Source organism: Varibaculum sp. C0165D1, from assembly GCF_056590355.1.
On sequence record NZ_JBWPVY010000001.1, the window covers coordinates 403,282 to 515,732 of the forward strand.

Genomic DNA, 112,451 nt, shown 5'->3' on the forward strand with positions numbered 1-112,451 from the left:
AGCCGCTGGATTTGTTGGCGTATCCGATCGGGAACTCCACGCAGGCCAACGCGATCGTGCTCGACACCTTCGCAGGCTCAGGCTCCACACTCATGGCAGCTGAGGCAACCGACCGCATCTGCTATTGCATGGAGCTTGATGAGAAATACGCGAGCGTTATTTTGCGCCGTTATGCCGAACATACAGGGGACGCTGCCGGGATTACTTGCCTGCGAGGCGGCAAGGAATACGCGTATTTGGATTTGGTGCGCGATGTTGAGGGGGGTGAACCGTGAGTGAGTTGACGTTGGGTTCCTTGTTTGATGGCTCGGGTGGTTTCCCTCTCGCAGGTATTCAGGCGGGTATTCGTCCTGTGTGGGCGAGTGAAATCGAGCCATTCCCGATTCTCGTTACGACCCGCCGTCTGCCGCAGCTCACTCATGTGGGTGATGTGACCACGGTCAACGGGGCTGATGTTGATGCGGTGGATGTGATCACGTTTGGTTCTCCCTGCCAAGACCTATCCGTTGCAGGTAAACAAGCAGGCCTGGCGGGTGAACGCTCGGGTCTGTTCTTTCATGCTGTACGAATTATTGACCAGATGAGGAAAGCAACCCATGGAATGTTTCCACGCTACGCGATCTGGGAGAATGTCCCTGGCGCGTTCTCCTCACACAAAGGATCCGATTTCGCCACCGTCCTTACCACGCTCACGCGCATCGTCGACCCGAGCACGCCTGATATGCCTGTCCCTGAGGGTGGATGGCCGTACGCGGGATGTGTCATGGGTGAGGGATTCTCACTGGCATGGCGTGTACTCGATGCGCAACATTTCGGCCTCGCCCAACGACGCCGCCGCATCTACCTTGTCGCAGATTTTGCAGGCCGATCCGCACCCGAGATTCTTTTTGAGCCCGCGAGCTTGCCAAGGAATCCTGAATCGTGCGGCACGCAAGAACAAGACCATGCCCACACCCCTGAAGCAAGCCTTGGAGGCCGTAGCAGCTCGGTGATGTTGTTGGATCATCATCCGCAGGACTCGAGGTTGACCGTTAACTCCTCGGGGGTGGTGCAGACGCTGACTGCCCGGATGGGCAACTCACCCACCAACGTCCCCATCCTCCTCGACGCCCCAGAAGAACGCAGGGTGTTTGGCCTGAATTCGATCCACCAGTCCCGCAGCGGTGGCGGCCACTACGGCTACGAAGCGGAAGTGTCGAAAACCCTCGACTTGAAAGGCGGGGAGCCGACCTGCAATCAGGGCGGCATGGTCATCTTGGAGCCCGTCTATGCCGCATCCAAGGCCGACTATTTCACCCGCGTCACCAAGGATCAGGCAGGTGCGCTGCTGGCCACGGATTACACCGATCCGCCCATGGTCGCCAGCTCGTCGCTGTGCCCCAGGCGGTTGACGCCGGTCGAGTGTGCCCGGTTGCAGGGGTTTCCTGACGATTGGTGTGACGGTCTTGCTATCGAGGATCCGACAAGCGAGGACATCGAGTATTGGACGGGCATTTGGGCTACCTGGAACTTGGCGCGCGGCGTGAAACCACGAACCGCACGCCAAGTCACTACTTGGTTGGAGAATCCAACCAGTGATAGTGCCCAGTACAAGTTGTGGGGTAACGCGATCGCTTTGCCCGTTGCTCGCCACGTCCTTGAAAGACTGAAGAATTTTGCTCGCGCAGGGACTGGATAAGCACTCGCACCTATGGCTGTATGTACATGACCAAACAAACCCCGACAAGGGGGAAACATGAGATGGAGGATGGTCATGAGTGATCTACATATCGAGATCAGCGAGATGCTGGAGGCAGGCATCAACATCTGGGACATTGAAGAAGCCCTCGACATTGCACGAAAGTGGAACTTCTCCCTGGTTGCCGGTGCGATCGAACACGACCCGCATGGCTATCTGCGACTGGTTGATTCTTGGTTTGAACAGGTGACCCGATGACCACGATCGAGTTTACCCCGAACAAGGCTGGGCGTAAGAAACTCGCCGAAGTCATCGCGGAACATCTTGGCGTGAAAGCCAGGTATGCTGGCATGCCCACCTTTGACTATCTGATTGGTGAGGCGCGGTTGGATCGGGACTGGGTGCTCCACCTCCCAGACAACGCAGACGGCGACGCGATAACCGACGCCGCGAGCGCGGCCGGGTTTGCGCCTGCGGGTGAGGTTTACGGACTCACGCTCACATTCCCCACGACCAGGTGGGACGAGGCCACAGGCGCGAAGCTCGACGCCCTGCTCGCCTCCAAGGGAGCACTCATCGCTAAGGCACTGGTTATTCCTGCTACGCCCATGGCGATCGATGAGGCGGAAGGGACCGTTGAGTTTGCCTGGTTTGACCAGCTCCCAGATGCGGAGGTGATTGAAGCGGTCAGCGTGCTGATTCAGCTCATGATCGAGCACGCGAAAACCGCCACGAGAGTCTCCGCGAAGCCTGCCAAGACAGGTGGAAATGACAAGTATGCGATGCGCTGCTGGTTGCTGCGCCTGGGCATGATCGGCGACAACTACAAGCACGTGCGCCGAGTCCTGCTAGCGAATCTGGAAGGCAACGCAGCATGGAAAACCCTGCCCAAATCCGACCACTGAGTTCCTTGCGGAGAACCGGCGAAAAGCGACTGGATAACCGCGCACACCTATGGCTGTATGTACATGATCGAACAAGAAATAAAGGAGCGAGGTCATGAATACCAGCAAGGTCACGATGGAGCAGCTGCAGATCGCGACCGACAGCTACGGCACGGTTATCGCCTACGGAGACTTCGTCCTCGCCTCGGCATACCGGCACCTGGGCAAAGGCCGGATCGGAAACGACGCCCGCGTCTACAAACTCGCCGAGCAGCCCATCCCTGGCTGGGGATCGGACGCCCGCAGTTTCATTGAATGCGAACTCGCCCTGGTTGCTGAGGCTGAGGAACTGTTCGAAGACGCCGGCCACGCCATCGCCTGGGCGCTTGCCCACACCAACTAACCAGCACAGGAAGGAGCCTGAAGGGCGTGATGCGCACTCTCGACACCTACACGCCGACCCGATTCATGGCCACAGGCTCACGCTACGACAAGCGTAAAGCCGACTTCGCGGTCGCGTTCATCCAAGCCTTAAAGCACACCAAAGGCCGCTGGTCAGGCAAGCCCTTCCAGCTCATCGACTGGCAAGAGCAAATCATCCGCGACCTGTTCGGCACTGTCAAAGAAGACGGCTACCGCCAATTCACCACCGCCTACGTCGAGATACCCAAAAAGATGGGCAAAAGTGAGCTCGCCGCCGCAATTGCGCTACTACTCACCTGCGGGGATGGTGAAGAACGCGCTGAAGTGTATGGGTGCGCGGCTGATCGCCAGCAAGCATCCATTGTGTTTGAGGTCGCAGCGGACATGATTCGCATGAGTCCAGCGCTGTCCAAACGCGTCAAGATTCTTGCCTCGCAGAAGCGGATCATCTACAAGCCCACCAACTCCTTCTACCAGGTGCTGAGCGCGGAGGCGTATTCGAAGCACGGGTTCAACATCTCCGGCGTTGTCTTCGACGAACTCCACACCCAACCCAACCGTGCCTTGTTCGACGTCATGACGAAAGGATCAGGCGACGCGCGCACCCAACCCCTGTACTTCCTCATCACGACAGCGGGTACCGACACGCATAGCATTTGTTATGAGCAACACCAAAAAGCCCAAGACATCCTAGATGGCAAAAAGCACGACCCCACGTTCTACCCGGTGATCTATGGGGCGGCGCAAGATGATGATTGGACCGACGAGGACGTGTGGCATAAGGCTAACCCGAGCTTAGGGATCACTGTCCCGATCGAGAAAGTCCGCCAAGCCTGCACGAGCGCGAAACAAAACCCAGCCGAAGAAAACACATTCCGCCAACTTCGCCTCAACCAATGGGTCAAACAAAGCGTGCGGTGGATGCCCATGCACATCTGGAACCAAAACTCAGCACCCGTCGACCTGTCAGATTTGGAAGGACGCGTGTGTTACGGCGGCCTCGACTTGGCTTCCACGACGGACATCACTGCTTTCGTTCTCGTATTCCCACCCTACGGGGACGATGACAAATATACGGTCGCGCCATGGTTTTGGATACCCGAAGACAACCTCAAACTAAGGGTTGCCCGTGATCACGTGCCCTACGACCTGTGGCAACAGCAAGGCTTCCTACAAACCACTGAGGGCAACGTCGTCCACTACGGCGCAATTGAAGCCTTCATCGAGCAACTCGGTGAACGCTTCGATATCCGCGAGATCGCATTCGACCGGTGGGGCGCAGTCCAAATGAGCCAAAACCTTGACGAAGCAGGTTTCACGGTTGTTCCGTTTGGGCAAGGCTTCAAAGACATGAGCCCACCATCCAAAGAACTCATGAAACTCGCTTTAGAGGGAAAACTGGCACATGGCGGGCATCCAGTGCTTTCGTGGATGGTAGACAACATTCACGTCCGCACCGACCCAGCAGGAAACATCAAACCCGACAAACAAAAGAGCACCGAGAAGATCGACGGCGTCGTCGCAACAATCATGGCCCTCGACCGCGCCATCCGAAACGGCACCGGGCACGTCAGCGGCAGTGTTTATGACGAACGCGGCCTACTCGTGCTGTGAGCACGCTCATGGATGAACGCGCCGATGCCTGCGCCGATCAGTCCCAAGATCGAGTAGGCGACGCCGTAGATGAGGGCTGAATCGTTGTAGTACACGAACAGTGTGGTCAAGAACCCTGCGAACGGGGCCAGTAGCCACCACCAGCCGAACCCGTGGCGTGCCCCATCGATAACGCTCAAAACGATGGTGAGTAGTGGAAACGCGAGGAAGAGCAACGCGATGAACCACTTGGCGTTGGGATCGCTCAGCCTGCTGATCCACATGGAAATGAGCGGCAACAACCAAAATGCCGCTAGCAGGACACTCATCAGTGCCCACGACTGTTTTGAGGGCGCTTTCATATTCCAATTCTACATGTGAAAGGACACCGCATGAGTTTTCTGAATTGGCTGCGTGGCGACACCACCCGCTCCGCTGACGATCACGCGATCAGCTCTGGCTACAGCTTTTTCTTCGGGGCAACGAGCTCTGGCCGTCCGGTGACAGAACGCAGCGCGATGCAAATGACCGCCGTCTACTCATGCGTGCGGATTTTGGCTGAAGCTATCGCGGGTCTGCCGTTGCATGTTTACCAGCAGAGCAGTGATGGGGCGAAGGTGAAGGCGCTCGACCATCCCTTATACCGGCTGTTGCATGATGAGCCGAACCCTGAAATGACATCCTTTGTCTTTAGGGAAACTCTGATGACGCATTTGCTTCTTTGGGGTAATGCGTTCGCCCAAGTGCTGCGCAACGGTAAAGATGAAGTGATTGGTTTGTATCCGTTGATGCCGAACCGGATGATGGTGGGGCGCGACGAGGCTGGGCGACTCTATTACGAGTATCAGCGCACCTGGGACGAACCAGCTGGACGCTTCGACACGGTGCGACTCTCGGCGCGCGAGGTGCTGCACATTCCAGGGTTGGGCTTTGACGGGCTGGTTGGTTATAGCCCGATTGCGATGGCAAAGAATGCCATCGGCCTCGCCCAAGCAACAGAAGACTACGGCGCATCGTTTTTTGCTAACGGTGCTGCACCTGGTGGTGTGTTGGAGCATCCGGGAACGATCAAAGACCCCGCGCGCGTTAGGGAGTCCTGGCAGTCCACGTTCGGCGGAGCCCGCAACGGGAACAAGATCGCTGTGCTCGAGGAAGGCATGAAATACACGCCCATCTCCGTCAGCCCAGAACAAGCTCAATTCCTTGAAACGAGGAAGTTTCAGATCAACGAAATTGCTCGAATCTTCCGCATACCCCCGCACATGATCGGCGACCTCGAAAAATCCTCGTTTTCCAATATTGAGCAGCAGTCGTTGGAGTTTGTGAAGTACACGTTGGACCCGTGGGTGATCCGGTGGGAACAGGCCATCACCAAAACACTCCTCAGCTCGCGTGAAAAACCTGGCGTGTATGTGAAGTTCAACCTCGAAGGCTTGCTACGTGGGGATTACGAATCCCGAATGAATGGTTATGCGGTGGCAAGGCAAAACGGCTGGATGAGCGCCAACGATATCCGCGAACTAGAAAACCTCGATCGCATCAGTCCCGAGGCTGGCGGCGACCTCTACCTCGTCAACGGGAACATGCTCCCGCTCAGTCTCGCAGGTGCATACGCGCAGACAACCGGGTCTGAATCGGAGCCTGAACCGGCTGAGGAACCTATGAGTGAATCTTCTGTAAGGAGGAGGATATGAGACGTTTTTGGAACTGGCTCACACCAGAGCCATCAACTGACCCGGACGCAGATGCAGTCCGGGTTTTGCGCATTAGCGGCACGATCGCTGAAGAATCCTGGTTCGATGACGACATCACACCCAGCATCTTCGCCAGCGAGTTGAACGCTGGGTCGGGGCCGGTGACGATCTGGCTCAACAGCCCGGGTGGTGATGTGGTGGCTGCGGCGCAGATCTACAACATGCTCATCGACTACCCAGGCGAGGTGACCGTCAATATCGACGGTATCGCCGCATCGGCCGCGTCTGTGATCGCGATGGCCGCCACGAAGGTTGCCATGAGCCCGGTGTCGATGTTGATGATTCATAACCCGGCCACCATGGCGGTTGGCGATAAGGACGAACTCGCACGTGCGATGAGCATGCTTGATTCGGTCAAAGAATCGATTCTGAATGCATATCAGGAGAAGACGAACCTGAGTCGGGCGAAGCTGTCCAAGCTCATGGACGCTGAGACGTGGATGGATGCGCGGGCTGCGATCGACATGGGTTTCGCCGACGAACTCCTCACCAACCAACGCGACCCAATGCTTGCGATTGAGCCGGACAACGAGCCGGATGACGATGAGGACGAGGCCGAGTCACCAGACGAACCCGACGAAGACGACGAGGATGAAGATCCGAAGCGCCTGCCGTTTCCACCCAAGAACGCGGGACAAGGCACGGTGTTTTCCCGCCGCGCCTCCGAACAAAAGCTCGTCGCACACCTGACCGCCACATCACCGCCACCTCCGTCGAAGCGAGTGCGTCCACCACTCCCAACCATTCAACCCGCCGTGCCTGTTGGTCGGCGGGTTCTCGATTTGTACGCCGAACTAGCGAACCAACCCCACTGAAAGGACCAACACCCATGACAACCCCTATGACTGTTTCTGACCTTCGCACCAAGCGCGCAGATGCTTGGGAGAAGGCGAAGGCATTCCTTGACGAGCGCCGCGACACCACAACCGGTTGCCTGTCTGCTGAAGATGATCAGGCTTACGCGAAGATGGAAGCCGAAATCGATCGTCTCACCAACGAGATTGCCCGTTCTGAACGTGCCCTGCGCCGCGACGCCGACCTCGCTAAGGCAACCAACACACCGCTCACCTCCATGCCCGGCATCAACCCCGACAATGACGAGGTCAAGCACACAACCCCACGCGCTACATCCTCCTATAAGCGAGCCTTCTGGGATGCCATGCGGCTCAACGCTTCTCCGATGGAGGTGCGCAACGCCCTTAGCGAGGGTGTTGATACTGAAGGCGGCTATCTGGTGCCCGACGAGTTCGAACGCACGCTGATCTCCTCACTTGAAGATCAGAACATCATGCGCGGCCTGGCCAAGGTCATTCAAACCACCAGCGGGGATCGGAAGATCCCAGTCGTCTCCACGCATGGCACTGCCGGGTGGCTCGATGAAGGCAAGCCGTACACCGAATCCGATGAAACCTTCACGCAGGTCACTTTGTCGGCGTTTAAGCTCGGCACCTTCCTCAAAATCAGCGAAGAGCTACTCAATGACAGCGCGTTTAATGTCGAGCAGTACCTAGCAGCTGAGTTTGCTCGCCGTATCGGCGCGGCTGAAGAAGAAGCCTTCCTCACCGGAGACGGCAAGGGCAAACCCACCGGCATCTTCACTGCATCTGGCGGTGGCGAGAAGGCGGTGACCACGGGCAAGGCCACCGACATTACCGCTGATGAGCTCATCGACCTGCACTACGCCCTGCGCGGCCCGTATCGGAAGAACGCGGTGTGGCTGATGAACGATTCCACTGTGAAAACCATCCGTAAGCTCAAGGATGGTAACGGCCAGTACTTGTGGCAACCTGCCCTGACCGCAGGAACGCCGGATCTGGTTCTTGGCCGCCCGGTCCACACGTCGACGTTTGTGCCGGAGATCAAGGCTGGTGCGTCGACGGTTGCTTTCGGTGACTTGTCGTATTACTGGATCGCCGACCGACAGGGCCGCTCCTTTAAGCGGCTCAACGAACTGTTCGCCACCACCGGACAGGTCGGATTCCTCGCATCCCAGCGACTGGACGGCAAGCTCGTCCTACCCGAAGCAGTCAAGCTGCTCACCCAAAAGGCATCCGCATAACCAGCGGTTCTACACACTGAGAGGAGGTGGCCGCAATGACCACGACTGAGCTTATCGATCAGGTGAAGGCGAATCTGCTCATCACCTTTGACGATGACGATCAATTGATCGGCGCGCTGATCAACGCGGCCACCTCCTACGCCTGCTCCTACCAACACCTTGATGAGGGCTACTACGAGACACACGACATGTCTGGGGCAACCAGGCAGGGCGTTGTCATGCTCGCCTCCCATTTTTATGAGTCGCGTGATGGTTCCACGGCAGGGTTCTGGGCAGATAAGCCAGATGCGGCTCGGGCGGTATGGAACGCGGTGAACAATCTGCTGCGCCTGGACCGGGATTGGAAGGTGTAGACCAATGGCTTCTTTGGGATCCATGCGCACCACCATCGACCTCATCCAGCCGACGGTTGTTCGGGATAAGGCGGGGTTCACCACCACGCGCGATGAAGTGAAGGCGACGGTGCGGGCGCAGATCGAGGTGCGGCACGCATCGAGCGCGTGGGTGAACCGGGCAGCGTACTCAAAGGCCGACGTCCTCTTCCGCATCAGATCTTTTCCCGGACTGTCCGTGACCACTGATATGGAGATCAGTGGCCCGGATGGGCGGTATGTGATTGACGCAGTTGGGGTGATCGGCAGGTATGTTGAGATTCTTGCCCACCAGACCACGCCCGAAGGAGACGCCCATGGCTAGAGTTCAGATTCGTCTGCCGAACGCGTTTATTGATTCTCTTGATGCTGCCAGCCGTGTGCTAGAAACATCGGCGGATGAGGTGCTTGAGGCGGGAGCCGCGGTGGTTGAGCCGCGTATGCGAGCCAACCTCACGGGCGTGATCGGACGTGCCACCAATCAGCCCTCGCGGTCAACAGGGCAACTACTCAGCGCGCTTGGTACGACCTCGGTGAAAGTCAATAGCCGAGGCGATCACAACATTAAGGTCGGCTTCGCTGAGAACCGCCGCGACGGCAGAGCGAATGCGTTGATCGCCAACGTCCTCGAACATGGCCGGTCCAACCAGCCCGCACGCCCGTTCCTTGCACCCACACGGTCGCAAACACGGCGTGGTGCAATCGAGGCCATGAAGGCGGCGCTGACGGCGCGGATTGAGCAGGTGGGGCCATGACACCGCTACTCGAACAACTCATGGAGATTGCTGACAAGCTCGGATTGCCGTTCGAGGTCGGTCTCTACACGGCTACGCCTGCGCCGCAGACGTATCTGGTGGCAACCCCGCTGACGGACGTGTTGGACGTGTTCGCCGATAACCAACCCAGCGTTGAGGTTGAGGAAGTCCGCCTCGCACTCTTCACTCGCGGAAACTATCTCGACCTGCGTAGCCGCATTACCCGCGCCCTGCTCGACACTGGACTGACGATCACTGCCCGTACCTATGTCGGCTTCGAAGCGGATACCGGATTTCATCATTACGCGATAGATGTCGCAACCCACCACACCTACACATGAAGGAGCATTACTCATGGCGACTATTGGTTTAGACAAGCTCTACTACGCCACCATCACTGAAAACCCCGACACGGGTGAGGAAACCTACGCCAAACCCAAACCCCTCGCCAAAGCCATCTCCGCAGAACTCAGTGTTGAGGTCGCTGAAGCGATTCTGTATGCCGATGACGGGCCGAGTGAGATCGTCAAGGAATTCAAATCCGGCACCCTGACTTTGGGTATCGACGACCTGGGTGGTGAAGCAGCCGCAGCCTTGACGGGTGCGACCGTGGATTCCAACGGGGTGCTCATTTCAGCTTCCGAGGACGGCGGGGCTCCGGTGGCGATCGGTTTCCGAGCCGCACGCTCTACGGGGAAGTATCAGTATTTCTGGCTGTACCGGGTCAAGTTCGCCCTGCCCACCGAAACCCTGGCAACTAAAGCCGACTCCATCACGTTCTCCACCCCTTCAATTGAGGGCACGATTTTGCGGCGTAACAAACCCGATAGTAAGGGGCGGCATCCGTGGAAGGCCGAAGTCACCGAAGGCACAACCGGCGTCAAGCCCGAGACGATCACGAACTGGTATGCACAGGTTTACGAACCCGCCAGCACCACATCTGAAGCCTAAGGAGCATGAGCCATGACAACCAAGAAGAAAACTGAATCAGTTGTTGACCCAGGGCGCTCCGCCACTGTCAGCATCGGCGGTACCGACTGCGAGCTTGTCTTGACGACGAAAGCCACGCGTCTGATCGCCGAGCGATACGGCGGGCTCGAACATCTGGGCAACGCCCTCGAAACTTCCGACGATCTGGGCAAAACATTGGGTGAGGTGATTTGGCTAATCACGCTGCTGGTCAACCAGTCCATCCAGATCCACAACCTGCGCCACCCAGACGACAAGCGCCCAGAGCTGAGCGAGGACGAGGTTGAACTACTCACCGTTCCCGCTGATCTGGCGGACTATCGCGGCGCGATCGCCGAAGCCCTCCAGCGCGGAACACGACGAGACATCCTTACCGAGCCAGCCCCAAAAGCACCACCGACGGACGAATAGTCGAGACCGATCAGGCTGTGTTCACGCGGCTGACCTACATTGGAATGGCCCACCTTCACCTATCACGCGTGGAAGTGGGTCTGACTGTCTTCGGAGAACTCCTCGACCTCGTGGACTGCTGGCGCATCGAAACCGGACGAGCTGAGCCGCTGCGTCAATGGTTCATCGACGACGTCATCCCGCCAGGGATTTAGTAATTTCGATGAGTCATGGGTGATTCGTTCACGAGACGATGGAATTCCTTACGTGCTGCATCTTCGATTTCGTCCCAAGTAAACAAATCCTTGAGGTACGTGCAGCGAGAAGTATTCGTCTCCATCTCAAGCATGGTTTTCAATACTTCCTTGTCGTTTTTTAGGAGTCCCAACGCTTCGAGGATCCATAGGCGAAGCTCAGGTCGACGAGTGAACGAATGGCTTTCCCAAACCTTTCGAGCCAAGAGTTCCTTATAGCTTCGCTTTACTTTGTTTCTCCTTGCAGTTTCAAAATCAAAGTATTCCTTCGATAGAAAAACTGACGTAGCGTGAGTCCGGATCGAGAACCACCAGCGGTTGTCGTCTTGTTGAGGGAAACACGTCTCGAAAGCATCAGCAAGCGGCGTAGGTCCATTTAGCTCAGCAAGCACAGCTCCGAAATCTTCTGCACTCATTCCCATAGGTTTCCCCTTCGTTTAGCAATTTGATCCCTTTTCATTATCCCTTCGAGGAGGTGACTTTGCCATGGCCGACTCCAGTTTTGGTTTGAAGATTGGGCTTGAGGGCGAGCGGGAGTTTAAGCGCGCGATTACGGATATTAACCGTGAGATGCGTGTGCTTGGCAGTGAGATGAAGCTCGTGGCGTCCTCGTTTGATAAGAACGACAAGTCTGCCGAAGCCTTCACGGCCCGTAACCAAGTGCTGGGCAAAGAGATTGAGGTGCAGAAAGCCAAGATCGAGACCCTACGCGCCGCACTCGAAAACTCCGCTACGAGCTTTGGTGAGAACGATAGTCGGACGAAGAACTGGCAGATCCAGCTCAACAACGCAGGCGCGGAGCTCAACCGGCTCGAAGGCGAACTCAAAGCCAACAACGACGCCCTCTCTGATTTCGGGAACGAGGCAGACGGTGCGGGCGACGATGCTAAAGACGCCGCCAAGGACGCAGGACGTCTTGAGGGCGCGGTGGATGATCTCGGTGACGAGATGGACACCACCAGTTCCAAGACCCGCATTTTCGGCGACGTGTTGAAAGCCAACCTCGCCTCCGAAGCCATCATCGCCGGAGTCAAAGGCATCGGGCATGCGATCGCCAGTATTGGTCGCGGCATGGTAGGCGCGTTGAAAGAGGGCGTGGAGTACAACGCTCGCATGGAGCAATACTCCACAAGCTTCACGACGATGCTCAGCGACCAAGCAAAAGCCCAACAGCTCGTCAACGATCTGAAAGTTCAAGCGGCGAAGACTCCGTTTGGTATGGAAGAACTCGCGGGCAACATGCAAACCCTCCTGAGCTTTGGCATGAGCCTTGAGGATGCGAAAAAGCACCTGAACGAAATCGGCGACATCTCCCAAGGTGATGCGGTGAAGATGGAATCGCTCACGCTCGCCTTCGCCCAAATGTCTTCGACCGGCAAGCTCACGGGTCAGGACTTGCTGCAGATGATCAACGCCGGATTCAACCCGCTCGAAGAGATCAGCCGCAAGACCGGCAAAAGCATTGGTGAGCTCAAGGAGGATATGGCCAAGGGTGCTATTTCGGCTGACATGGTCGCTGACGCATTCGCCAGTGCTACTGCTGAAGGCGGGCGTTTCTACGGGGCCATGGACGCCCAATCCCAAACCTTTTCGGGCCAGTTGGCGACGATGCAGGATGGGGTTGAAAATCTCAAGGGGTTGTTGGCTGGTGGTCTGTCGGAGGCGTTGGCGGGTTCGGTGTTGCCGATGCTGAACGGGTGGATCGACGAACTCACGGCAGCGTTCGAAGAAGGCGGAACACCCGCCCTCATCGACACCCTCGGCACCGTCTTACAGGAAGCTCTCGCATTTATTGCCGAGCAGCTACCGATGGTGGTCGAGACCGGCATGAGCATTTTGACCGCGCTCCTTGAAGGCATTATCAAGGTGTTGCCACAAGTAGCAGAAACAGCCGTGACGTTGATTATCGCTCTGGTCGAGACAATCATCGAAGCGTTGCCGTCCCTGTTGGAGGCGGCGATACAGATCATCGCCACACTGGTCTCTGGTATCGGCGAAGCACTACCGGAACTGGTTCCTGCGGCGGTGGAGATGCTCATGGCTTTGGTACAGGGTCTGGTCGACAACCTCCCGTTGCTTCTTGATGCGGCGTTGCAGCTCATCACCGGACTTACCGAAGGCTTGATCGCTGCCATTCCCGTGATCATCGAAGCCCTCCCACAGATCATCACCGGGATTGTCACGTTCCTTGTGGGGGCGATCCCGCAGATCATCGAAGCAGGAATCCAACTACTCACCGCCTTGATCGGGGCGCTGCCTCAGATCATCACAGCGATTGTCGCAGCACTCCCGCAGATTATTACTGCAATCGTGGACGGCGTGGTTGGTGCTATCCCACAACTGATCCAAGCAGGCATTCAGTTGTTGACGGCTTTGATTGGGGCGTTGCCGCAAATCATTACAACTATCGTGGCCGCGCTCCCGCAGATTATCGGAGCTATTGTGTCGGCGATTGGTGGGGCGATCCCGCAACTCGTCCAAGCAGGCATCCAACTCTTGACCGCGTTGGTACGAAACCTGCCGCAGATTATTTCCACAATCGTCGCAGCAATCCCATCGATTATTTCTGGGATTGTGTCTGCTGTTGGTCAGGGCGTCTCAGCGATGGCCCAGGCGGGCAAAAACCTCGTCTACGGCCTGTGGAACGGTATCCAATCCTTAGCGGGGTGGCTGTGGAATTCGGTCTCGAACTGGGCATCAGGTATTTGGGACTCCATCACTGGCTTCTTCGGCATCCACTCACCGTCACGCAAGATGGCCTGGGCAGGACGGATGCTTGTCGAAGGCCTCGCAGGCTCCATCCGCACGGACGGCAACAAGGCTGTCACCGCAGCTTCAGGGCTCGCGCGCAACACGATAGACGCCTTCGCCGACCTTGAGGACGGGCTGGCCGTGCCGATCGAGGCGGTGGCAGACCTGCAAGTGCCGAGCGTTGACCTCACCCCACAACCCGTGACTGTATCTCAGCGAAGTACTGATGAAGCGGCAGAGCGTGTGGATGTCGCTGGGATCGTGGATGCGACTGCAAAGCGTATCCTCGGGTCTTTGGATATTTCGGTGACGTTGTCGGATGGGACGCTGGTGGGCAAACTCGCACCCGCCCTCGATAAACAACTTGCCCGCCTTGATCGGCGGCAGACCGTGATGGCAGGAGGATACTAACCATGTTCGGCTTCACCCTCAATAACCAGGTGTCTTCTGCTTCGCTGGGTCTGCGACTCACGGCACCCGTTGCGATCCCAGCGTCGGTGCGCAGGGCTGATGATATTGAGGTCAAAGGACGCGCCGGAACCCTCACGCGCTTCACGGGCTGGGAGGACACCGAGATCGATCTCGACCTCGCGGTGCCTGTTCGTGACGGGCTCGACCAGTATCGGCAGGCTGCTCACGAGCTGACGGGCTCTTCGACGATTGCGTTGACTGCCGAGCCTGGTGTTTACCGCAAGGTTAAGCACTGCGAAGTGAGCGAACTGCGCCGGGAGCTGTCGGGGTGGGGGTTCTTCACCGCGCGCCTGACCTGCCAGCCCTTCACGTACCTGACCGAGGGATTGAATCCGGTAACGCTCACTGCATCTGGGACGATCACGAACCCCGGCCTACTGGAAGCTGATCCGATCATCACAGTCACCGGCACCGGGGCGCTCTCGCTGACGATCAATACGAGCATTTATCACGTGAATTCGCCAGCAGGTTCCGTCACGCTCGACAGCGAACGTCTCGTCGCTCACGCCCACGGGAAAGTCCAGACCGATGCGCTCACCGACGCCTTCCCGACCTTCAAGCCTGGGATCAATCGCCTCACGCTCGGCGCGGGTATTTCGAAGATCGTGATCACGCCGAACTGGCGCAACCCCTAACACCCAACTCACTACATTCTCTGACGGCCATCCCTTCGTGGGGTGGCCACTGTTGTCTTTGGAAGGCTCCTCATGATTACGGTTCACGACCGCACCGCCACGACATTCACCACCACCGGGCTAGGAGTCTTGGATCGGGAGATCATCAATCCGATCGTGGTCGAGGAACTAGGTGGCGAATTCTCACTAACCTTCACCTACCCGGCAGACGGTCCAGCAGCCACGCACCTGACGCTTGAGAACATTGTGGCAGCGCCCGTGCCAGGGCTGGAGCAACGTCAGGGGTTCCGCATCAGCGAGGTTGTCACCACGCTTGACGGCATGCTCGAAGTGACGGCGTTTCACGTGTTCTATGATCTGGCGGGGAATCTCATCGCCGACACCTACGTGGTCAACAAAACCGCGAAAGGCGCACTGACCCAGATCCTTGGGGCGGCGAACACGAGCCACGGGTTTACTGCTACCTCGTCGGATACGGTGACGCGCTCGTCGGCGCGGATGGTGCGCATGCCCATCACCGCTGCGCTCATGGACGCGGGCGAGGACAACACGCTCATCTCGCGTTGGGGCGGCGAACTGGCCCGCGATAATTTCCATATCCATCACGCGCCCATGCGCGGAGCCAACCATGGGGTGGTCATTCGTGATCGGAAGAACCTCACTGGCTTCGAATCATCCATTGATTTTTCGACGGTGGTGACGCGGATTCTGCCAGTCGGATACGACGGCCTACTCCTGCCTGAACTGTATGTCGATAGTCCGAAGTTGGGTGATTATGTGGTGCCGCGTATCCGCGTCATCCGCTACGGACAAGTCAAAGCCATCACCGACAAAGACAACCCGCGTGAGGGTGAACTCCCACTCGACCAAGCCCACTCTGAGCTGCGCCGACTAGCTGCAGCAGAATTCAGCGCAAGACATGTCGATGAGCCGTCGGGCTCGTATAAGGTGCGGTTCGTCGATCTCGCCACCACCCGTGAATACGCTGATCTTGCACGCCTGGAAACCGTCGAAATTGGCGACACCGTGACCGTCCGTCACGCTGATCTTGGGATTGCGCTCACGGCACGGGTGGTCGCTTACGAATACAACCCGCTCACGCTCCAGTACATCTCCGTTGAGCTGGGTTCTACTGCTCGGAAGTTCACGTCTGTCACCCGGCAGGTCAAAACCGCCGTCAATACGGCGGTGGCTGCGTCGGATGCGGCAGGATTCGCACTCGCTTCAGCGGATGGGAAGAACACCAACCACTACGGCAGCATCCAGCCCGCCAAGGCCAAGCTGGGTGACACGTGGTTCCGGCAAAATGGCGAACAGGTCGAGATCTGGATCTACCAGCTCACTGATACCGGGCAGCCCGGCTGGGTGGCACTCGCTACTGATCTGAATCATGCCCAGCTCGGTGCGGAACTCGATGCCGTCCGCACACAAGTCGGCCACGCCCTGCTTGCGGCCCAGGATGCACAAACCGCCGCCGATGCTGTCGCCACTCAGATGGCGTCGGCGCAGGTGGAGATTGACCAGGCCAAGACCGCAGCCGCTGGTGCTACCCAGTTGGCGCAGGATGCCCACGACATCGCGGTAACCTCGGATGGGCGGCTCACGGTTGCCGTTGTTGATCCTAGCGTAGCGGATGCGGCTGGCCGACCGGAGGGTGCGCTGTGGCAAGTGCGCGTAGACGGAGTGATCGCCCGCCAATATCTCCTCACCAACAACCAATGGGAACAAACACCGGTCGGTGCCGCGATGATCGGGCCGAAAGCGATCAGCCAAGCACACATCGCAGATGCCGCCATCGGCACCGCACACATCGCTGATGCCGCTATCACCGACGCGAAAATCAGTTCACTGTCGGCAGCCAAAATCACGGCTGGGTTCTTGGCGGCTGACCGTATCGCCACGGGAAGTATTACCTCCGACAAGCTGACCATCGCGAGTGGGTTCATCACCACCGCAATGATTGCCAACGCCGCGATCACGGACACAAAGGTTGGCAGTCTATCGGCGTCGAAGATTACGACCGGTACCTTGTCGGCGGCACGGATCGCTGCCGGTTCGATTACCTCGGACAAGTTGACGATCGCTAACGGTTTTATCCAGTCCACGATGATCAAGGACGCTGCGGTCACATCGGCCAAGATTGCTTCGCTGGATGCTGGGAAGATCACCACCGGGTATCTGAACGCCGCTCGGATTGGGGCGCGGTCGATTACGGCCGACAAGCTCGCGACCAACGCCATCCAAGTAGGCCTGGCAGACTGGACGCAATCGATCCGCATTACGCCCACGCAGATCGCCTGGTATGACGGGACCACCCTGGAAGGCAAGATCACGAGCGCTGGGATGCAGTTTTGGTACGGAACCCGCTATATCGGTGAGTTTGCTCGGCGGGCTCATAAGGACAAGCCGAATGTGCAAGGCATCGTCAACCAACTTGCTTACAAAGGCGACTACGTCGCCTGGACCTACCAGAAGGCAGACGGCGGCACCTACTACACCTGTCTCACCCTTGACCCGAAAGGCCTGTTTTACGGGCAGGCAGGTATCCACCTCGGCTCCGATCTGCGAACAGGTGGCTACAAGTTCTACACGACGGGCTCACGATATGTGACCTTGCAGGACTGCACGCTGACGGGCAAGGGAACCTATTCGGGCTGGGTGGGGCAAAGCGGGCTGTCGAAGATCGTGTTTCACACCTACGACCTGATGGTGGTCACCAATGGGTCGTATTACAACATGACCCGCCTATTCGACCGCACCAAGGATTTGATGTCGCGAATGAACGCAATCCTGAGCTTACTCAATCAAGGCTGGATCACATCCATCTCCGGAACCGGGTCGAACATCACCTGGCGGTACTTCTCCAACACTGGCCTGTCGGCCATGTCCACCAACCTCGCATAAGTAAAAGGAAACACTGATGAAGATCATGCTCGCAAACCAGTATTTGCAACCCATCGCAGACCTACTCACCAATATGCCGCTCAAGGCGGCGCAGTCCCGTGCCCGCTCGAAACTCCTCACGCTAGTGAAGGAAGCGATTGCGCGATTCGGGGAAGATGAATACGACCTCGTCGCCCAATTCGCAACACTTGACGATCAGGGTCGCCCAGTGTTCGCCGACGATGGCACGTTCGTCCTCGCCGACCCTGACAAGGCCAGTGAATTCCTCGAAGCCCGTCAAGCCCTGCTCGCGTCGATCGCTGAAGTATCGGGGCCAACCTACGACGGCCACGACAAGGACGTGAAAGCATTTCTTGATGGCTATGAGGGTGAGCTTTCTGGCGAAGCGGCCGAGGCCTATGACGTCCTTTACGACGCGATCACCAAGGGTGGCCAATGACCACCGAGGAAGAAACGAACACGGAGCTGATTGAGCCCAACGGCAATGAGTCAACGCCTAGCGAAGAAGTGCAGCTACCCATCGTCCCGGTCGAATCCGATGCCACGCCCTCACCACCAGCAGAGACCATCGAAGCCCAAGAACTCCCAGCGCCCAAGGCGGCGTCCTTCGACTTGAGCCTGCCAATTCTCGAGGTCCTCACCGACCCGACCATGTAGCCCAGTACTACACCAATTTTTAGATGCCTTCACCCCAGATGGGTGTGGGCAATTTTTTATGCCCACGAAAGGAATCATTCCCATGTCTCTTCACGCCATCTGGCACGCCATCCAAACCGGGATCGCTGGTATTGGTGCCTGGCTCGCCGCTTATCTTGGAGGCCTCGACGGCCTCGTCTATGCGCTGATCGTCTTCGCTATCGCCGACTACATCACCGGGGTGCTGGCCGCCATCAACGAGCGCCGCCTCAGCTCATCCGTCGGTTTTAGGGGTATCAGCCGAAAGATCCTCATCTTCACTCTCGTCGGCCTGGCCCACCTCATCGACGTCCATATTCTCGGAGCACCCGGCGTGCTACGCGCGGCGGTCATTTTCTTCTACCTGTCCAACGAAGGCATCTCGCTGGTGGAGAACGCCACCCGCTTGGGACTGCCTGTCCCATCCCAGATGCGTGGGGCGCTCGATGCGATCGCCAACCGCGCCGAAACCAGGCCCTCACTGACCGAAACGACCACTGAAAACACAAAGGAGAACCAGTCATGAAGAATTGGAACACGCTTGAGGCCGACATCGACCTCATCATGAACACACACTACACACCCGGCCGCAACGGCAGGCGGATCGATAAGGTCATCATTCACCACAACGCCGGAAACCTCACCATTAGGGGCTGTTACGACGTGTGGCAAACCCGTCCTGCATCGGCCCACTACCAAGTCCAAACCGACGGCACAATTGGCCAGCTCGTATGGGATCGCGATACCGCCTGGCATGCAGGCAACTTTGCAGCCAACACCACCAGTATCGGCATCGAACACGCCGACGTGAGCTCCAGCCCGTGGGCTGTGTCGGAGGCGTGCCTCGATAACGGAGCACACCTCGTCGCCGCGATCTGCAAGTTCTACGGCCTTGGCCGACCCCAGTGGGGCAAGAACGTGTTCGGGCACAAAGACTTCTCTGCCACGGCTTGCCCGGCTTCTCTTGCTGGTTCCCAGCATGCCGCCTACATGTCCCGCGCACAGTCTTGGTATGACCAGATGAGCGGTAGCGCACCAGCACCCGCTCCTGCAGCACCGAACATCGACGCATTGGCTGACGCTGTCATTCGCGGTGATTACGGGAACGGGGAGGAGCGTAAGCTCCGCCTCGGAGCCAACTACGCGGCTGTCCAGCAGCGAGTGAACGAGAAGCTCTCTGGCAACACGCCGACGAAGCCAGCAGGGCCCAACATCGACGCGCTTGCCGACGCCGTGATCCGTGGCGACTATGGCAATGGTGAGGAGCGTAAGCGCCGCTTGGGCAACCTCTACGCCGCTGTTCAGGCGCGCGTGAATGCCAAGCTCGGCTACTAAACATCCGCGCCACGTCGGAGCGACTGATGTAGGACGGATTTTGCGGACATTCAAAATAAAAAAGAATGTGGAGGTAACAGACAATGGCAAAATCATTATTTGAGGAACTGGGCGGCAAATACGAAAGGCAAGGGGATTATTTGATACCGTGCTTAACTGTACCCGCCGAAGAAGAACAGGCAATAGGCATCTGGGGGCAACGGCATTTAGATTATCTAAAACAGTACCGTAAAGTTACATACACCAATCTTCTTACAAGCGGCAGGCTAAACGCCTACCTTGCCGACATCAACAGACAGGCACAGGAACGCTTTGAAAGGCTCATAGAGGGTATGAAACAGGCACAGGGCATAACGGAACAGCTAAAGGCAGAAAACGCCTTAGAATGGACAGGATGCCTCAATAACATAAGGGCTTGTGCGAGGGAGATTGTGGAAAAGGAAATTATTTTTGCATAAACAGATGATTAGTGGCAGGGGGAAATCCTGCCGCTTTTTCTGCTTTAGTTTGTCAGCTTGACAAATAAAGGGTTAAGGAATATAATTAGATTCAGTATTATACAAGGAGTTAATAAATATGCGGCAAGGTATTCTTAAATAAACTGTCAATTTGATAGTGGGAACAAAAAGTAGCAGTCCCGTTTCACTTTTAATATGGGGCTTAGTTTTTTGTACCCAGTTTAAGAATACTTTTATCATGTAATTTTATATGCCCGAAAACATATAAGTGTTTTGGGGCTATTGGAGTTATTTACCCAGTGATAGGAGTATTTATCACTGGGTATTTTTATGCCCTTTTTTGGGTGTTGATAGGAGGAAAATCACATGAAAATAATTAACTTAGGCATTCTGGCTCACGTTGACGCAGGAAAGACAACATTAACGGAAAGTTTATTGTATACCAGTGGTGCAATTGCAGAACTAGGGAGCGTAGATGAAGGCACAACAAGGACAGATACAATGAATTTGGAGCGTCAAAGGGGAATCACTATCCAGACAGCAGTGACATCTTTTCAGTGGGAGGATGTAAAAGTCAACATTATAGATACGCCAGGCCATATGGATTTTTTGGCGGAAGTATACCGTTCTTTATCCGTATTAGACGGAGCAGTATTATTAGTTTCTGCAAAGGATGGCATACAGGCACAGACCCGTATACTGTTTCATGCACTACAGATAATGAAGATTCCGACAATTTTTTTCATCAATAAAATTGACCAAGAGGGGATTGATTTGCCAATGGTATATCGGGAAATGAAAGCAAAGCTTTCTTCGGAAATTATAGTGAAGCAAAAGGTTGGGCAGCATCCCCATATAAATGTAACGGACAATGACGATATGGAACAGTGGGATGCGGTAATTATGGGAAACGATGAACTATTAGAGAAATATATGTCAGGGAAACCGTTTAAAATGTCAGAACTGGAACAGGAAGAAAACAGGAGATTCCAAAACGGAACGTTATTTCCCGTTTATCACGGAAGCGCTAAAAACAATCTGGGGATTCGGCAGCTTATAGAAGTAATTGCCAGTAAATTTTATTCATCAACGCCTGAAGGTCAATCTGAACTATGCGGGCAGGTTTTTAAGATTGAATATTCAGAGAAAAGGCGGCGTTTTGTTTATGTGCGTATATATAGCGGAACATTGCATTTGAGGGATGTTATTAGAATATCTGAAAAAGAGAAAATAAAAATCACAGAGATGTGTGTTCCGACAAACGGTGAATTATATTCATCCGATACAGCCTGCTCTGGTGATATTGTAATTTTACCAAATGATGTTTTGCAGCTAAACAGTATTTTGGGGAACGAAATACTGTTGCCGCAGAGAAAATTTATTGAAAATCCTCTCCCTATGCTCCAAACAACGATTGCAGTAAAGAAATCTGAACAGCGGGAAATATTGCTTGGGGCACTTACAGAAATTTCAGATGGCGACCCTCTTTTAAAATATTATGTGGATACTACAACGCATGAGATTATACTTTCTTTTTTGGGGAATGTGCAGATGGAAGTCATTTGTGCCATCCTTGAGGAAAAATATCATGTGGAGGCAGAAATAAAAGAGCCTACTGTTATATATATGGAAAGACCGCTTAGAAAAGCAGAATATACCATCCACATAGAAGTCCCGCCAAATCCTTTCTGGGCTTCTGTCGGGTTGTCCATAGAGCCGCTCCCTATTGGAAGCGGAGTGCAGTATGAAAGCAGAGTTTCACTTGGATATTTAAATCAATCGTTCCAAAATGCGGTTATGGAGGGGGTTCTTTATGGCTGCGAGCAGGGGCTGTATGGATGGAAAGTGACAGACTGTAAAATCTGTTTTGAATATGGATTGTATTATAGTCCTGTAAGTACCCCCGCAGACTTTCGGCTGCTTTCCCCTATCGTATTGGAGCAGGCTTTAAAAAAAGCAGGGACAGAACTATTAGAGCCATATCTCCACTTTGAAATTTATGCACCGCAGGAATATCTCTCACGGGCGTATCATGATGCTCCAAGGTATTGTGCAGATATTGTAAGTACTCAGATAAAGAATGACGAGGTCATTCTGAAAGGAGAAATCCCTGCTAGATGTATTCAAGAATACAGGAACGATTTAACTTATTTCACAAATGGGCAGGGAGTCTGCTTGACAGAGTTAAAAGGATACCATCCAGCTATTGGTAAATTTATTTGCCAACCCCGCCGCCCGAATAGCCGTATAGATAAGGTTCGGCATATGTTCCACAAGTTAGCTTAACAGCTTGCAAAAGTCATATAAAATGAGATTTGAAAGGATTAGAGACTAATTATGATGAAATGCGAATGGATATTGTGTCCTGTTTGTGGGAGCAAAACCCGTAATAAAATTAGGAAGGACACTGTTTTGGAGAATTATCCCCTTTATTGTCCAAAATGCAGACAAGAAAGATTGATTAAAGTTGACAACTTGAAGATAACTGTCATCAAAGAGCCAGACGCTTAAGACGCAGAGCCGATGAAATTGTGGAACAATTCACGAATCATCGGCTCTTTTTGTTTCGTATTTGAAAGAACAAACTCACCAAATAAAAAAAACGATATTCGGGTGGGTTATTTTGTTATACCCTAAATTACCCTCTGAATTTGTTTTTAAATTTGGAGGGATTTTTTTATGTCCTTTTTTCGGGCAGTTATCTATCTGCTCATACGAGCCCCGTCACCACTGTGACTTCCCAATCCTCGGGGAGCCGGTGGTGGCGGGGCTTTTCGTCGTTTCATGGATGGATTTAACAAACGGGGGTTCGTCGGCAGTGGGGTGAAGGGAGTGACCCCACTGTGAATGATCTTGATGAACAACGTATCCGTAACCTGCGCACGGCGGGCTGGGGGTATAAAGCGATTGCCGAGTTTTGCGCCCTGACTCGTGACCAGATCCGCTCGTACTGCACAACCCGAAACCTTGACGCTGCTCCGGTGATGGTCGAGCACGTGTGCCAGTGGTGTGCCAACCCTATACAGGGAGCAGCTCGGGCTCGGTTTTGCTCGCCCGCCTGCAGGCATAAAGCTTGGCGGCATCGACAGAAAACTGAGCCTATGCGCGAGCAGACCTGTACGCACTGCGGACGCTGCTTCGCGATCGTGGACAAGCCAGGTCAAAAGTTTTGCTGTCACGCCTGCTATGTACGTGCTCGCTTCGGCACCAGGGGCGGACGACCATGAACACGCTCGCCGCTCCTGTTGATCAACTGGCCCAACCTGACGTGTTCGCCCGAGAACTCGCCTTCATCACGGACGCTCACATCTTGAGCATGCTGGCAGGTCGGGGCGTGCTCACACCCGCAGAGCATCAGCGTGCTCACCGGTTGTTGTTCCAGGCGTGGAGCCCGATCTATCAACCACAGATTGTGGGCAAAACGACTGGATAAACACCGCCTTTAGAGCGTGTATAGACCTAACGCGAAAGGAGAAAACGTGGCACACATCAGTGTGGTGACACCAGTTCGGCCGCCGACCCCAAAACTGGTCAACGTGGCGGCATACGCGAGGGTCTCAACGAACGGCACAGAGCAGTTAGCATCCCTATCGGCGCAAGTGTCGTATTACTCGCGCCTGATCCAGTCCACACCCGGATGGGCCTATGTCGGGGTGTTTACCGACGAGGGTATCACCGGCACGTCAACAAAATCCCGACAAGGCCTGGCAGACCTGATGGACGCAGCCAGGCGCGGGGGTGTCGATATTGTGTTGTGTAAATCAATCTCACGCCTGGCCCGCAACACTGTCGATCTACTGGCTACGGTCCGTGAGCTCAAAGACCTTGGCGTGGCCGTACGGTTCGAACGCGAACGCATCGACACCCTTAGCGCTGACGGGGAACTGTTGCTGACTTTGTTGGCGTCGTTCGCCCAGGAAGAATCCCGCTCGCTATCCCACAACGTGAAATGGGCGATCCGCAACCGATACAAGAACGGGGGCACGAACTCCTTCGTTGTCTATGGCTACCACTGGACAGACGGCGAGTTCACCATCATTGACGAAGAAGCCAAGATTGTGCGCTTACTGTTTGCCAATTATCTCGATGGGATTAGCCCGGAGAAAACCGCGACGATGCTCAATGCTGAAGGTAAACGCTCTCGGGGAGGGGGACGGTTCTACGGGTCAGTGTTTCGTCGCATGCTCGAAAACGAGCGCTACAAGGGCTGCCAAATGCTACAGAAAATGTACCGCCCCACAATCCAAGCACCCACATGCTCCCTCAACAACGGGGAGCTGCCACGCTACTGGGTCGAGCAAGCCCTCCCGCCAATCATTGACGAGGCGATGTTTGACGCGGTGCAAGCAGAAATCGCGTACAGGCGTGAGGTGGGCCCGGCTGCGACCCCGTCGAAGAACACGGGCGTATTCACCGGGCGGATCTGCTGCGCGGCGTGCGGGAAGAACTATCAACGCAAAACCCGCACCTACAAGTCTGGAACCTCGTATAAGTTTTGGCGGTGCTGGAGTGCCTGCACCGGGAATGGCAACCCCTGTAGGGGGCACAACCTGCGCGAAACACTCCTCGAACAAGCCTGCGCAGACATGCTCGGCACCCAAAGTTTCGACCCCGCTGCGGTTGCTGAGCAGGTCGTGATGATTGAGGCCTTCGAGCATCAGCTCACCTTCCACCTCGCGGATGGAACCATTGCACCAGTGGGGTTAACCAGTGAGGGGAGGCTGGCATGAGCCGCACCGTCACAGCGATACCCGCAACAAAGAAGCTTCGATCTGCCACAGCCTCATCTGGCGCACCGGCACGCAGACGGGTCGCTGCCTACGCTCGCGTCTCTACCGAGATGGAAGAACAAACCTCCTCGTATGAGGCTCAGATCGACTACTACACCACCTACATTCATTCCCGTAATGATTGGCAGTTCGCGGGCATGTACTGCGACGAAGGTATCTCTGGCACCTCTATGAAGCACCGTGAGGGATTCCAAACCATGATCGATGACGCCCTGGCAGGCAAAATCGATCTCATCCTCACCAAAAGCGTCTCCCGGTTCGCACGCAACACCGTCGACTCCTTGACCACCGTGCGCAAGCTCAAAGACGCAGGCGTCGAGGTCTATTTTCAGAAGGAAAATATTTACACCTTTGACACCAAAGGCGAATTACTCATCACGATCATGTCGAGTCTGGCGCAAGAAGAATCCCGCTCGATCTCCGAAAACGTCACCTGGGGACACAGGAAACGTTTTGCCGATGGGAAGATTATGGTTCCCTACGCATCACTACTCGGATATAAGAAAGGAGCGGACGGCAGTCTCGTCATCGACGAAACCCAGGCACCGACCGTCAGGCTGATCTACCAGCTGTTCCTTGACGGGATGGCGATCAGTGAGATTAAAACCGAACTCGCTGCCCGCAAGATTCTCACCCCGCGCGGGAAAGAAGTATGGTCAACATCGACAGTGCGCTCCATTCTATCCAACGAAAAATACAAAGGCGACGCTCTTCTCCAAAAGACGTTCACCACCGATTTCCTTACTAAAAAGATGAAGGTCAACGAAGGCGAAGTACCCCAATACTACGTAACAGGCAATCACGAGCCGATTATTGCTCCGCATATCTGGGATCAGGTGCAATACGAACTCTCCACCAGACATGGCAACATATCATCAGCGAAAGTCGGGTTGTTCTCCACCCGGCTCAAATGCTTTCAGTGTGGTGCGTGGTATGGGCGTAAAACGTGGGCATCGAACACGAAATACAAGTACACAGTCTGGCAATGCAACCACAAATACGCAGGGCAGCACCCTTGCAGCAGCGCGACAGTGAAAGACGAGCAGATCAAGGATTCTTTCGTGCAAGCGCTCAACCAACTGATCGCCCGCCACCGGTACGAAAGCCACCTACCGCAGGTGCTTGGCGACATGTTCGATACGAGCCGTTTGGAAGAACAAGCCGCCGCCTGCCAGGCGAAAATCGTGGAGCTGACCGAGCAGATCGAAGCACTGATTGCGGAAAACCAGCAACGCGCGCTCGACCAAGACGCCTACCAAGCCCACTACACAGAGCTCGATACTGCCTACCGTAAGACGCTCGCACGCAAAGCGAGCCTAGAGGCAGATATCGCAGCGAACACCGCCAAGCACGCCGCCATCACCACAACCCTGAATGATCTGACAGGGGAACCGGTGAGCGAGTTTCACCCCGCACAATGGAGCGCACTCATCGACCACGCCATCGTAGGCGAAGATACGATCCGGTTCGTATTCCGAGTTGGTGAGGTAGTGAGGGTTCAGCTTTAGATTTGAGATGAAGATTCTGGCCCGTTCGTGCATGAGCGCGGACGGGCTTTTCTCATGCCCAGAAATCATGGCAACAGGGGAAGCGATAGTGCTCAGGAAGCATTTCCGCAGGTCAGGGCAAACGCGCTACACACTCGCTAACGCAAGCGATTTTCTTGACCCCCTTGGGGCGTACGCGCTAACGCAAACGCCTACTTATCATTTTCGACGTCCAAGTGGAGCGAGTGACGGGAATCGAACCCGCATGACCAGCTTGGAAGGCTGGGGCTCTACCATTGAGCTACACTCGCAACTGGCTTTCGCTTCGAGTTAACGGAAGCCGCGAGAAACAGTGTAACCTATTAGAGGTCTGAACCGAAAACCGACGGGGCGTGGCGCAGTTTGGTAGCGCACCTGCTTTGGGAGCAGGGGGTCGCAGGTTCAAATCCTGTCGCCCCGACTTAGTGATCTCCCGCGACATATGTCCGCATATGTCGCGGGATTTTTCCTATCCACACCCCAGTTGACCGCCCCCCAAAAAAAGAAATCTGTATTAAACGCTTGACACAGCACCCCAACAGAGTTACTGTATTACTACATTGATACAGTAACCGAAAGGACCGAAAGGAGGGGACATGGAGCTAAACTCAGCGATTCCGATCTGGAGCCAGCTGCGCGACGAGTTTTCTCGCCGCATCACTACTGGATGCTGGCCACCCGGGAGCAAGATTCCCAGTGTGCGCGACCTCGCGCAAATGGTGGGTGCCAATCCGAATACGGTGCAGCGTGCCCTATCGGAACTAGAGCGCGAAGGCTTGGCGGTATCAGAACGTACTGCAGGACGGTTTGTCACCCAAGACCAGGACAAAATCTGGCTTACGCGCCAGAAAGTATTCCGGGAGCACACCGACCAGTTCGCCGCCACCATGAAAAAAGCTGGGGCTACCCTACCCCAAACACTCGACTTAGTAGAAAAACAATGGAAGCAGGGAGAATCTCATGACTGACAACCAGTTAAACCAGTTCCCACCCCCTCCGTCTTTACCCCAAGGCGGAAACCCCGAGCAGCTGGCAATGGCGAGCCCTTCAACCGCCAGGCCCGCTCCCCAGCAGGCTGTGCCCGCTATCGAAATAAAAGGAGTGTCGAAGTTCTACGGCTCCCAGATCGGGCTGGCCAACGCCAACTTGACCCTGCCCAGCGGGGGCATAGTCGGCCTCATGGGGCCAAACGGGTGCGGAAAAACAACCCTGATGAAAATCCTGGCGGGGGTAATGCAGGATTACGAGGGCGAAGTTCGACTTTTCGGGAAAACCCCGGGAGCGGAAACCAAAGCTTTTACCTCCTACCTACCCGACAGTTCTTTGCTGGCCGATAGCCTCACTCCACGCTCGGCAATCCGCCAATACCAGGATTTCTTCACCGATTTCGATTCCGCGAAAGCCTACGAAATGGTAGATTTTTTCCGCCTACCAGCCGATCGAAAGCTATCTGCCATGTCCAAAGGCATGCGCGAAAAACTACAAGTAGCGCTGATTATGTCGCGAAATGCGCGCGTTTATCTGCTGGATGAGCCCATTAGCGGGGTAGATCCGGCGGCCCGGGACGTCATCTTGCGGGCAGTGATCTCTCGGTTCAATCCCCAGGCAGTGATGCTGCTATCTACCCACCTGATCAGCGATGTCGAGCCCGTAGTCTCTACTGCCGTCTTCATGTCGGCAGGACAAGTATTTTTAACCGGAGATGCAGACCAGCTCCGCAGCACCTATCAAACCAGTCTGGACGGACTATTTAGGGGGATGTACCGATGATTACTAAAATAATGAAACACGATTTCCTGGCGCTACGTAAACCGTTAGGAATCACTGTAGCTGTGGCAATAGGTACCGTCCTGTTATCCGCGATAGCCATGGTGATCTTACGTAACGGCATCGGGATCTTCCTAGTATTTCTAGCTTTCCTAGGACTACTAGCCGCCTACCTGGTTTATTCAATAATCCTTTTGGTTCATTATTACCGTTCTATGTATGGAAAAACCGGGTATTTCACCATGTCGATCCCGGCTCGTCCTATCGAGCTATTTTGGGCAAAAAGTATCTTCAACCTCTTAACTCTCTGCTTCTTTGCACTACTGTTTTTTGGCGGAGGATTACTGTTGATCACAGCTGTACTTTTGGGTGACGCTACTGGCTCCGGCCTTAAATCCTTCTTTACCACCACAGAGGTCTGGCAAGTAGCTTTTCTGGTTCTAACGGCTCTAGTACTATCCTCCATTGTCAGTGTTTTCTCCTACCAGTTCATAGTTACTGCTGGTAACGCGAGACCTTTCCTGGATCGTTTCGGAAAAATTGGCGGCCCGATACTAGTGGCGGTGCTGCTCTACGTGGGAATACAAATTATTAGCTTCCTACTACTGTTAGTCCCCGGGCAGATGATATTTTTCGCCCCCAACGCCCCGTTTATCTCTTTCGATTGGGGAAGCCCCCTCTTCGACCAGGTACTCCCCTCTAATGACGCCCAGATCGTGGAACCAGCGGTAATTTCGATCTGGTGGCTACTCGTCACCACCGTCCTTACGATAGTCGCGGGTTATCTCACCGCTAAACTCCTGAAAAAAGGCACTTCCCTACGCTAAGGAAAGTGAATGACGGAAGATCCCTCGGTATCCTCCGAGGGATCTTCATTCGGGAAGCAAAAAATCTAAAAACCATAAACGAAAGCCCCTAGCAGGAAACTGCTAGGGGCTTTTTCTTAACTTCGAGCTTTACTCGAAATCGTCTGCCGGGCTGTACAGCCCCAGCTTTACGGCTTTGGCCAGGTGACGAGGTGCCACATAGGAACGTCCATCATTGCCCTTGACCGAAGTAAGCTGGGGTGCCTTGGCTTTCCAAGCAGACCGCCGGGTGCGAGTGTTCGCACGAGACATTTTGCGCTTTGGTACTGCCATCACGGACTCCTCTAACTAATACAAATAGAAAAATAACCTCTATAACTGTGCCATTTATAGCGGAAAGAATCCAGTTTCAACCATGTGATTTGTCTCGCGAGCACGCCATTTCGGGAAAACGGGACTCCCAAAGCAATTTTTTCCGAGGATGCACTTGGGACGCACTCGCCCCAAAACCTCAAAGCTCGCCCTCCCCCGCCTGGCTAGTAGATAGGATCGAGCTATGCGCACTATCTATGCCCCTGCCCGCAGTGAAATCGAGATCAAACGATCCCGCTTTATTGCCTCCTTAGCGCGCACCGATAGTGAGGAGGCTGCCCGCGAGTTTATCTCCCAGATTCGCCGCGAGTTCCCCGATGCTCGCCACCACTGCACCGCTTTTATCATTCACCAAGATATTGGCCCCGACACCACCCGCAGTAGTGATGACGGGGAACCGGCAGGTACTGCCGGAGGCCCGATGCTAAACGTATTAACCGAATCGGGACTAACTAATTTAACCTGCGTAGTTACCCGCTATTTCGGAGGTACAAAACTGGGGACGGGCGGGTTAGTGCGCGCCTACTCCGGCGCGGTGCAAGCGGTATTGGAGGACGCCCAAACGGTGCGGATTGTTACCCAGCCTGCCTACCAGCTGCAGCTACCGATCAGTGAAGCCGGAAAAATCGAGGCAAAACTTACCCAAAACGGTTACCAGATTCTCGATCGGGACTTTGCCGAAGAAGCCACTTTGCGATTCGCTGCTCCGCTCGAAACCACCCAATCGCAGATCGAAAGCTACCTGTCGAGTATCAGTGGACGCGAAATCACCGTAGATAGGGTGCCGGATATTACCCGAGAAGTGCGGGAGTAATTGCCACCCAGCCAAGTGCGTTTGTTAGACCTTTTTCGTTACCTCTGACCGAGCGGATAAAAATGCTCGACCAGCTAAAAAGCAGCTTCCCGCACCTACTTGCGCCCCGGAACAAGAAAACTGGCAACTGGCAGCCAGCCTCAAATTTTACTGAGCGCATAAAAGTTGCGCCGTGAAAAGTTAAGATGTTAGAACTTGAAGTGACCGAGTTTTCCCGACAGATTGGAGAGGCAAATGCGTTTTCCTGCCGTCTCCTACTGTCGCGTATGTATCTAGGGGCATCCCGCCGACCGCTAAGGCGCGGGCTGTCCCCCAGGGCATCTACCTATTTTTGGCCCTGGATCATTAACTTCCCGCAGCTGGATAACCAGGTAACCAGCGCTTTTAATCTGTAAATACTTATCAAGGACTAAACATGAATATCGCAAAAGACGTAACCGAACTGGTCGGCAACACTCCCCTAGTAAAGATCAACCACCTAGCTAGCAACCTAGAAGCAGAAGTGGTGGCAAAGGTCGAATCATTTAACCCCGCCTCCTCGGTTAAAGACCGGGTAGCCTTAGCGATGGTGAACGCCGCTGAAGCCTCTGGAAAGTTAAAGCCGGGCGGCACCCTGGTGGAGTCTACCTCCGGAAATACCGGGGTGGCGCTCGCGATGGTAGGCGCTGCCCGTGGCTACAAAGTGGTAATCACCATGCCAGAATCTATGTCCAAAGAGCGGCGCGCCCTGATGCGCGCCTTTGGAGCCGAGCTGGTACTGACCCCGGCAGCAGAGGGGATGCAAGGGACTGTGGACGCCGCCCAGAAAGTGGTGGCAGAACGCGAAGGAGCCATTTTGGCTTCTCAGTTCACCAATCCCGCTAACCCCCAGGCTCATTTCGAAACCACTGCCGAAGAAATCTGGGCAGACACCGACGGAAAAGTTGATGTTTTTGTCGCCGGAATCGGAACCGGGGGCACCGTCACCGGAGTGGGCCGGCGGCTAAAGGAACTAAATCCCGATATCCAGGTTTTTGGGATTGAACCGGCAGAATCTGCCCTGCTCACTACGGGAGAGGCCGGGGCGCACGGGATTCAAGGTATTGGAGCAAACTTCGTGCCCGAGATTCTCGATTCGGCAGTAATGAACGAAATCCTAACGGTTAAAACTGAAGACGCCATCGCCATGGCACGCCAAGCCGCCGCTAAAGAGGGACTACTAGTGGGGATCTCTGCTGGTTCCGCTTTGGTGGGCGCGTTGCGTTTAGCGCAGCGCCCTGATATGAAAGGTAAACGTATCGTAGCTTTGCTGCCCGATACTGGCGAGCGTTACCTCAGCACCCCGCTGTTTAAAGATTTGATGGACTAGGAGCGAAAATGGCGAAGCCGGAACCAACTTTGGTGCAACTATGTAAAGAAGATCTAGCGGCTGCCATTAATTCGGATCCGGCCGCCCGCAACAAATTAGAGGTGGCGCTGACCTATCCGGGAGTGCATGCAGTCTGGGCGTACCGCCTGGCACATATGTTGTTTAAGAAAAATCTGAAACTGCTGGCTAGGATAGTTTCTTCGATTGCGCGCAGCTATACCGGGGTGGATATCCACCCCGGTGCCCGGCTGGGGCGGCGTCTGTTTATCGACCATGCCAACGGAGTAGTAATCGGAGAGACCACCAAGATAGGTACCGACTGCGTATTGTTTCACCAGGTCACCCTAGGTGGGGTGTCAATGTCGAAAGGTAAACGGCACCCCACCCTCGGGGATCGAGTGATGGTAGGAGCCGGCGCCAAAGTTCTCGGCCCCATCCACGTAGGCTCCGATTCCAGGATTGCCGCCAATGCGGTGGTGGTACGCGATGTGCCTGCGGGATGTTCCGCGATTGGAGTCCCCGCCCGGGTAACTCCCGGCTGCAAACAGCAAAAGACTGCCGAACTGATTATTGACCCCACCTTGTTTATCTAGGGCGAAGACTCGTTTTTTAGGCTGCCAGCACCTTACCCGCAGGGATCACGCCCCGGCAGGTAGCCCGTGCCGGGCAGGAATATCGGGTTTAAACCGTAAACGCGAAAAATGAGGCGGCGCGCTCTCAAAAAATTTACGGGAACAGCAATTGCGCCGATACCGGGCTAAACCGGTTTAACAGTGGATTAAAATCCGGCTATCAGTGGACGCAGCCGCCAATACGGAATCATCTTCGACTACAATTCAGAGTAATAAGCTAGTGGTGGAGGAAAAATGATTAGCACGGTTCCAGAAATAGTTGCCGGAGTTACCCGCGGAGATGCTGACTCCTGGGAACAGGCGCGCAGTCTGCTTACCGCCTACTATTGTCAAAGGCATAATCCCCGGATAACCTTATTTTCTTTGACCTCAAAGTTTTCCCCGAGTTTTCCGTTGCAACCACAATTGGCAGGTAGCTCCTGGGAAAGCGCCTGCAGTATGCGCGATTGCGATCTTCTGGCTCTCGCAAACCTAGATATTGAGGTCGATAGTGATGGTCTGGATCAACTTTTTGCTTCCGAACCGCTACCTGAATTAATGGAGCAAATTCCTACCAACACCGAATTGGTAGATGTTGCCGATGAAGTTTTAGAAACTGAAAGTGGGCCTTTAGCGCAGATTTGGACGGCGCTAACTAAGGATCCACTGGTATTAAAGCCCAAGGCAGCAGCAGCTATTCTTGCTCGGCTTCGTCCTGCGATTTTCCCGCTGTTCGCTAAAGCTGACCGCGCCCCCTGGGGGGAAGTTTCAGATTACGTGCAGTTCTGCCAGGATCTTAAAGCTTTGCTGCTAGCCGAACGCGGACGGCTGGCACACCAGCTTTACTATCTGCGCGAATCTTTAGAATTGCCCGAATGGGTTTCACAAGTACAACTTTTACAGGCGTTAGTCTACGCAGCATGGCAGGAGCAGCACGCTGCCGAGAAAGAGCGTCGCCGCCAGGAAAAAGCTGCCCGCCGTCAAGAACGCGAGGAAGAAAAACTCCGCAAGAAACTCGCTAAGCGCACTAAGAAGCAACGCAAGAAACTCGCTAAAAAGCAAGAGGCACAAAGCGAAGCTCAAAAACTAGCCGAGGCAAAAGCTAAAAAGGCCCAGCGTCAAGACGATGACCCAACAAATTTGGGGCGCGAGGGCGGGAAGCGCGTTTCAGATCCTCGCCACTTAGGAGAACAAGAACCCGCGGAGTTAGGGAACTCGCGAGCTACACGCGTTAGACGCGGACGCCACGTGCGGACTGAAGATGGCGATGATGATTTCATCTCTACCGACCCAGTATCTTTGCCGCGTTAATAAAAAACCGGTAGCTCTTTTTCCTGCCTCTTAACTAGCATCTACAGTTAGGAGGCAGGAACTTTTTCTTCTCAGCTCTAAGATGAAGCTATGACGAGTTTTGATCTGGAGACCTACCGCCAAGGTTTAACTGACTTCATTATTGCTTCTCCCTGCGCCAGTTTCGCTGCCCACACCCTGGCTGAGCTATATACCTCGCAGGGCTTTGAACAAGTCGATCCCGCGCAGGAGTGGCCACAAAAGCCCGGCCGCTACTTTTTGCGCCGCAAAGGCGCCCTCATTGCCTGGATAGTGCCTGCTGGCTCCCCCAAAGGATTCCGGATTATCGGCACCCACACCGATTCTCCGGCCTTCAAACTAAAACCCACCCCCGATACCCTCAGCCCCGATGGTTGGGGGCAGCTCAACGTAGAAGTTTACGGGGGAATGCTCCCCAACTCTTGGCTAAACCGGGAACTAGGAATCGCCGGGGTCGTTTACGACCGCTGCGGACGGTGCCATCTGGTGCGCACCCAGGCGATTGCTACTATCCCCCAGCTAGCTCCCCACCTGGATCGGGACTCTGCTCAGCAACTGCAACTTGACCGCCAACAGCACTTGCGACCCCTTTGGTACCTGGGCGAATCCCCGCGGGCGATTCTGGAGGTAATCGCCGCGCAGGCGGGGCTGCGGAACGCTGAGGAAATCTCTAGTCACGAGCTCTACACTTTCGATACTCATGAACCCCAGCGGCTAGGAACTGCGGGCGAGTTCCTGGCATCGGCGCGACAAGATAACCTGCTATCGGTCTATTCCGCTACTCAAGCCCTATTAAGCCTGTCTACGGCGGATTTCCAAGGCGAGCATATTTTGGTTAGTGCGGCATTTGACCATGAGGAAGTCGGTTCCCACACCGAGACCGGAGCTGCTGGGCCCCTCCTGGAACAGGTTTTGCGCCGCTGCGCCCTCGCCATAAATAAACCTGACGGGTTTGAACGGATGCTAGCCGTGTCCTCGTGCCTGTCAGCAGATGTTGCCCACTCGGTAAACCCCAACTATCCCGAAAAACACGACCCCGACACCCGGCCGATGATGGGATCCGGACCGGTACTTAAACTCAATGCCTCCCAGCGCTATGCCACCGACGCTAACGGTTGGCACCTTTGGAACGACGCGGCCAGGCGCTGCGGAGTTAAGACTCAATGCTTTGTTTCGAACAATGATGTCACCTGTGGGTCAACTATTGCCCCCATGACTGCTACCCGCCTAGGGATAACCACTATTGATGTGGGGGTGCCGATTTTGTCAATGCACTCTGCCCGGGAAATGTGTGCCCTTAGTGACCAGGTGGAGATGGCGAAGATAATGCAGTCTTACCTGCAGAAATAGCTGATAGCGGTGGGCCATACTGGTTTCGAACCAGTGACCTCTTCCGTGTGAAGGAAGCGCGCTACCCCTGCGCCAATGGCCCTTGAACTCAAACTACGTTACCGGAATTTGAGGGCGCAAACCAAATTCGTCGATCCTCTGGTACGCTACTAGTAGCACGGGAGCTTTCAAGCTGAGAGGAAGCAAAACGCTTCGACCGTTACACCTGATCCAGGTAATGCTGGCGCAGGAAGCTGGTTCACCTGTGCGCATATTTAGGAGGCACAGATGGACCGGGAAGAACAGCTAGAAGTGGTAAATAACCAGTGGCCACCCCTTAGCGCCAGTCAATCCGCCGAAGTTTTAGCTGAAATCCCAAAGTTTCGCGAGGAGCGAATAGCAGATCTCTCCCCCTCTTCCCGTCCCATGGCCGCCGCTGCGCTAGTGACGACTGATAACGGCAAGCAAGTGTTTTTAAAGTGCTACCACCACCATCTGGTCAGCGAAAACGAGCTGGAGACTAAACACTCCTTTGTCAATCAACTGGCAGAAAATGGCTTTTCTACCCCGCGTTTTTTCTCTTTCACCCCCGGGGGAACCGCGCTCCGCTTAGGAGAGTGGATTTTTGAGGCTTCCCAAGGCGCCCCTGGGCAAGACCGCTACCGGGATCTGCGCTCCTGGCTACCGCCGAAAACCAGCGAAGAGGCGGTGGAACTGGGGAGGCTAGCTGGCCGGCTGCGCCTAGCCAGTCAAAAAATAAAACCGTTGCCGCTAGAACCCGGCCCCTATCAAAACCGGATAGAGCTAATGCTGGGAGACCCGCTGGCGCGGTTAGCGGACTTCTTAAATACCCACCCGGTACTTGACTCTTATTTGAAAGAAAACGGATCCGACTTAGCGGGCGCGCTAGAACCCTTGCGGCCGTTTGCAAAAATGCTTACCCCCCTCAAGAGAGCCCCGCGCTACTTTACCCACGGCGACCTGCATGTTTCCAATACTTTTTGGGAAGGAAATGAGATTACTTCCCTGATTGATTTTGGACTCGCCTGCCCAAATCCCTCGCTTTTTGACCTGGCGGTCCTCCTGGAACGCCACAGCATCGACTGGATAAGTATTACCGAGGGGAAAACCGACAGCTACTGGCCAGAAGTCGCTGGCGACTTACTAAGTGGCTACGGGCAGGTCTGGCCGCTGTCGGGAGAGGAAACCGAGATGCTCGGCGCCATGATTTCCCTGTGTAACGTCGAGTTTTCCCTTTCTGCTATCGAATACGACCTGCTCGCTCCAATCGATCCGCAGATTAAAGACTGGGCCTGGAATATTGGGTTCCAGGGTCATAGCCAATGGTTCCTGACCGAACCAGGCAAAAAATATTTATCAACCATCAATCAACTAGCGAAAGAAAAAGCATGCGCAAAATAGCTACGGCTTTAGCCTGCACTCTAGCCCTAACCCTGGCGGGGTGTTCCACCGGATCTAGTTCAGCAACCAAAGATCCTGAATTAAAGAACACTTCGGTTATTTTGGACTGGACTCCTAACACTAACCACACTGGGATCTATGTCGCCCAAGAAAAAGGTTTTTACCGGGAAGCGGGACTAAACGTAAAGGTAATGGGCTTTTCTAAGAGTGGCGTGGAATCAGTAATGGCTGCCAAAGGCGCCGATTTCGGGTTCTCCGGAACCGACTCGATCGCCTCCGCAAAAGCCTCGAACCTGGGAATCAAAATGGTGTTCAACCTGCAACCCAAATCCTCCTATATGGTGGGATTCTTGGATAAGGCCGCTATCCAGCGTCCCCGGGATTTAGACGGTAAAACCCTCGCTGAATTCGGCGGCGGTTATCAACATATTGCCACCAGAATGCTGATTCAAAAGGACGGCGGCAAAGGAGATTTCAAAAAAGTAGTCGCCGGCGCCCAAACCTTGCAGGCAGTAGAACAAGAACGCGCCGACTTTGCGGAACTCCTATCTACCTGGGAAGGGATCGAGGCCGAGCAAGCCGGCTATAAGCTACGCTACTTTGACTACGAAAAGTACGGGGTGCCTACTACCCCCGCTCTGTTGGGGATATCCACTCGCGCAGATCTAATCAAAGATAATCCGCAGCTGGTGCGCGCCTTCGTGCAAGCCACCCAGAAAGGTTACCAGTGGGCGATAGACCACCCCAAAGAGGCCGCTAAGATCCTGATGGACGCTAATCCGCAGGCAAAGCTAGATGCCAAACTGGTTAATGCCTCCCAGGAAAAACTTTCCAAAGAGTATTGGCCAGATGCGGCCGGCACTGTCGGTCACGCCGATATGGACAAGTGGCAAAGCTACTTGGACTTCATTATTGAGCAAAAGCTGGTTGCTGACGGAGATGGAAAACCCTACAGTCAAAAGATTTCCGCCCCCGAGGTAGTAACCAACGAATTCCTAGCCAAAACCACCAGTAAATGAAACATAGCTCGCGTCTAGTCGCCGCCGGTCTGGTCCTGCTGACCCTGGCACTGTGGGAAGGTGTGTGCCGTCTGGGGCAAGTTAACCCCAAATTGCTGCCTGCCCCCAGCGTGATTATAAAAGCCGGGATAGCAGACTGGCCGGCGGCCTCGCTAGCCACGCAAGTAACTTTGATTGAAGTACTGGCGGGTACCTCGCTAGCGATTATTTCCGGGATAGCGATTTCTTTCGCCCTGTGGCGGGCGAAAACATTCGGTAAAGCGGTGATGCCGCTGCTGGTAATCTCCCAAACGATTCCTGTAGTGGCCATCGCTCCCCTGCTGATTATCTGGTTCGGCTTTGGTATGACCTCGAAAATCCTCCTGGTGGCCTTGTTTGGGGTTTTCCCACTGATCGTGGCTTTCACTAAAGGTCTCTCTGCACCCTCGCGCGACCAGATAGATGTGGCGCGCTCTCTGGGAGCCTCCCCCGCCTGGATATTCGCCCATCTGCGAATGCCGGCAGCCCTGGGAGACTTTATGACCGGACTGCGCATCGCGGTCACCTACGGTCCCGCCACTGCCGCCACCGCCGAGTTCGTGGGGGCAGAAAATGGTTTGGGGATTTACCTCCTCACTGCCCAAGGATCTTTCCGAACAGAATTAGTGTTCTTCGGAGCCGGAATCTTGACCTTGATGACCTTAGCGGCCTATCTGCTGGTAGAACTGGCCGAGCGCATCTTAATCCCCTGGAAGAAGGCAAAATGAGCCTACTAGAAGTATCAGAGGTAACCAAGAAATTTACTACCCCGCCCCTGATTGCCTTGGAGGACGTGCGGGTAACTATCACTGAAGGAACGATTACTGCCCTGGTGGGACCGTCAGGTTGCGGAAAATCTACTTTGCTGCGGATAATCGCCGGTCTCAGCTCCCCAAATCAGGGAAAAATTTCTTGGTCTGTGCCAGATCCCCTAGTCGCCTTGATGCCGCAACGCGACGGACTATTTTTTTGGAACACGATTGAAGATAACGTGGCCCTCCCCTTACGTATCCGGGGAGTAACCCGCCGGGAAGCCCGCGAGCGTGCCTGCGCCCTCCTCGCTCAGTTTGACCTACAACAATTTTCCCGTGCCTACCCGGCGCAGCTGTCCGGGGGGATGCGTTCGCGAGTAGCTTTTTTACGCACTATGCTCGCCAAACCGACCTTAATTGCCCTGGATGAACCTTTCGGGGCTCTCGATCAAATAACCCGTGCTCAAATGCAACGTTGGCTCTGGCAAGCCACTCGCAGCCGCGGTTTAACCCTCCTGCTAGTCACCCACGATATTGCCGAGGCAGTAACCCTAGCTGACCGCGTGTTGGTGATGTCCGAGCGCCCGGGCCGCATCATCGCGGACGTAGCGATTCAGATTCCAGAACGTGCCGAGTTTTTATCGGCAGACTCACCTTCAGCGACCGGAAGTTCTACTCACCGGGCCGGTCTACGTACCACACCCAAATTTGTGACCGCTTATCAAGAAATCGAAAACGCCCTCTGGGGCAATTAAATAAGGAGAAAAAATGGATTTAACCCGAATCCGCTTGGAATATGTAGTTACTTGGCCTAACCACGCTGGCCTTTTCGTGGCCCGCAAAAAAGGCTGGTACCAAGAGGCGGGACTCGATGTTGATATCTCTTGGGACGGTTTTGATCGCGGCACCCCCGCACAACTTGCAGCCAAGGGAGAGTTTCAGTTTGCCTCCATTAGGTTAGGGGAGCTGCTGGAGACCCGCCACAGCGACCACCCCTTCGTAGCCGTCGCTACCTTTAATCAAAACCAGCTAGGTGGGGTGATTACTCTCCAGGAGAAGGGGATTCACCGTTTTCGAGATTTAGAAGGAAAAACCGTCTCGATTCCGCCGGTTAAACGGCTCATCCAGATGGTGGTGGAAGCCGTCGAAAAAGATGGCGGAGATTTTTCCAAGGTGAATGTCGTGGATCCCGGAGTTTTCGAACCCGATATTCGCGCAGTTGAAAAAGGCAAATATGACGCCATCTTCAATGTTCTAGGCTGGGAAGCCTACCAGGGTAGTAAACCATTCTCCGAGGTAGTCCAACTATCCTTTGACGAAATGGGAGTTACTCCCCACCATGCCTATTTCCTGTGCGTGGAAGAAAACTATCTGCGTAGCCACGAAGATCAGGTACGGGCGTTCCTGGCTGCCACTGGCCGCGGCTACGATTTTGCCCGCGACCATCAGGCAGAAACCGTAGACATTCTGGCTTCTACTATGTGCGCTAGCGAAGAGGATACCTTGACCGCGTCCCTCAAATTTATGGCACCTTCCTGGCATGCACCCTCGGGGCGCTGGGGCGAGATGGATGCGGAAGTGATTCGTTCCTACACCACTTGGATGAGCGAAAACGGCTTTACCACCGCTACCTTAGCGGACGTGGAGGGTGCTTGGACTAACGAGTACCTGCCCGAAAAGTAAGCATCGTCAATAGAATTTTCGGCTCGGCTACCTAAGTTTGCTAGCAAAACTAGCAGGTATCCGAGCCGAAACTTTTTGGTGTTTAGTCCGGTTGCGGATTAGCTTTCTGGTGGCGCTGAGAGTACCAAATAGACAGCAGAGCGGTACCTACGAGGACAACTAGGATGTAGCCCATCGAAAAGCCAATAGAAGGTTCCGGGACCACCTGCGCCCATTTTTCTATGCCCAAGAAGGGGGCTTCGTGAGCGGCGTGGATAATCAGTTTTACCCCGATGAATCCCAGGATTAGGGCCAGGCCGTAATGTAGGAACGCCAGACGTTCTAAGAGCCCGTCAACTAGGAAGAATAATTGCCGCAGCCCCATCAGAGAGAAAGCGGTAGCGGCAAAAACAATGAAGGGATGTTTTGTCAGGCCAAAAATCGCGGGGATAGAGTCAAACGCGAACATTAGATCCGCAGATCCAATCGCGATAATCACCAAGAACATGGGAGTTACATAGGTTTTCCCGCGGTGGCGATAGAGCAGTTTAGCTTCCCGGAAACCTTCAGAGACCGGTAGCACCCGCCGCACCAGGGTAGTGAACTTATTTTCCTGGTACCCTTCCGCAGAATCCCCCTCGTCCTCTTTGGTTATCCCTTCCCGCGCCTGACTGATCGCGGTGTAGATCAGGAACAGACCGAAGAGGTAAAAAATCCAGGCGAACTCATTGATCAAAGCGGCGCCGATCAGAATAAATGCAAGACGCAGTACCATAGAGATCACGATTCCTAGCATGATCACTTTTTGCTGATAGGCGCGGGGAACTTTGAACCCATTCAAGATAATAATGAATACAAACAGGTTATCCAGGGACAGCGACCATTCGGTGATCCAACCGGCCCAATACTGTGCGGCTAGATTCAGATCCCATTGCAGCCACACTACTAACCCGAAGGCGGCCGCAATCGCCATATAGATACCGGACCAGATAGCGGCCTCTTTAATAGTGGGTTCGTGGGCTTTGCTGACGTGTCCGCGGAAATCAACTATCAGCAGCGCCAGAATAATCACCGCCAGCAACAGCCAGTTCCACCAGTGAATTACCTCGTAGCCAGGGGTGGCATTAAGCGCAGCCATCAGACCCATGCAGCGTTCTCCATTTCGTTGGCGTTGTCTATGCTCAGGTCTTCTTCCGCCTTTTCAGGCCCAACCAGCCGGGCAAGTTTGCCGTGATGACGACTGGCCTGTTAATGGAAGTACTCCCCTTCCAGATTTACTTTCTTATTCTAACGTGTTTTAGACCTAACCCCGAACCGTGATCCGGCCAATGACGCCTTTCCCAATAGGTGCCGATAATCGCTAGTCCGGTGAGCGAAATGGCGCTGCAGATAACTACGACCAGCCATTGTGCGAAAGATAGGATTTCTAGGGCGAAGAAGTTTCGCACCACCGGTATCGTAATCGCCGCGATTACTAGGGTGATCATGGCTACAACTAGGCCTCCGCGCCAACTGCGCAGCGGCTGAGACAGGATAGCCAGTAACCCCAATGCCCCGATTGCCAGCACAATAGTGGCCGCCGAAGTAGCTGCCTCGGTGCGCCCCAACCACAGGTAGGCCCCAATCGAAGTGGATCCACAAAGTAACCCCGCAGGTATGGATAGCTGGCCCACCCGACGCAAGAAACCGGGACGGTAGCGGCGGTTGGAGGGCGCAAGCGCCAGGAAAAACGCGGGGATTCCGATAGTGCTAGAGGAGATCAGGGTCAGGTGCCGGGGCAGATAAGGGTAGCGAATACCTAAAATCCCGACTAAGAGTGCTAGCAGGGCCGCATAGGTAGTTTTTGACAGGAACAAGGTAGATACCCGCTCCATATTTCCCAGTACGCGTCGTCCCTCCCCTAACACTTGGGGCAGGGCCGAGAATTTAGAATCTAGCAGTACTGCTTTCGCCGCGGACTTGGTGGCTTGGGCAGCGTTTCCCATGGCAATCCCCAAATCTGCATCCTTTAAAGCCAGAGCATCATTTACTCCATCTCCGGTCATCGCCACGGTTTTACCCGCGGCCTGTAAGGCTTGCACGAGGGCGCGTTTTTGTTCCGGGGTAACCCGGCCAAATACCCGATGTTTCTCCAGGATTCGCGTGATCCCGGGGGCGTCCTCCGGTAGCTCGCGAGCGTCAAAACCTTCGGTCTTAATCCCCACTCTCCCGGCCAAGGCCGCCACTGTCTGCGGGTTGTCCCCCGAAATAATCAGGACATTTACCCCTTCTTGGCGGAAAAAGTCCAAGGTTTGCGCCGCATCTTCGCGCAGGCGTTCGGCGAGCACTATTAACGCGCTCAGCCGCAATCCCGATGGTATAGCGGGATGCTCCGGGTCGATTTCCTGATTTTTAGCCTGTGCCAACGCCAGCACCCTCGCGCCTTGCCCCGCCCAGGTTGCGGTTTGTTCTAGCGCGGGACCGTCAGCTGCCAATATAATCTCGGGCGCTCCCAGTACCCAGGTATTACCAGCACTGACCACCGCTGACCATTTACGAGCAGAATCGAAGGGCACTAGCAGTGGGTTCTCCAAAGCCGGCGGCATAGTTTCCAAATCGGTAACTATCCGATCATAGATAGCTGCCGAAGTGTCATTTTCGCGCTCGCGAGTCAAAGCTTGCAGGGCGGCGGGCGCCCCTGCAGCTAAATCACCAGCCGACACTAGTTTATTTTCACCGGGGAGGGCGAAGCCGCGCGCCGCAATCTCCCCAGTAGTAAGGGTGCCGGTTTTGTCTAGACAAAGAGTGTCTACTCTGGCCAGGACTTCTACTGCCGGCAGCTCTTGGATCAGCACCCCTTGACGCGCCAGTTTTAAGGAGGCCGCCGCGAAGTTTATAGAGGTGAGCAGCACCAGACCTTGAGGAATCATCCCCACGATTCCCGCTACTGCCGCCACAACTACCGGTCCGATATTCCCCCAGTTAACCTGGTCAAGTCCCCCCAGGTTACGAATTTGTGCTGCCCCCAGGAGCACGATTACCAGCGGTAAACAATAGGTGATGACTTTCAGAATCTTGTTGATTCCTTCTTCCAATTCCGAATGTGCCATCTGGAATTTTTTAACCTGCAGCGCCATCTCGTTCGCCCAAGAGTGGCTACCAACCGCGCTAACCTTTACGTATCCATCTCCGGCTACCACCGCGGCACCGGAAAAAATTTCTTCGCCCTTGGATCGTACCCTCGGAACTGACTCCCCAGTAAGGTTAGATTCATCCAGGTAGAGGCCGCTGGTGGCAACTACAGCCCCATCGGCAGGCACCTGGTCTCCCCGTCGCAAATGCAAAAAGTCCCCCTGCACAATCTCGCGAGGAGAGATTTCTTTTTCTACCCCACTTCGCACCACCATCACCGGGTTTTCTTGCAGAATACTGATTTTTTCCAGCACCCTTTTGGCCTTGAGTTCGCTAATGATGCCAGTGAGCGCATTGACCACCATCACGATCCCAAAAACGGTGTCTGCCCAATGACCGAAAATCAAGGTAACTACGATACAGCTTGCCAGAATCGCATTAAACAAAGTAAACACATTGGCGCGCAGAATCTGCCGGACTGTGCGGGTAGCGCGCGGGGTGAATTGGTTAACCAGTCCGGCCTGCTTAAGTTTAGCGACCTCGTCCTCGCCGAGTCCTGCCAAAGCGCCTTCTGGTAGTTCGCTAAGCTCTTCCCCACTTACCGAGGACGTTAATGCTGGTTGTGTGTCTCCCGACGCGGGAAAGGGAGGAGTTATCGCGTCACCCTGAGTAGAGGGGCCGTGACCTTTTTCGGTTTCGCTCAATTCGCCTCCCGCATTTGCCGCAATTCTTTCTTAAGATCGCGCACTTCATCTCGCAGCCGCGCGGCCACCTCGAATTGTAGCTGCCGGGCGGCCTCTTGCATCTGAGAGGTGAGCTCCGCGATTAAATCTGCGAGACTAGCTTCGTTCTTATCTGCTAGCCGTGCCCGTACATCCTGCCCGGTTTCCCGGCGGGTCTGGGCATCAGGCCCACTACCCGCGCCCCGATATCCAGTGCCTAGCAAGGATTCAGTATCGATTTCTTCGCGCGCCAACATATCAGTGACATCCGCGATCTTCTTACGCAGCGGCTGGGGATCAATCCCGTGTTCCAGGTTGTAAGCTATCTGTTTCTCGCGCCGCCGCTCGGTTTCCTCAATTGCCGCCCGCATCGAATCAGTGACCTGGTCAGCATACATATGGACTTCCCCGGATACGTTTCGGGCAGCGCGCCCTACGGTTTGAATCAGGGAGGTAGTCGACCGCAAAAACCCTTCCTTATCGGCATCGAGGATTGAAACTAGAGACACTTCTGGCAAGTCCAGGCCTTCTCGCAGCAGGTTAATCCCCACTAGCACATTGAAGCGCCCCATCCGCAGTTCCCGCAGCAGTTCCACTCGCCGCAAAGTATCTACATCCGAATGCAGATATTCCACCAATACTCCCCGCTCCGCCAGGTATTCGGTGAGATCCTCCGCCATTTTCTTGGTCAGGGTAGTGACCAATACTCGCTCATTCTTTTCGGTGCGTACCAGGATTTCTTCCATCAGGTCATCGATTTGACCCGCGGTGGGTTTAACCACAATCTTGGGGTCAACCAGCCCGGTGGGGCGAATAATCTGTTCGACTACCCCATCGGAGCGTTCCAATTCATAGGGGCCCGGGGTGGCAGATAGATAAACGGTTTGCCCGATCCGTTCCTGGAATTCTTCCCATTTCAAAGGCCGGTTATCCATGGCCGAAGGCAGACGGAAACCGTAATCCACCAGGGTGCGTTTGCGGGACATATCCCCGTGGAACATGGCTCCGATCTGGGGAACCGTCACATGGGATTCGTCGATTACCAGCAGAAAGTCCTCGGGGAAATAGTCGAGGAGGGTGTTCGGGGGGCTGCCCGGACCACGCCCATCGATATGGCGGGAATAGTTTTCGATGCCTGCGCAGGTTCCAATCTCTCGCATCATTTCCAGATCATAGGTAGTGCGCATCTGCAAACGCTGTTCTTCTAAGAGTTTTCCCTGTTCATGGAAGTATTTCAGCCGCTCGCCTAGTTCTTCCTCAATCCCGTCTAGGGCGCGCTGCATCCGCTCTGGCCCGGCTACATAGTGGGAGGCGGGGAAAATAAACACCGAGTCTTCCTCCTCGATTACTTCCCCGGTGATGGGATGCAAGGTTGCCAAAGAATCGATTTCATCCCCGAACATTTCAATGCGGATCGCCATTTCCTCGTACATGGGAATAATGTCGATCGTGTCTCCGCGCACCCTAAAAGTCCCCCGGGTAAACGCCATATCGTTGCGGGTATATTGCATGGTGATAAAGCGTTTAAGTAGTTCGTTCCGTTCTATTTGCATACCCACCTCTAAGGGCACCATCCGTGCCACGTATTCTTGGGGAGTACCCAAGCCGTAGATGCAGGAAACCGAAGACACCACGATTACGTCCCGGCGGGTAAGCAGAGAGTTAGTGGCAGAGTGACGCAGCCGCTCGACCTCGTCATTGATAGAAGAATCTTTTTCGATATAGGTATCGGATTGGGGTACGTAGGCTTCCGGCTGGTAATAGTCGTAGTAGGAAACGAAGTATTCCACCGCGTTATCGGGAAAAAGTTCCCGCAGCTCCGCCGCCATTTGGGCAGCCAAAGTTTTATTAGGCTCCATTATCAAAGTGGGCCGCTGTACCTGCTCTACCAGCCAGGCAGAGGTCGCGGATTTGCCGGTGCCAGTTGCTCCCAGCAGGACAATATCTTTTTCGCCGTTGTTGATCCGCTGAGTGAGCTCCGCGATCGCCTGGGGTTGATCCCCGGACGGCTTATAGGGCGCCTGCACTTTAAACGGTTTTTTTGCTCGGCGCAGATCCAGTTGCTCACTCACGTCCCCCAGTCTACTAGGGGCAGAGGTACTAAGGACGGTAGTGAGGACTCCGTAAGCGTTAAGAATCACGTCTTGGTGATTTGCTGGATACTGCCAGGCACGGATAAACTCGGGGAGGTAACGGGCTGTGGCGCAGTTTGGTAGCGCACTTGACTGGGGGTCAAGGGGTCGCAGGTTCAAATCCTGTCAGCCCGACAAATGCGCTGGTAAAATACTGTTTAGGGCAACAGGATTTCCAGCTAAATAGTAAATCTACTCTCAAAACCACTCTCATTACCCGGAAAATTAAGATGCTTTTCTCCACATGGCGGGTGTTATGGGTGGGTGATTTTGGAGGTGATTACAGCTCCAGTTCATTCACCTTCTGCTGGACAGCAGCACGGACGCGAATCGCGTCTAATACCTCCTGCTCCTCTAGCGTGAGCGCTTCGCCTCGCTGAGCTTGCTTCTGCTGCTTGCGCGGTTTTCAACAGGGCGGATTGCGACCCGACTGGAATCGCAAGGTATCAAAGTTTCACCGCAAAGCGTGGATCATTTTTAGGTCTGATGCTCGAAGCTCATATGTTTTACCCGTGCCGCCGGGCCGCACAAGCCCGTTGCGGCGTCAGTCCGGCAACACGGGGCTCAGCGGCAGCGGTTCGGGCAAATCCAGTGTGATACTCAAGTGTAGCGCGGGGTCGGCAAACACCCTCCCGTTGGAAGTCATCGCGAGGGCGCGATACTTCCCACCCAGAACGCCCTTCTGAGTCAATTCGTGCAGCAGGGGGGTTCCTCCCGCAATCAGCGCGGTAGAGAGAGCCTCGCAACTCATCGCGTCAGGTCCCACCACAAGTGCCGCACAAATATCGGTAAACGCGAGCTGCCCGTCCAGACCGCGAATGTGGCTGCGCACCAGACTGGGGACAATCTGGGTTTGTGGCAGCATTGAATTAGAGAGGGACTCGTTTTCTATCTGCAGGTCTCCCAAGAATTCCCGGCCTGTCCAGGGAGATTGCACTCTGATGATGGCCCGGCGGTCCGGTGCCACAATCGACGAACCCCCGAAGGACACCAAGATGCCGCTACCCCCTGATTCTTGAATGAGAGAAGCCAGCTGCGCAGCCGCGTAACCTTTCGCGATACCTCCCAAATCTAGGCCCCCAGCCCCAACACCGTCGGTGAGACGAGCCTGCTCGCCCCGCAACTGCAGCGTTTCGGCGTCCCAGCCCAGGCACGGAAATAGTTTAAAAAAACCCCCGGTACGCTGCGACCAATCCTGAGCAGCCCCAAACACCGCGGCACAGTGCGGCCCGATATCTCTCCACTCGGTATCCAAGCGGCTCACGGGAGAATCCGCCCGAAACCGCGACAGGTCTTCCTCCAACTGCGCCACCCTTTGCGGCAGACTCACCCGGAGAACCTCCGCAACCTGGGGAGTGCTGCGCCACGATGCCGACACCAGCGTCCCCATCGCCGCAAAGGTAATCGTGGTTTCTCCTGGTGGAGTCGGCGCGAGGTACACGAACGCCTACTTTTGCGCTGCTTCCATAGCCGTCTGAACCGCATCGAGGAACAGCCGATGTGACAACGATGCCCCGGACACCTTATCGACCTTATTTTGATCCCCGGTCTTCTGGAACTGCTGCACATAACGCTGTTCAGCGCTGATAGCGGCTTGGGCGCGCTGGTAAAATTCCGTGTCTATCCCGCCGCTAGCGGTTTTCCCGTAATTTTCGTCATGTTCCGTCCCATCTTTGTCATAGAGACGAAACTTAGCGTGAACCACCTGACCGTTCTTAATCGTAAACTGAACTTTACCGACCGTACCATCCTCGTCGGGCAGCGAGCTGCCCGCGTATTGCCCGTCCGGCAAGGTCGACGCCGCTGGGTAAGACCCGCAGCCACTGAGGGCGACCATGCCGATTGCGAGTAGCGCCCCCGCGGTCACTTTACGCATCGTTTCGTCCCGTCTCAAGCGTTTGGGGGTCACATTTTTCTGCGGTTTGCGATTGGTTGTGGACTTCTCTGACGATTTTCCCGTGATCCAAAATGATTTGGCGCTGCCCTTGCCGAGCAACGTTGGCATCATGGGTGACGACCAGCAGGGTCGTGCCCTCCCGGTGCAGCTGCGAAAAGAAGTCGATAACGATGTTTTCGTTTGCCTCATCGAGGTTTCCGGTCGGTTCGTCGGCCAGGATCACGGAGGGGTGGTTGATGAGGGCACGAGCCACGCACACGCGCTGCTGCTCCCCTCCGGACAGTTCATGAGGGAGGTGGGTGGCGCGAGCGGACATGCCCACCCGGTCTAGTGCCTCCATCGCCTCGGCTTCATCGGGGAGCGAATGGTAGTACTGGGCCATCATCACGTTTTCTACCGCCGAGAGGTGCTTGACCAGGTGGAACTGTTGAAAGATGAGGCCAATCTTGCGGCGACGCACCGCAGCCAATTCCAGTTCACCCATTTTATCCAGACGCTCACCCTCCAGGTAAACCAGTCCTTCGGTGGGGGAATCCAAGCAGCCCAGAATGTTCATCAAAGTTGACTTGCCCGAACCGGACGGCCCCACTACCGAGAGCCACTCGCCGCGAGTTATGTCGAGGCTGACATTATCCAGCGCCGCCAACTCGCCGTATTTTCGAGACACCTTCTCAACTCGATAAATCAATTGTTCATCATTATTATCTGCCATAGCATTCTCACTCTCCACCAAGAACATTTATAGGATTAATCCGGGCAATACGTTTAGCCGGCCACAGAGAACCGATAACCGCTACCGCTACCGAAAAAACAATCGTGAGGACTAAAATTATCCAGTTAATTTCTACTCGTGCCAGGAAAACTTTTTGCAATATGTAATCGGCCAGACCGATTCCCAGCAACACTCCTAAGAAGCCTCCGAACAGCCCTAACATTATCGATTCCCCGATAAGCTCCGTGAATACGTCCTTGCTCAAAGCCCCCAAGGCCTTTTTCAGCCCAATCTCGCGAGCGCGTTCCGAGACAATCGAACTCAGTGTCGCGGATACCGCAATCAGCATTAGTGCGGAAATAATAATACTGACCAACCAAATTAGGTTGCTTAGAGTATGAGCAATGCGGGTTTCATTTTGGGTAGTTCGACGCACCACTTCAGCGTCAACCCCGTTGTTCTTTTTTCCGATGGTTTTCGCTAAAGCGCTCAATTGGGAAGTATCGCCCTTCAGGGAATATTCCACCAAACTGTAGCCATCGGCAACCCCACCCATAGCGGTGTAACTGTCCGGGCTTAACACCGCCAGGTCGTCCTCGGGGCCGCCGGTGCGCAGCAGCCCGGAGATTTCCAGCTGTTTGCCAGCCCGGTTGGCATCCCCCGATTCGTTCCCCCCGGTGTTTTCCCGCAGCTGCGCCACCTTGAGGCCAATCAGGTCACCGACGTGCAGACGGAATTTTTCTGCGAGATTCACCCCTAACAGGATCTGTTCGCTGCCCTGCGGCACTTTCCCGTCGATTGACCAGTAGGGTCGGACTGACCGGGCGTCGGCAAATTTCGTCACCATGACGGGGACGGGCTGCTGACCGTAGAGCAGGTTACCGTAACTGTAGCCGGCCCGCCCCAACAGACTCTCGCCGCACTGCCGGTCGATGGCAGACACCGTTTCCCGAGTAATTACATTGGAACCTTGCGGCAGCACCACCAGGTTTGCCCCAAACGAACGCAGTTCCTTAGCGATGTAATTGGGAACTGTCACCGCCACCAGCCCCAACCCGGACAGGATGGCGGCACCCATTGCGATTGCCAGGGAAGCAATCAGAACCCGGGAGAAACGGTGCGCAAAGGCTTTCCAAATGATGCGCACGAACATGCGTTTGTGTGAGTTCATTCCCGCCTACTTTCTGTGCAGAACCCGCGCAGGTTGCAAAGTCACCAGCGCCCGGATTGAAGGTAAACAGCCCAGCAAAACCGTCAGCCCCACGATGACCGCCATCAAGGGGAACACCACTGGGCGGATATTGATACTGACCCCAAATACCAGGTGTCCGACCAGTTGGGCCAGACCGATGCCGCCCACACATCCGAACGCGGCCCCGACCAGGCTCACGATGAAGGTTTCCGTCAAAATCATCAGCACCACAAACAGATTACGCGCCCCCAAAGCTTTCATCAGCCCGATTTCGGCGGAACGTTCCATCACCGAGGCAGTCACCAGGTTAGCAATACCCAGAGCGGAACCCGCCATGGCCAAAATCGCCACCAAAGTCATAATGAGCTGGGTTTTTTCCAGGATCGCGCCCTCACTATCGGCGATTTGGTGGACGGGGGTGGCTACGGCGTTAGTCATGACTTCCTCAATCTGATAGGCGATTGAGGACGTGTAAGCGGTGCAGTACCAGGTTTCCCAGTCCTCCAGAGATAGTGAGCTGGGATCGCGGGCAGCGCGGCGGGACAAGTCATTTTCCGGCGTGGTGATAGCACGCACCTCTACCCGGTCGACCTGGCCCGGACGACCCGAGAGGCTCTGAGCTACGCTCAAATCCGCAAACAGTTGCCGGTCTTCATTGGAACCGGAAGTAAAGATACCGCTGATAGTCAAAGTTGGACTGGGTGCGGAGCCAGCTAATCCGGGCCGGGGTTTCAAGGTCAGAGAGTCCCCCAGATGCCAGCCGTTTTGCTGAGCCAGTTTCGTTCCGACCATGACTTCATCGGCAGTCTTTGGCCAGTTGCCTTGGACTTCCCACCAGTCGCGCATATCCGCCATGCCGGTATCGACTTTTTCCCCAGTGGGGATGGCTAGCTTCTTGCGAAACCAGGTCCCGACTACGTCAACGTCTTGGCCTGAGGAAGAAGCCTTGGTTCCCAGGAACGGAGCAAAGTTTTCGATGTTGAAAGCCCAAAATATGGTTTTCAGCTTTGCCAGCTCGGATTCCTGCAACGCTCCGGACTGGGAATTCGCCGAGCTACCCGTATCCTCGAAATCATAGAGTTGGGAAACTACGGATTTTCCTTGCGGTAGCACTTGGATATTGGCACCGTAAGAGCCAAGTTCCTGCTTGATTTTATCCCCGACATCCAGCATGACCGCCAGCATGGAAGTTGTGAGACCTGCCCCTAATAAAATCGTTAGCGCAATCATGAGGCGTTTACCGACCTGCCGACGTAACGCCTTGAAAATCATCCTGAAAAAGAACATGGAAACTTATACCTTAGAGCCTTAGATTATTTTGCTTTTAAAGATTTTGGCGTGCCCACTCAGCTCGTCAGCAAAAAACCGTAATTCTTTCGGGCCCACCTCATACTTAATCGGAATGGGGTTACAGCCACCGGGAAAGCCAATAGTTTGAATATTCATCATGACCCCGCAGCGCCGGCAAATGACTTTCCCGCCGTCTTCGTAATAACCGGATTCTCCGCAGATTTCGCAGGCATCCAGACCACAACCGTAGGCTACAGCGTTCTTTTGAATGACGATGAAACGAACTTGCGTCCCGTCCTTGGTCACATAGGCGAAGCGATGCAGGTGTCCATCAGACACCAGCTCTCGACTGACGGAAACCACATTTCCTTCCACCGTGGAAGGCTCTATCGGGGATAACTCCGGAACAGACTCCGCCACGCGCCTGCCAACGGTCAAGGCAGCAACGAAAACAACCGTGCCACCCAAGGCCAGCTCTAAAAAGTGTCGGCGAGTAACCCGATCCGCTTTCGCTAGACGCGCTTCGGGGCCAGAAACATTGACGGGTTTGGAACCGAACCAAATGGCGATGATGCCAGGAATGGCGGTCAGCACCACCAGGGCCAGCAGTATGACGGTGTTGGCATTTTGAATCCACAACACGAGTTCAAAGATAATCCGTGACCGTGGCAGGAAACCACGTATGGCGAGCTGTTGATACAGCAAAATGGAACGCGGACCGATAACTACCAAAAATACCGCGGTAGTGATTGCCAAACGCACCATGGCGGGAACCAGCCTGGTGGCGCGCACGTAGGCCCAGCCGGCGACGACCACCAGCAGCGACCCCAACGCGAATCCAGAAAAGCGCGCCAGCGATTCTGTTTCTAACGGAGAGGATCCCATCAGCACAATTTCGTCGGTCGAAAATGCGTATTCAAAGCCGAAATTGATGATGATACTGACGGCAGTCAACAGCGAGGCCACCAGCAGCGCCCGATGTTTAGCACTCTGTTTAATGTCATAGAGATCGGCGGCACCAAACCACCAAGACATTCCCAGGAATCCCAGCGAGCAAATCAGCATGACTGGAACCAGATAGAAGTTCATGGTGGGAACATCTATCAGATTTGTGTTCAGTCGAAGCCATGCCAGTGTCGCCGCCGCTAGGGCTGCCACCACCAACACCACGGTGGTAATCCGAGCCACGACTCGGCGTTCCATCGGGGTGTGCGGTCGCGTTGCCAGCAAAATTGCCAGCGGCACGAATAGCGGCAGCCCGTAGCGGAGGGCGACAACAAATAACTTGAGCAATGAAACCTACTTAGAGAACCTGCCCGTCCCACTGCCAGTTCTTGAACTCAAACTTCAGCGGTTCTTTCCAGAAACGGCCCTTGACCCCGGAGGAATCCTTACCCGTGTGCAGCATGAACTTGTCTTCCGGAGAGGGGATGGTGATGGTCACATCGTACAGGCCGGGCTTGAGCTTGATGTTGTTACCGTAGTGAGGACCGTCAGAGGCAATCATCGGCATCATGGTGCCCAGGTCAGTTACCTCACCGGTCTTTTGATCCTTAACTGTAACCTTCAAATCGTCCAGGTAAGGCATGTAAGTATCCGCCGGGTACCCGAATTCTTCTGCCTTCTTGTTGGTAGAAACATCAATCTCGAAGTGCATATCGGACTCGGAAGCCGGAGGCATCTTCATCGAGCCGTGCTCCATATCGACAGCCTGGAAATAAACAACGTTTACATTCAGCGGCCCGTTGGTTTGTTCGCCAGAATCCCCAACCGGAATTTCCTTGATACCCACAACATTGGGATCGCTGGCCTTTTCCGGCTGCTTCTGCTCGGTCGCCGACTTGGATTCCTGCGGCTTAGCCTTATCGCCCGACGAAGTTCCGCCACAGCCGCTGAGGCTCATGCCCAACGCCAGGACGGCTGCCAAAGCCAGTAGCTTCTTTTTCATTATTCTTCCTTTCCGCTGTTCGCTTCGACAGCGTCTTTTTTATCTTCCCTCGAAGAGTTTTCTTCGAAAGCTTTATCATTACTTTCCGAGATAGGGGTGTCGGAACGAATCTCGGAGCCGCCCGCCTCGGGCTGGTCAGCTTTTGCCTTGCGGAGTTGCAACAGAGCCAAGACGACCAATACCGCGGCGGTAATAATTTGGGCACCGAGGGTTTCCGCGGTGGGATAGATTCCCAGGAACACCACGGTAGGAACGCCAGACACCACATGTGCCCCGACCAAAGCAGCCTCTTGCAGCTCTTTAATCGCCCCGCCCACGATGGCTATCGCCAGTAACGCCAGCAATATCGAAGTCCACTTAAAGAAAGGCTTGAGCGGCAGGCGTACCCCGAACTGCCAGACCAGCACGAATAGAATCGCGAGGATGACTACCGCCGTTACGCCACCCGCAACGATAAACCAATAATCGCTGTGTGTTTTCGCCCCGGAGACAATCGGGTAAAAGAACAGGATAGTTTCAGCACCCTCCCGAGCCACGGTGAGGAAGGACACAAATGCCAGAGCAAAAACACCTCCCGCCACGGTTTTTTCGCCCGCGGTGGCCTTAATATATTCCTCCCAGCGTTTGCCACCGGACTTGCTCAGTATCCAGTTAGACACATAAATCAGCATCAGGGCGGCTGCTAGGCCGGTAATCCCCTCCAGCAGTTCCTGACCCATTCCGCTCTGCACGCTGGCGCTGAGCTGCCCAAACAGAATAGCCAGACTGATGGAAATGACCACGGCGATAACCACGCCAGCTAAGATTCCCCGCAGCTGGTCGCGCCGCCCCGCTTTCAACGCGTAGGTGACCAACGCCGCCACGACCAGCAGCGCCTCCGCGCCTTCACGTAGCAGAATCAGAAAAGCGGAAAAGAAACCGGCAATCCCCAGCGGTCCCGTGTCTTGCGTTTTCGAGTCTAAAAATTTCGCATCCTCAGCCAGCTTCGCAATCAGGTCCTTGCCAAGTTTTTCCTGTTGAGCCTGGTCACGACCGTCTTTGTAGCCCTGTCGCAAGTCACTGAACATGCCCTCAATCTCAGTCACACGATTGAAACCTTTGTGCACAATGGTGTTGTTTTCAAACCCGTCAGCTTCGTAATGCCCCAGGTACGCTTCGGTAGCCAAGGTGAATGCCCGGTCGGCTTGTCCCTTGACGTAGGCGCTTTGGGCATCGGTGATAACTTGCGCAATCGTGTCGGCAACCCTGCTCCACTGATCCGCCACCTTAGGGGCTTTGACCAGCTTAGTTACCGTTTCTGTAAGCAGGTCTGCGACTTTGTCGCTGTCTTCTCGCAGTGCCTCCGGGCTCGCACCGTCACGGCTGAGATTGCGTAAGTTCAATAGTTCGGCGACAAACTTATCGTTTACGTCACGCCCCAAAGCATGTTTGACCTGGTCCTCTAGGCCGCTCGTCTGGTAGTTCTCATAGTAGGCTTGACGAATCAGAGTCTGGACCGCGCTCGGATCGCCAGCTTCCGGAACCGCGGCGAGCTTTTCCTGCATTACCGACACGACCTCAGACCATTCACCCAGATCGGAATCTTGGGCTGCGGCCGCGCTAGACCAGACCACCCCTCCGAAGGACAGCGCCACCACCAAAGCGGAAAAACCTACGATAAACCGCAGTCCTCGTGCCCACAGAGAAGGCTGGTTTCTGGTTGCGTTCACGATTCTCTCAACTTCTTTCTAAATCAAATACATAACAAGGCTACAAATAAACAATTAATAAGGCAAGCCTTACCTTTTATCAAATCTAGCTATTAAAGGCTGATTCTGAACAAAATCCCCTCGCCCTACCGCAGCTCCTCCAAGTGGCCGTCTAGCATATTGAACCTACGGTTGCAGTATTCGTAAGCGGCCGCGTCGTGCGTGACCATCACGACCGCGCTACTGCCTTGTGCGAGCTCGTGAAATAGCCGTAGCACCGCCGCGGTCGTGTCGTCGTCCAAGTCGCCGGTCGGTTCATCCGCCAACAAAACTTCCGGTTGGGCCATGAGTGCTCGGGCGATGGCAACCCGACGCATCTCTCCCCCGGAAAGTTCTGCGGGCCAGGCGTGGGATAGATCCGCAATGTCGAGCTTTTCCAGCAAATCCAATGCGCGATTGACGGGCAAAGACTCCACCCCCACCGGCGACGATTTCCCCGACGACCGCCCTTTTGACCGCAAAGTAGCGGGCAGCACCACGTTATCCAAGACGTTGAGGGAACTGACCAGGGTTTGCTGCTGCGTAATCATTCCCAGACGAAACCGGCGCAGCTGGGACAATTCCCGATCCGAGAGATCAGACAGATTCTCTCCTGCCACCAGAACCGTTCCTGAGCTGGGACGCAGCAAACCCATCATGAGGTTCAGCAGGGTCGTTTTTCCGTTACCCGATTTGCCTGAAACGACCACAAATTGGCCGGCATCAATACTCAAGCTCACACTGTCTACCGCGTTGAACTCGCGTCCCCGCCGCGAAAACTTCTTGGTCACTTCGCACAGTTCCAACAACATCTATTGCCCCTCCCGCACGACCTGGTAAGTTTCTTTTCGCAGCAGGCGAATCGCCGAGATAGCACTGGCCAGGACGGCGCTGAGGCACACCGTCACCAAGATGAGAACGCCCAGAGAACACTGGCTCCACAGATCGCTTTGCAGATAGGGCTGCTTCAAAGCCCTTTGAATGGCATCGCCAAAGGGTCGCAGCAGCGCCGCGCTGAGTCCCAGCCCCAGCACGCCACCCGTCAGGCTGACCAGCAGATTCTCTTTCAGCAACATTGCGGTCAGCATCCGCTTGGTAGCACCCATTATCCGCAACGAGCCCAACTCTTTGCTCCGAGACATGACGCTGACCCAGTTGACCGTCACCATCACCGCCAACGCTACTGCCCAAAAGACAGCCAGAAAGACCTGCAGGGCGCCCACAATGTGGCCCACACCCTCCTTGAGCCGGGAACTAATCCCGTTCGCAGACACAAAGCCCAAGCCCTTCAGCTGGGGAGATTTAGAAATATACTGCGCCACTTCCTCCGGGGCGTAACCGGGCTTGACTTTTACCATCACTGCGGAAACCCGGTGTCCAATCTCATCTGCGGACAAGACCGGATGCCCCACCTTTTCAGCTTGGCGCGCCAGGATTTTCGTGGTCGCCGGATTGGCAAACACAGACGAATCCAGGTTCGTGCCCGTCGGCGCCAGCCGCGCGCTTACCGGGAATTCATAGTTAAACAGGCGAATCTTGCCCTGGGCATTAATCTGAACTTTGGAGCCCGCGACCAGCTCACCGTCCTGCAGACCACGTGAATAAGTGGCTTGAATCCAGGGTTTAATAACAAAGTCGGTGTCCGGATCAATGCCGATAATCTGCAGCCGCACCTCGCAGCAACTCGCCATTAGGGAAGCAATATAGGTTTGCGTGGTGACCCGTTCCACTCCGGCAACATTGGCGACCGAATCCGAAACGTTATCTGGCAGCAAGAACCCGCTCGGTTTTCCCCCGCAAAGGTAAATATCCTTTGCGGATTGCTCAAACTGGGACGGCACAATCATTATGTCCGCCCCCAAGCGTTCCTTGACCGATGACAAACCTTGGCTGAGGTTCAGCGAAACCATCCCTGCACCGAACGTTATCGCGCTGAGCAGGACTGCCACCAGGAACAGTCCTAAACTGCGGTAACGGTAATATTTGAGATTACGAAAAGGGAGTTTACCCCAGGTTATCTGGCTGCTTTGCATTGCAGTTTATGCCGCGGCTTTCTGAAGCTCCGGGCGGTTCCTTTGATCCAGGAATATCGCCGCACCGACTGCCAGGATCCCTATACAGCTCAGCGCCAACAGCGTGGGCATCGCGTAAACATTGCAAGACATTTCCTCGTTTTTGCACGTTCCAATAAGCACGGTGACAATCAAAATTTCCAGCACATAGATGAGCGCCGCGCTCAGGTTCAAACCGGTGCGAATCTGGGAGTTCATGAACAATGCCAGCAGCCCAATGACCAGCAGGAGGATTCCAATCCCCAAGCTGGCTTGAGCGGACCAGTAGCACGCCATATGTTGATGAGCCTCACCCATCGCTTTGCCAGCCTGCCCCATGTGGTTCATGTGGTCCATGCCGCCGGAGCCTTTCATCCCGGACATATGTTCCTTGCCGGAGCTGTGTTTGGCAGCGAACTCGCAAACCGGCGCAAAAGTCCGCGGCGCGATGGCAATGAGCAGGCCCAACAATACGGTAGGCAGCGAACCAATGATTCTATCCTTCATGCGATTTTCTCCTTAAGATTTAACGACAACGCCAATCATCACACAGCTCAAAACAATTAGCAAGGTTAGCCTTACCTAAATTAGAGAGAAATTATCGCAATATTGTGGCGAGGAACCAGGGTTTTTTGAGGTGGACACGGTGGCCCATTGCGGGCCGAGTCTTAAGGGCGAGTTCGCTCACACCTTGAGAAGGTGTCAGGATGGTGCCGGGAGGCGCAAACGCATCTACGATACCCCCACCACACCCTTAGACCGTTTGCTTACTTCCGGGATACTCTCAAGGACGCAAATACACGAGCTACGACAGTTACGTGAGAACACCAATCCCGCCGAACTCACCCGCGATATCCTGCGCTACCAATACATCCTCACCGACCTGGCCAAAACCCCAACTGAGCAACTCCTAACCAAGACACAAAAAGATACGCGAGAAACAAAAACAAACTCACCACGGGCATCAAAACCCACGCTGCCGAAAAAGTTTCGCGCTCAAACTAAATAAAGCACCACGGGGGTCGCAGGTTCAAATCCTGTCGGCCCGACCATTTATTTTTGCTGCTAGTGCCGTTTTATGGGCAGCTGGTTATGATAGAAACATGACTGATATTTCTAAAATCATTAGCAGGCGTTGGAGTCCGCGCGAATACGACCCTGACTTTTCGATAAGCAGCGAGGATATGAACCAGCTTTTAGAGGCGGCACGTTGGGCGCCCTCGGCAATGAATGCTCAAGAATGGTGGTTCGTTCCCGGGATCCGCGGCGATAAAAACTACGAGATTCTACGCCGAGCGGTAGCCGGTTTTTCTGATTGGGCGCTTGATGCTTCCGGGCTGATTCTTAACATTCATCAGGAATATCCCTCCCGCCACGGCCTAGATTTCGGTCCCTACGATTTGGGAAGCGCAGTGCAAAATATGCTTTTGCAGGCCGAAGTAATGGGGCTACATATGCGCCCCTTTGCCACTTTTGATCGGGAGCTAGTTAGCCAGGAGTTCCAGATCGCCGCTCCCTATGTGCCTTTCACGATGTGCACCGTAGGCAAAGCCCCTGCTGGCCTCACTAAAAAGCGCGAGCGCAAGCCGCTTCAGCAGCTACTTTGGGAAAATCACCAGGCTTAACCGGCGAAACGGTAGTTGGATTAGCTGGCAAAACAATGCCAGATTTAACCGGAAAAACAACGGGGCTAGGATTTCGCAGATCAAGCGGGTAGGTCCAGCCCACAATACGGGCTTTAGCCCGAAAAAACACGCAATGCGGCCTTTATCCCCGGCATTAGCCCACCGTACCTCAGCAATAAAAACAGGTTCCCCCGCGAGACTATCGCGGGGGAACCTGATCGCTTAGTGCGGCACCTGAAAAACTAGATTTTCAATGCCACGGCAGGCGCCCTCTTAAGCAGCCGGACGCAATTGCAAGCCCAGATACTGGGCGGCGCGAGCCCGCAGAGTTTCATCTGCAAGAGCCGCGATGGCTTCCCGTACTCGACTGTCTTGGCTAACGTCCGCAAACCAGGGGCTGATCGCATCCGAAATCGTGTCAATCAGCAGATTGTTTGCCTGACGGCCAGTGCCTGCCTCAACAATATTGTATTTTTCCATTTTTGATACTCCATTCACTTCTACTTCTCACGGGGTTGGCGCATTGTCCGCACCGGTAACCCCGGGGTTCAAAAAGAACCCTGCCTGTCTAGGCCAACTTCAGAAAACCACCTAGGTGGCCCGCAGTCAACCGAATTTCCGAGAAAACCCGAAAACTTCAACAAGTGTTCAACTCTATTTTACCATCCAGGTACTGTCAAGCGTTGTTAGCTAATTCACCGCGCGCCCGCAGCGCAAAGATAGTAGGCAAAACGCAAAGATCCTATGCGCGTCCTCGGAAATAACCTATAAAAGGTTACCGGTAGTCGGTTTCCATCCCCACTGTATGAATCCGCAGCGAGTTAGTAGAGCCAGTAACCCCGGGGGGCATTCCCCCCAAAATGATCACTTGATCCCCCTGCTTGGCTAAGCCCTGCGCCTGCAAGACCTGATCCACTTGCCAGATCATATCGTCCGTGTGGGTTACATGGGGGACACGATAAGTGTGAATCCCCCAAGAGACCGCCAACTGGTTACGAGTCGCCTCTAACGGCGTGAATGCCAGCATCGGAATCGGGGAACGCAAGCGCGACACGGTGCGGGCAGTGCTACCCGTTTGGGTGAAAGCAATCATGAACTTCAGATCCAGCATTTCGGCTGCCCGCGCCGCCGACATGGACAGCACCCCGGCACGGTCATGAGCATAGGTAGTAAGCGGGGCGATTCGATCTCCCCCATTTTCTTCCACGTTAGTAATAACCGAAGACATCAGCCGCACCGCATCAATCGGATAGGCCCCTACCGAAGTTTCTCCCGACAACATCACCGCATCGGCCCCGTCTAAAATCGCGTTCGCACAGTCGGAGGCTTCGGCGCGGGTAGGACGAGGATTATGAATCATCGAGTCAAAGACCTGAGTAGCCACAATTACTGGCTTCGCATAACGCCGAGCCAGCTCAATCGCCCGTTTTTGCACCAGTGGCACCGCCTCTAGCGGCATCTCTACCCCCAGGTCACCGCGCGCCACCATAATGCCGTCAAAGGCCTGGACTATTTCTACCAACCGCTCAACTGCCTGCGGCTTTTCAATCTTGGCGATAACGGGAATATGGACTTCCTCTTCATCCATAATCTGCTTTACATCAGCGAAATCATCGGCACTACGCACAAAAGACAGGGCAATAATATCGGCACCCTGCTGCAGCGCCCAACGCAAATCATCTTGATCTTTTTCTGAAAGCGCCGGCACCGAAACCGCAACTCCCGGCAGGTTGAGTCCCTTGTGGTCGGAAACCACCCCGGGTACTTCCACTTCGGTAACTACATCGGTCTCGGTAACTTCTTTTACCCGGACCTGTACATTCCCGTCATCAATCAAGAGGGCGTCTCCGGGAGTGCAATCCCCAGGTAAGCCTTTGAAAGTAGTCCCCACGATTTCTTTATCCCCCGGCACATCCCGAGTGGTGATCGTGAAAGTATCACCTTTTTCTAAGGTTTGCGGTCCCCCTGCGAAAGTCTCTAAACGAATCTTGGGGCCCTGCAGGTCTACCAGGACTGCAATGGCTTTCCCACTTTGCAGAGCCGCCCGCCGAATATTGGCAATGGTAACCTCTGCTTCTTCTTGGCTGCCGTGTGAGCGGTTAATCCGCGCCACGTTCATCCCAGCCTCGACCAGTTTTTCAATTTGGGACGGGGAATTAGTTGCCGGCCCTAAGGTACATACAATTTTCGCTCTGCGCATGCCTCTATCCTAACTGGTTCGCTAGTTCTTGCCACTCCTTAGGAAGAATAGTCAGCGCGACCCTCCTAATAACCCCCTAGGAAGAAACTGATTTCGGAGGCTTATCTGGGGACAAGGTCCCGCATTTTTGTGATTCCGGGTCTTGCGAGCGAGGGAAATTTTGGCGGTAACACCAAATAGCTAGCACCACCCCCAGGGTAAACATCAGTAGCGAAGTCCAGGCATTTACCCGCAAACCCAGGAACTGATTCGCCTGATCCATCCGCACGTTCTCTACCCAAAAACGCCCCAGACTATAGGCGCACAGGTAGAACCCCATCATCATGCCGCCGCGCGGATTAAAGCGCCGCTCTATCCACAGCAGTGCCCCAATCGCCACTAGATTCCAGAGCATTTCGTACAGAAAAGTGGGATGAAAAGTCGCGTATTGTTCAAAACCGAGCGGACGATGTTGTAGATCGATTTGCAACCCCCAAGGCAAAGTGGTGGGTCCCCCAAAAAGTTCCTGGTTGAAGTAGTTTCCTAAACGCCCAAAGATTTGCCCCACCAAGATCGCGGGCGCAATTGCATCGGCCACCGGAGCGATTTTCAGTTGCCGGTAGCGCAACACTAGACAAGCGGTTATGGTACCCGCTATTACCCCTCCCCAAATGGCTAGACCTCCGTGCCAAATCAGGGGGATTTCTTTAGGATCACCGGTGGGGCCAAAGTAATCTTGCCATTTACTCAAGACGTGATAAATGCGGGCTCCAATAATCCCAATGGGAATCACCCACAACGCCAGGTCCACGATTACCTCTGGGTCGCCCCCACGCTGCTTATAGCGCCGCGATGCCCACAGGCAAGCTAGGAAAATACCCAAAAGAATCGCTAGCGCGTAAGCACGTATCGGAATCGGGCCTAGGTACCAGACACCTTGAGAGGGAGAAGGAATAAAAAACGGGTTCATCCCATAACTTTCTAGTCGTGCTTCTTTTCTCGGCTGATCCGGGACTTACGGGAAGTAGCCAGCGCCGGATGTGATCCCGCAGCTACCATTTCTGCCACCAAAGATTGGGGATCATTTGACTTTACCAAGGCCGAACCGATCAGGACCGCATCGGCACCTTGCTGGGCATAGTTAAACACATCATGCGGGCCGGCCACCCCGGATTCGGCCACGGCCACTACCTGTTCGGGAATCACGTCTACTATTTGCGCAAAGGTTTCCATATTGAAATCTAAAGTACGCAAATCTTGGGCGTTTACCCCGATTACTCGGGCTCCGGCTTCCAGGGCGCGGAAAGCGTCTAAACGCGAATGTACCTCTACGATTGCAGTCATCCCTAGGGAGTGGGCCCGCTCTACCAGGGAAGTTACCACCATTGGTTCTGCAGAAGTTTGCAAAATCAAGACCAAATCCGCCCCTAGCGCTCGGGCTTCATGTACCTGGTAGGGGGTAATTACAAAGTCTTTATAAAGTACCGGTACCTCTACTGCCGCACGTACCTGGCGTAAGTCTTCGATAGAACCGCAAAAGAAGTTCTTTTCGGTAGAAACCGAGATTACCGAGGCTCCCCCGGCCTCATAGGCACGTGCCAGTGCCGCCACATCTGGCACTTCCCGCAAGAATCCCCCGCCGGGAGTAGCCCGTTTTATTTCCGCGATTACCGAAACTGCGCCCTCGCTGCGTAGTGCTCCCACCCCATCTTTGGGGTGAGGACGTTTGGCAGCGATCTGTTTAATCTCGGCCAGGCTAACCTCAGATTCGCGCCGCGCTACTTCTTGGCGCACGCCCGCAAGCAAACGTTCCAAAGCGTTCATCTGAGTATCACCTCCTAGGCCATGTTATGTTTTTGTCACCTCGAGTAAAAAATCTATTTACTATCTGGGCGCTGCCCGATGCGGGCGGCGAGTTCACCGCCGGCCTCAAAGCAACTGCGGTGCCCGGTGTGACAAGCCGCTCCTACCTGGTCAACTTGGATTAAGAGAGCGTCTCCGTCGCAGTCAATTTGAACCTGCTTAACATATTGCGCGTGTCCAGAGGTATCGCCCTTGCGCCAGTACTCCGAGCGAGAGCGGGACCAGAAAGTGACCCTGCCGGTAGTTAAAGTACGCCGCAGCGCTTCGTCATTCATATAACCCACCATTAGGACTTTTCCGCTTTGCCAGTCCTGGATTACCGCGCATACCAGCCCCGCACTATCGCGCTTTAAACGGGCGGCTACCTGCGGATCTAAAGTGTCTGCGTTCACCGAACCTCAAACCCCGCTTCCTTTAGCCCCGCTTTTACCTGCGAAATCTTAATCTCTCCAAAGTGAAAAACACTGGCCGCCAGCACCGCATCTGCCCCCGCTTCCGCCGATTCGACAAAATGCTCAACTTTGCCTGCACCCCCAGAGGCGATTAGAGGAACCGATACCCGGGAGCGAACCTGCGCTAACATTTCCAAGTCAAAGCCAGTTTTCACCCCATCAGCATCCATAGAGTTAAGCAGAATTTCGCCGGCTCCGCGCGCGGTTACTTCGCTGCACCACTGGAGCGCATCGATACCGGTAGAACGAGTCCCGCCGTGGGTAGTTAGTTCAAATCCGCTTAGAGTCTCCACCCCCGATGGGCAGCGGCGGGCATCAACTGAGATAACTAGCACTTGATTGCCGAAACGCTTGGCTATCCGATCGATAAGATCCGGGTCAGCAATCGCGGCAGTATTAACCCCCACTTTGTCGGCGCCCGCCCCCAGTAGCTGTTCCACGTCCGTCACCGAACGCACCCCGCCGCCTACCGTGAGGGGAACAAATACCCGTTCGGCGCAGCGACCCACCGTTTGCACCATAGTGGCGCGTCCCTCTTTAGAAGCCGAAACATCGAGGAAAGTGATTTCATCCGCGCCTTCATCGCTATAACGTTCTGCCAGTTCCACGGGGTCTCCTGCATCCCGCAGATTCTGGAAATTTACGCCTTTAACCACGCGTCCCTGATCAACATCTAGACAAGGAATCACCCTAATCGCTACCGTCATTTGTCCTCCTCGATAGGTTTACTATCCTCAGTGTAAAAAACTAATCTAACTGGCGGTCCTCCCTGCCGTTAGCTGGACTAGGTAGCGCAGACAAAGCGGGATTAGTGTTGCTCCGCTTCTTTATTTTGCGCAGGCCAAAACATCCATGACTACCACTAAAGCACTATCCCCAGTGGCTTGATCAGCGGGAATAATCGCTAAAATTCGCGAGTTAGCGCGCAAAGCAGTTAGCTGCTGGGCTAAGGACTGGAAGGTAGTTCCCCCCACAATCGCTTGCGGACCAGACTTACCCCAGGTGTAGGCACGTTGCTTTCCGGAGTCTAATTCCCACACCCCGTATTGCACCAGGATCTTCTTGCGCGGATCTAACTGTTCTCCCTTCCCTGGAACCAGCACGAAGGTAGCAGCCTCTTGCGGATGGGGCTGGGTTGCCGACTCGAACTTTGGTAATCCTGCGGGGAAGGTGAAATTTACCCCTGCCGCTTCCGGAATCTGCAATTGCGACTCATAAACCGCAGTAGGTAAGACGTCGATGATGTCTACTTCCATAGAGGTTTTTCCGTCACTTGCAGTAGCGGGGCGATGCACAATTAGCCGCGACCCCTCGGATCTACCAATAATTTCTGGCAACAATCCGCTAGGTAAAGTACGGGAGTTAGCCTTGCCGACGAATAGCTGCGGTTTTCCTTCTTTGGAAACCAGTTTTCCAGTAGTGCCTTCATAGACACTTACCATCACCCGCACGTCACGATTTTCCTGTACCTGCGGACCTGCGCCGCGAATAGCTATCCGCGAATTAGGCAATGTAAAGGGCATGCGCCCTTGAAACTGTACTACCGGTTGTTCACCCAGTTGACCACTGACTTTTACCTGGGTAGAAACTCCGCTGATTTGTTGTCCGCGACTGGCCTGCCACAAATAAAATCCTAGAACTACCGTAGCGGCCACTGCGATTACTCCCAGGAAAGCCGGCCACCACCGCAGTAGATGTAAGGGAGCAGGCGTTTTCTTCGCTGAAACTTCTGCTTTGCGTGAGGGGAAGCGCCGCGCCCGATCTTTAGTGCTACCGGTATTACCTTCAGGGGATGCTTCCGGTTTATCAGACAAGGAGGAGTCGCCTCTTTCGATATTGCGGCCGCGACTGTGTGCGTTAGTTTCCATCTACTTCATGCCCTATCCTGCAGCTCTGCCAGCAATTTGTCTAGGATTTCTCCCTCACAAGCAAAAGGATCTCCTAGCATCACCGTCGGCATTTTCGATTCATCGATGCGTACGTGTAACCAGTCTACCGAAACATCTCGGCGCAGTCTTTCAGCCTCCCGCAAAACCATACCTCGCATATTTGCCCTGGTGGTGCGAGGAGGATAAGTTTTTGCAGACTCTATTTGTTCGCGACTAAGCACCTGGCGCATCATCCCTGCCTGATATAGTGCTGGCGCCAGACCAGCCGCAGTAATGTCGTGATAAGCCAAATCTAGGCGCGAAATCACCACGGAGTCCATAGGAACTCGATGTCGCTTAGCGCTTTTCTCGAGAAGATTCTTCTTAATTACCCAATCAATTTCGGTTTGCACCGCTTGAAAGTCTTCGTCCTCAAAACATTTCAGCGCCCGTCCCCAAAGCTCCAGGGGATCAAAATCGCCTATTTTAATCCGTTCCCGGGTGGCATCCAGCTGTCCGGCGTCACTTAAAGTATTCATCACCCGCTGGTAGATGCGGTTTTGGATTTCCACTGCGTCTAGGGTTCCGCCCTGTTTTAGTTTTATCGGAGCCCGTCCCGATAAATCCGCATTAATTTCTCGAATCGCACTCATGGGGTCAGCTATCGCCAAGTCGTTCAGCGTCAAGGAACAGTCAATCGCATCTAGTAAAGCGATAGTCATCCCCACTTTAAGGGCGGTGGTGGCCTCACAAATGTTAGAGTCCCCTACGATTACGTGCATCCGTCGATACTGGCTAGAGTCTGCCAGCGGTTCATCCCGAGTGTTGATAATGGGACGGGCCCGGGTGGTGGCCGCCGAAATCGGGTCATACATTTTGTCGGCGCGTTGGGAGAAATGATAGCCGCCCTCTTCATCTAGGAGCCCGGCGCCCACCACGATTTGGCGGGTGATGAAGAAAGCAATCAAAGCATCTGCCATTCCCATGAAATCTGCGGAGCGATGCAGAAGATAGTTCTCATGGCATCCACAAGAGTTTCCCTGAGAGTCACGATTATTTTTTAGCAGGTGAATCTGACCGTTAATCCCATCTTGGTGCAGTTGCTGATTAGTGGTGGCTACCAAGTCGGAAAAAATCTCTTGCCCCGCAACGTCCTGGGCCAGCAAATCGGATAAATAGTCACATTCGGCGGTGGCATATTCGGGATGAGAACCCACATCCAAGTAGAGCCGTCCCCCGTTACCTAAGAACACATTGGAGGAACGATGACGGTTAACTACCGGTTTAAACAAACGTCGCGCCGCCTGTTCTGCATCCAGGGGTGATCTCCCCTGAAAGGCGGCACAGGTAATGCCATACTCGGTTTCAATCCCGAAAATTCTACGCAAAAGCTATTCCCCGCCTTTTTGCACGAACCCCTCAACAAAGGCTTGCGCATCGGTTTCCATTACCGTATCGATTTGCTCTAAGAGGGCGTCGATTTGGGGCGCATTGATCTGTGCCTGCGCGGTTTCTACGCCCTCATCGACACCATTATTTTTTCCGCCGGGTGCATTAATTTGTTCTTGTACCACTTTTCCTCCTAATAGGGTTAAGCCTAGAATTTTTCGGCCCAATTTTCCTGGCCTCCAGTGAGCGCGCGGGCGAAAGCGGCAGCATCACCGTCTTCGAGAGCGCGTATTTCAGCGGCGGTGACCTCGCGATTCGGGTCACCTAACCGCAACCGTAAAAGCTGCTCGCCTCCTAAATCTAGGAGTAGTGATTCCCAGGAGCCTTTCTTGACTTCCGGAAGGTTCGCTACTGCAGTGCCTCTTACCCAGGATCTGCTCCCGCGCGGAGGCTGCTGGGTCGCTTGAGATACTTCCTCCTCCGAAAACAGTTGGTCTACCATTCCGGCGGCGCACAGATTTTCAAATATTCCCGGCCGTAGCGCCGCCCATTGCAAATCTAGAGCCTGGATTTTGGGGTGAGTCCAATCGCACCCTAAGCGCCGGCGCATGCCGGATAAGAGTTGATATTTACCTACCCATTCCACGCGGCGGGCAGCTAAAACTCGGTCACCATGCAGAGAGTCGAGGATCGTCTGCCAATCTGTGAGTAACGCGGTGCTGGCTTCATCTGCTCCTCCGCGCTCTTTTAAAGCCCCGGCAATCGTAGAGAGGATTTCGTTTTGAATCTGGAGGGCGCTAAGCGGCCCGGATACGGTCTCTAAGCGGTGGGTCAGAGTAAGATCATGAGACACCGCCCAGGTTTCTTCTACTGGATCAGAGGTAATCCGCAGGCCTTCCAGGGCTTTTAGTTCCGTGGGATTCGCGTTTTCCAGTAGCCACAATAAGGCGGCGGTACTGCCTAGACGGAGATAAGTAGAGTATTGGAAACGGTTCGCGTCTCCTCCGATAATATGCAGGCGCCGCCACCGGCTCGCATCCGCATGCGGTTCATCGCGGGTATTAACTATCGGCCGGTTAAAGGTAGTTTCCAGACCGATATCGTTTTCTACATAGTCGGCGCGTTGAGAAATCTGGAAACCAGATTGCTGGGAACGTTGCCCGATTCCCACCCTTCCGGCTCCGCAGATAAGCGGGCGGGTGACCAGGAAGGGGATCAGATTTTGGGCAAGATCAAAAAAACTTAAGTCGCGGCGCAGTAAATAATTTTCATGACTGCCGTAGGCTGCGCCTTTACCGTCCACGTTGTTCTTAAACAGTTCAATCTGATTACCGTTAGCCGCTACCAGCTCCATAGCTCGGCGGGCAATCAGGTCTCCGGCCGCGTCATAGAGTGCCCCTTGCTTAGGTTCGAGAGTTTCCGGCGAGGAATATTCCGGGTGGGCGTGATCCACGTAGAGGCGGGCGCCATTAGTTAGTACGCAGGCGCTGGGCTTGGGCATCGCGGCTTCTTGGGCGCTAGGCCGGGCAACCGCTTGCACTCCCGGTCCCGAGGGAGCCAACTGATCAGGATTATTAGTTAACTGGGAGGGATCGGCCTCGCGGGGGTCTAGCGAAAAACCCCGCATATCTTGCAAGGGATTTTCCCCTTCATAATCCCAGGTAACCGCCTCCCCCAGGCGGGATTGATCCCGATAGGCGTTCACTACCTGAGTAGAAAGCGCAACTGGATTAGCGTAGACATTTCCTACCTGGATAATCCCGAACTCGGTTTCGGTTCCCAGCGGTCTGTTAATGGCGCTTTGAGTCAAGATTCCTCCTATTGCAAGCTACGCACGTCGATAATCCGGGCGCCCCTAACTCCCAGAGTCCGCGCCCACTCGCTGGGATCAGCAGATGCCCCCAGGGCTGCAGTTTCGCGGATTTCTTCTTCCGCGGCAGCAACAACGTGACTCCACATCAAGCCATTTATTTTCGCCGGATCCTGCAACGAATCTTTAATCGCAGCTTTCTTCGCCCGCTCTACGATAGCGGCAATCATTGCCCCGGACAGCAGCGAATGCGCATATACAATTTCTCGTTTCCCGTTCTCGTAGGCAACTTCATATACCTGGGTACGAGCAGATTCTTCCGCCAGCAGCGCTACCAGTTTTTCTCGCAGCTTCTCGCGTCCTTGCCCCGGAGAGGTTCCGGTTTCCACTTCCACTGGCACGTTTTGCCCCAGATGGATATCAAAGATTTGTGCTGCCTCTTCCAAGTTAGGTCGCTCGATGCGCACCCGCACATCTAGGCGCCCGGGGCGCAGCACCGCCGGATCAATCATGTCTTCCCGGTTGGAAGCGCCAATCACAATCACATTGGAAAGCGCTTCTACCCCATCGATCTCGGAAAGCAGTTGGGGAACGATCATAGTTTCCACATCGGAGGAGATCCCGGATCCCCGGGTGCGGAACAGCGCCTCCATCTCGTCGAAGAAAATTACTACCGGATGCTCGCTGCTGGCCAGCTGGCGCGCCCGCGAAAAAATCGCCCGAATTTGTCGCTCGGTTTCTCCAACAAATTTTGAGAGCAGTTCCGGGCCTTTAATCGACAAGAAATAAGCGGACTTGCCTTGAGCATTAGCTCCCAAGGAAGTGGCGACTGCCTTGGCTATCAGAGTTTTTCCGCAACCGGGCGGGCCGTAGAGCAAGATACCCTTCGGAGCACTCAAGCCGTAGCGCCGATACAGTTCCGGATGGTTAAAGGGAAGTTCTACCGCATCCCTGATGGTTTCGATCTGCTTTTTCAATCCCCCGATTTCTTTATAAGAAACGTTGGGAATTTGGGGAGCTAGTAGTTGTTCTACTTCTCCTCTCTGGACTTTTTGTACCGCGATTGCGCTGCGTCCTTCCAGCAGCAAAGAATCCCCTACCTCAATTTTTCCAATTAAAGGGGCAGCTAAAGAGACGATTTCACTGTCGGTATTTGATAGCCGTACCAGGGCACGTCCCTGCGGCATCACCTCTCCGACTTGCACCAAGGTTCCGGTGCGGGGATAGGAAAGGATCTTAGAGACCACCATTTCTTCATTGACTAGTACCTCTAGCCCCACCCGCAACTGCTCAGGTTTAATGTCGGGATGAACTCGCAACACCATCGGTTTACCGTTTAAGAAAAGACGAACTTCACCGGCTTTTTGGGGGGTTTCGGCAATCACTGCCACGGTTGCGGGAGGTTTGGCTAAATCCGTTAACTGCTGATGAATCGCCACCACTTGTTCGCGAGCAGCTCCCAAAGCTGCGGAAAGACGCTTATTTTTCCCTTTTAGGGAGGTCACTTCGCTTTTGAGTACCTGTAACTGCTCTTCACTAGGATCTGGCATGAGTTTCCTTTCCGTAAAGCTCTTTCAGCCTATTAGTTTTGCCCGCAACCTGCCCTAAGTGTCCAGGGCTGTAAAATTTTAGGAGGGCGCTCCCTGGCTGCTTTCAGGATCGGGCGGGGCGGAGTCCGCTTCAGTGGTATTTCCCCGCACCCAATAATCGGCGCGCCTAACTACGTCTCGGCGTACCCGCCGCGTTTTCCTCTCCGCCGGGTTACGCTGCCCTAAGCGCACCTCCTCCCAGTTATCTTCCGGATTCCACTGCCCTCCGTTGATTTTCGCCGCTTTAGTAGCATTACCGAGTTTTTGCGGTCGCCGCGCCCCGCTTGCCAGCAGCCGACAGGTCACTAAAAACCCAGTATGTCCCACCATTTGATGTTCGGGACGCAGCGCTAGCCCCTCGGTATGCCACTGTCTTTGGATAGTTTCCTCGCTGCAGGTAAATCCGAAGCGGCCATCGCTTCTTAACGCTTCTACCAGCGTAGACATTTGAGTCACAGTGGTTACGTAGCAGCAGAGTACCCCGCCGGGACGCAGTAACTGCCACAAAGTGTCCAGGTAACTCCAGGGATCGAGCAGGTCAATAACGGCGCGATCAAAATAGTGGGTGCCATAAATAGCGTCTAGGTCTATTTCCCCTAAGCGCCCGCGGCGCAGCTGCCAGGCAGGATGGGGGGTGCCAAACCATAAATCCACATTCGCCTGGGCAATATCGGCGAAATCTTCGCGTTCTTCCAGCGAAACCAGTTTCCCGGCTTCTCCGATCATTTCTAACAACGAAATCGTGAGGGCGCCGGAACCCGCTCCACATTCAAAAACCCGAGCACCAGCAAAAATATCTGCAGATTGCAGGATCTGCGCCGCATCCTTGGGATAGATAATCGCCGCCCCTCGCGGCATAGAGAGCGTATAGTCCAGGCGACGGGGCCTAAAAGCCAAAAATTCTCGCCCTTCCCGGGAACGAATCAAGGTGCCTTCTTCTCGCCCTAACAGCTCCGCCAAAGCAAAGGAGGCTTTCGCGGTGTTAAACCAGCCGTTTTCGGTAATCGTTACGGTATGTAAATCCCCGGAAGCGCCCTGTAGCTGCACCCGGTCTCCTACCTGGAAAGCTCCCCGGGAACGCTCCGGCGCACCCGCGGTAGCTGCAGCGGCACACCCGCATCTATTTTCTGGTTCTATCGGACTCATCTTCCTAATCCTAGCTTTCCTAACGGAATCTCGGATATCAAGCAGCGCCTTACAATATCTTTATGAGCATTTCTAAGCGCACCGCGGCCCTCTCGCCCTCTCGAATCGGTACTTTTCGTAACTGTCCCCTCCAGTTCCGTTTCCAGGTAATCGACAAACTTCCGAGTAAAGAAACTGCGGTGCGCCAGCGAGGAACCTTGGTGCATGCGGTGCTGGAAAACTTGTTTGAACTGCCAGCTGAAGAACGTAACTTTGGTGCGGCCAGCCCTAAAGTAGCAGAGATCTGGGAAGAGACCCTCCAAAAGCAACCAGACTTGCGCATGGAGCTTTTTCAGGGCGACAAAAACGAAGAAAACCAGTTCTTAGAATCGGTGCGCCAACTGGTAGCTAACTATTTTCAAATGGAGAATCCCGACCGCCTGGCCCCGGCCCACCGCGAAAAATATCTGCGGGTTACCGATAAAAACCATCTAAACCTGCATGGCTATATTGATCGGGTAGATATTTCTCCGTCCGGCCTGGTACGGATCGTGGACTATAAGACGGGCAAAGCCCCCGCCGAACGCTACATCGGCCCCTATCAGTTCCAGATTCGCTTTTACGCGCTGCTCTGGTACTTAACGCAAGGGCAACTGCCCGCTCGCCTACAGCTACTTTTTTTGAAAGATCGCCAGGTCTACACCTACACCCCTACCCCCGCCGATATTGACGCCACCAGCGGGGAGATTCTGAGCGTATGGGAACAAATCTCTACCCAGGCACGTTCGGGTTATTTTCCCCCACGCCGCTCAACTCTTTGTAACTGGTGCGATTATCGCGCCTATTGTCCCTTGATGGAGGGAATCGCCCCGGAAATTTCTAGCGAGGGCGTAGCGCAGTTACTTACTGCCCGGGAAAACTCCGAAGAGGAAGCAGCGCTTTAAGCCAATAGCTCTCTAATATCACTCAGGTCCATATGCCCGACCGAGTCAAAACGCGCCGCCGAAATGCCTGGTACGTCGAAGTTCCCAACTAATGCCAGGCGGGCCCCAGCCTCTTGACCAGCAGCCAACCCCGGAGCAGAATCTTCTACCACCAGGCAATCTTCTACCGGTATCTTTAATCGCCGCGCCGCCAGGCGATAGGGATCACCCGAAGGTTTTTGCCGCAGGTCCGGTTCCGACCCGGTCACCATCACCTCTAAGGATCCCTCCGGAGCACTAGCACACACATCGTCCACCAAGATTTCATAGGAAGCCGAAACCAAAGCAGTGGGGATCCCGGCGCTAGCTAAATCGCTGAGCAGTTCGCGCGCTCCCGGTATCCAGGGGACCCCTTGGGTAACATACAGCTCATGCATATTGGAGACCATCTTATCGACAAGCTCTAGCGGCGCTAGCGGCAAATTTTTCCGCTCAATCATGATAGAGGCGCTTTTGAACAGGGAGTTTCCAGTTAAAGCTTCCCCGTCCTGCGGGGTCCAGTCCTGCCCGAAACTGGCAATTATTTGTACTTCGGTGCGTTGCCAGAGTGGTTCGGAATCAATTAAGGTTCCGTCCATATCAAAAAGAACTGCCCCCATGATCCTCCTTTGTTGTTAAGCGAAAGCCGAGAGGGTGCCAGCGGCGAGCGCTATTCCTACCACAGCCCCTAAGCCTAGCCGATAGATCACGAACGGAGCGAAAGTTTTAGTTTCTAGCAGGCGCATAAACCACACGATCACTGCATATCCAATGGCGAAAGCCACCACCGTCGCTAAAATAGTTGGCCCCCAACCTACGGGGTTATTACCTACGGATTTAGCGGCCTCGTAAAACCCGGAAGCGAAAACTGCCGGCATTGCTAACAGGAAGGAGTATCGCGCGGCAGCTACCCGGGTAAAGCCCATGAGCCGGCCAGCAGTGATTGTGCCTCCCGAACGGGAAACCCCGGGAACCAGCGCTAGGGCCTGCGCGAACCCGAAGAGGATTGCTTGGCCCCAGGAAAGGTGGTCTAGGGTTTTTTCTTTCTTCCCCCAGCGGTCGGCTGCCCCTAAGAACAGGGCAAACAAGATGAGCATCGCCACGGTGATCCACATATTGCGGAACTCTTTTTCAATCCAGTCTTGTCCCAGCAGCCCCAAAATCCCAATCGGCAGCGAACCAACGATAATCATCCAACCCATCCGGACATCGGGGTCACCTTGGCTAACCCCACTGCGTGCGGGGACAAAAGCCTGGAACCATTTGCCCACTATCCGGCTAATATCTTTCCAAAAGTAGATAAGGACGGCAGTTTCGGTCCCAATCTGGGTAATCGCGGTAAAAGCAGCGCCGGGATCCTCGCCGAAAAGCGCGCCTAAAATCCGTAGGTGGGCTGAAGAAGAAATCGGCAGAAACTCGGTCAGGCCCTGAACCAGGCCCATAATGATGGCTTCAATGGTATTCACGACCTCCAAGCCTATCGTTTTAGCGCGTCTCGCTCGCCTCCTATCCGGGTGTTTTCTCTCACCTCCTGGGGCGGCGACTTCCTGCTTACGCCGCGCACCTAGGCTTATTTAGCCGGCCTGCGTTCCGTGGCGTGGTTTTCTGATGACCGTGCTACCCATAAAAGTAACGGTATGGTCTGACGATTTCCTCCTCCTACGTCGTGCCTGAAAAGTTCTCACCGCTGTCCCCCTTAGCCTGGGAGTATGGAAAAAAGAAGATTAGGACGCACCGGACTCATGGTTTCTTCCCTGGGGTTGGGCACCCTCACTTGGGGACGAGACACCGACCTCGAGCAGGCCAGGGAACAATTACGCATGTTCTTAGATGCCGGAGGAAATCTGCTTGACACCGCCGCGACCTATGGGGAGGGGGAGTCCGAAAAACTTATCGGAACCCTCTTAGATAGCGAGTTTTCCCGAGACGACCTGGTAATTTGCTCAAAAGCCGGGGTTCGGGAGGGAGATCCCCCTTCGGTTGATGCTTCCCGGGCTAATCTGTTGCGCGGCCTAGATCAAACTTTGGAACGACTGGGAACTGCCTACATTGATGTGTGGTTTGTCCACCATTACGACCCATTTGTACGGGTAGAAGAAACTTTAACTGCCCTAGAGATGGCGCTACGTTCTGGACGAGCCCGCTATGTGGGGGTGTCGAATTATCCGGCCTGGGCAATGGCAGAACTAGCGGTGCTACTAGGGCAAGATCGCTACGAAGTTGCTGCCGTACAAGGGGAATATTCTTTAGTAAACCGACAGGTAGAAGAGGAAGTGCTAGCGGCAGCCGACCATTTTGACTCCAGCTTTATCGCCTGGTCACCACTGGGACGGGGCGTGTTAACTGGAAAGTACCAAACCAGTATTCCTCCGGATTCTCGCGCAGCTTCCCAGCATTTACAAGGTTTCGTCTCCCCTTATCTTTCCCCTGAATACCAGCCGATTATTGAAGCCGTTTTAGCGGGAGCCGAAGGTTTAGAGTGGGAACCTTTGAAACTGGCTTTAGCTTGGGTTAAGGATGCACCGGGGGTTACTAGTGCTCTAACCGGGGCGCGCAGCGCTGGGCAATTTGCGGCCGTATTAAAAGCGGCTGATGCGCATGTACCCCATCAGATTCGAGTAGCTTTGAACGAGGCCAGCGAGTAACAAAGACTTAGTCTTCGTCCTCCTCGTCTTCCTCCTCTTCCTCGTCAAAATCGTATTCTTCGTCGAGGATTTCCTGCGGTTCGTTTAGGAGATCGTCTCCGTCTTCACCGTCGTCTTCCTCGTCGAAATCGTATTCTTCGTTCTCGCCGACCCACCCGGATTCGTCTTCATCTAATACCTGGTCTACGTGGGTAAAAAGACTCTCCGAATCAATATCTTCATCCTCAAAAATATCTAGGGGAAGGTCGCACCCCAATTGGGAATATAGGGCCTCGTCATAGGCAGAAAATGCCGCCTCTAGCTTTTCTGCGGCCCGCGCTACCTGCGGATCACAGTCCGGGTCTTCCGCGTTACGGGCAGCATCTAAGTGAGCTTGCAGTGCCCCGACGAAATTATCGAACTTCACTTGTAAACGATCAGCCACGATACACTACCCCCTGGGTTTTGGATCAACCTGGATGCTTAGGGCAGGTGAAGCTGGCCGCGAATCATGGTCACCATCAGGTCGGTGCCCTTGATTTCAGCGGTTTCTTCCGATCCGACGATCCGCGTCGTACCGTCAGGGTCAACTAGCTGCGAGGCTCCCCCATCGGGACCTAGCGGCAAAATGACCCACTCCTTGCCTGGAGCATAGGTTGTCGAAGGTGGCCGGCCCGAAAGCTGATCGCGAATATTCGCAATCACTACCCGGGCATGGGCGCGAGCAGCATCAGCACGCTTTGATTCTGGCACATCGGTAATGTCACCGACTGCGTAAACATTTTCCATGTCCTTGACCCGGAGGTGCTCATCGACCATAACCGTACCGTTGGCATGCATGACCTGAGAATACGATCCGTGGAGGTAACCGGAAGAAGTCTGCGCTCCGTAGCAAAGGAACCACATATCGGCTTCGATGGGCACTCCTGCCAAGGTCTCTACCTGGAAGGTGGAGAGCATTCCTACATCTGTAGGCGGCATATAAGCTAAGGGCGCCCCCAGTACCAGTTCGATACCACGGTCTTCCATCTGGGTGGTGATAGTTTCCCGCAAAGAGTCCAGGTACCCAGGAGTTCCTAGGATATAGGGTTCTTTGTCGACCATAATGATCTTCATATCCGGGTAAGTGGAGGTTAACTCACCCGCAAATTCTACGCCGACGGTGCCGGCTCCGACCAACATTACTCGCTTGGCCCGCGCCAAGTTTTCGCGAGTTTGATCCAGACGAGCTTTTGCCACCGAAGCTTGCGACACCATGTGCTTTGCCGGGAAGGGGTAGGTGGTTCCCGTTGCTAACACCAAGAAATCTGCCTCGATGGGATCATGACCAGCCACATAAACGGTGCGGCCATCCACTCGCATACAAGTACCGTGGACGACTTTGCCGCGATCTAGCAGCCGACTGTAAGGCATAAACACCGTATGCCCCCATACAGAATCCACCGCCGCCCGAAGCGCCGCCGCGTGATGCACAAACTGGTCTTTTTGTTCGACCAGCGTGACGTCAGCTACGTCATCCAGGCCACCTGCAACGGTGATGCCACCATAACCGCCGCCAATGACTACTACTTTAGCCACGCTACCTCCCCTTTTATCAGCCTTGGATAGTTCCAAAGCCGATGCGAGCTAATAAGACTAGCAGCTACCATCGGCCACCCAATCGAGCGACTAGATGAAGGCTTACCAACCTAACGATCGTTCCTTTGATAATACTGTATCTTACGGTATCAAAAAAGAATTACTCTTTAGTAACCATCCTACTCAGGAATAAGAGTTTTCAGCGCAGTTTTGATATTGGGAGGGAAGAAATTTTCCCCTTTTAGCACCTTGCCGTCCTCACGATAGATAGGCTTGCCCTCTCCATCCAGTTTAGACAGGTTAGAAGCCTGCACTTCCTTCAGGACTGCCGGCAGCGAAATCCCGCATTCCAGCGCCATACCATAAATAACGTAAATCAAATCTGCGAGGGCATCGGCGGCCTCAATCGTGTCTCGGGTACCATCATCCGGCAAGGAAGAAATAGCTTCTTCTAGGATGCGACGCGCCTGGGTCCCATAAACCGCGCCGGTAAGCTCGCTGACTTCCTCATAGATGAGGCGCATGCGCATATGTACCCGTTCGCGATCGACTTCCGCCTGGTCATGCTGAATCGGCAGCCCATAAACCTGGTGAAATTGGCGCACTAAATCTTCGGGGCGATGAGGGTCCGGGATCTGATATTGGGGATGCTCATTACCCGCTTGTCGGGCTTCCTCGTCCTGGTTAATCAAAATTTGTCCTTTCCTATATCGGTTGCTCCTAGCAGCCTGTTTTGTAGTTCGGATACCGAAGTAACCCAGGGCGCTCCCGGAAACTCCTCCCGGCTGCCTGCTCCCCAAGAAACCCCGATCACATCTATACCGATATTACAAGCAGCTTGATAATCATCTTCCCGATCGCCCACCATAACTACTCGTCCGAGCGGACCGGGTGCAGCTAGCTGCTCGAGGGCATAGCGAATAACTCCCTCTTTCCCCCGTCTTAGCTGCGGATTGGCCACATCCCTGGGATTCTCAGCGCTAGTTCCGGATTTTTCTTGGGTACCGGCAACGCAATCCAAATAGGGGCTCATCCCCGTCGCCTGCGCAATATCACGTACTAGTTCTTCTAATTTCGAGGAAGCGACGGCAGTTTTTACTCCTTTGGCGCGCAGACGCTGCAACAGGTTTTCTATCCCCGCGAATAAAGGCACCTGGGTCATGCGAGGTCGATAATAGCTCCGGTAAACTTCGACCGCCTCATCTAGTAGTTCCTCGGGTAAATCTAGATACTGTTTAAAACCGATGCGTAGCGGTGGCCCTACGAAACGTTTCAGTTCTTGCGGAGTTTGTTCCGCTAGGTGATAGTGGGAAATAACTTCCACCACCGCCTCGGTTATCAGGGGAACCGAATCGGTCAAGGTACCGTCCATGTCAAAAATCACGGTGTCAAAATAACGCTTCCCCATAAAAATCCTGTCTGTGCCCTCTAGCCTTCTATTTCTCAAGGGCACTACGCCCCGCCCTTATTGTAGGCAACTTTCCTTCCCGCCAACTCCTGGCTGTTTAACCGCCCATTTTTCTTTTCGCTTTTTTCTGCCAGCTCCAAGATGTGCTAATCTCTCAGTTGTCCTCGAGCGCGGGTGGCGGAATCGGTAGACGCGCTAGCTTGAGGTGCTAGTGGCCAACTTAACGGCCGTGAGGGTTCAAGTCCCTTCCCGCGCACCAGTGATTTCTGGTATTTTTCTCGCTCGTTACCATTTCAACTATTAAGGGCTGATGCCCGTTATTAACCACTAATACCTGCGAATACCCGGTTTTCCCGCTATTGACTAAGTGGAACATCCCGCTGCCTCTAGGGATGCTTGGATAAAAAGTTCCTCGGCCTGTGGGGGCTGTTGGTGCCCCATACCCGCAACCAAATGCAACCGGGAATGGGGAATCAAGCGGTGTAGTTGTTTACCTGCCGCTACCGGGATCACCGGGTCTTCCTCGCCATACACGATTGAAACTGGCACCTTTATTTCCCCTAGACGCTTTGCCCAAGGATCAGTACGCTCCATCGCTTGGCGTTGTCTTTCTAGCCCTTCCCAGCTGAAACCGCGTCTCCAGTTACTGGCAACCAGTTGTTTCAGCTGCTGCTCCCCCCAAGGGTACTTAGAGCCTGCAATCTTATTAATCTGCCCAAAATGCCATTTTTTAAACTGGCTAACGGAAGCATAAGGGGCCTGCCGAATCGGATTTACCGCGGAGGCGGCGCTCTTAGCATAGGTAAAGAACAGCCCTAACCCGGCGACCATTTCCGGGTGTTCTAGCGCTAGCAGCTGCGCGATCGCCCCACCCATCGAGCGGCCAGTAACTACCGCCGGCGATCCGTAGGCGGCAATCAGCACGGCTACATCACTGGCCATATCGCGTAAATCGTAGGGGCAAGGTACCCGCGAGGAGCGCCCCACATCCCGGTTATCGAATCTAATGATGTGGAAGCCAGCTTCTGCTAGGCGCTGACAGTAACTTTCTGGAACCGAGGTGAGCTGCGCCCCGTGTCCTTCAATATGAATCATTAAGGGGGCGTCTGGGTCTCCGAACTCTTGGACACAGATAGTAATTTCCTCGCCTACCGCAACCCACTTTTCCACGCCCTCAGCCTACTATGCCCGCAGGCTCCCTCCTGAAGAATCACCCAGAGTTCTAAGCCGGCTGCCCAGTTAAACGCTCCCGCGCATGTCGCTATCAATAAAGGAAGTCGCCCCTTACGTATATCCCTAAAATTCCCCTCTAGGACTTACGTCACCAAGAGACTTTTATCCTCTAAAGTACGGAGCTTTCAGCTGTTTATCGTCGAAATTTCGGGTAAATATTTTTTAAATTCAGGTTTCCAAATTTTCGTCTTTCCGGGCATACAATGAGTGCGAGTTCACCAGTGTGGGTGGAATATTCAGATGCGGCAAGGAGAAAATGATGGCAGCGAAGCAACCGGCGAATATCCGTCCTTCTCGACGTACTTTCCTGAAATGGTCAGCAATCGCTGGCAGTACTACCGGACTGGTGGCCTGTGCCACTCCTTCTCCTTATTCCCCCGACAAGAACGGAAAACTGGTAGCAAACGGCACCGGACGCACTGACGTAGATAAGACCGTCTGGTCAGCTTGCACTGTCAACTGCGGGTCCCGTTGCCCAGTGCGTTTGCAAGTCAAAGATGGCCGGGTAGTACGAGTACTGCCCGATAACACCGGTAACGATGAGCTGGGCAGCCAGCAGGTGCGCGCCTGCCCCCGTGGTCGCGCTATTCGGCACCGCATTTACAATCCCGGTCGTTTAAAGAAGCCCATGAAGCGCAAGCCGGGTACCAAACGCGGCGAAGGACAATGGGTGGAAATCTCCTGGAAGCAAGCCCTTGATGAGATCGCTGAAAAGATGAAGGCTTTGAAGTCCAAGTACGGCAACGAATGCTTCTATATCCAGTACGGCACCGGGGTTCTGGGTTCCGCTATGGCTTGTTCCTGGCCGCCCGAAGCCAGCCCGATGGCGCGGATGCTTTCGCTCTATGGCGGTTATCTCGATCACTACTCTGACTATTCCACCACCAATATCACTCAGGCTTACCCCTATTTCTATGGCGACTGGGTAGCTGGCAACAGCTTCGATGATGCCGCCAACTCCAAGCTACAGGTGATGTTCGGCAATAACCCCTTAGAGACGCGGATGTCAGGCGGGGGACAAACTTTCGTAACTCAGGCTACTAAACGTAAATCTGGCGTTAAAACCATCGTTATCGATCCGCGGTATTCGGAAACTTCGGTAGCGCTCGGGGACGAGTGGGTGGCGCTGCGCCCGGGCACCGACGCTGCCCTAATCGCCGGCATGATTTACGTGATGGTAGCAGAGAACCTACACGACCAGGCATTCTTGGATAAATACTGCGTAGGTTTCGATGAAGCGCATATGCCCGAGGGCGCGCCTAAGAATGCGTCCTATCTTGCGTACCTACAGGGCAAAGGAAAAGATAAAACGGTTAAAACCCCCGAGTGGGCCGCCCGGATTACCGGGGTGCCAGCCTCGGATATTCGCCGTCTTGCCCGGGAAATCGCTACCGCTAAACCCTGTACTATCACCCAGGGTTGGGGGCCGCAGCGGCACGCTAACGGGGAAGGCATCGCTCGCGCGATTTTCCTGTTGGCCTGCGTAACCGGAAATATCGGCATAAAAGGCGGCGGCACCGGCGGACGGGAGGGCGGACAGGCGCTGCCAATCACCCGAACATTCAACACCGAAGTCGCTAACCCTTCCGAAAAAATCATTTCCGTCTTCAGCTGGTTAGATGCTATTGACCACGGTCCCAAGATGGATACCTTCAACGCCGGAGTGGGAGTTAAACCAGAACCGGGCGTACGCGCCCTAAAGGTACCGGTAGATGAAGCCGGTAATCCCACCAACACCAAGTTGGAGGTTCCGATTAAAGCGGTCTTCAACTATGGATCGAACTCGCTGGTAAACCAGACCGGAGACAACAACAAGTCGGTAGAGATCCTGCAGGATGACACCAAGTGTGAACTCATTGTCACCTGCGACATTATGCATACTGTCAGTGCCCGCTACTCCGACTATCTGTTACCGGGCACCTCTACTTCCGAAGAATCGGACTACCACAACGGGGAAAATGCCACCCCGATGGCTTACGGCATTGTTTCCCAGCAAGCTATCAAGCCGCTTTACGAGTGCAAATCTATTTTTGATATTTGCACCGAACTGGCCGATCGCCTGGGGGTTAAGGACAAGTTCACCGGAGGTAAGACCCGGGAGGAATGGCTGAAAGAAATCGTTGAGACCGGGCGAGAGGAAGATCCCACCCTGCCCACTTATGAAGAGTGGAAGAAAGTGGGGATCGTCCGCCGCAACGCGGGTTCCGATATTCCTTTGGAAGATTTCCGTAAAGACCCGGCGGCAAATCCGCTCAGTACTCCTAGCGGCAAGATTGAGATTTATTCCCAGCGCCTAGAAAATATGGCGAAAAAATGGACCTTCGGAGATTTCCGTCCTCGCCTAGACGGTGACGAACTTTGCCCCATTCCCGCCCACCTAGCAACTTGGGAAGGCGCCGAGGACGCTGCCAAGAATAAGAAGTATCCGCTGCAGGTAATCGGGCATCACTTCAAGGCCCGTACTCACTCCAGTTACGGCAACGTGGATTGGCTCAAGGAAGCCCATATCCAAACCGTGTGGATGAATCCGAAAGATGCCGAGGAACGCGGGATTAAGAACGATGATTTGGTGTTCGTCTACAACGAACGCGGCACTTTACGTTTGCCTGCCAAAGTGACTACCAGGATCGTTCCCGGAACGATCTCGGTGCCCCAAGGTGCTTGGTATGATCCCAAGCCGGATTCGGAAGTAGCTCCTCCCGAGGGCGCAAATCCTAAGAAGCCGGTGGATGTGGCCGGTTCGGTTAACACTTTGACCTCTTTGCACCCGACTCCGATTGCCAAAGGTATGGGGGTTCATACTGTTTTGGCGCAGGTCGTAAAGGCATAACTAACCGGAATATTCATAGGTAAGAGGTAAGACGTAATGTTTGGAATCAGCGGAAGCGAATTCTTGGTGCTGGCGGTGATTGCTGCCCTGCTTTTGGGGCCGAAGAACGTGGCGCAAGGATTAACGGCGCTACGCAAAGCACTCACCAGTTTTCGGGGCTGGTCAGCAAAGTTGCGCCAAGAAACCTCCGGGGATTTTTCGGGGCTTACTCCCGAGGATCTAGAAAACCTGAAAGTTTTGCGGAACCTTAACCTCTCCAGTTATAGCCCCAAGCAGATGATCCGCGAGACCATTCAAGAAGAAATAGAAGCCTGGGCACAGTCAGCTACCCAGTCCGGGGAGGTGTTGAAAAATGCCGGCTCCCTAAGCGAGGAAGATTCCAAATAAATTAACAGAACCTGATCAATAAGAAATATTTTTTGTAGTAACCGGGTAAATAGAGTAAATATTTATTTCCCTAAAAGACTAAAACCATTTCGCATTATCTGTGAAATAAACCAGCAGAATATAACATTAAAAAGGGGCAGCAAGTGGGGCTGCCACTCGTATTTACCACAGTCTTTGCAAGGAGGACGCGATGGCCGACGATGCGATTCCTACTCCCAGCAGGAACAACACTTTAACGGAACCTTTAACCAAAAAAGGTGCCGAGTATGGGTTTGTTTTCAATCAAAACCTTTGTAACGGTTGTAAGGCCTGCCAAATCGCTTGTAAAGATAAGCATGATTTGCCGGTAGGTATGACCTGGCGGCGGGTTATTGAATATACCGGTGGCTCTTGGAAAGTAAATGAAACTGACGGGACTTTCCGCCACAATGTTTTTAGTTACTATACCTCTATAGCTTGCAACCACTGTGAGAATCCGATTTGCGTGCAGGTGTGCCCAACTACTGCCATGTCCCAGCGCGAAGATGGAACCGTCTATGTAGACCAATCTAAATGCGTGGGTTGCCGCTATTGTCAGTGGGCCTGTCCTTACGGCGCTCCCCAACTGGATGCCCGCAGTGGCCACATGTCTAAATGCGATTTGTGCTATGACTATCGCAGCCAGGGACAAAATCCGGCTTGTGTAGATGCCTGTCCCACCCGCGCGCTTGGTTGGGGCCCCATCGAGGATTTGCGTAAAGAATTCGGAGAAGAGGCCGGGATAGCCCCGCTTCCTGACCCATCTATTACCCAACCACACCTGGTAATTAAGCCGCACCGTGATGCCCAAGAGTGGGATAAAGGCAGCGGGATTATCCAGAGTCCCAAAGAGATTTAAACATTGAAGATTTTATTCACCCGCTAGGTTAAGGAGCATCATGCATATCGGCGAGCTGCCCATGATTATCTTTACTACTGTCGCTCAAATGTCAGTAGGGGCATTTTGGATCCTGGGAATTATCCAGCTGATTGGTCGGCGGGCAGGCGTTAAACAGTCTGCAATCGACAGCCTGACCAACGCGGGGTTGTATGCAGCGGGGCCGCTGCTGATCCTAGGGTTCTTTGCCGCGTTTTTCCACCTCAACGACCCCTTCCATGCACCATTTACCCTGTTGCATCTGGGATCATCCTGGCTCTCGCGCGAACTGATCTCGGGGGTGCTTTACGCCCTGTTTGGACTGATCTTCGCACTGACCCAATGGTTCAACCGTTTTAGCCGCACTACTCGTGACATATTCGCGGCACTGACCGCGTTAGCGGGCCTTTGCTTGCTGATATCAATGTGCGGAGTCTATTACTTTACCGGCACCGCGCCTGCCTGGCATTCCTGGTTCGTATGGGTCAGTTTCTTCTCGTCTGCTTTCTTCACCGGGTCCCTAGCGGTGGCGATCGCTCTGTTAACCACTTGGCGGATGAAACAGCGGGGAGCCAGTGATAAAAACTTAGATGCGAACAGTAAGGGCCTTAAAGCTGCTCTGCGCCGGGGGCTCTTTCCGCCTGGAAAACTTCCGGAGGGCCTAATCGAACTAACTAAACGGTCTATGCGGATTACCACCGGTATTGCCGCGTCTGCCGGCCTGATTATTTTGGTGTCCTACGCGTTCTTTATGACCCAGCTTGGTCTCGGTAGCGCGGTAGAACGACAAGTAGCACAGAATATGACTGCTCATGGCTACCTACTGATCCGATTGCTTTTACTGGTAGTCACGATTTTGCTGATCGCACTGGTATTGCGCAACTATATTTCTGATTCTGCTTACCCCAAGCGTTCCCTGGTCATTACTCTGTGGGTAACCTTCCTCCTGGCCTTTGCAACCGAGCTGGTCGGACGGGGCCTGCACTACGAAGGCTTGGTACGCGCGGGTATCAACACCTTATTGGGATAGCATTAAATCTATGGAGCCAAAGGTACTAGATTCTTACGCTGCTGCTTTTTGTTTCCTGGGTGCTCTGCATCTAAGCCCTCCCAATGAGGAGGTGGTCAAAGATTTTCTAGCAATGACCAATCAGTGGCCCCTACCCCTAACCTCGAAGGGGGAACAGGCCCTAGCAGACCTGCGCGCCGAGCTATCCCCCGACCTGAGTGCAGAGGACATTTATGCCCTCTGGTCAGATCAAAATGATCTGTACGGAATCACGGGTAGCGCCCAGCTACCTCCATTTGAATCGGTACATCGCTGCGACGATGGCTTGGTATTTGACCAAGATACCGTGGAAGTCCGCAAATATTATGGCGCCATGGGATTCCAGGCCCCCCATCTAGGCCAGGAACCTGACGACCATATCGGACTGGAGATGGACTTTGTCAGCAAATGTTTACTAAAAGCTGCAGACGACTTCGCGAACGGTAATCAAGAACGCGGGCGACAAACTCTGGGAGTACTGTGTGGCTTTAGCGGCGAACACCTGCTAACTTGGGCTCCAGATTTTTGTCTCGAGGGGGAAAAACTAGCAAAAACGCAGTGGCTTCGCACCGTCCTGATTCTTTCTGCCCAGACGCTTTCGCAATGGGAGCAGGAGCTCGTGGCTGCCGGTTATGAGCTAAAGATTGCTCCCCGGCTACGTCCTCCCCAGGAAGAAGATTTTTCCGGCCCCGTCCCCGTGCCCTTAACTCGCCGTCCGTTAATTTAGGGCAGTAAGCTTTGCTTCCTACTAAGTTTTCGTCCTTACTGCGTTGGATTAGCGCCCAAGATCCCATAAATACTCTGGTGATCAGCTGTGAAAATCTGCCCGCCCTGAAAGTTGGAAAGAAAGATGCCCACCTGTCTTGGCAGGGCTGCTTAGGCGAAAGCTTTAATGCCGATTTAGCGGCGCAGCTGCTAGCAAGCGAGATTCAAAGCCTGCAGATTTTAGGGTGTGCTCAGTGCGCGAGCAGCCTCGATGAAAGCTTGTCTGCGGCCCGGACTCGTCTTGGAGAACTGATAATTAGTTATGACCCGCCCCGGAAGGCTGCCCGCCACCCGCGGCAGGTCCTGCTGGGGGCGGTTCCCCTCCCCCGTCGCCTCTTCCTGCCGGTATCAAATAGCTCCTACCTGCAGCTGGGCGCCTCCCACGCAGTGCGTACCTTCCAGGCTTACCATTTACTGGCTGGGCAGCGGAGAATCAAAAATAGAGTAGTCGGCGCTCCCGCTGCCGATACCGATGGCAGTAAACGCTCTTTAGGATCCGAATCCTCGGGGGCTAATACTGGCAGCGAAGAGCTCCTCCCCTTGCTAGAACGCGTTGATGCCATCCACGTCTTGCGTTGTAATGCCTGCCGTTCACAAATCCGGCGGTGCCCCGAAAATAAAGATTTTAAGCTGTCAGCAGCCGGCAGCAATTGGCACCAGCTGTGCCCCGCTTGCCGCTTGGCGGTGCGTTACTGTCCCGAGCACTCTGAGTCAGAAATGGCCAGCCAGCGTTCTCTCGAGATTTTCACCGCCCTCAAAACCCAGCAAAGCCCCCAGGAAATGAGGGAATGCAAACGCTGCCGCAACCCGCATCCGAAAAGCGAAGGCGAGCTGTGTAAACTCTGCCGCTACCAGGAAGAACACCCGTTTTCTGCGGCGATGCCGCAATCGGTACTTAAGACGCTACCGGCCGAGTTACAAGAAAAACTGCGCGGAGTTTAACCCGGTTAAGGGCGAGACCGCAGAAAAATATATGCCGCCCCAGAACTGGGGCGGCGAGAGTGGGCGATACTGGACTCGAACCAGCGACCTCTTCCGTGTCAAGGAAACGCGCTAACCAGCTGCGCCAATCGCCCGAGGTGGGTACGGGATTCGAACCCGTGTACACGGCTTTGCAGGCCGCTGCCTAACCACTCGACCAACCCACCATAATCAAAGAGCGTCGCGCTTGGCGACGCCCTCTAAATCGAGCGGATGACGAGACTCGAACTCGCGACCCTCACCTTGGCAAGGTGATGCTCTACCAACTGAGCTACATCCGCGTTGCGTATGAAAGTATATCTATAAAGACCCAAGGTTTACCAAACTAACTCTGAGTGGGTCTGCTCACAACTGCTGTGATCTCGTATTTTAGGCTTCGAACTTTATGACCTACCGTCAGTACCTGCAAAGGATAGCCGGTTGGCGAATTGTTCAAAGCGCGCACCGCAGACAGGGTTGATATTCGGGCATTAGCCCTGATATTCTCTGAAGACCTGCTAAATCAGGATTATCTCTTGGGGGATTACGCATAATGGGTTTTTTAGGGGGCAGCATGATCGTATTTTTACTACTGCTATTTTTGATTGGCTATTTCTTGTTCTCCGCTATTTTTATTGTTAAACAGCAGACCGAGGCGATCATTGAACGCTTCGGAAAGTATCGCCGCGTATGTCCCCCCGGTCTTAACATTAAGATTCCAGTTATTGACCGAATTGCCAAGATTGTAGAACGCCGGATTCAACAACTCGATCTGGTAGTAGAAACCAAAACTAAAGACAATGTGTTCGTAGCCATCCCGGTTTCGGTGCAATTCCAGGTGCAAGACTCGGCTGCCTCGTTCTATTCGCTATCCAACCCTGCCCAACAGATCACTTCCTACGTGTTCGACCGAGTACGCTCTTCCCTCTCGCAATTGAACTTAGATGAGGCCTTCTCTTCGAAAGACACTATTGCCCAAGAAATTGAGATTTCCTTGGGCGAACAGATGGCGCGTTACGGTTTTAGGATCGTGAACTCGCTGGTAACCGATATCAATCCGGATGAGCGAGTGCGGGATTCCATGAACTCTATTAACGCTGCCCAGCGCGAACGAGAAGCCGCCATTCAGCTAGCAGAAGCCGATAAAATCAAGCTGGTTAAACAAGCGGAAGCAGATGCCGAATCCAAGCGCCTCCAGGGTGAAGGTATCGCCTTGCAGCGGCGCGCCATCGTAGAAGGCCTGGTAGAGCAATACGAATCTTTACGCGATGCCGGTATCGGTGACCAGGCACAACAGATTCTTTTGATGACCCAATATTTTGATACCCTAGCCGAGGTGGCAAAGCATTCGAACACTCAGACCCTGATGTTGCCGTCTAATCCCACCGGGGTTACTAACACGATGGAGGAAATCCGCACTTCTTTGGTAGCGGGCTTGAAGGCAGCCGGACAGCACCAAAGCTAAGCAAACAACTGGTTTAGATAGTTTAGATAGTCGCAACAGGCGGTAGCACGGTCGCCGGTTAATAACAGATAACGAATATAGCTAAGTATGACTAAGAATAACCAGAATAATCAGCAACATCACCCAGAAAAACGACCGCGTATCTTCCGATACCCACGGAAAAGGCATCCCGGGCGAGGGGAAGAGCTACGCCTCCTCCTAGAAAAGTATGAGCGCCGGATTTCCCAGTTAGAACAGTCTGATCGTGAACGCGATAGCCAGCTGACGTTACCAAGGAAACGGTTGCGCAATAGGTTAGCGCGAAAGATTTTTTCCAGGAACGAAGCATCTGCTACGCCTGAAGAAACCGCTAGCGAAGAAACCGCTAGCGCTGCGGTAGCGGAAACCCCCGGCGCTACTCAGCCCAACGCTTGGAAACGCGGAACCCAGATCGCCCGGGAACAAACCCAACATTTGCTCCACAAGGTACCTTATCCGCATGGCATGCACCCCGGACTAGTCCGCGGAATCGCGATTGATGAACAAATCATCAAATACCGCACCGATAAAGTGGTGTTCCTGTGTACCGGAACATTAGTGTTAGCTTTCATCCTTTGGGGGATAATTTCTACCAATTCCTTGCGCACGGTTTCTGATGTGGTTCTGCAGTGGGTGGTAGATAATACCGGTTGGTTATTCTCTATCCTAGCGGCCGTTATTTTATTATTTATGCTGTTTATAGGGCTTTCACGCTACGGAAATATTCCCCTAGGACGCGATAACGAGGAACCCGAATATTCCTATGGCTCTTGGATCGCTATGATGTTTAGCGCCGGTATGGGGATTGGGTTACTGTTTTTCGGCCCCTATGAGCCGATGATTTATTTTACGAATCCCGCCCCCCACTCCAATGCAAAGCCCGGCAGCTATCAAGCCTTAAATGATGCGATGTCGCAAACGATGCTGCATTGGGGATTAAACGCTTGGGCGATTTATGCCCTGGTGGGATGTGCGATCGCCTACGGCACCTACCGGCGGGGACGGGTTCCCCTAATCTCCTCGATTTTCACGCCGTTACTGGGACACAAATTTTCCAAGGGTGGGATTGGGCAAGTAATCGATATGTTGGCGATTACCGCTACTCTGTTCGGCACCTGTGCCTCCTTAGGGATGGGCGGCATGCAGATTACTCGCGGCATTGAAATAGTCGGGGGAATAGGCAAAATTGGTAACGCGGGCTTAATAATCATTATTTCCCTGCTGACCGCCGCGTTTATCGCTTCCGCAGTTTCCGGGATTTCACGGGGAATCCGGCTACTATCCAATATCAACATGACCTTGGCGTTTTGCTTAATGGCCTTCATTTTCTTCGCCGGCCCCACCGTGTTCATCTTGAATCTGATTCCTTCCACCTTGATGAACTATCTGTCTGACCTATTCGGCCTGCTAGCAACCTCTCCCTCCTATGGGCCCCAGGCCGCGCAGTTTGCTTCTAGCTGGACGGTGTTTTATTGGGCTTGGTGGATTTCCTGGTCCCCCTTCGTGGGACTATTTATCGCCCGGATTTCACGCGGACGTACTCTCCGCCAATTCGTGACTGGCGTTTTATTGGCTCCCACTCTGGTTTGCCTGATTTCATTCTGTATTTACGGGGGAACCACCATGTATCTGCAGATACATGGAACGGATATGCAGCTAAAAGAAGGGGCAGAAGTAATGTTGTTTGCCCTGCTAGGAAATTTGCCTCTCGCTAAAATAACTTCGGTAGTAGCTATGTTCTGCTTGGCGATTTTCTTCATTACTTCCGCAGATTCGGCCTCGGTAGTAATGGGCTCACTGTCTCAGCAAGGAAAGCCGGTTCCGGATCGTAAAATCACGGTATTTTGGGGATTGTGCTTGGCAGGTATCGCGGTAGTCGGGATGCTAATAGGCGGCCAAGATGCTCTGCAAGGCATGCAGAACTTGATTATCGTGGCTTCGTTGCCTTTCGCGATTATCATCGCGGGAATTGTTTTTGCGCTGCTGAGGGATTTATCGCGTGATCCTTTTACTATTAGAAGTAAATTTGAACGGGCAGCTCTCTCTAAAGCAGTAGTAGGCGGGCTGAAGAGCTACGGTGACGATTTCAAGATCGTAGTGGTTCCCACTAAAGAAGGTGAGGGAGCGGGCGCAGAATTTGATTCCACTGCTCCTGAGCTCACCGAATGGTATCGCCGCACCGACACCGAAGGCAACCCCATTAACTACGATTATTCCTCCCAGACTTATCTTGATAGGCAGGGTAACCCGGTCTATTGGGATGAGGAAGAAGAAACCTATAAAGATTCCGCGGGAAATCCGGTCCCCTGGGACAGCGTGGAAGATACCTCTTCTGATCCGGAGGCCGCCGCAGGCGGAGATACCTCTGCAGAGGTGGAAAATCCCGCTGAGGCCGGGGAAGAAGCCAAATAGCGGGACCGGATTTGTAGGTCGCGACCCGGAATTCGCAGCGTCATTAAACCGAATCATTGAGTTAGACACGAAAGCTCCCTGTCTTCGCGCCTCACAGCAGCCACCCCACCCGGATACAGCTTCAGTACCCGCCCGCTAGTTGCCAAGTGCCTAGGGCGAGTAAGAATACCGAAGCTGGCGGCAGCAAACGATGTAACCACAGTTTCCAGGCCGTAGGGGGCGCGGAAAGGATTTCGATTTCTTCCAACCGCGCTGGCGATGAAGATTCTGCAGATGACTTATTGCTAACTTTTTCTTTTAACCTGATCCAGGCCGGTTTAACCAGAGAGGTTTCACTTGCAGAGGCGGGAGCGCTGGCGAACTTCGGACCGAAGCGATCACCAGGAGGGGGCGGGGCCATTTTTTCGGGAGGGGGCTTCGGGGCAAAGGCCGAAAACGGCGCGACCGGATGGTGGTCAGCAGAGAAAGGATTTTTTCGGGGGCGACTGAGCGCACCCCGGGCTACAGTTTTAGGTTTTCCGGCAGGCCGGAGAATTGTTTGCTTAGCCTTCCCAGTAACTGAGGGGCTGCGAACAGCAGTGTTATCTGCTTTGGGAGTTAAAGCGACTCTCAGCTCTCCTCCAGCTTGAATAGGCAAAGCAATCGAAGCTGTAGTTTTAGAGTCGCTAGCATCTAGTTTCTGTACCGGCTGCTGAGCGCCAAATCCCGCGATTTTTACCGTTTTTCCCCGTGGAGACCAAAACGATTGCCCTTTATCTTTTATAAGCGGCAGTTTCGCACTACTGTTTCCACTTACTAGTAAATTTTTCGCGACATCCGGTCGCACCAGCCAGTTTTTCCCTTGCTCATCTGCTACCAGATGGGGACAGGGGAAAACGGTTTGGCCCCGCGGTACTATCAGCTTTAAAACCGCCAACTGATCATCGTTGACCGCCAGGGCAATCCAGTTGCTGCCGACTGCGTCTACAATATTTTTTTCCTGCGTGAGCGAGGGGAATCCTGCTATTTTTAAGCTCTTTCTACTCTCCATGTCTTTACTTCAATGCCTGCAAACTTTTTTGTCACCTTATTTTCCACAACCGCCAGCGCCGATTATCTCGCCCTTACTGTGGGGATAACTGCGCAATATACGGTTTGAGTGATTTTTCGATAGGCTTAGAGCATCATGACTACACAAAATGCCCCGCAGAAAAAGAAGCACTGGTGGAACAACTTTGCGGATGTTTACCGGGTAACTAAACGCTCCTATCCCTGGATCGGTTGGGCAATGCTCACCGTCCTTTTGGCAGTCCCGCTAGCAATGCTGATGTTTTGCTTGGTCGCCAAGGTCAGTGTGGGGCGCACCGTCTTCTATCTGATTATTGCCGCCTCCGCAGGAATGCTGCTAGCTACTACCCTGCTGACCCGCTTAGCTAATAAAGCTATGTACAAGCAGCTAGAAGGCGTCAAAGGCAATGTGTATGCTATTTTGCGTTCGATTAAACGGGGCTGGATTGTCGAAGAAGAGCCGGTAGCTTTTAACCGCAAGCAAGACATGGTCTATCGCTTGGTGGGAAGACCGGGAATCGTCCTTATCTCCGAGGGTCCCTCCTCGCGCGCTGCCGAGCTGCTGGGCGACCAAGAGCGCAAATGCCACCGGGTGGCGCCTTCGGTACCTATCCACAAGATTCAGTCGGGACAAGGAAAAGATCAGGTTCCAATCTCAAAGCTACTTAAAACCATTAACCGTTTGAAGAAACAGCTTAGTAAGGACGAGGTTCCCATCGTAGGCCAGCGGCTGCAGTCTTTGCAGAATAAGGCCTACCGTCTCCCGGGTGGAGTCGATCCGAACAAAGCAAAGATTAATCGCCGGATGTTACGCGGGAAGTAATAGCTACCGTTAGGTTTAGCCTCTGAACAGCTAATTCAGCGGTAATACGGTAACTTACTCAGTTTTTCCTTGGGGAGTGCCGAGTACTTTATCTAGTAGCGCTTTCGAAGGACGCAGTTCAGTTACGCTTTCGTCGACTTCCCATTCTCCTACGGGACGCGACGACCAGATTTTAGCTGAGAAATTTCCCGGCTCTCCCTCAAAAACCGACAGTGAAGCGTTCGAAACTGGCTTCGTGGCCGCCAGTGCAAAAGTAATCTCCGGAGTGCTCATATAGGACCAATACCGAATAATCGCGCCATGCGCGACTATCACCGCACAGCCACTGGGGCCCACCTGATCGGCGGCGCCCGCAACCACCCGGTTGAAACGCGCTAAAGTTTCCGCGCCACTTTCCCCACCATCCATCCGCACCTGGGTGTCCCCTTGCATCCAAGCGCCAATAGTACGCACATACTGTTCTACCGAAGCCATATCGCTGGCCATTTCCAGCTTGCCCGCCTGGACTTCGTTAGCTTCCCCATTTTGCGTCCGAGTGAGGCCAAAACGTTCCTCGAGAGGTCGGGCGGTTTGATGCGTGCGGATCAGATTCGAGGTCACAATGAGTTGCGGATCGGGTAGGCCGAGTTGCTCCCAAGTTTCCAATGCCGCTTCTGCCTGTCGCTGCCCCTCCCCATTAAGTGGGGCGCCCGGCTCGGCCGTGTCCAGCGCGCCGGTAATATTCGCGCTAGTTTGCCCGTGTCGCATCAAAACCAGTTTCATCTTTCCTCTTTCTTAGGAGTTATAGAAAACCCGCTCCATCACTGCGCGGGCGCGACGCGCCCGGCGTAAATAATCTTCTCGTAAATCATTCTCTTTGCCGGGAGCATACCCCAGCAGTCGCGCCAGGGCATAGGCAGGGGCCGCAGATGTAGGTAAGTAATCCAATTTATTACCCCCCATGCGGTTAGTAACCAGCACGTTTCCGCAGCGGATCCGGCACGCTAACTTCCAAGCTTCCACCAGGACCTGGTGATCTGTTTCCGATAACATTCCTTCGTCAGTGGCAACTGCTAAGGCTTCCAAAGTGCCAGTCACCCGCAACTGCGGACAGGTAGCCGTCCCTTGTAGCTGCAACAATTGCGCCACCCACTCCACATCACTTAATCCCCCGGGCCCCAATTTTACGTGTAGGGAGGCGTCTTGCCCGCCCGGGATTCGCTCATTTTCCATCCGGGCTTTGAGCAAGCGAATTTGCCGGGTGGAAGCCTCGTCAATCGGTGTTAAGTAGCGAATGGGGTCAATCGCTTGGGTAAAACGCTCCCTCAGGTCTTGGTCCCCGCAAAATGCTCGCGCCCGCAGCAGCGCCTGCAGTTCCCAGGGTTCTGCCCAGCGCTCATAGTAGTCACGTAGGGAGGTTAAAGACCGAGAGAGGACCCCGTCCTCCCCTTCGGGACGCAGACCGTAGTCTACTTTCAAGCTGGGGGCAGCGCCGTGGCGACTCATCTCTTCCTGCAACCGCGTGGCGAATAGGGCGGCAATCCGAGAAGCCTCGGACGCCGGTAGTTTAGCGTTCGCTCGCAAGGAAGCGTTAGGGGGAGTATCTCCCGTTTGAGGTGCGGGGATGTTTTCTACCGCTCCCGGCGCGCTCCACCGCGGATCTACTAGAGCAGAGTGGACAACTAGCAGGTCGGCATCAGAAGCATAGGCAGATTCCCGTCCTCCTCCCCGCCCCATCGCTACCAGGACAATCCGCGGAATACTCTTTTCTTTAGCCGCTATTTCGCGCAGAATCACTTGGCTGGCAGCAGCAATAGTTGCATCGTTGATATCAGTGATTGCCGCCTGAGAAGAAATGGGATCTAGGTGGTTAATTACGTCCCGCAGGGCGCAACGTAGCAATTCGCGACCTCGGGTCTGGCGAATCAAATCTATCGCTGTCGAAGCGTTGCGGTGACGCCGAGACAAAGCTTCCATCTCGCTATAAAGCTGAGCATAAGTGCGGGTAGCGAGCTTTTCATCATCATCTAACCACTGCACCGCTTCCGGTACGTGTTCGAGACGCTGAGCGATATAGGGGCTAAGCGACAAAATAGTACACAGGCGGTGAGCCACTCGGGAAGAATCCCGCAGCAGCCCCATATACCAGTGGGACTTTCCGATTGACTCTGATAGCCGGCGAAAACGCAACAATCCGGCATCCGGGGCAGGTCCTTCGGCTAACCAGCCGAGCAGCACCGGCAAAATATGACGCTGGATTTGGGAGCGGCGCGACACCCCCGCGGTCAAAGCCGCAATATGCCCGAGGGCTCCGCGAGTGTCCCGGTATCCGGCCAGGCGGAGGCGATCGGCGGCAGCCTGCGGATTTAGGGCAGCCTCGGCTTTGGAAAGTCCCGCGGTTGCCGGCAGCAGGGGGCGGTAAAATATATCTTGTTGCAGGGCGCGAATCTGCGGTTTTAGCTTTTCCCAATAGCGAGTTAATTCCCCGCGCTTACCAAAACGCTCTGGACCAAGGGATCTACCCACTCGCCGTTCATCTTCAAGGGTTTGTGGGAACAGGTGGGTGCGCGCCATCCGCTGCATCTGCATCCGGTGTTCCACTACCCGCAAGAAACGATAGGCATCTGCCAGTTGCCGCGCGGAATCGCGCCCGATATATCCCCCCTGGGCCAGAGCTGCTAGGGCCTGCAAAGTAGGGCGCACATGCAGACTTTCATCAGTGCGTCCATGCACCATTTGCATCAGCTGCACCGAGAACTCAATATCCCGCAGTCCTCCGGGCCCCAGTTTTAGCTCTCGGCCGGCTGTGGGACCGGGAATTGATTCTTCTACCCGAGTTCGCATAGCCCGAGTGTCGGCGAAAAACCCTTCCCGCTCCACAGCCGTCCACACTAAAGGCCATACAGCCTGCATATAGGCTTGTCCCACCCGGGGGGAGCCTGCCGCGGGCCGTGCCTTTAAGAGTGCCTGAAATTCCCAGGTTTTCGCCCACTTTTGGTAGTACTTGGCGTGAGCAGCTACGGTGCGGCAGGTGGCTCCATCTTGCCCCTCCGGGCGCAGAGCTAAATCAATTGGCCACAGCGGCATCTCAATTCCGGGCCCGCAGCAAACCTGCGAAATTCCGATTGCCAAGCGGGAAGCCACTTCCAGGGCTTTAGTCTCGCTAAGACTGCCCTCTTTAGCTGGTTCAGCAGCATAAATCAGGTCAATATCGCTGTGATAGTTAAGTTCCCCCGCTCCAGTTTTCCCCAAGGCGATCACCGCAAAATCTACCTCGCCGGCCGGGTCGTATTTTGCGCGTGCTAGGGCGAGGGCGCCTTCTAAAGTAGCATCGGTAAGGGCGCTGAGTTTGCCGGCCACTACCGAAAAGAAAGCTAAAGGGTCGGGGTGCGCGGCGTCCTCGGCGATTATTTGTAGCAGCTGAGCGCGATAGGCACGGCGCAGGTCATTAAGGTCGCTGCCTGCCGCAACCCAGGCTCCTGCCCGGGTTTCTTGAGCCCGGAGGGCATGCAAAATTTCTTGGCGTACCCGCTGGCGGTAGCGCTCAATTAAATCCAATTCCTGGGAAACTAGGTAGCGGTTTCCATCCCAATAGGCCTCTTGGTCTGAGGCTTGCAATTGGGAAAGGATCTGAGGATGCGAGACCAGGTAATCGCCTGCAAAACGAGAAACTCCGCAGATAGCGATCACTAAGGCACGCTGACGGGGATTATCTGCCAGGAATTTTCCGGCCTCGTCCACTGTCTCTAATAGGTTCATCAAACACAGCAATACCTGGTCCGGGTGGGCAGAAGCCCCCAGTTCCCGCCAAAAGTCTTCATTTTGTACCAGCGGGGCAAAGGCCGGGGTACTTACCCAGCTTTCCGCGCGCGCGACTTCGGTAACCCCGCTAGAGCGCAGACGGGAAGCAAGAGTAACTGTCCTGGCCATGACTATACTCGCAAGAACTTTGCTAGTTCGCCTCGGGTGATTTGAGCCGAATATTCACGCCATTCCCGCTCTTTGTTACGGAGCACGTAGGCAAAAACTTCCTCCCCCAATACCTGAGCCATGAACTCGGATTTGCGCAGCTCAGATACGGCTTCTTCCAAGGTTAATGGCAGTGCGGGGATACCTTGGGCACGACGCTCCTTATCCGATAGACGCCACACGTCATCCTCGGTTTCTAAGGGGAGTTTCATATCTTTTTCAATCCCGTCTAGCCCGGCTGCCAGCAGCGCGGCATAGGCTAAATAGGGATTGGCAGCGGGGTCGGTGCCGCGATATTCAATGCGGGCATCACCGGCTTTTTCGGGTTTATAGAGCGGCACCCTAACTAGCGCCGAGCGGTTATTGTGTCCCCAACAAATATAGGAGGGAGCCTCCGAGCCTCCCCATAGCCGTTTATAGGAGTTGACGTGCTGGTTTACTACTGCCGAATATTCGCGGGCATGGGCAAGCAGCCCGGCGGTAAAGGCCTGTCCGGTGGCCGAAAGCTGATAAATTTCACTGGAAGCATCATAAAAGGCATTTTGCTCGCCCTCAAACAGTGACATATGGGTGTGCATTCCGCTGCCGGCCTCACTCGCCATAGGTTTGGGCATAAAGGTGGCCACCAGATTGTCTTGCATCGCGATCTCTTCAATCAGGATGCGGAAAGTCATTATGTTATCGGATCCAGTCAGAGCATCGGCAGCGCGCAAGTCGATTTCATTTTGCCCCGGACCATTTTCGTGATGCGAAAACTCTACCGAAATTCCCATTTCTTCCAGCATCGCCACTGCCCGGCGTCTAAAAGAGTTATCCCCGCCATTAGGAACATGGTCAAAGTAGGAGGCATTGTCAATAGGACGCAGGGGCTCATCTAGCGAAGTTGGCGGCTCCAGCAGGTAAAACTCAATTTCGGGGTGAATGTTACAGGTAAAACCCAGATCGGCAGCCCGTTCTAGTTGCCGCTCTAGCACCCGGCGGGGATCGGAACGGGCGGGCTGTAGATCCGGGGTGTAGACATCACAAAACATCCGTCCGACTTCGCCGTCGTCACCTCGCCAGGGCAAGATTTGGAAAGTAGAGGCATCGGGGCGCAGCAACATATCTGATTCGTAAACCCGGGTAAAACCTTCGATCGCGGAGCCATCGAACCCGATCCCCTCGTTAAAGGCATCCTCTAATTCGGCGGGATCAATCGCCACCGATTTCAGGGAGCCCGACACGTCAGTGAACCAGAGGCGAATGAACTTTACCCCTAGTTCCGCAATCTTTTGCAGTACATCCTCTTGTGCTGAATCCACGATTTTTCCTTACTGTTTACCGTATTTTGGGGTCTAAAACTATTGCTTCCCGCTTGGCTAGCTACTGGGCGTGCGCCCACCAACGTCCATCGTCGCTGCGCGCGCATTTAAGCGGCAGACTAAACGCTTCTGAAAGATTTTCACTGGTCAGCACCTGGTCAATCTCACCGCTAGCCATGATTTTACCTTCCTTCATCAGAGCAGCGCGATTAAAAGATGCCGGTATTTCCTCTAAGTGATGGGTAACCATCACGATCTGTGGTGATTTTGGATCCGAACTGAGTTCGTCAAGGGCGGACAATAAAAGCTCGCGAGCCTGCAGATCCACGCCCGCAACCGGTTCATCCAGTATCAAGATTTCCGGATCGGCCATTAGGGCGCGGGCAATCAGTACCCGCTGGCGTTCCCCATCGGACAATGAAGATAACCTGCGGTCTTGTAGAGCTGCTACCCCGAAGAGTTCCATCAGGTTGCTTCGTCGCTGATAGTCAATATCCTCGAAATCTTGATCTCGTCCGCGCACCATAGTGCCATAGGCGGCCGACAGAATCAGTGCCTTCACGGTTTGCGAACCCGGGATTACCCGCAGCACCGCGGTAGAACACAGGCCCACCCGTTCATGCAGTTCTTGTACCGGCACCGCTCCCAACCGCTGCCCTAAGATTTCCGCTTCCCCGCTGGAGGGATAGTTTCGGGCCGCCAAAATAGAAATCAGAGTAGTTTTTCCCGCTCCATTAGGACCGAGTATTACCCAGTTTTCACCCAGTTGGGATTGGAAGGAAACATCCTGAAGGATGGGGTTTCCCCCACGCATGAAACTGACGTGTTGCAATCGGAGCAGAGTATCCATATTTCCCATCTTAAACAGTGTGGCTACAGATAAGTGGCGGGGGCGAGCATCTTCCCCAAAGTGCTCGCCCCCGCCGCAGCTATTACCCTTCTAGCTGCCTATTGTTCTTATAAGAGGGAACGGTACAGTTCCACAGTTTTATCGGCGACTGTCTGCCAGGAGAATTTTTCTTCCACCCGTTTGCGTCCGGCTTTGCCCATCTTCTTAGCCAGTTCCGGCTTTTCCAGCAGGGCGGTAATCCGCTCGGCCATATCCCGATGGAATTTATCGGGATTCGTGGGGGTACCGCTGCCGTCAGATAGCTGTTCGATCGGTACTAGGTATCCGGTTTCGCCCTCGGCAATGCAGTCGGGAATCCCCCCGGTTGCGGTGCCGACTACCGGCAGTTCCATGGCGGCGGCCTCCAGATTGACTATCCCCATCGGTTCGTAAATCGAGGGAGTAACAAAAACATGCGCTGCCGACAAGATATTCACCAGCTGGTCGTGCGGGAGCATTTCTTCGATCCAAATGATGCCGCTGCGCCGAGCAGATAGCCCCTCTACCAATCCGCGTACTTCTTTTTCAATCTCCGGGGTATCAGGCGCCCCGGCACACAGTACTACCTGGGAATCTGCCGGAATCTGCTCGATTGCCTGCAAGAAGTGCGGCAGTCCTTTTTGCCGGGTTATCCGGCCCACGAAAACCACAGTCGGGATATCGGGATTAATACCATATTTGGCCAGGGTTTGGGCAACCGCTTCCTGGTCGGTAGGTAGCGCCCAATCAGTTAGATCCAAACCGTTATGGATAACGTGAACCTTATCTGGGTCTATCTGGGGGTAAGCACGCAAGATATCGTCCTTCATTCCGTGGGAGACCCCGACCACCGCATCTGCTGCCAGATAGGCAGTTTCTTCTGCCCAGGAGGAAAGATTGTACCCGCCGCCTAGTTGTTCGCGTTTCCAGGGGCGCAGCGGTTCGAGAGAGTGAGCGGTCACCACATGCGGGATTTCGTAAAGATTCTTTGCCCAATGACCGGCCATATTGGCATACCAGGTGTGCGAATGTACCAAATCAGCCTGGTCACAGTGCTGTGCCATCTGCAGATCAATTCCCAGGGTACGCAGCGCGGCATTATCCCCGTCCTGCTTGCGGCAATAGTCATATCCCGTAACTCGGATCTTCCCACCGTCATCCGGTCGGGGGCCGTCAAAGCAATGCACTCCCACGTCGATTCTCTCTGCCAACACCTTTGCCAGCTCAGTGACATGGACTCCAGCACCGCCGTAAACGTGGGGAGGATACTCGCGGCTCAATAAATCAACATGCATTTCGGGATCCTTTCTTAAGTGACCTTTGGGTTTGCTGCTAGTTACTAGGTTAGTTGAATCGCGAAGGCAAGGGGCAGAAACGAGATTCTTTCCCGCTACTATTGCTAGGTATGGTTTGTAAATTGACGTCTAGTTAATCAGTTCAAAACCCCACGCCACACCCCAGTACTGACCTATGCTGAGGTTATGGCAAAAAATAATGTATTAGCAATGATTCTGGCCGGTGGCGAAGGCAAACGCCTGATGCCCCTTACTCTAGATAGGGCGAAACCTGCGGTTCCCTTTGGGGGCACTTATCGCTTGATTGATTTCGCGCTTTCCAATGTGGTTAACTCCGGGTATCTACGCTCGGTAGTACTCACTCAATACAAATCGCACTCTCTGGACCGCCACTTGGCGACCACTTGGAAGATGTCCGATTTACTGGGTAACTATGTGGCACCGGTGCCCGCCCAGCAGCGACGCGGCAAACACTGGTACCGGGGCAGCGCAGACGCGGTCTACCAGTCGCTAAACATTGTGCGCGATGAAAATCCGGATTACATCTTGATTATCGGCGCGGACAACATCTACCGTATGGACTTTTCTCAAATGGTCGATGACCATATTAAATCCGGGTTGCCATGTACGGTAGCCGGGATTCGCCAACCGATTGAGCTTTCCAGTGCTTTTGGCGTAATTGACCAAACTGGCGGAACGATTAATCGCTTTATCGAAAAACCCGAAACCTGCGAGGGTCTCCCTGATGATCCCACAAAGTTCTTGGCTTCAATGGGTAACTATGTGTTTACCACTAAAGATCTAGTGGCAGCCCTACAGGCAGACGCTGAGAATGAAGATTCTAAACACGATATGGGCGGGGATCTGGTTCCTTACTTCGTAGAGCATGGCGGGGTTAACTGCTATGACTTCATTGAAAACGAAGTTCCGGGTGCCAGCGACCGCGACCGCGACTACTGGCGCGATGTCGGTACCATTGATGCCTTCTACGAGGCCCACCTGGATCTGTTGTCAGTGTCTCCGGTATTTAACCTGTACAACTTTGACTGGCCAACCTACACGAAGCTAGACGCCTGGCTACCCCCTGCCAAGAGCACCTTTAGCGATGAGAATCGCCGAGGCATGGCTCTGGATTCGATTGTTTCTCCGGGAGTAATTATTTCCGGGGCGCGCGTGGAACGCTCTATGCTCTCTCCCATGGTGCATCTGCACTCCTTCGCCTCTGTCGATGGCTCGGTGCTGATGAATGGCGTCGATGTGGAACGCTCCGCGGTGATCCACAATGCCATCTTGGATAAGAATGTGCGCGTAGCAGAGGGCGTACAAATCGGCGTTGATCACGACAAAGACCGCGAACGCGGATTTACGGTTTCCGAGGGCGGGATCACTGTAGTACCCAAGGGGACAGTGGTAACCGAATAGCCTCATCAAAGCTAAAACCAAAAATGGGTGTCGGGACATGTTTTCATGTTCCCGACACCCATTTCTTATAGGTATTAGCGTTTGAGAAAATCGCGCCGGATTTTTCCTACTTACATACCGGAGTACATCATTCCGCCGATAACCGCATAAAAAAGAACATAGAAAAGTACCGTCGCGACCACGCCAGCGATGAAACCGTTACGGCACTGGATTGCCGTCTTTGGCTTGGTATTCTTCCACACCAGCCAAAGAACCAACCCAACAATCGGAATGCAGAAGCCCAGAACTGCCCATCCAAAACTACCGGTGTCCTCTGGGTTTGCGCTAGACACTCCTTGATTTTGATAGTACTGCGCAGGAGCCTGCGGGAAAGGTCGCCCGTAGGCCGGCTGCTGCCCCATTTGTGGTTGCCCATAGGGCGGCTGCTGTCCCATTTGCGGGGGAATCGGAGCCGGCTGTTGCCCCATTTGCGGCTGCCCGTAGCTTGGTTGTTGCCTCATTTGCGGTGGAACCGGAGTTGGCTGCTGATGGGGGTTTGGAGATTGGCTGGGATCGGGATTGAACTGGCTCATGATCTTTCTTCCTCTTGATATATATGTCAGAATTATTTTCTTATAACACCTTGGATATGGGTCAACTCTTATTCCTGGGTTAATTCTAGTACAGATGCTTTATATAGAAGTTCTTTTCCCATTTTTTAGACTTGTCCGGCACATCTAGCAGCTGCCGTAAATATTTTTCAATGGCTTTACCCCTAGTGGCTAAACCCGATACTTCTAGCGTAGGGGAGCGTGAATAACTCCAGATAATTCCCCGTTACCAGGGACAAGATGAGTAAAGCCGGAAACTTGAAAAGCAATAGCGGTAGCGGTGGACACTCCGTAGGGTGCGCCTCCGTTTTCCGGGGCTAGCAGCTGGGCAGTCATCGAGATTATGGGCTCATGGCCTACTACTAAGATGGCTTCACCACCTGCCGGCCCGTACTCCCCCACTAAACGCAGCAGCCGCTCCGGGGAGCAATGATAAAGCTCGTCCTCCGCGAGCAGTTGCGCCCCCCGATAAGCCCTGCCGATCTGCTGGGCAGTTTGGGTGGCGCGAGCCGCCGTGGAATGCAATATCAGCTCTACCGCTACCTTCTCTTTAACTAGAAGCGCCCCCAACTCCTGCGCCTGTCGCACCCCCGCTGAGGTCAAAGGACGGGAGTGGTCGCCCCGGCCATAACCAGCCTGGGCGTGGCGCACCAGCGTTAATACGTAGCTCATACCCCCATCCTAGCTAAGCCTCTAGAATGAAAACTAAAGACAAGGAGGAACATGGCTTTAGCTAAAGGACCAGAAGACAATATCTGTTCGGCGCGCGGATGCGAAAACCCGGCAACCAAAGCGGTACTGTGGCGTAACCCTAAGATTCCTCGTCCCGTACATAAAACCTGGCTGACTTGCGACGAACACGCCGATTTCCTGCAGCAATACCTGGCGTATCGCTCTTTTCCCACCAAGGTGGTCCCTTTTAGCGAGGTAGATACGGCAACTTTGGATTAGCTGCACTTACCCGGCCGCTCTCTTCTATCCAGAAGATTCCAGCCTGAGGGCTATTCCTGGTTTTCTAGGTAAGCTCCACCAGATCCAGGTAGTCATCACTCCACAAATCTTCGTCCCCATCGGGCAGCAGCAGTACCCGCTGCGGATTGAGGGCCTCAACGGCTCCCGGATCGTGGGTCACCAGCACTACTGCCCCCTCGTATTGGTCGAGGGCGTGCAAGATTTCTTCTCGAGACGCCGGATCTAGGTTATTGGTAGGTTCATCTAGCAGCAGTACATTGGCGCCGCTAACCACCAGGGTGGCCAATGCTAGCCGGGTTTTTTCTCCCCCCGAAAGCACACTGGCCGGTTTAAAGGCATCCTCCCCCGAAAATAAGAACTGTCCCAAAATATTGCGCACATGGGTTTCATCTAGATCGGGAGCCGCCGCGGTCATATTTTCGTAAACCGTGCGGGCGGGATCCAAGGTTTCATGCTCTTGCGCATAGTAGCCCAATTTGAGGCCGTGACCGGGGACAACTTCCCCCGCATCTGCGTCCTCGATCCCATTTAATAGTCGCAGCAGCGTGGTTTTACCGGCTCCGTTTTCCCCCAAAACCACCACTTTGCTGCCGCGATCGATTGATAAATCTAGGCCGCTAAATACCTCCAGGCTGCCATAGGATTTCGCGAGGCCGCGGGCATTCAGCGGCACTTTGCCGCAAGCTAGCGGAGTAGGAAAGCGCAGGCGGGCAACTTTTTCCGCTTTGGTTTCACTTCCGGCTTCTTTTACCAGTTCTTCGGCTCGGCGCAGCATTTGCTGCGCCGCGACTGCCTTAGTGGCTTTGGCTCGCATTTTTTCGCCTTGCTCGCGCAATGCCTGTGCTTTCGCTAAGGCGTTTTGGCGCTCCCGGCGCCGCCGCGCCTCATCTTGGGCGCGCTGCTTCAGGTAGGCGTCCCATCCTAGTTTGTATTGATCAATCACCGCGCGGGAGGCATCCAAATACCACACCTGGTTTACCGTGTCTTTTAGCAGCGCCGTAGAGTGGGTGACCATTACGAAGCCGCCAGCATAGGTGCGTAGGAAATCGCGGAGCCAAATAATGGAGTCATGGTCTAAGTGGTTGGTGGGCTCATCTAAAAGCAGTACGTCCGGCTGAGAGAACAGTACCCGCGCCAGTTCGACCCGGCGGCGCTGCCCTCCGGAAAGGGTCGCCAGTGGCTGCGTGAGCGCGCCTTGGTCAAGCCCCAGGTTATGAGCGATCTGCATGGCTTCGGAGCGGGCAGCATACCCGCCGAGGCGGGTGAATTCTTCGTCCAGGCGGGCGTATCTTTCTATCGCTTTAGCCTGAGTTTCCCCACTGGTGGTAGACATCTTTTCTTGGGCGTTCTCGATTGCCCGCAAAGTGCGATCCAAATCTCGCACCGCCATGATCCGGGAAATCCCGTCCTTTTGTTTCACCCCGACCACCGGGTCTTGTGACAGATACCCTACCGACCCGGAGGAAGTAACTTTTCCATGAAAATCGATATTGTCGATTAAGTCTTGGGCTTCTTCTTCGCTGAGGGAACCGCTAGAGCGGTGTTTACCGAGAGCCACTAGCGCCGCAATTAGGCGCATAGTAGTGGTTTTACCAGCACCATTGCGCCCTACTAGGCCGATGCGCAGTCCTTTACCGATACGCAAATTGGTGCGAGATACCAAGAGCCGCTGCCCGATCCGCACTTCCATATCTTGCGCATTAATCACCCCGCGATTCTACCCAGCTGCTGCCAGTAGTTAAAACTGCTGAGCCTATTGCCTGCCCCGCTACTTTCCCGTAATTTCGAGGATAGAAGTAGGTCGGAGCGAGCAGCAGCCTCGGCAGAGCAGGTGGAGGTGAAGAATAACTATGTATTGTGGCTTCTATATTTCTCTACTTGGAAAGCCAGGTGACCCCCTACCGGAGATTACAGAGGGTAACGAACCGCTGGTTAATGCTATCTACGCCTGGCAGCACACTTTCATCGCGAACTTTTCCCAGCGCTATGATCATGGAGAAATATGGCACGTTGCAGAAGCTACTGTAAAACCCGGACAGCAGCAGATTGAAGCAACCGCATATTTTATTGCTCCCAGCTTTACGTATACACCAGCTGCTATGTCTCAGATGCTTGAGGCATTCTGGAAAGCTACTGAAAAGCTTTACCAGCTCCAGATTTCAGAAGTTATTTTTCAGTTTGATCCCACTACCAGCGCAGATTTTTCCCAGCTGGCTCCGAATTTCAACAGCTACCAGGGAGCCGCGCAATGGATGGCTTCCGAATTCATTCCTGCGACCACCACCGTCATTTTATCTGTCACCGCAGATACCCGGTTACCCGGGGAAGTTGCTAGGGAAACGATAGCTTTTATTAACTCCTGTGGGGTTTCCGTAACCGGTGACACTTCGCGCGGTTCCCTCCTCCCTAAAAACAGCAGCGCAAAAACATTTGAGGACAGTTACCGGGCACTTATTCCGGGCTGGGATTCCATCAGTGTTTCTTGGCTTTTGGCGGCGCTAGTAGCCAGCTATGCCCCGAAGATTCGGGAAAAGCTTACTATTTGTATTTCGTTACCAGCCTTGGTCGGCGATTTAAAAATGATAGATATAAACAAGCTCATTTAATACGCAGTGGACGCACAGTTTTTGCACGTAAATGCAGTGCGCTCCCTTGCAATAGCCTGTTTTGATGTTGGGGCACCTTTAGTGAGGTAGCGTCCTTGCTACCTTGCGAATACCCTCAAAGCAAACCTGTCGAAATTCCCGACAGGTTGCCTCCAAGTCGAGCAATTACCAAGAATTGATTGACACTCACCCGGAAGCATACTGGGTAACAACGCGAGCATTCGCATTTCGGCGGAGTTACTTCCTCCCGCTAGCGCACAGGTTTACAATAGTGCTTTAGCAAAGGTGCCGTAGCAAAGGGAAAAGTCATGCCCGTAAATTTGAGTCGCAAAGACATTCAAGCTATTGATGCCGCCAAAGCCTACTATGGGGGTCTTCCCCAAAATGAAGTGGCGGCGCGGCTGGGAATCTCCCGTCCCACGGTTTCTAAACTGCTGCGCTATGCGCGCGCCAAAGGGTACGTGAAAATCACGGTAAATGATCCCCGACTAGCAGACTCGTCGACTGCGAAGGCTCTGATTTCGCGTTTTGGTTTAGAGGACGCGGTGGTGGTTTATCCCAGCGCTCCCTCCGATATTGAAGTCCGCAAAGCACTGGGGGAAGCCGGAGCCCGAATGGTGGAAAAGGTGATTAAAGATGGTGATACCGTGGGAGTTTCCTGGTCACGGACCGTCGAAGAAATCTCTAAGAACCTCACCGCCCAGCCTCGCAAGAATGTGGAAATAGTGCAGCTGCGCGGAGGCGTAGGCGGGTTTGCGCGTGGGCAAAGCGAGATTGAAGCCGTAAATCGTTTTGCTGAGGCTTTTAGCGCTCAGGCGCATCTATTGGGAGCGCCCACCGTTTTTCAAAGTGCGGAAGCCAAACAGGCAATGATGAAAGAAAAGCAGGTCGCAGCAGCCTTGAAACGAGGGCGAGATTCTCGCATAGCTGTCTTTACCGTGGGGGATGCGGCAAAAAGTTCCTATCTTTTGACTCTGCCTACCCTCTCGCGAGATGTAAAACTGTTTTTAGAGCGGAAAGCAGTCGGCGATATTTGTTCCCGTTTCATCGATACCCACGGCAGGGTGTGTTTGCCGGAACTAAATGACCGCACTATGGCAATATCTTTGGCACAGCTGCGGCGGATTCCCGAAAAAATTATGGTTGCTGGCGGGGGCGCGAAAGTAGCGATTATTAGGGTCGCCCTGGAACATGGATACGCTAATCGGCTTGTGATTGACGCGGCTACTGCCGCGCAAGTACTGGATATGCGAGTGAACTAGCTAGCAATGCGGCGGAGCCCGATGCGAAGTCTTCCAGAGAGCCTACACCTGCCCGCACAAATTTAAACATGCGGTTACCGAATTTATAACTTCGCTAAAACCATCCCCTCCAGTTAAGCGAGGTAGGTCTCTACGGTGTGAAATGCGCGGCTATCAGGGCTTTAAAGATTTCTATTAAGAGGAATTACCCTTAAGCTTAAAGTATGAACAATAATAATAACTTGCGTAAACCCAAAGCCTGGATGAGCGACATGGATGGCGTGCTCGTGCACGAATCGCTGGCTTTGCCGGGCGCGTATGAGTTTATCGAAACTCTTAAAGAAAAAAACACTCCTTTCTTGGTACTGACCAATAACTCTATTTTTACCAACCGCGACCTCTCGGCACGTTTGGAAGCCTCGGGGCTAGAAGTTCCCGAAGACCATATCTGGACCTCTGCGAACGCTACCGCCGAGTTCTTAAACAACCAGTCCCCTAACTCTCGGGCTTACGTGATTGGAGAGGCGGGACTGACCACTGCGATCCATGAAGCCGGTTATGTGATGACCGAAAGTAACCCCGAGTTTGTGGTGTTGGGAGAAACCCGCTTCTACGATTTCGTAAGTATCACCAAAGCCATCCGCCTGATCGAAAAGGGCGCCAAGTTTATTTGCACGAACCCCGACACTACGGGTCCTTCCGAGGACGGAACTCTGCCAGCAGTGGGGTCAGTGGCTGCGATGATTACCAAAGCTACCGGACGTAGACCCTATTTCGTGGGTAAACCAAATCCGATAATGTTCCGCGCCGGGCTTAATAAACTAGGAGCCCACTCCGAAGAAGCAGCGATGGTAGGTGACCGGATGGACACCGATATTCATGCCGGGGTAGAAAGCGGAATGGATTCTTATTTGGTGCTATCGGGGTCGACTACCCGTGAAGATATCAAGAAGTTCCCGTTTAGGCCGAAAGCCGTTTTCGACGGCATCGGTGACCTATTACCCCTACTCTGATAGCGGGTATCACACCGAGAATTTGGACTATATTTTTTGGGGGCTCCCTGCCGCTAGCAGGGAGCCCCCTTCCATACAGCAGGCGATAAGGCTAATCAGCTAGGGTTCCCAGAGTTGCTACCATCACTGCTTTAATGGTGTGCATCCGGTTTTCTGCTTGGTCAAACACGATAGACCGCTCCCCGGAGAACACTTCATCCGTCACTTCCAGAGCCTCTAAACCGGTTTTTTGGTAAATATCCTCCCCCACGGTGGTACCGCGGTCATGAAAAGCGGGCAGACAGTGCAAGAATTTTGCCTGCGAACCGGCTTGTTTCATGAGCCTGGCATTGACCTGGTAGGGCAATAAAAGCTTAATCCGCTGATCCCACACTTCTTTCGGCTCCCCCATCGAGACCCAGACATCGGTGTACAGAAAATCTGCACCCTTAACCCCGGCCGCGGGATCATCGGTATGGGTGATCTTCGCACCACTTTGAGCTGCGATTTCATGGGCCTTGTCGATCCAGCGCTGCTCATTCCAGAGTTTCCTGGGGCCTACGATCCGCACATCCATTCCCATCATCGCCCCCGAAATCAGCAGCGAATTCGACATATTATTGCGAGCATCCCCCAGGTAGGCGAAAGAAATATCACTCAGTTCTTTATCCGAATGTTCCAACATAGTGAGCTGGTCACAGAGCATTTGGGTAGGATGCCACTCATCAGTGAGCCCATTCCAAACGGGGACTCCCGACAGGCGCGCCAAAGTTTCTACGTCCTCTTGGCGGCGTCCTCGAAACTCTATCCCGTCATAAAAGCGCCCCAGCACTTGTGCAGTGTCTGCCATGGATTCCTTATGGCCGATCTGGGAGGCCACCGGATCCAAGAAAGTGACGTTAGCGCCCTGGTCATAGGCGGCAACCTCAAAAGAACAGCGGGTGCGAGTAGAGGTTTTTTCGAAAATCAGGGCGATATTTTTACGGTTTAGATAAGGTTTTTCGGTTCCTGCGCGTTTGGCCGCTTTTAGCTGCGCCGCCAAATCTAGTAAGTAGCGCCACTCCTCGGCGGTAAAATCAAGTTCTTTTAAGAAATGGCGACCAGATAGTAAAGCCACAGTTTAACCTTTCTATTTATTCTATTTCCCCAGTCTGCTGGGACTTTAAAGCTAGTTGTCGATTGCTTGCCGCGATAACGGACAGGTCATACACCGCGGTCCCCCGCGTCCGCGGCCTAGTTCCGCGCTGGGAACTTCCAGTACTTTAACCCCCTGAGAGCGCAAATACTCAATGGTTTGCCAGTTGCGATCATAGGAAGTCACTAAGTTTTCTCGCAGTGCCAGCAGGTTACAGGCATCGTTCCACTGTCCGCGCTCTGCCCCGCTATCAGACTGGGGGGTCTGCAAAATATTTACTGACGGCACCCCACTGGCCTGCGCTAACACCTGATGCATTTCTTCTGCGGGATAGTAGTTCCAGGAGATCTTCCCATCCGCGCCGGCACGAGCAATCACGCTGGGCAACATTCCCAGGTTCTTGTACTTATAAAAGGTATCCCGGTTAATCATGGTCAGCACGGTATCCAGGTGCATTTGGGCACGCACCATCGGCATTAAAAAGCCGGTAACCATTTCTACGGATGAGGACGAATCTAGTAAGAGACGCGCAGCGAGGCGTTCGAAACCGGCCGGACTGGTGCGCTCCCCCATTCCCACCAGTACCGAAGTTGGAGACAAAATTTCCACGTCCCCTCCCTCGCAAACGGCCGGGCTATCGGCTATCCCCGAACCAAACTGAGTAAAATTATCGTTAAAATCAGGGTGAAAATGATAAATGGCCTGCAGGTTTAGAGTTTCGCGGCGCCGAGCAGTCTTTTTCATAGCTGAGAGCATTACGCCCTCGCCAATCCAGGCGGAAGTATCCCGGGTAAACAGGTGATTAGGCAGCGCGTCCAAAATCAAATCTTCACTGCCTACGCGGCCTAAGACTGCGGAGGCAATCGGCCCCAGCTCCGCTTCGATTTCGGCGCGGGTAAGCCCGCTAATCAGAATCTTGGCCAGCTGCTTGCTTGTTTGCCCCGCCAGATATTCCCGGAGCGGAGGGCTAAGCACCACCCCGAAATAACGCTCATCAATAGTGTGTTCCAGCAACCATTTTCGTGCCGGTTCCAAGTCTAAAGTTTCGGCTAAGAGATCTTGCAGATAAACGACCTGGGCACCCTGGGAAGCAAGCGTAGCGCTAAAAATATCGTGATCTTCGCGCGCTTTTTCCAGCCATAAAATGTCGTCAAACAGCAGTTCTTCGCGGTTAGAGGGAGTCAGCCGGTCAAGCTCCCTGCCGGGGCGGTGTACTAAAACCTTTTCTAGTTTCCCGACCTCTGACCAGACTCCCCGCACCATGGAATTCTCCTTGCTAGATTTTCTGCAAGCCTATGTTATCCCATTAAACGTTGAAGCCCAGAGCGCGCAGCTGTTCGCGCCCCTCCTCGGTAATCCGATCCGGTCCCCAAGGAGGCATCCACACCCAGTTAATGCCTACGCTAGTGGCCATAGCACTCAACACCCAACGGGTTTGTTCTTCCAACATATCGGTGAGCGGGCAAGCCGCAGAAGTTAGCGTCATCTCGATAGTCACTGCCCCGTCGGGATGGATTTCTGCCCCATAGACAAGTCCCAAATCCACGATGTTAATTCCTAGTTCGGGGTCGATAACATCCTTGAGGGCTTCAAATATGTCCTCTTTAGTTACCTTCGCCTCAGCAGGTGTAAGCGGCGTTGAGGGGTCAGAAAAAGTTTGCGCCTCTGGCGGATTATCGCCGGATCCTTGCTTATCTTCCACGTTTAAAGCCTCCGCTCCTGGTGTTTGATCCGGAGCAGCCTCGGCATGCTGATGGGTTTTAGAGGGCTGATAGGGGCCGGCATCTTCATTTCCGGCAGCAACTTCCTGAAAGCGCTGCGGCACCTCAGTCCGATTCTCCCAGGGACGTTCTTCACTCACTTTCTTGCCTCGCTTGCGTTTTGGCGATTGATTCTCTCAGTGCCATCCACCCCAGAAGGGCGCATTTCACCCGGTTGGGAAATTTGGAAGTTCCCTGCAGGCTGGCCGCATCTTCCAGGGGATCTAGTATTTCGTCGGGAACTTCTTGCCCTCTAGAATGCATCATTTGGTCAAAGTCGTTCCAAAGCTGCTCAATATCGGCCAAAGATTTTCCTGCTACCAGGTCATTCATCATTGATAGCGATGCCTGAGAAATAGAACAGCCCTGCCCCTGCCAGGCCAGACCGGCTAGGGTATCGCCCTTCAAAGTAACCTCTAAAGTAACCTCATCCCCGCAGGTAGGATTAACTTGATAGGAGGAGGTATCCGAGGGTTCTACCTGAGCGCTGCCGTGTTTTTCGGCGGCGTGATCCATAATCACCTGCTGATAAAGCTGATCAATAGCCGAAACCATTACTTCCCCCTTAAAAAGAAACTACGAACTACTTCTAGGCCTTCGATTAGGCGATCGATATCGCCGCGCGAAGAAGTAAGCGCCAGCGATGCCCTACAGGATGCCCGCAGGCCGTAGTGGGCGTGCAGCGGCAGGGCACAGTGATGACCCACCCGAATCGCCACGTCCTCGGCATCTAATACCTGACCCACGTCATGGGGATGAATCCCCGCGAAATCAAAAGCCGCTAAACCTACTCGCTCCCGGTAATCGGCTGGCCCCAGTAGCCGCAGGCCTTTCACGGTGGCTAACCCTTCCAGTAGGTACTGGGTCAAAGCTAGTTCGTGGCTACGGATCCGCTCCATCCCTACTTCCTGCAGGTAATCCAGCGCTACTGCCCAGGCGTGAATCTGGGCAACTGCTTGCGAGCCGGCCTCAAAACGCTCCGGGACAGGTTGGAAAGTGGTTTTTTCCATGGTGACGTCAGCAATCATAGATCCGCCTGCCAAGAAGGGGGGCAATTGCTCTAGCAATTCGCGGCGACCGTAGAGCGCCCCGATTCCGGTAGGACCAGCCATTTTATGGCCAGAAAAGCAGGCGAAATCCGCTCCTAGAGTTTTAACATCTAGCGGCATATGAGCGCTGGACTGGCAGGTATCGAGCACTACCCAGGCTCCCACATCGTGGGCAGCTTTAATGATGGGGGCAATATCGGTGATCGCCCCAGAAACATTAGAGGCGTGAGTTACCGCCACTACCTTGGTATTCGGGGTGATAGCATCCAATGTTTCTAGATCAATCCGCCCTTGCGGATCTAGATCCAGATAGGCGAACTCACAGCCGGTACGCTTGCTTAGCAGCTGCCAGGGCACCAAGTTGGCGTGATGCTCCGCTCGGGTAGTAACTACCCGATCTCCTTTTCCTACCAGCGAAGCCCGGCCCTCTATCCCGGGATTAGACAGGGCGTAGGCCACCAGGTTTAGGGCCTCGGTCGCGTTCTTCGTCCACACGATTTCTTCCGGGGAGGCCCCAATAAAGGTAGCCAGTTTGAGGCGCGCGTCCTCGAAATACTGACTAGATTCATCGGCCAGCAGGTGGGTACCCCGATGCACAGCCCCGTTAGATTTTTCGTAGAAAGAGCTTTCGGCCTGAATAACGGAACGCGGTTTTTGAGAGGTGGCCGCCGCATCTAAATAAACGATCGGTTTTCCTCCCCGGCCAGGGCGGGAAAGAATCGGAAAATCGGCGCGCAGGCGCGTCAGTTCCCTATCGGTAAATGGCGAATCCATTAGCTTTCTCCTCTCAAAAACCAGCAGGTATTGCTACAAAAAGGGAGATTACAGGTAGGAGTCGTATCCTTCCGCTTCCAATTTGTCAGCCAGTTCGCTGCCGCCGGAATCTACAATCTTTCCATCGGCGAATACGTGCACGAAGTCCGGTTTAATGTAGTTCAAGATCCGCGAATAGTGGGTGATTACCAGCAGGCCGCAGCCTAGTTTTTCATGGGCATGGTTAACTCCGGCAGACACGGTGCGCAAAGCATCAATATCCAGACCGGAGTCGGTTTCATCCAGAATGGCGAACTTGGGATGCAAAATCTGCATCTGCAAAATCTCTAAGCGCTTCTTCTCTCCACCCGAAAAACCAGCATTAAGATCCCGGTTAGCGAACTGGGGATCTACCCGCAGGTCTTCCATGGCTTCTTTAAGTTCTTTTACCCAGGTACGCACCGGCGGAGCCTGCCCATCAATCGCGGTGCGGGCAGTGCGCAAGAAGTTAGATACTGTTACCCCGGGAACCTCCACCGGGTACTGCATCGCCAAGAACAAGCCGGCACGGGCACGATCATCTGGGGAAGATTCCAGGATATTTACCCCGTCCAGCAGCACTTCCCCGCCCTCGATATGGTAGCCGGGGTGACCGGCAATCGAATAGGCCAGGGTTGATTTTCCAGAACCATTCGGTCCCATAATCGCGTGCTTCTCCCCGGAATTCACCGTTAGGGAGGCGCCCTTTAGGATGTGCTTTATCCCTTCGGGAGTTTCTACCGAAACTTTCAGGTCTTTAACTTCTAGTTTCCCCATTTATTCATTTCCTTTACTGCGGCTGCAGGCGTCTACATAAACCGCCTGTCCTTTGATTTCAAGCTGATAACAGTTAACCGGCTCGGTGGCCGGCATCGTCGGCTGCCCGGTGTTGAGGTCGAACTGGGCTCCGTGCCCCCAACATTCAATTGCACATCCTTCTACATCGCCCTCTTCTAGAGGGATATCACCGTGGGTGCAGAGGGAGTCGATGGCGTGCCAACCGCCGTCCTCGTCCCGCACCACCGCGATTGGGATCTTATCCCCCCGCTCGTCGGTTACTTCGGCGCGCAGTGCCTCGGCGGGCTCCAATGCGCTGATTTCGCAAATTTTTTCTAGGCTCATAGCGGATCTGGCCCCTTTTCTAGGCGGGCATCAACCGCTTCCAGCAGATGGTTTTCGATTTCTTCGATTCCGATCTGGCGAATGACTTCCGCAAAGAACCCGTGAACCACCATTTTCCTAGCGATATCTTCGGGGATACCCCGCGAGAGCAGATAGAACAGTTGTTCTTCATCGAAACGTCCGGTAGCGGAGGCGTGCCCTGCTCCCGCAATCTCCCCGTTTTCAATTTCCAGGTTCGGTACCGAATCGGCTTTCGCGCCCTCGTTCAACACCAGGTTGCGGTTTTGCTCATAGGAA

At 54.2% G+C, this 112,451-nt stretch carries 112 protein-coding genes, 8 tRNA genes and 1 riboswitch (2 of these 121 only partly in view); of the genes, 62 read left to right on the top strand and 58 right to left on the bottom strand.

The genetic code is table 11. The features are described 5' to 3' along the window. The 6 genes from AC1EKS_RS01785 to AC1EKS_RS01810 form a co-directional block, all read left to right on the top strand. A protein-coding gene (locus tag AC1EKS_RS01785) for a site-specific DNA-methyltransferase (RefSeq protein WP_004007619.1) crosses the window boundary here: on the top strand, positions 1-275 show its 3' end. It extends 976 nt beyond the left edge of the window; the window shows 275 of its 1,251 coding nt (coding positions 977-1,251); its start codon lies beyond the left edge, outside the window; it ends in the stop codon at positions 273-275. Beyond that, complete coding sequence (locus tag AC1EKS_RS01790) at positions 272-1,678, top strand: DNA cytosine methyltransferase (protein WP_004007618.1); 1,407 nt, start codon at positions 272-274, stop codon at positions 1,676-1,678. The genes AC1EKS_RS01785 and AC1EKS_RS01790 overlap by 4 nt, the downstream gene beginning before the upstream one ends. 75 nt (positions 1,679-1,753) lie before the next feature. Continuing rightward, positions 1,754-1,936, top strand: a complete 183-nt coding sequence (locus AC1EKS_RS01795) for a cell division protein (protein WP_227469325.1) — start codon at positions 1,754-1,756, stop codon at positions 1,934-1,936. After that, positions 1,933-2,583 (top strand): hypothetical protein, encoded by a 651-nt coding sequence (locus AC1EKS_RS01800; protein WP_004007616.1) that lies wholly within the window; start codon positions 1,933-1,935, stop codon positions 2,581-2,583. The genes AC1EKS_RS01795 and AC1EKS_RS01800 overlap by 4 nt, the downstream gene beginning before the upstream one ends. Positions 2,584-2,677: 94 nt before the next feature. Further along, the gene (locus tag AC1EKS_RS01805) at positions 2,678-2,965 is read left to right on the top strand and encodes an Nmad4 family putative nucleotide modification protein (RefSeq protein ID WP_004007615.1); all 288 of its coding nucleotides are present in this window, start codon (positions 2,678-2,680) and stop codon (positions 2,963-2,965) included. Positions 2,966-2,994: 29 nt separating this feature from the next. Then, entirely contained in the window at positions 2,995-4,599 is a 1,605-nt protein-coding gene (locus AC1EKS_RS01810; protein ID WP_004007614.1) for a terminase large subunit, read from the top strand. Here AC1EKS_RS01810 and AC1EKS_RS01815 read toward each other — a convergent pair. Next, positions 4,569-4,940: a DUF2651 family protein gene (locus tag AC1EKS_RS01815; RefSeq protein ID WP_004007613.1), complete on the bottom strand. Its 372-nt coding sequence runs from the start codon at positions 4,938-4,940 to the stop codon at positions 4,569-4,571. The genes AC1EKS_RS01810 and AC1EKS_RS01815 overlap by 31 nt on opposite strands. A gap of 30 nt (positions 4,941-4,970) precedes the next feature. Between AC1EKS_RS01815 and AC1EKS_RS01820 the strand changes: the two genes are divergently transcribed. The 9 genes from AC1EKS_RS01820 to AC1EKS_RS01860 are packed head-to-tail and all read left to right on the top strand — an operon-like array spanning position 4,971 to position 10,897. Beyond that, the gene (locus AC1EKS_RS01820) at positions 4,971-6,272 is read left to right on the top strand and encodes a phage portal protein (RefSeq protein WP_004007612.1); all 1,302 of its coding nucleotides are present in this window, start codon (positions 4,971-4,973) and stop codon (positions 6,270-6,272) included. Further along, positions 6,269-7,147: a head maturation protease, ClpP-related gene (locus AC1EKS_RS01825; RefSeq protein ID WP_481010178.1), complete on the top strand. Its 879-nt coding sequence runs from the start codon at positions 6,269-6,271 to the stop codon at positions 7,145-7,147. The genes AC1EKS_RS01820 and AC1EKS_RS01825 overlap by 4 nt, the downstream gene beginning before the upstream one ends. Before the next feature lie 26 nt (positions 7,148-7,173). Then, the gene (locus tag AC1EKS_RS01830) at positions 7,174-8,391 is read left to right on the top strand and encodes a phage major capsid protein (RefSeq protein WP_004015879.1); all 1,218 of its coding nucleotides are present in this window, start codon (positions 7,174-7,176) and stop codon (positions 8,389-8,391) included. A 35-nt stretch (positions 8,392-8,426) separates the two neighbouring features. Continuing rightward, positions 8,427-8,744 (top strand): head-tail connector protein, encoded by a 318-nt coding sequence (locus AC1EKS_RS01835; protein ID WP_004012030.1) that lies wholly within the window; start codon positions 8,427-8,429, stop codon positions 8,742-8,744. 4 nt (positions 8,745-8,748) lie between these two features. Next, positions 8,749-9,087 (top strand): phage head completion protein, encoded by a 339-nt coding sequence (locus AC1EKS_RS01840; protein WP_004012029.1) that lies wholly within the window; start codon positions 8,749-8,751, stop codon positions 9,085-9,087. Further along, complete coding sequence (locus AC1EKS_RS01845) at positions 9,080-9,517, top strand: HK97-gp10 family putative phage morphogenesis protein (RefSeq protein WP_004012028.1); 438 nt, start codon at positions 9,080-9,082, stop codon at positions 9,515-9,517. The genes AC1EKS_RS01840 and AC1EKS_RS01845 overlap by 8 nt, the downstream gene beginning before the upstream one ends. Next, positions 9,514-9,858, top strand: coding sequence for a hypothetical protein (locus AC1EKS_RS01850; RefSeq protein ID WP_004012027.1), 345 nt, complete (start codon positions 9,514-9,516; stop codon positions 9,856-9,858). Before AC1EKS_RS01845 ends, AC1EKS_RS01850 begins: the two co-directional genes overlap by 4 nt. 13 nt (positions 9,859-9,871) lie before the next feature. Beyond that, positions 9,872-10,468 carry a major tail protein gene (locus AC1EKS_RS01855; protein ID WP_004012026.1) on the top strand — a complete coding sequence of 199 codons (597 nt, stop codon included), beginning with the start codon at positions 9,872-9,874 and terminating at the stop codon, positions 10,466-10,468. A 12-nt stretch (positions 10,469-10,480) separates the two neighbouring features. Then, complete coding sequence (locus AC1EKS_RS01860) at positions 10,481-10,897, top strand: hypothetical protein (RefSeq protein ID WP_004008481.1); 417 nt, start codon at positions 10,481-10,483, stop codon at positions 10,895-10,897. Positions 10,898-11,087: 190 nt separating this feature from the next. On the opposite strand, the gene AC1EKS_RS01865 is transcribed toward AC1EKS_RS01860, so the two are convergent. Next, complete coding sequence (locus AC1EKS_RS01865) at positions 11,088-11,546, bottom strand: hypothetical protein (RefSeq protein ID WP_236585807.1); 459 nt, start codon at positions 11,544-11,546, stop codon at positions 11,088-11,090. A gap of 70 nt (positions 11,547-11,616) precedes the next feature. On the opposite strand from AC1EKS_RS01865, the gene AC1EKS_RS01870 reads away from it, so the two are divergent. The 14 genes from AC1EKS_RS01870 to AC1EKS_RS01935 all read left to right on the top strand — a co-directional run bounded on the left by AC1EKS_RS01870 (position 11,617) and on the right by AC1EKS_RS01935 (position 26,657). Continuing rightward, a complete protein-coding gene (locus AC1EKS_RS01870) occupies positions 11,617-14,292 on the top strand; it encodes a tape measure protein (RefSeq protein WP_004012025.1) in 2,676 nt (891 codons plus the stop codon). Positions 14,293-14,294: 2 nt separating this feature from the next. Beyond that, positions 14,295-14,987 carry a hypothetical protein gene (locus AC1EKS_RS01875; protein ID WP_004007603.1) on the top strand — a complete coding sequence of 231 codons (693 nt, stop codon included), beginning with the start codon at positions 14,295-14,297 and terminating at the stop codon, positions 14,985-14,987. A gap of 72 nt (positions 14,988-15,059) precedes the next feature. Further along, on the top strand, positions 15,060-17,891 hold the full coding sequence (locus tag AC1EKS_RS01880) for a phage tail spike protein (RefSeq protein ID WP_481008966.1): 2,832 nt from the start codon (positions 15,060-15,062) through the stop codon (positions 17,889-17,891). A 16-nt stretch (positions 17,892-17,907) separates the two neighbouring features. Further along, complete coding sequence (locus AC1EKS_RS01885) at positions 17,908-18,330, top strand: DUF1617 family protein (RefSeq protein WP_004007601.1); 423 nt, start codon at positions 17,908-17,910, stop codon at positions 18,328-18,330. Next, complete coding sequence (locus tag AC1EKS_RS01890; protein ID WP_004007600.1) at positions 18,327-18,548, top strand: hypothetical protein; 222 nt, start codon at positions 18,327-18,329, stop codon at positions 18,546-18,548. The genes AC1EKS_RS01885 and AC1EKS_RS01890 overlap by 4 nt, the downstream gene beginning before the upstream one ends. A gap of 82 nt (positions 18,549-18,630) precedes the next feature. Beyond that, positions 18,631-19,092 (top strand): phage holin family protein, encoded by a 462-nt coding sequence (locus tag AC1EKS_RS01895; protein WP_036324911.1) that lies wholly within the window; start codon positions 18,631-18,633, stop codon positions 19,090-19,092. Further along, positions 19,089-19,901, top strand: coding sequence for an N-acetylmuramoyl-L-alanine amidase (locus tag AC1EKS_RS01900; RefSeq protein WP_004007598.1), 813 nt, complete (start codon positions 19,089-19,091; stop codon positions 19,899-19,901). The genes AC1EKS_RS01895 and AC1EKS_RS01900 overlap by 4 nt, the downstream gene beginning before the upstream one ends. Positions 19,902-19,984: 83 nt before the next feature. Beyond that, positions 19,985-20,359 carry a TnpV protein gene (locus AC1EKS_RS01905; protein WP_001129922.1) on the top strand — a complete coding sequence of 125 codons (375 nt, stop codon included), beginning with the start codon at positions 19,985-19,987 and terminating at the stop codon, positions 20,357-20,359. Positions 20,360-20,725: 366 nt separating this feature from the next. Continuing rightward, positions 20,726-22,645 carry a tetracycline resistance ribosomal protection protein Tet(O) gene (gene tet(O), locus AC1EKS_RS01910; protein WP_004007597.1) on the top strand — a complete coding sequence of 640 codons (1,920 nt, stop codon included), beginning with the start codon at positions 20,726-20,728 and terminating at the stop codon, positions 22,643-22,645. Positions 22,646-22,699: 54 nt separating this feature from the next. Continuing rightward, positions 22,700-22,870 carry a cysteine-rich KTR domain-containing protein gene (locus tag AC1EKS_RS01915; RefSeq protein WP_004614788.1) on the top strand — a complete coding sequence of 57 codons (171 nt, stop codon included), beginning with the start codon at positions 22,700-22,702 and terminating at the stop codon, positions 22,868-22,870. A 332-nt stretch (positions 22,871-23,202) separates the two neighbouring features. Beyond that, a complete protein-coding gene (locus AC1EKS_RS01920) occupies positions 23,203-23,586 on the top strand; it encodes a hypothetical protein (RefSeq protein ID WP_139041186.1) in 384 nt (127 codons plus the stop codon). After that, a complete protein-coding gene (locus AC1EKS_RS01925; RefSeq protein ID WP_004007595.1) occupies positions 23,583-23,792 on the top strand; it encodes a hypothetical protein in 210 nt (69 codons plus the stop codon). The genes AC1EKS_RS01920 and AC1EKS_RS01925 overlap by 4 nt, the downstream gene beginning before the upstream one ends. 103 nt (positions 23,793-23,895) lie before the next feature. Continuing rightward, the gene (locus AC1EKS_RS01930) at positions 23,896-25,089 is read left to right on the top strand and encodes a recombinase family protein (protein ID WP_278620565.1); all 1,194 of its coding nucleotides are present in this window, start codon (positions 23,896-23,898) and stop codon (positions 25,087-25,089) included. Beyond that, complete coding sequence (locus AC1EKS_RS01935; protein ID WP_004007593.1) at positions 25,086-26,657, top strand: recombinase family protein; 1,572 nt, start codon at positions 25,086-25,088, stop codon at positions 26,655-26,657. The genes AC1EKS_RS01930 and AC1EKS_RS01935 overlap by 4 nt, the downstream gene beginning before the upstream one ends. Positions 26,658-26,873: 216 nt before the next feature. Here AC1EKS_RS01935 and AC1EKS_RS01940 read toward each other — a convergent pair. After that, positions 26,874-26,947: transfer RNA gene (locus AC1EKS_RS01940), tRNA-Gly, on the bottom strand. A 75-nt stretch (positions 26,948-27,022) separates the two neighbouring features. Here AC1EKS_RS01940 and AC1EKS_RS01945 point away from each other — a divergent pair. The 4 genes from AC1EKS_RS01945 to AC1EKS_RS01960 all read left to right on the top strand — a co-directional run bounded on the left by AC1EKS_RS01945 (position 27,023) and on the right by AC1EKS_RS01960 (position 29,269). Next, positions 27,023-27,096: transfer RNA gene (locus AC1EKS_RS01945), tRNA-Pro, on the top strand. Between the two features lie 175 nt (positions 27,097-27,271). Beyond that, positions 27,272-27,643 (top strand): GntR family transcriptional regulator, encoded by a 372-nt coding sequence (locus tag AC1EKS_RS01950; protein ID WP_481008965.1) that lies wholly within the window; start codon positions 27,272-27,274, stop codon positions 27,641-27,643. A 67-nt stretch (positions 27,644-27,710) separates the two neighbouring features. Next, positions 27,711-28,445 (top strand): ABC transporter ATP-binding protein, encoded by a 735-nt coding sequence (locus tag AC1EKS_RS01955; RefSeq protein ID WP_481008986.1) that lies wholly within the window; start codon positions 27,711-27,713, stop codon positions 28,443-28,445. Then, the gene (locus AC1EKS_RS01960) at positions 28,442-29,269 is read left to right on the top strand and encodes a hypothetical protein (RefSeq protein WP_481008964.1); all 828 of its coding nucleotides are present in this window, start codon (positions 28,442-28,444) and stop codon (positions 29,267-29,269) included. Before AC1EKS_RS01955 ends, AC1EKS_RS01960 begins: the two co-directional genes overlap by 4 nt. A 129-nt stretch (positions 29,270-29,398) precedes the next feature. On the opposite strand, the gene rpmF is transcribed toward AC1EKS_RS01960, so the two are convergent. Next, a complete protein-coding gene (rpmF, locus tag AC1EKS_RS01965) occupies positions 29,399-29,581 on the bottom strand; it encodes a 50S ribosomal protein L32 (protein WP_022863893.1) in 183 nt (60 codons plus the stop codon). 223 nt (positions 29,582-29,804) lie between these two features. Here rpmF and AC1EKS_RS01970 point away from each other — a divergent pair, with 223 nt between their 5' ends. The 5 genes from AC1EKS_RS01970 (at position 29,805) to AC1EKS_RS01990 (ending at position 35,072) form a co-directional block, all read left to right on the top strand. Beyond that, positions 29,805-30,434, top strand: coding sequence for a YigZ family protein (locus AC1EKS_RS01970; protein ID WP_481008963.1), 630 nt, complete (start codon positions 29,805-29,807; stop codon positions 30,432-30,434). A 415-nt stretch (positions 30,435-30,849) separates the two neighbouring features. Next, positions 30,850-31,782, top strand: coding sequence for a cysteine synthase A (gene cysK / locus AC1EKS_RS01975; RefSeq protein WP_481008962.1), 933 nt, complete (start codon positions 30,850-30,852; stop codon positions 31,780-31,782). A gap of 8 nt (positions 31,783-31,790) precedes the next feature. Then, positions 31,791-32,375 (top strand): serine O-acetyltransferase, encoded by a 585-nt coding sequence (cysE, locus tag AC1EKS_RS01980; protein WP_481008961.1) that lies wholly within the window; start codon positions 31,791-31,793, stop codon positions 32,373-32,375. Between the two features lie 273 nt (positions 32,376-32,648). Next, positions 32,649-33,704: a DUF6308 family protein gene (locus tag AC1EKS_RS01985; RefSeq protein WP_481008960.1), complete on the top strand. Its 1,056-nt coding sequence runs from the start codon at positions 32,649-32,651 to the stop codon at positions 33,702-33,704. A 90-nt stretch (positions 33,705-33,794) separates the two neighbouring features. Next, positions 33,795-35,072, top strand: coding sequence for a M18 family aminopeptidase (locus AC1EKS_RS01990; protein ID WP_481008959.1), 1,278 nt, complete (start codon positions 33,795-33,797; stop codon positions 35,070-35,072). Between the two features lie 10 nt (positions 35,073-35,082). Here AC1EKS_RS01990 and AC1EKS_RS01995 read toward each other — a convergent pair. Further along, positions 35,083-35,154: transfer RNA gene (locus tag AC1EKS_RS01995), tRNA-Val, on the bottom strand. A gap of 65 nt (positions 35,155-35,219) precedes the next feature. Then, positions 35,220-35,321, top strand: a riboswitch (TPP riboswitch). Between the two features lie 18 nt (positions 35,322-35,339). Here AC1EKS_RS01995 and AC1EKS_RS02000 point away from each other — a divergent pair. The 5 genes from AC1EKS_RS02000 to AC1EKS_RS02020 are packed head-to-tail and all read left to right on the top strand — an operon-like array spanning position 35,340 to position 39,945. Continuing rightward, positions 35,340-36,473, top strand: a complete 1,134-nt coding sequence (locus AC1EKS_RS02000; RefSeq protein ID WP_481008958.1) for a phosphotransferase enzyme family protein — start codon at positions 35,340-35,342, stop codon at positions 36,471-36,473. After that, a complete protein-coding gene (locus AC1EKS_RS02005) occupies positions 36,461-37,492 on the top strand; it encodes an ABC transporter substrate-binding protein (RefSeq protein WP_481008957.1) in 1,032 nt (343 codons plus the stop codon). Before AC1EKS_RS02000 ends, AC1EKS_RS02005 begins: the two co-directional genes overlap by 13 nt. Then, entirely contained in the window at positions 37,489-38,238 is a 750-nt protein-coding gene (locus tag AC1EKS_RS02010; RefSeq protein ID WP_215523323.1) for an ABC transporter permease, read from the top strand. Before AC1EKS_RS02005 ends, AC1EKS_RS02010 begins: the two co-directional genes overlap by 4 nt. Beyond that, on the top strand, positions 38,235-39,017 hold the full coding sequence (locus AC1EKS_RS02015; RefSeq protein WP_481008956.1) for an ABC transporter ATP-binding protein: 783 nt from the start codon (positions 38,235-38,237) through the stop codon (positions 39,015-39,017). Before AC1EKS_RS02010 ends, AC1EKS_RS02015 begins: the two co-directional genes overlap by 4 nt. A 13-nt stretch (positions 39,018-39,030) precedes the next feature. Next, positions 39,031-39,945, top strand: a complete 915-nt coding sequence (locus tag AC1EKS_RS02020) for an ABC transporter substrate-binding protein (RefSeq protein WP_481008955.1) — start codon at positions 39,031-39,033, stop codon at positions 39,943-39,945. A gap of 82 nt (positions 39,946-40,027) precedes the next feature. Here the strand turns inward: AC1EKS_RS02020 and AC1EKS_RS02025 are convergent, their stop codons facing one another. The 3 genes from AC1EKS_RS02025 to uvrB form a co-directional block, all read right to left on the bottom strand. Continuing rightward, positions 40,028-41,071 (bottom strand): TerC/Alx family metal homeostasis membrane protein, encoded by a 1,044-nt coding sequence (locus tag AC1EKS_RS02025; protein WP_481008954.1) that lies wholly within the window; start codon positions 41,069-41,071, stop codon positions 40,028-40,030. Between the two features lie 127 nt (positions 41,072-41,198). After that, positions 41,199-43,739, bottom strand: a complete 2,541-nt coding sequence (locus AC1EKS_RS02030; protein ID WP_481008953.1) for an HAD-IC family P-type ATPase — start codon at positions 43,737-43,739, stop codon at positions 41,199-41,201. Continuing rightward, entirely contained in the window at positions 43,736-45,829 is a 2,094-nt protein-coding gene (gene uvrB / locus AC1EKS_RS02035; protein WP_481008952.1) for an excinuclease ABC subunit UvrB, read from the bottom strand. The genes AC1EKS_RS02030 and uvrB overlap by 4 nt, the downstream gene beginning before the upstream one ends. 121 nt (positions 45,830-45,950) lie before the next feature. Between uvrB and AC1EKS_RS02040 the strand changes: the two genes are divergently transcribed. Then, positions 45,951-46,024: transfer RNA gene (locus AC1EKS_RS02040), tRNA-Pro, on the top strand. A 409-nt stretch (positions 46,025-46,433) separates the two neighbouring features. Here AC1EKS_RS02040 and AC1EKS_RS02045 read toward each other — a convergent pair. From AC1EKS_RS02045 to AC1EKS_RS02095, 11 genes are all read right to left on the bottom strand, one after another. After that, positions 46,434-47,330 carry an FAD:protein FMN transferase gene (locus AC1EKS_RS02045; protein WP_481008951.1) on the bottom strand — a complete coding sequence of 299 codons (897 nt, stop codon included), beginning with the start codon at positions 47,328-47,330 and terminating at the stop codon, positions 46,434-46,436. A 6-nt stretch (positions 47,331-47,336) separates the two neighbouring features. Further along, a complete protein-coding gene (locus tag AC1EKS_RS02050) occupies positions 47,337-47,765 on the bottom strand; it encodes an FMN-binding protein (RefSeq protein WP_481008950.1) in 429 nt (142 codons plus the stop codon). Further along, positions 47,758-48,498, bottom strand: coding sequence for an ABC transporter ATP-binding protein (locus AC1EKS_RS02055; RefSeq protein ID WP_481008949.1), 741 nt, complete (start codon positions 48,496-48,498; stop codon positions 47,758-47,760). Before AC1EKS_RS02055 ends, AC1EKS_RS02050 begins: the two co-directional genes overlap by 8 nt. Positions 48,499-48,505: 7 nt before the next feature. Beyond that, the gene (locus tag AC1EKS_RS02060) at positions 48,506-49,669 is read right to left on the bottom strand and encodes an ABC transporter permease (protein WP_481008948.1); all 1,164 of its coding nucleotides are present in this window, start codon (positions 49,667-49,669) and stop codon (positions 48,506-48,508) included. Positions 49,670-49,675: 6 nt separating this feature from the next. Then, complete coding sequence (locus AC1EKS_RS02065; RefSeq protein WP_481008947.1) at positions 49,676-50,977, bottom strand: ABC transporter permease; 1,302 nt, start codon at positions 50,975-50,977, stop codon at positions 49,676-49,678. A gap of 21 nt (positions 50,978-50,998) precedes the next feature. After that, positions 50,999-52,273, bottom strand: coding sequence for a Fe-S-containing protein (locus AC1EKS_RS02070; RefSeq protein WP_481008946.1), 1,275 nt, complete (start codon positions 52,271-52,273; stop codon positions 50,999-51,001). A 10-nt stretch (positions 52,274-52,283) separates the two neighbouring features. Then, positions 52,284-52,928 carry an iron transporter gene (locus AC1EKS_RS02075; RefSeq protein ID WP_481008945.1) on the bottom strand — a complete coding sequence of 215 codons (645 nt, stop codon included), beginning with the start codon at positions 52,926-52,928 and terminating at the stop codon, positions 52,284-52,286. After that, positions 52,928-54,637, bottom strand: coding sequence for an FTR1 family iron permease (locus tag AC1EKS_RS02080; protein WP_481008944.1), 1,710 nt, complete (start codon positions 54,635-54,637; stop codon positions 52,928-52,930). Before AC1EKS_RS02080 ends, AC1EKS_RS02075 begins: the two co-directional genes overlap by 1 nt. 125 nt (positions 54,638-54,762) lie before the next feature. After that, positions 54,763-55,467 (bottom strand): ABC transporter ATP-binding protein, encoded by a 705-nt coding sequence (locus AC1EKS_RS02085; RefSeq protein WP_481008943.1) that lies wholly within the window; start codon positions 55,465-55,467, stop codon positions 54,763-54,765. Continuing rightward, entirely contained in the window at positions 55,468-56,688 is a 1,221-nt protein-coding gene (locus tag AC1EKS_RS02090) for an ABC transporter permease (RefSeq protein WP_481008942.1), read from the bottom strand. Positions 56,689-56,694: 6 nt separating this feature from the next. Continuing rightward, the gene (locus AC1EKS_RS02095) at positions 56,695-57,213 is read right to left on the bottom strand and encodes a DUF4418 family protein (RefSeq protein WP_481008941.1); all 519 of its coding nucleotides are present in this window, start codon (positions 57,211-57,213) and stop codon (positions 56,695-56,697) included. 596 nt (positions 57,214-57,809) lie between these two features. On the opposite strand from AC1EKS_RS02095, the gene AC1EKS_RS02100 reads away from it, so the two are divergent. Then, entirely contained in the window at positions 57,810-58,331 is a 522-nt protein-coding gene (locus AC1EKS_RS02100; protein ID WP_481008940.1) for a nitroreductase family protein, read from the top strand. A gap of 273 nt (positions 58,332-58,604) precedes the next feature. Here AC1EKS_RS02100 and AC1EKS_RS02105 read toward each other — a convergent pair whose 3' ends face one another. The 12 genes from AC1EKS_RS02105 to AC1EKS_RS02160 form a co-directional block, all read right to left on the bottom strand. Next, positions 58,605-58,811, bottom strand: coding sequence for a hypothetical protein (locus tag AC1EKS_RS02105; protein ID WP_481008939.1), 207 nt, complete (start codon positions 58,809-58,811; stop codon positions 58,605-58,607). 295 nt (positions 58,812-59,106) lie between these two features. Continuing rightward, positions 59,107-60,531 carry a pyruvate kinase gene (pyk, locus tag AC1EKS_RS02110; protein WP_481008938.1) on the bottom strand — a complete coding sequence of 475 codons (1,425 nt, stop codon included), beginning with the start codon at positions 60,529-60,531 and terminating at the stop codon, positions 59,107-59,109. A gap of 76 nt (positions 60,532-60,607) precedes the next feature. Next, entirely contained in the window at positions 60,608-61,480 is an 873-nt protein-coding gene (gene lgt / locus AC1EKS_RS02115; RefSeq protein ID WP_481008937.1) for a prolipoprotein diacylglyceryl transferase, read from the bottom strand. Positions 61,481-61,491: 11 nt separating this feature from the next. Next, positions 61,492-62,334, bottom strand: coding sequence for an indole-3-glycerol phosphate synthase TrpC (trpC, locus tag AC1EKS_RS02120; protein WP_481008936.1), 843 nt, complete (start codon positions 62,332-62,334; stop codon positions 61,492-61,494). A gap of 53 nt (positions 62,335-62,387) precedes the next feature. Next, on the bottom strand, positions 62,388-62,765 hold the full coding sequence (gene hisI, locus AC1EKS_RS02125) for a phosphoribosyl-AMP cyclohydrolase (RefSeq protein WP_481008935.1): 378 nt from the start codon (positions 62,763-62,765) through the stop codon (positions 62,388-62,390). Then, positions 62,762-63,532: an imidazole glycerol phosphate synthase subunit HisF gene (hisF, locus tag AC1EKS_RS02130; protein ID WP_481008934.1), complete on the bottom strand. Its 771-nt coding sequence runs from the start codon at positions 63,530-63,532 to the stop codon at positions 62,762-62,764. The genes hisI and hisF overlap by 4 nt, the downstream gene beginning before the upstream one ends. A 120-nt stretch (positions 63,533-63,652) precedes the next feature. Then, positions 63,653-64,693 (bottom strand): hypothetical protein, encoded by a 1,041-nt coding sequence (locus AC1EKS_RS02135; RefSeq protein WP_481008933.1) that lies wholly within the window; start codon positions 64,691-64,693, stop codon positions 63,653-63,655. Positions 64,694-64,698: 5 nt separating this feature from the next. After that, positions 64,699-66,081: a Pup--protein ligase gene (gene pafA, locus AC1EKS_RS02140; protein WP_481008932.1), complete on the bottom strand. Its 1,383-nt coding sequence runs from the start codon at positions 66,079-66,081 to the stop codon at positions 64,699-64,701. Positions 66,082-66,084: 3 nt separating this feature from the next. Further along, positions 66,085-66,267 (bottom strand): ubiquitin-like protein Pup, encoded by a 183-nt coding sequence (locus AC1EKS_RS02145; protein WP_481008931.1) that lies wholly within the window; start codon positions 66,265-66,267, stop codon positions 66,085-66,087. Positions 66,268-66,290: 23 nt separating this feature from the next. Beyond that, positions 66,291-67,892, bottom strand: a complete 1,602-nt coding sequence (gene dop / locus AC1EKS_RS02150) for a depupylase/deamidase Dop (RefSeq protein WP_481008930.1) — start codon at positions 67,890-67,892, stop codon at positions 66,291-66,293. 8 nt (positions 67,893-67,900) lie between these two features. Next, positions 67,901-69,442, bottom strand: coding sequence for a proteasome ATPase (gene arc / locus AC1EKS_RS02155; protein ID WP_481008929.1), 1,542 nt, complete (start codon positions 69,440-69,442; stop codon positions 67,901-67,903). A gap of 78 nt (positions 69,443-69,520) precedes the next feature. Beyond that, complete coding sequence (locus AC1EKS_RS02160) at positions 69,521-70,627, bottom strand: tRNA (adenine-N1)-methyltransferase (protein ID WP_481008928.1); 1,107 nt, start codon at positions 70,625-70,627, stop codon at positions 69,521-69,523. Positions 70,628-70,689: 62 nt separating this feature from the next. Here AC1EKS_RS02160 and AC1EKS_RS02165 point away from each other — a divergent pair, with 62 nt between their 5' ends. Then, positions 70,690-71,550, top strand: a complete 861-nt coding sequence (locus tag AC1EKS_RS02165) for a RecB family exonuclease (RefSeq protein WP_481008927.1) — start codon at positions 70,690-70,692, stop codon at positions 71,548-71,550. Here the strand turns inward: AC1EKS_RS02165 and AC1EKS_RS02170 are convergent. Together AC1EKS_RS02170 and AC1EKS_RS02175 are read right to left on the bottom strand one after the other, a co-directional pair. Beyond that, entirely contained in the window at positions 71,547-72,188 is a 642-nt protein-coding gene (locus AC1EKS_RS02170) for an HAD family hydrolase (RefSeq protein ID WP_481008926.1), read from the bottom strand. The genes AC1EKS_RS02165 and AC1EKS_RS02170 overlap by 4 nt on opposite strands. Before the next feature lie 15 nt (positions 72,189-72,203). Continuing rightward, positions 72,204-73,034: an undecaprenyl-diphosphate phosphatase gene (locus tag AC1EKS_RS02175; protein ID WP_481008985.1), complete on the bottom strand. Its 831-nt coding sequence runs from the start codon at positions 73,032-73,034 to the stop codon at positions 72,204-72,206. A gap of 243 nt (positions 73,035-73,277) precedes the next feature. Here AC1EKS_RS02175 and AC1EKS_RS02180 point away from each other — a divergent pair, with 243 nt between their 5' ends. Further along, positions 73,278-74,213 (top strand): aldo/keto reductase, encoded by a 936-nt coding sequence (locus AC1EKS_RS02180; protein ID WP_481008925.1) that lies wholly within the window; start codon positions 73,278-73,280, stop codon positions 74,211-74,213. Between the two features lie 7 nt (positions 74,214-74,220). On the opposite strand, the gene AC1EKS_RS02185 is transcribed toward AC1EKS_RS02180, so the two are convergent. The 4 genes from AC1EKS_RS02185 to AC1EKS_RS02200 all read right to left on the bottom strand — a co-directional run bounded on the left by AC1EKS_RS02185 (position 74,221) and on the right by AC1EKS_RS02200 (position 77,178). Continuing rightward, the gene (locus tag AC1EKS_RS02185; protein WP_481008924.1) at positions 74,221-74,637 is read right to left on the bottom strand and encodes a hypothetical protein; all 417 of its coding nucleotides are present in this window, start codon (positions 74,635-74,637) and stop codon (positions 74,221-74,223) included. A 38-nt stretch (positions 74,638-74,675) separates the two neighbouring features. Then, positions 74,676-75,770 (bottom strand): FAD-dependent oxidoreductase, encoded by a 1,095-nt coding sequence (locus AC1EKS_RS02190; RefSeq protein WP_481008923.1) that lies wholly within the window; start codon positions 75,768-75,770, stop codon positions 74,676-74,678. Between the two features lie 179 nt (positions 75,771-75,949). Then, positions 75,950-76,462: a pyrophosphohydrolase domain-containing protein gene (locus AC1EKS_RS02195; protein ID WP_481008922.1), complete on the bottom strand. Its 513-nt coding sequence runs from the start codon at positions 76,460-76,462 to the stop codon at positions 75,950-75,952. Beyond that, positions 76,459-77,178 carry an HAD family hydrolase gene (locus tag AC1EKS_RS02200; RefSeq protein ID WP_481008921.1) on the bottom strand — a complete coding sequence of 240 codons (720 nt, stop codon included), beginning with the start codon at positions 77,176-77,178 and terminating at the stop codon, positions 76,459-76,461. The genes AC1EKS_RS02195 and AC1EKS_RS02200 overlap by 4 nt, the downstream gene beginning before the upstream one ends. Positions 77,179-77,346: 168 nt before the next feature. On the opposite strand from AC1EKS_RS02200, the gene AC1EKS_RS02205 reads away from it, so the two are divergent. Further along, positions 77,347-77,437, top strand: a tRNA-Leu gene (locus tag AC1EKS_RS02205). A gap of 104 nt (positions 77,438-77,541) precedes the next feature. Here the strand turns inward: AC1EKS_RS02205 and AC1EKS_RS02210 are convergent. After that, positions 77,542-78,348 carry an alpha/beta fold hydrolase gene (locus AC1EKS_RS02210; protein ID WP_481008920.1) on the bottom strand — a complete coding sequence of 269 codons (807 nt, stop codon included), beginning with the start codon at positions 78,346-78,348 and terminating at the stop codon, positions 77,542-77,544. A 322-nt stretch (positions 78,349-78,670) separates the two neighbouring features. Between AC1EKS_RS02210 and AC1EKS_RS02215 the strand changes: the two genes are divergently transcribed. The 6 genes from AC1EKS_RS02215 to AC1EKS_RS02240 all read left to right on the top strand — a co-directional run bounded on the left by AC1EKS_RS02215 (position 78,671) and on the right by AC1EKS_RS02240 (position 85,278). Beyond that, positions 78,671-81,241: a DMSO/selenate family reductase complex A subunit gene (locus AC1EKS_RS02215; protein ID WP_481008919.1), complete on the top strand. Its 2,571-nt coding sequence runs from the start codon at positions 78,671-78,673 to the stop codon at positions 81,239-81,241. A gap of 36 nt (positions 81,242-81,277) precedes the next feature. Continuing rightward, positions 81,278-81,628 carry a twin-arginine translocase TatA/TatE family subunit gene (locus AC1EKS_RS02220; protein ID WP_481008918.1) on the top strand — a complete coding sequence of 117 codons (351 nt, stop codon included), beginning with the start codon at positions 81,278-81,280 and terminating at the stop codon, positions 81,626-81,628. A gap of 190 nt (positions 81,629-81,818) precedes the next feature. After that, on the top strand, positions 81,819-82,505 hold the full coding sequence (locus AC1EKS_RS02225; protein WP_481008917.1) for a DMSO/selenate family reductase complex B subunit: 687 nt from the start codon (positions 81,819-81,821) through the stop codon (positions 82,503-82,505). A gap of 40 nt (positions 82,506-82,545) precedes the next feature. Beyond that, positions 82,546-83,553 carry a dimethyl sulfoxide reductase anchor subunit family protein gene (locus tag AC1EKS_RS02230; protein WP_481008916.1) on the top strand — a complete coding sequence of 336 codons (1,008 nt, stop codon included), beginning with the start codon at positions 82,546-82,548 and terminating at the stop codon, positions 83,551-83,553. A gap of 10 nt (positions 83,554-83,563) precedes the next feature. After that, positions 83,564-84,298, top strand: a complete 735-nt coding sequence (locus AC1EKS_RS02235; RefSeq protein ID WP_481008915.1) for a TorD/DmsD family molecular chaperone — start codon at positions 83,564-83,566, stop codon at positions 84,296-84,298. Between the two features lie 11 nt (positions 84,299-84,309). Next, positions 84,310-85,278: a hypothetical protein gene (locus AC1EKS_RS02240; RefSeq protein ID WP_481008914.1), complete on the top strand. Its 969-nt coding sequence runs from the start codon at positions 84,310-84,312 to the stop codon at positions 85,276-85,278. A gap of 60 nt (positions 85,279-85,338) precedes the next feature. On the opposite strand, the gene AC1EKS_RS02245 is transcribed toward AC1EKS_RS02240, so the two are convergent. The 3 genes from AC1EKS_RS02245 to AC1EKS_RS02255 all read right to left on the bottom strand — a co-directional run bounded on the left by AC1EKS_RS02245 (position 85,339) and on the right by AC1EKS_RS02255 (position 85,598). Continuing rightward, positions 85,339-85,412: transfer RNA gene (locus AC1EKS_RS02245), tRNA-Val, on the bottom strand. A 1-nt stretch (position 85,413) separates the two neighbouring features. After that, positions 85,414-85,484 (bottom strand) — tRNA-Cys (locus AC1EKS_RS02250). A gap of 41 nt (positions 85,485-85,525) precedes the next feature. Beyond that, positions 85,526-85,598: transfer RNA gene (locus AC1EKS_RS02255), tRNA-Gly, on the bottom strand. A 272-nt stretch (positions 85,599-85,870) separates the two neighbouring features. On the opposite strand from AC1EKS_RS02255, the gene AC1EKS_RS02260 reads away from it, so the two are divergent. Both AC1EKS_RS02260 and AC1EKS_RS02265 read left to right on the top strand, forming a co-directional pair. Then, a complete protein-coding gene (locus AC1EKS_RS02260; RefSeq protein WP_481008913.1) occupies positions 85,871-86,761 on the top strand; it encodes an SPFH domain-containing protein in 891 nt (296 codons plus the stop codon). Between the two features lie 87 nt (positions 86,762-86,848). Beyond that, entirely contained in the window at positions 86,849-89,191 is a 2,343-nt protein-coding gene (locus tag AC1EKS_RS02265; protein ID WP_481008912.1) for a BCCT family transporter, read from the top strand. 121 nt (positions 89,192-89,312) lie between these two features. Here the strand turns inward: AC1EKS_RS02265 and AC1EKS_RS02270 are convergent, their stop codons facing one another. Beyond that, positions 89,313-90,221 (bottom strand): hypothetical protein, encoded by a 909-nt coding sequence (locus AC1EKS_RS02270; RefSeq protein ID WP_481008911.1) that lies wholly within the window; start codon positions 90,219-90,221, stop codon positions 89,313-89,315. Between the two features lie 135 nt (positions 90,222-90,356). Between AC1EKS_RS02270 and AC1EKS_RS02275 the strand changes: the two genes are divergently transcribed. Next, positions 90,357-91,061 (top strand): DUF4191 domain-containing protein, encoded by a 705-nt coding sequence (locus AC1EKS_RS02275; RefSeq protein ID WP_481008910.1) that lies wholly within the window; start codon positions 90,357-90,359, stop codon positions 91,059-91,061. A gap of 54 nt (positions 91,062-91,115) precedes the next feature. On the opposite strand, the gene AC1EKS_RS02280 is transcribed toward AC1EKS_RS02275, so the two are convergent. The 5 genes from AC1EKS_RS02280 to glgA all read right to left on the bottom strand — a co-directional run bounded on the left by AC1EKS_RS02280 (position 91,116) and on the right by glgA (position 98,473). Next, the gene (locus AC1EKS_RS02280) at positions 91,116-91,823 is read right to left on the bottom strand and encodes a histidine phosphatase family protein (protein WP_481008909.1); all 708 of its coding nucleotides are present in this window, start codon (positions 91,821-91,823) and stop codon (positions 91,116-91,118) included. A gap of 12 nt (positions 91,824-91,835) precedes the next feature. Beyond that, the gene (locus AC1EKS_RS02285; RefSeq protein ID WP_481008908.1) at positions 91,836-94,970 is read right to left on the bottom strand and encodes a bifunctional [glutamine synthetase] adenylyltransferase/[glutamine synthetase]-adenylyl-L-tyrosine phosphorylase; all 3,135 of its coding nucleotides are present in this window, start codon (positions 94,968-94,970) and stop codon (positions 91,836-91,838) included. Between the two features lie 2 nt (positions 94,971-94,972). Beyond that, complete coding sequence (locus tag AC1EKS_RS02290) at positions 94,973-96,310, bottom strand: glutamine synthetase family protein (RefSeq protein ID WP_481008907.1); 1,338 nt, start codon at positions 96,308-96,310, stop codon at positions 94,973-94,975. A gap of 61 nt (positions 96,311-96,371) precedes the next feature. Beyond that, on the bottom strand, positions 96,372-97,160 hold the full coding sequence (locus AC1EKS_RS02295) for an ABC transporter ATP-binding protein (RefSeq protein ID WP_481008906.1): 789 nt from the start codon (positions 97,158-97,160) through the stop codon (positions 96,372-96,374). Positions 97,161-97,267: 107 nt separating this feature from the next. After that, positions 97,268-98,473 carry a glycogen synthase gene (gene glgA / locus AC1EKS_RS02300; RefSeq protein ID WP_481008905.1) on the bottom strand — a complete coding sequence of 402 codons (1,206 nt, stop codon included), beginning with the start codon at positions 98,471-98,473 and terminating at the stop codon, positions 97,268-97,270. Positions 98,474-98,659: 186 nt separating this feature from the next. On the opposite strand from glgA, the gene AC1EKS_RS02305 reads away from it, so the two are divergent. Further along, entirely contained in the window at positions 98,660-99,895 is a 1,236-nt protein-coding gene (locus AC1EKS_RS02305) for a glucose-1-phosphate adenylyltransferase (RefSeq protein ID WP_481008904.1), read from the top strand. Positions 99,896-100,005: 110 nt separating this feature from the next. Here AC1EKS_RS02305 and AC1EKS_RS02310 read toward each other — a convergent pair whose 3' ends face one another. Continuing rightward, positions 100,006-100,467: a hypothetical protein gene (locus AC1EKS_RS02310; RefSeq protein WP_481008903.1), complete on the bottom strand. Its 462-nt coding sequence runs from the start codon at positions 100,465-100,467 to the stop codon at positions 100,006-100,008. Positions 100,468-100,671: 204 nt separating this feature from the next. After that, complete coding sequence (locus AC1EKS_RS02315; RefSeq protein ID WP_481008902.1) at positions 100,672-101,157, bottom strand: SixA phosphatase family protein; 486 nt, start codon at positions 101,155-101,157, stop codon at positions 100,672-100,674. Between the two features lie 51 nt (positions 101,158-101,208). Between AC1EKS_RS02315 and AC1EKS_RS02320 the strand changes: the two genes are divergently transcribed. After that, positions 101,209-101,436, top strand: a complete 228-nt coding sequence (locus AC1EKS_RS02320) for a hypothetical protein (RefSeq protein ID WP_481008901.1) — start codon at positions 101,209-101,211, stop codon at positions 101,434-101,436. Positions 101,437-101,500: 64 nt separating this feature from the next. Here the strand turns inward: AC1EKS_RS02320 and AC1EKS_RS02325 are convergent, their stop codons facing one another. Continuing rightward, on the bottom strand, positions 101,501-103,165 hold the full coding sequence (locus tag AC1EKS_RS02325; RefSeq protein ID WP_481008900.1) for an ABC-F family ATP-binding cassette domain-containing protein: 1,665 nt from the start codon (positions 103,163-103,165) through the stop codon (positions 101,501-101,503). Positions 103,166-103,307: 142 nt separating this feature from the next. Between AC1EKS_RS02325 and AC1EKS_RS02330 the strand changes: the two genes are divergently transcribed. From AC1EKS_RS02330 to AC1EKS_RS02340, 3 genes are all read left to right on the top strand, one after another. Next, complete coding sequence (locus AC1EKS_RS02330) at positions 103,308-104,063, top strand: hypothetical protein (RefSeq protein ID WP_481008899.1); 756 nt, start codon at positions 103,308-103,310, stop codon at positions 104,061-104,063. Positions 104,064-104,371: 308 nt separating this feature from the next. Next, complete coding sequence (locus tag AC1EKS_RS02335; protein WP_481008898.1) at positions 104,372-105,325, top strand: sugar-binding transcriptional regulator; 954 nt, start codon at positions 104,372-104,374, stop codon at positions 105,323-105,325. 203 nt (positions 105,326-105,528) lie between these two features. After that, on the top strand, positions 105,529-106,317 hold the full coding sequence (locus tag AC1EKS_RS02340; RefSeq protein ID WP_481008897.1) for an HAD-IIA family hydrolase: 789 nt from the start codon (positions 105,529-105,531) through the stop codon (positions 106,315-106,317). A gap of 91 nt (positions 106,318-106,408) precedes the next feature. On the opposite strand, the gene argF is transcribed toward AC1EKS_RS02340, so the two are convergent. The 8 genes from argF to sufD form a co-directional block, all read right to left on the bottom strand. Beyond that, positions 106,409-107,413: an ornithine carbamoyltransferase gene (argF, locus tag AC1EKS_RS02345; protein ID WP_481008895.1), complete on the bottom strand. Its 1,005-nt coding sequence runs from the start codon at positions 107,411-107,413 to the stop codon at positions 106,409-106,411. 51 nt (positions 107,414-107,464) lie between these two features. Further along, on the bottom strand, positions 107,465-108,694 hold the full coding sequence (locus AC1EKS_RS02350; protein ID WP_481008893.1) for an arginine deiminase: 1,230 nt from the start codon (positions 108,692-108,694) through the stop codon (positions 107,465-107,467). A 43-nt stretch (positions 108,695-108,737) separates the two neighbouring features. Continuing rightward, positions 108,738-109,133: a metal-sulfur cluster assembly factor gene (locus AC1EKS_RS02355; RefSeq protein ID WP_481008984.1), complete on the bottom strand. Its 396-nt coding sequence runs from the start codon at positions 109,131-109,133 to the stop codon at positions 108,738-108,740. A gap of 151 nt (positions 109,134-109,284) precedes the next feature. Continuing rightward, positions 109,285-109,746, bottom strand: coding sequence for a Fe-S cluster assembly sulfur transfer protein SufU (gene sufU / locus AC1EKS_RS02360; protein WP_481008892.1), 462 nt, complete (start codon positions 109,744-109,746; stop codon positions 109,285-109,287). Next, the gene (locus tag AC1EKS_RS02365) at positions 109,746-111,014 is read right to left on the bottom strand and encodes a SufS family cysteine desulfurase (protein WP_481008891.1); all 1,269 of its coding nucleotides are present in this window, start codon (positions 111,012-111,014) and stop codon (positions 109,746-109,748) included. Before AC1EKS_RS02365 ends, sufU begins: the two co-directional genes overlap by 1 nt. Before the next feature lie 48 nt (positions 111,015-111,062). Beyond that, positions 111,063-111,809, bottom strand: a complete 747-nt coding sequence (gene sufC / locus AC1EKS_RS02370) for a Fe-S cluster assembly ATPase SufC (RefSeq protein ID WP_481008890.1) — start codon at positions 111,807-111,809, stop codon at positions 111,063-111,065. Beyond that, positions 111,810-112,154, bottom strand: a complete 345-nt coding sequence (locus tag AC1EKS_RS02375; protein ID WP_481008889.1) for a non-heme iron oxygenase ferredoxin subunit — start codon at positions 112,152-112,154, stop codon at positions 111,810-111,812. Continuing rightward, positions 112,151-112,451, bottom strand: partial view of a Fe-S cluster assembly protein SufD gene (sufD, locus tag AC1EKS_RS02380; RefSeq protein ID WP_481008888.1) — the 3' end only. It continues 881 nt past the right edge of the window; the window shows 301 of its 1,182 coding nt (coding positions 882-1,182); its start codon lies beyond the right edge, outside the window — the gene reads right to left on this strand; the stop codon is at positions 112,151-112,153. Before sufD ends, AC1EKS_RS02375 begins: the two co-directional genes overlap by 4 nt.

What these genes read in the sequence shown, in the direction of transcription:
- AC1EKS_RS01795 (WP_227469325.1), top strand. Translation starts at nt 1,754, where the DNA reads ATGAGTGATCTACATATCGAGATCAGCGAGATGCTGGAGGCAGGCATC.
- AC1EKS_RS01800 (WP_004007616.1), top strand. Translation starts at nt 1,933, where the DNA reads ATGACCACGATCGAGTTTACCCCGAACAAGGCTGGGCGTAAGAAACTC.
- AC1EKS_RS01805 (WP_004007615.1), top strand. Translation starts at nt 2,678, where the DNA reads ATGAATACCAGCAAGGTCACGATGGAGCAGCTGCAGATCGCGACCGAC.
- AC1EKS_RS01810 (WP_004007614.1), top strand. Translation starts at nt 2,995, where the DNA reads ATGCGCACTCTCGACACCTACACGCCGACCCGATTCATGGCCACAGGC.
- AC1EKS_RS01815 (WP_004007613.1), bottom strand. Translation starts at nt 4,940, where the DNA reads ATGAAAGCGCCCTCAAAACAGTCGTGGGCACTGATGAGTGTCCTGCTA.
- AC1EKS_RS01820 (WP_004007612.1), top strand. Translation starts at nt 4,971, where the DNA reads ATGAGTTTTCTGAATTGGCTGCGTGGCGACACCACCCGCTCCGCTGAC.
- AC1EKS_RS01825 (WP_481010178.1), top strand. Translation starts at nt 6,269, where the DNA reads ATGAGACGTTTTTGGAACTGGCTCACACCAGAGCCATCAACTGACCCG.
- AC1EKS_RS01830 (WP_004015879.1), top strand. Translation starts at nt 7,174, where the DNA reads ATGACTGTTTCTGACCTTCGCACCAAGCGCGCAGATGCTTGGGAGAAG.
- AC1EKS_RS01835 (WP_004012030.1), top strand. Translation starts at nt 8,427, where the DNA reads ATGACCACGACTGAGCTTATCGATCAGGTGAAGGCGAATCTGCTCATC.
- AC1EKS_RS01840 (WP_004012029.1), top strand. Translation starts at nt 8,749, where the DNA reads ATGGCTTCTTTGGGATCCATGCGCACCACCATCGACCTCATCCAGCCG.
- AC1EKS_RS01845 (WP_004012028.1), top strand. Translation starts at nt 9,080, where the DNA reads ATGGCTAGAGTTCAGATTCGTCTGCCGAACGCGTTTATTGATTCTCTT.
- AC1EKS_RS01850 (WP_004012027.1), top strand. Translation starts at nt 9,514, where the DNA reads ATGACACCGCTACTCGAACAACTCATGGAGATTGCTGACAAGCTCGGA.
- AC1EKS_RS01855 (WP_004012026.1), top strand. Translation starts at nt 9,872, where the DNA reads ATGGCGACTATTGGTTTAGACAAGCTCTACTACGCCACCATCACTGAA.
- AC1EKS_RS01860 (WP_004008481.1), top strand. Translation starts at nt 10,481, where the DNA reads ATGACAACCAAGAAGAAAACTGAATCAGTTGTTGACCCAGGGCGCTCC.
- AC1EKS_RS01865 (WP_236585807.1), bottom strand. Translation starts at nt 11,546, where the DNA reads ATGAGTGCAGAAGATTTCGGAGCTGTGCTTGCTGAGCTAAATGGACCT.
- AC1EKS_RS01870 (WP_004012025.1), top strand. Translation starts at nt 11,617, where the DNA reads ATGGCCGACTCCAGTTTTGGTTTGAAGATTGGGCTTGAGGGCGAGCGG.
- AC1EKS_RS01875 (WP_004007603.1), top strand. Translation starts at nt 14,295, where the DNA reads ATGTTCGGCTTCACCCTCAATAACCAGGTGTCTTCTGCTTCGCTGGGT.
- AC1EKS_RS01880 (WP_481008966.1), top strand. Translation starts at nt 15,060, where the DNA reads ATGATTACGGTTCACGACCGCACCGCCACGACATTCACCACCACCGGG.
- AC1EKS_RS01885 (WP_004007601.1), top strand. Translation starts at nt 17,908, where the DNA reads ATGAAGATCATGCTCGCAAACCAGTATTTGCAACCCATCGCAGACCTA.
- AC1EKS_RS01890 (WP_004007600.1), top strand. Translation starts at nt 18,327, where the DNA reads ATGACCACCGAGGAAGAAACGAACACGGAGCTGATTGAGCCCAACGGC.
- AC1EKS_RS01895 (WP_036324911.1), top strand. Translation starts at nt 18,631, where the DNA reads ATGTCTCTTCACGCCATCTGGCACGCCATCCAAACCGGGATCGCTGGT.
- AC1EKS_RS01900 (WP_004007598.1), top strand. Translation starts at nt 19,089, where the DNA reads ATGAAGAATTGGAACACGCTTGAGGCCGACATCGACCTCATCATGAAC.
- AC1EKS_RS01905 (WP_001129922.1), top strand. Translation starts at nt 19,985, where the DNA reads ATGGCAAAATCATTATTTGAGGAACTGGGCGGCAAATACGAAAGGCAA.
- AC1EKS_RS01915 (WP_004614788.1), top strand. Translation starts at nt 22,700, where the DNA reads ATGAAATGCGAATGGATATTGTGTCCTGTTTGTGGGAGCAAAACCCGT.
- AC1EKS_RS01925 (WP_004007595.1), top strand. Translation starts at nt 23,583, where the DNA reads ATGAACACGCTCGCCGCTCCTGTTGATCAACTGGCCCAACCTGACGTG.
- AC1EKS_RS01935 (WP_004007593.1), top strand. Translation starts at nt 25,086, where the DNA reads ATGAGCCGCACCGTCACAGCGATACCCGCAACAAAGAAGCTTCGATCT.
- AC1EKS_RS01950 (WP_481008965.1), top strand. Translation starts at nt 27,272, where the DNA reads ATGGAGCTAAACTCAGCGATTCCGATCTGGAGCCAGCTGCGCGACGAG.
- AC1EKS_RS01955 (WP_481008986.1), top strand. Translation starts at nt 27,711, where the DNA reads ATGGCGAGCCCTTCAACCGCCAGGCCCGCTCCCCAGCAGGCTGTGCCC.
- AC1EKS_RS01960 (WP_481008964.1), top strand. Translation starts at nt 28,442, where the DNA reads ATGATTACTAAAATAATGAAACACGATTTCCTGGCGCTACGTAAACCG.
- rpmF (WP_022863893.1), bottom strand. Translation starts at nt 29,581, where the DNA reads ATGGCAGTACCAAAGCGCAAAATGTCTCGTGCGAACACTCGCACCCGG.
- AC1EKS_RS01970 (WP_481008963.1), top strand. Translation starts at nt 29,805, where the DNA reads ATGCGCACTATCTATGCCCCTGCCCGCAGTGAAATCGAGATCAAACGA.
- cysK (WP_481008962.1), top strand. Translation starts at nt 30,850, where the DNA reads ATGAATATCGCAAAAGACGTAACCGAACTGGTCGGCAACACTCCCCTA.
- cysE (WP_481008961.1), top strand. Translation starts at nt 31,791, where the DNA reads ATGGCGAAGCCGGAACCAACTTTGGTGCAACTATGTAAAGAAGATCTA.
- AC1EKS_RS01985 (WP_481008960.1), top strand. Translation starts at nt 32,649, where the DNA reads ATGATTAGCACGGTTCCAGAAATAGTTGCCGGAGTTACCCGCGGAGAT.
- AC1EKS_RS01990 (WP_481008959.1), top strand. Translation starts at nt 33,795, where the DNA reads ATGACGAGTTTTGATCTGGAGACCTACCGCCAAGGTTTAACTGACTTC.
- AC1EKS_RS02000 (WP_481008958.1), top strand. Translation starts at nt 35,340, where the DNA reads ATGGACCGGGAAGAACAGCTAGAAGTGGTAAATAACCAGTGGCCACCC.
- AC1EKS_RS02005 (WP_481008957.1), top strand. Translation starts at nt 36,461, where the DNA reads ATGCGCAAAATAGCTACGGCTTTAGCCTGCACTCTAGCCCTAACCCTG.
- AC1EKS_RS02010 (WP_215523323.1), top strand. Translation starts at nt 37,489, where the DNA reads ATGAAACATAGCTCGCGTCTAGTCGCCGCCGGTCTGGTCCTGCTGACC.
- AC1EKS_RS02015 (WP_481008956.1), top strand. Translation starts at nt 38,235, where the DNA reads ATGAGCCTACTAGAAGTATCAGAGGTAACCAAGAAATTTACTACCCCG.
- AC1EKS_RS02020 (WP_481008955.1), top strand. Translation starts at nt 39,031, where the DNA reads ATGGATTTAACCCGAATCCGCTTGGAATATGTAGTTACTTGGCCTAAC.
- AC1EKS_RS02025 (WP_481008954.1), bottom strand. Translation starts at nt 41,071, where the DNA reads ATGGGTCTGATGGCTGCGCTTAATGCCACCCCTGGCTACGAGGTAATT.
- AC1EKS_RS02050 (WP_481008950.1), bottom strand. Translation starts at nt 47,765, where the DNA reads ATGCGTAAAGTGACCGCGGGGGCGCTACTCGCAATCGGCATGGTCGCC.
- AC1EKS_RS02055 (WP_481008949.1), bottom strand. Translation starts at nt 48,498, where the DNA reads ATGGCAGATAATAATGATGAACAATTGATTTATCGAGTTGAGAAGGTG.
- AC1EKS_RS02060 (WP_481008948.1), bottom strand. Translation starts at nt 49,669, where the DNA reads ATGAACTCACACAAACGCATGTTCGTGCGCATCATTTGGAAAGCCTTT.
- AC1EKS_RS02065 (WP_481008947.1), bottom strand. Translation starts at nt 50,977, where the DNA reads ATGTTCTTTTTCAGGATGATTTTCAAGGCGTTACGTCGGCAGGTCGGT.
- AC1EKS_RS02075 (WP_481008945.1), bottom strand. Translation starts at nt 52,928, where the DNA reads ATGAAAAAGAAGCTACTGGCTTTGGCAGCCGTCCTGGCGTTGGGCATG.
- AC1EKS_RS02085 (WP_481008943.1), bottom strand. Translation starts at nt 55,467, where the DNA reads ATGTTGTTGGAACTGTGCGAAGTGACCAAGAAGTTTTCGCGGCGGGGA.
- AC1EKS_RS02090 (WP_481008942.1), bottom strand. Translation starts at nt 56,688, where the DNA reads ATGCAAAGCAGCCAGATAACCTGGGGTAAACTCCCTTTTCGTAATCTC.
- AC1EKS_RS02095 (WP_481008941.1), bottom strand. Translation starts at nt 57,213, where the DNA reads ATGAAGGATAGAATCATTGGTTCGCTGCCTACCGTATTGTTGGGCCTG.
- AC1EKS_RS02100 (WP_481008940.1), top strand. Translation starts at nt 57,810, where the DNA reads ATGACTGATATTTCTAAAATCATTAGCAGGCGTTGGAGTCCGCGCGAA.
- AC1EKS_RS02105 (WP_481008939.1), bottom strand. Translation starts at nt 58,811, where the DNA reads ATGGAAAAATACAATATTGTTGAGGCAGGCACTGGCCGTCAGGCAAAC.
- pyk (WP_481008938.1), bottom strand. Translation starts at nt 60,531, where the DNA reads ATGCGCAGAGCGAAAATTGTATGTACCTTAGGGCCGGCAACTAATTCC.
- lgt (WP_481008937.1), bottom strand. Translation starts at nt 61,480, where the DNA reads ATGAACCCGTTTTTTATTCCTTCTCCCTCTCAAGGTGTCTGGTACCTA.
- trpC (WP_481008936.1), bottom strand. Translation starts at nt 62,334, where the DNA reads ATGAACGCTTTGGAACGTTTGCTTGCGGGCGTGCGCCAAGAAGTAGCG.
- hisF (WP_481008934.1), bottom strand. Translation starts at nt 63,532, where the DNA reads ATGACGGTAGCGATTAGGGTGATTCCTTGTCTAGATGTTGATCAGGGA.
- AC1EKS_RS02135 (WP_481008933.1), bottom strand. Translation starts at nt 64,693, where the DNA reads ATGGAAACTAACGCACACAGTCGCGGCCGCAATATCGAAAGAGGCGAC.
- arc (WP_481008929.1), bottom strand. Translation starts at nt 69,442, where the DNA reads ATGCCAGATCCTAGTGAAGAGCAGTTACAGGTACTCAAAAGCGAAGTG.
- AC1EKS_RS02160 (WP_481008928.1), bottom strand. Translation starts at nt 70,627, where the DNA reads ATGAGTCCGATAGAACCAGAAAATAGATGCGGGTGTGCCGCTGCAGCT.
- AC1EKS_RS02165 (WP_481008927.1), top strand. Translation starts at nt 70,690, where the DNA reads ATGAGCATTTCTAAGCGCACCGCGGCCCTCTCGCCCTCTCGAATCGGT.
- AC1EKS_RS02170 (WP_481008926.1), bottom strand. Translation starts at nt 72,188, where the DNA reads ATGGGGGCAGTTCTTTTTGATATGGACGGAACCTTAATTGATTCCGAA.
- AC1EKS_RS02180 (WP_481008925.1), top strand. Translation starts at nt 73,278, where the DNA reads ATGGAAAAAAGAAGATTAGGACGCACCGGACTCATGGTTTCTTCCCTG.
- AC1EKS_RS02200 (WP_481008921.1), bottom strand. Translation starts at nt 77,178, where the DNA reads ATGGGGAAGCGTTATTTTGACACCGTGATTTTTGACATGGACGGTACC.
- AC1EKS_RS02215 (WP_481008919.1), top strand. Translation starts at nt 78,671, where the DNA reads ATGGCAGCGAAGCAACCGGCGAATATCCGTCCTTCTCGACGTACTTTC.
- AC1EKS_RS02220 (WP_481008918.1), top strand. Translation starts at nt 81,278, where the DNA reads ATGTTTGGAATCAGCGGAAGCGAATTCTTGGTGCTGGCGGTGATTGCT.
- AC1EKS_RS02225 (WP_481008917.1), top strand. Translation starts at nt 81,819, where the DNA reads ATGGCCGACGATGCGATTCCTACTCCCAGCAGGAACAACACTTTAACG.
- AC1EKS_RS02230 (WP_481008916.1), top strand. Translation starts at nt 82,546, where the DNA reads ATGCATATCGGCGAGCTGCCCATGATTATCTTTACTACTGTCGCTCAA.
- AC1EKS_RS02235 (WP_481008915.1), top strand. Translation starts at nt 83,564, where the DNA reads ATGGAGCCAAAGGTACTAGATTCTTACGCTGCTGCTTTTTGTTTCCTG.
- AC1EKS_RS02260 (WP_481008913.1), top strand. Translation starts at nt 85,871, where the DNA reads ATGATCGTATTTTTACTACTGCTATTTTTGATTGGCTATTTCTTGTTC.
- AC1EKS_RS02265 (WP_481008912.1), top strand. Translation starts at nt 86,849, where the DNA reads ATGACTAAGAATAACCAGAATAATCAGCAACATCACCCAGAAAAACGA.
- AC1EKS_RS02270 (WP_481008911.1), bottom strand. Translation starts at nt 90,221, where the DNA reads ATGGAGAGTAGAAAGAGCTTAAAAATAGCAGGATTCCCCTCGCTCACG.
- AC1EKS_RS02275 (WP_481008910.1), top strand. Translation starts at nt 90,357, where the DNA reads ATGACTACACAAAATGCCCCGCAGAAAAAGAAGCACTGGTGGAACAAC.
- AC1EKS_RS02280 (WP_481008909.1), bottom strand. Translation starts at nt 91,823, where the DNA reads ATGAAACTGGTTTTGATGCGACACGGGCAAACTAGCGCGAATATTACC.
- AC1EKS_RS02285 (WP_481008908.1), bottom strand. Translation starts at nt 94,970, where the DNA reads ATGGCCAGGACAGTTACTCTTGCTTCCCGTCTGCGCTCTAGCGGGGTT.
- AC1EKS_RS02295 (WP_481008906.1), bottom strand. Translation starts at nt 97,160, where the DNA reads ATGGATACTCTGCTCCGATTGCAACACGTCAGTTTCATGCGTGGGGGA.
- glgA (WP_481008905.1), bottom strand. Translation starts at nt 98,473, where the DNA reads ATGCATGTTGATTTATTGAGCCGCGAGTATCCTCCCCACGTTTACGGC.
- AC1EKS_RS02305 (WP_481008904.1), top strand. Translation starts at nt 98,660, where the DNA reads ATGGCAAAAAATAATGTATTAGCAATGATTCTGGCCGGTGGCGAAGGC.
- AC1EKS_RS02310 (WP_481008903.1), bottom strand. Translation starts at nt 100,467, where the DNA reads ATGAGCCAGTTCAATCCCGATCCCAGCCAATCTCCAAACCCCCATCAG.
- AC1EKS_RS02315 (WP_481008902.1), bottom strand. Translation starts at nt 101,157, where the DNA reads ATGAGCTACGTATTAACGCTGGTGCGCCACGCCCAGGCTGGTTATGGC.
- AC1EKS_RS02320 (WP_481008901.1), top strand. Translation starts at nt 101,209, where the DNA reads ATGGCTTTAGCTAAAGGACCAGAAGACAATATCTGTTCGGCGCGCGGA.
- AC1EKS_RS02330 (WP_481008899.1), top strand. Translation starts at nt 103,308, where the DNA reads ATGTATTGTGGCTTCTATATTTCTCTACTTGGAAAGCCAGGTGACCCC.
- AC1EKS_RS02335 (WP_481008898.1), top strand. Translation starts at nt 104,372, where the DNA reads ATGCCCGTAAATTTGAGTCGCAAAGACATTCAAGCTATTGATGCCGCC.
- AC1EKS_RS02340 (WP_481008897.1), top strand. Translation starts at nt 105,529, where the DNA reads ATGAACAATAATAATAACTTGCGTAAACCCAAAGCCTGGATGAGCGAC.
- AC1EKS_RS02350 (WP_481008893.1), bottom strand. Translation starts at nt 108,694, where the DNA reads ATGGTGCGGGGAGTCTGGTCAGAGGTCGGGAAACTAGAAAAGGTTTTA.
- sufU (WP_481008892.1), bottom strand. Translation starts at nt 109,746, where the DNA reads ATGGTTTCGGCTATTGATCAGCTTTATCAGCAGGTGATTATGGATCAC.
- AC1EKS_RS02365 (WP_481008891.1), bottom strand. Translation starts at nt 111,014, where the DNA reads ATGGATTCGCCATTTACCGATAGGGAACTGACGCGCCTGCGCGCCGAT.
- sufC (WP_481008890.1), bottom strand. Translation starts at nt 111,809, where the DNA reads ATGGGGAAACTAGAAGTTAAAGACCTGAAAGTTTCGGTAGAAACTCCC.
- AC1EKS_RS02375 (WP_481008889.1), bottom strand. Translation starts at nt 112,154, where the DNA reads ATGAGCCTAGAAAAAATTTGCGAAATCAGCGCATTGGAGCCCGCCGAG.